Annotated in this window: 105 protein-coding genes (2 of these 105 only partly in view); 55 read left to right on the forward strand and 50 right to left on the reverse strand. The window is 67.0% G+C overall.

Annotated elements, in window-relative coordinates; all coding sequences use genetic code 11:
* From AC07OC_RS01200 to AC07OC_RS01215, 4 genes are all read right to left on the reverse strand, one after another.
* Window positions 1-1,604: the 5' portion of a nitrite/sulfite reductase gene (locus tag AC07OC_RS01200; protein ID WP_218340994.1), read on the reverse strand. 184 nt of this gene lie to the left of the window's left edge; only the first 1,604 of its 1,788 coding nucleotides appear in the window; it begins with the start codon at window positions 1,602-1,604; the stop codon falls past the left edge of the window.
* 10 nt (window positions 1,605-1,614) lie between these two features.
* Window positions 1,615-2,418, reverse strand: a complete 804-nt coding sequence (locus tag AC07OC_RS01205) for a sulfite exporter TauE/SafE family protein (RefSeq protein WP_492804791.1) — start codon at window positions 2,416-2,418, stop codon at window positions 1,615-1,617.
* Between the two features lie 146 nt (window positions 2,419-2,564).
* On the reverse strand, window positions 2,565-4,478 hold the full coding sequence (mnmC, locus tag AC07OC_RS01210) for a bifunctional tRNA (5-methylaminomethyl-2-thiouridine)(34)-methyltransferase MnmC2/FAD-dependent 5-carboxymethylaminomethyl-2-thiouridine(34) oxidoreductase MnmC1 (protein ID WP_494600451.1): 1,914 nt from the start codon (window positions 4,476-4,478) through the stop codon (window positions 2,565-2,567).
* Window positions 4,479-4,748: 270 nt separating this feature from the next.
* A complete protein-coding gene (locus AC07OC_RS01215; RefSeq protein ID WP_218294608.1) occupies window positions 4,749-5,024 on the reverse strand; it encodes an oxidative damage protection protein in 276 nt (91 codons plus the stop codon).
* Window positions 5,025-5,190: 166 nt separating this feature from the next.
* Here AC07OC_RS01215 and AC07OC_RS01220 point away from each other — a divergent pair, with 166 nt between their 5' ends.
* From AC07OC_RS01220 to AC07OC_RS01295, 16 genes are all read left to right on the forward strand, one after another.
* Window positions 5,191-6,216: a sulfate ABC transporter substrate-binding protein gene (locus AC07OC_RS01220; protein WP_255591450.1), complete on the forward strand. Its 1,026-nt coding sequence runs from the start codon at window positions 5,191-5,193 to the stop codon at window positions 6,214-6,216.
* Window positions 6,217-6,329: 113 nt separating this feature from the next.
* Complete coding sequence (gene ssuE / locus AC07OC_RS01225; protein WP_218340996.1) at window positions 6,330-6,920, forward strand: NADPH-dependent FMN reductase; 591 nt, start codon at window positions 6,330-6,332, stop codon at window positions 6,918-6,920.
* Window positions 6,921-7,177: 257 nt separating this feature from the next.
* Window positions 7,178-8,134, forward strand: a complete 957-nt coding sequence (locus AC07OC_RS01230) for a sulfonate ABC transporter substrate-binding protein (protein ID WP_218341170.1) — start codon at window positions 7,178-7,180, stop codon at window positions 8,132-8,134.
* Between the two features lie 43 nt (window positions 8,135-8,177).
* A complete protein-coding gene (locus tag AC07OC_RS01235; RefSeq protein WP_218340997.1) occupies window positions 8,178-9,134 on the forward strand; it encodes a sulfonate ABC transporter substrate-binding protein in 957 nt (318 codons plus the stop codon).
* A 171-nt stretch (window positions 9,135-9,305) separates the two neighbouring features.
* Window positions 9,306-9,527 (forward strand): hypothetical protein, encoded by a 222-nt coding sequence (locus AC07OC_RS01240; RefSeq protein WP_218340998.1) that lies wholly within the window; start codon window positions 9,306-9,308, stop codon window positions 9,525-9,527.
* A gap of 26 nt (window positions 9,528-9,553) precedes the next feature.
* Entirely contained in the window at window positions 9,554-10,717 is a 1,164-nt protein-coding gene (gene ssuD / locus AC07OC_RS01245; RefSeq protein WP_218340999.1) for an FMNH2-dependent alkanesulfonate monooxygenase, read from the forward strand.
* A 22-nt stretch (window positions 10,718-10,739) separates the two neighbouring features.
* Window positions 10,740-11,114, forward strand: a complete 375-nt coding sequence (locus AC07OC_RS01250; RefSeq protein ID WP_218294613.1) for a VOC family protein — start codon at window positions 10,740-10,742, stop codon at window positions 11,112-11,114.
* Window positions 11,111-11,983 (forward strand): aliphatic sulfonate ABC transporter permease SsuC, encoded by an 873-nt coding sequence (gene ssuC / locus AC07OC_RS01255; protein ID WP_218341000.1) that lies wholly within the window; start codon window positions 11,111-11,113, stop codon window positions 11,981-11,983. The genes AC07OC_RS01250 and ssuC overlap by 4 nt, the downstream gene beginning before the upstream one ends.
* 183 nt (window positions 11,984-12,166) lie before the next feature.
* Entirely contained in the window at window positions 12,167-13,138 is a 972-nt protein-coding gene (locus tag AC07OC_RS01260) for an aliphatic sulfonate ABC transporter substrate-binding protein (protein ID WP_494600324.1), read from the forward strand.
* A 4-nt stretch (window positions 13,139-13,142) separates the two neighbouring features.
* Window positions 13,143-13,955, forward strand: coding sequence for an ATP-binding cassette domain-containing protein (locus AC07OC_RS01265; protein WP_218341002.1), 813 nt, complete (start codon window positions 13,143-13,145; stop codon window positions 13,953-13,955).
* A 91-nt stretch (window positions 13,956-14,046) separates the two neighbouring features.
* Window positions 14,047-14,262 (forward strand): TOBE domain-containing protein, encoded by a 216-nt coding sequence (locus AC07OC_RS01270; protein ID WP_007857120.1) that lies wholly within the window; start codon window positions 14,047-14,049, stop codon window positions 14,260-14,262.
* 195 nt (window positions 14,263-14,457) lie between these two features.
* Entirely contained in the window at window positions 14,458-15,114 is a 657-nt protein-coding gene (locus tag AC07OC_RS01275; protein ID WP_370627841.1) for a TetR/AcrR family transcriptional regulator, read from the forward strand.
* 106 nt (window positions 15,115-15,220) lie between these two features.
* Entirely contained in the window at window positions 15,221-16,222 is a 1,002-nt protein-coding gene (locus AC07OC_RS01280; protein WP_494600325.1) for an NADP-dependent oxidoreductase, read from the forward strand.
* Between the two features lie 88 nt (window positions 16,223-16,310).
* Window positions 16,311-17,018 (forward strand): SDR family oxidoreductase, encoded by a 708-nt coding sequence (locus tag AC07OC_RS01285; RefSeq protein ID WP_494600326.1) that lies wholly within the window; start codon window positions 16,311-16,313, stop codon window positions 17,016-17,018.
* A 349-nt stretch (window positions 17,019-17,367) separates the two neighbouring features.
* On the forward strand, window positions 17,368-17,583 hold the full coding sequence (locus AC07OC_RS01290) for a TOBE domain-containing protein (protein WP_056168199.1): 216 nt from the start codon (window positions 17,368-17,370) through the stop codon (window positions 17,581-17,583).
* A 215-nt stretch (window positions 17,584-17,798) separates the two neighbouring features.
* Window positions 17,799-18,764: a CysB family HTH-type transcriptional regulator gene (locus tag AC07OC_RS01295; RefSeq protein ID WP_218294620.1), complete on the forward strand. Its 966-nt coding sequence runs from the start codon at window positions 17,799-17,801 to the stop codon at window positions 18,762-18,764.
* 37 nt (window positions 18,765-18,801) lie between these two features.
* On the opposite strand, the gene AC07OC_RS01300 is transcribed toward AC07OC_RS01295, so the two are convergent.
* From AC07OC_RS01300 to AC07OC_RS01375, 16 genes are all read right to left on the reverse strand, one after another.
* Entirely contained in the window at window positions 18,802-19,338 is a 537-nt protein-coding gene (locus tag AC07OC_RS01300) for a hypothetical protein (protein ID WP_218294621.1), read from the reverse strand.
* Between the two features lie 71 nt (window positions 19,339-19,409).
* Window positions 19,410-21,767, reverse strand: coding sequence for an ATP-dependent DNA helicase (locus tag AC07OC_RS01305; RefSeq protein ID WP_218341007.1), 2,358 nt, complete (start codon window positions 21,765-21,767; stop codon window positions 19,410-19,412).
* Complete coding sequence (locus tag AC07OC_RS01310; protein ID WP_218341008.1) at window positions 21,764-22,585, reverse strand: hypothetical protein; 822 nt, start codon at window positions 22,583-22,585, stop codon at window positions 21,764-21,766. The genes AC07OC_RS01305 and AC07OC_RS01310 overlap by 4 nt, the downstream gene beginning before the upstream one ends.
* 96 nt (window positions 22,586-22,681) lie before the next feature.
* Entirely contained in the window at window positions 22,682-23,830 is a 1,149-nt protein-coding gene (gene dgoD, locus AC07OC_RS01315) for a galactonate dehydratase (protein ID WP_218341009.1), read from the reverse strand.
* The gene (locus AC07OC_RS01320) at window positions 23,827-24,516 is read right to left on the reverse strand and encodes a 2-dehydro-3-deoxy-6-phosphogalactonate aldolase (RefSeq protein ID WP_494600327.1); all 690 of its coding nucleotides are present in this window, start codon (window positions 24,514-24,516) and stop codon (window positions 23,827-23,829) included. The genes dgoD and AC07OC_RS01320 overlap by 4 nt, the downstream gene beginning before the upstream one ends.
* On the reverse strand, window positions 24,513-25,559 hold the full coding sequence (locus tag AC07OC_RS01325) for a 2-dehydro-3-deoxygalactonokinase (protein ID WP_494600328.1): 1,047 nt from the start codon (window positions 25,557-25,559) through the stop codon (window positions 24,513-24,515). The genes AC07OC_RS01320 and AC07OC_RS01325 overlap by 4 nt, the downstream gene beginning before the upstream one ends.
* Window positions 25,560-25,566: 7 nt before the next feature.
* Window positions 25,567-26,505 carry a dihydrodipicolinate synthase family protein gene (locus AC07OC_RS01330; protein ID WP_056421293.1) on the reverse strand — a complete coding sequence of 313 codons (939 nt, stop codon included), beginning with the start codon at window positions 26,503-26,505 and terminating at the stop codon, window positions 25,567-25,569.
* Between the two features lie 109 nt (window positions 26,506-26,614).
* A complete protein-coding gene (locus AC07OC_RS01335) occupies window positions 26,615-28,348 on the reverse strand; it encodes an IlvD/Edd family dehydratase (RefSeq protein ID WP_218341012.1) in 1,734 nt (577 codons plus the stop codon).
* A gap of 35 nt (window positions 28,349-28,383) precedes the next feature.
* The gene (yjfF, locus tag AC07OC_RS01340) at window positions 28,384-29,427 is read right to left on the reverse strand and encodes a galactofuranose ABC transporter, permease protein YjfF (RefSeq protein ID WP_494600329.1); all 1,044 of its coding nucleotides are present in this window, start codon (window positions 29,425-29,427) and stop codon (window positions 28,384-28,386) included.
* Window positions 29,424-30,476, reverse strand: a complete 1,053-nt coding sequence (locus AC07OC_RS01345; RefSeq protein WP_218341014.1) for an ABC transporter permease — start codon at window positions 30,474-30,476, stop codon at window positions 29,424-29,426. Before AC07OC_RS01345 ends, yjfF begins: the two co-directional genes overlap by 4 nt.
* Window positions 30,469-31,995, reverse strand: a complete 1,527-nt coding sequence (locus AC07OC_RS01350; RefSeq protein ID WP_218341015.1) for a sugar ABC transporter ATP-binding protein — start codon at window positions 31,993-31,995, stop codon at window positions 30,469-30,471. Before AC07OC_RS01350 ends, AC07OC_RS01345 begins: the two co-directional genes overlap by 8 nt.
* 168 nt (window positions 31,996-32,163) lie before the next feature.
* Window positions 32,164-33,393, reverse strand: coding sequence for a multiple monosaccharide ABC transporter permease (mmsB, locus tag AC07OC_RS01355; RefSeq protein WP_255591459.1), 1,230 nt, complete (start codon window positions 33,391-33,393; stop codon window positions 32,164-32,166).
* Between the two features lie 5 nt (window positions 33,394-33,398).
* Window positions 33,399-35,036, reverse strand: a complete 1,638-nt coding sequence (gene mmsA, locus AC07OC_RS01360; RefSeq protein WP_218341016.1) for a multiple monosaccharide ABC transporter ATP-binding protein — start codon at window positions 35,034-35,036, stop codon at window positions 33,399-33,401.
* Window positions 35,037-35,145: 109 nt separating this feature from the next.
* Window positions 35,146-36,216 (reverse strand): multiple monosaccharide ABC transporter substrate-binding protein, encoded by a 1,071-nt coding sequence (gene chvE, locus AC07OC_RS01365; protein WP_218341017.1) that lies wholly within the window; start codon window positions 36,214-36,216, stop codon window positions 35,146-35,148.
* A gap of 140 nt (window positions 36,217-36,356) precedes the next feature.
* Window positions 36,357-37,322 (reverse strand): ABC transporter substrate-binding protein, encoded by a 966-nt coding sequence (locus tag AC07OC_RS01370; RefSeq protein ID WP_218341018.1) that lies wholly within the window; start codon window positions 37,320-37,322, stop codon window positions 36,357-36,359.
* Between the two features lie 77 nt (window positions 37,323-37,399).
* Window positions 37,400-38,854, reverse strand: a complete 1,455-nt coding sequence (locus AC07OC_RS01375; protein ID WP_494600330.1) for an aldehyde dehydrogenase family protein — start codon at window positions 38,852-38,854, stop codon at window positions 37,400-37,402.
* 118 nt (window positions 38,855-38,972) lie between these two features.
* Here AC07OC_RS01375 and AC07OC_RS01380 point away from each other — a divergent pair, with 118 nt between their 5' ends.
* Entirely contained in the window at window positions 38,973-39,935 is a 963-nt protein-coding gene (locus AC07OC_RS01380; protein WP_218294635.1) for a LysR substrate-binding domain-containing protein, read from the forward strand.
* A gap of 175 nt (window positions 39,936-40,110) precedes the next feature.
* On the opposite strand, the gene AC07OC_RS01385 is transcribed toward AC07OC_RS01380, so the two are convergent.
* A complete protein-coding gene (locus AC07OC_RS01385; RefSeq protein ID WP_218341020.1) occupies window positions 40,111-40,905 on the reverse strand; it encodes an SDR family NAD(P)-dependent oxidoreductase in 795 nt (264 codons plus the stop codon).
* 130 nt (window positions 40,906-41,035) lie between these two features.
* Here AC07OC_RS01385 and AC07OC_RS01390 point away from each other — a divergent pair, with 130 nt between their 5' ends.
* The gene (locus tag AC07OC_RS01390; RefSeq protein ID WP_218341172.1) at window positions 41,036-41,968 is read left to right on the forward strand and encodes an SMP-30/gluconolactonase/LRE family protein; all 933 of its coding nucleotides are present in this window, start codon (window positions 41,036-41,038) and stop codon (window positions 41,966-41,968) included.
* Between the two features lie 22 nt (window positions 41,969-41,990).
* Window positions 41,991-42,917 carry an aldose 1-epimerase gene (locus AC07OC_RS01395; protein WP_218341021.1) on the forward strand — a complete coding sequence of 309 codons (927 nt, stop codon included), beginning with the start codon at window positions 41,991-41,993 and terminating at the stop codon, window positions 42,915-42,917.
* Window positions 42,918-43,011: 94 nt separating this feature from the next.
* Here the strand turns inward: AC07OC_RS01395 and AC07OC_RS01400 are convergent, their stop codons facing one another.
* Together AC07OC_RS01400 and AC07OC_RS01405 are read right to left on the reverse strand one after the other, a co-directional pair.
* On the reverse strand, window positions 43,012-44,616 hold the full coding sequence (locus tag AC07OC_RS01400) for a rhodanese homology domain-containing protein (RefSeq protein ID WP_218341022.1): 1,605 nt from the start codon (window positions 44,614-44,616) through the stop codon (window positions 43,012-43,014).
* A gap of 31 nt (window positions 44,617-44,647) precedes the next feature.
* Entirely contained in the window at window positions 44,648-45,313 is a 666-nt protein-coding gene (locus tag AC07OC_RS01405) for a cysteine dioxygenase family protein (RefSeq protein ID WP_218341023.1), read from the reverse strand.
* A gap of 161 nt (window positions 45,314-45,474) precedes the next feature.
* Here AC07OC_RS01405 and AC07OC_RS01410 point away from each other — a divergent pair, with 161 nt between their 5' ends.
* From AC07OC_RS01410 to AC07OC_RS01425, 4 genes are all read left to right on the forward strand, one after another.
* Entirely contained in the window at window positions 45,475-46,503 is a 1,029-nt protein-coding gene (locus AC07OC_RS01410) for an ABC transporter substrate-binding protein (RefSeq protein WP_218341024.1), read from the forward strand.
* 192 nt (window positions 46,504-46,695) lie between these two features.
* Window positions 46,696-47,781, forward strand: coding sequence for an ABC transporter permease (locus tag AC07OC_RS01415; RefSeq protein WP_218341025.1), 1,086 nt, complete (start codon window positions 46,696-46,698; stop codon window positions 47,779-47,781).
* Window positions 47,775-48,578, forward strand: a complete 804-nt coding sequence (locus tag AC07OC_RS01420) for an ABC transporter ATP-binding protein (RefSeq protein ID WP_218294642.1) — start codon at window positions 47,775-47,777, stop codon at window positions 48,576-48,578. The genes AC07OC_RS01415 and AC07OC_RS01420 overlap by 7 nt, the downstream gene beginning before the upstream one ends.
* Window positions 48,579-48,587: 9 nt before the next feature.
* A complete protein-coding gene (locus AC07OC_RS01425) occupies window positions 48,588-49,757 on the forward strand; it encodes a c-type cytochrome (RefSeq protein ID WP_218341026.1) in 1,170 nt (389 codons plus the stop codon).
* Between the two features lie 122 nt (window positions 49,758-49,879).
* Here AC07OC_RS01425 and AC07OC_RS01430 read toward each other — a convergent pair whose 3' ends face one another.
* The 8 genes from AC07OC_RS01430 to AC07OC_RS01465 all read right to left on the reverse strand — a co-directional run bounded on the left by AC07OC_RS01430 (window position 49,880) and on the right by AC07OC_RS01465 (window position 57,287).
* Entirely contained in the window at window positions 49,880-50,269 is a 390-nt protein-coding gene (locus AC07OC_RS01430) for a VOC family protein (RefSeq protein WP_218341027.1), read from the reverse strand.
* A gap of 184 nt (window positions 50,270-50,453) precedes the next feature.
* A complete protein-coding gene (locus AC07OC_RS01435) occupies window positions 50,454-50,822 on the reverse strand; it encodes a hypothetical protein (RefSeq protein ID WP_218341028.1) in 369 nt (122 codons plus the stop codon).
* Between the two features lie 266 nt (window positions 50,823-51,088).
* A complete protein-coding gene (locus AC07OC_RS01440) occupies window positions 51,089-52,081 on the reverse strand; it encodes a Bug family tripartite tricarboxylate transporter substrate binding protein (RefSeq protein ID WP_218341029.1) in 993 nt (330 codons plus the stop codon).
* A 129-nt stretch (window positions 52,082-52,210) separates the two neighbouring features.
* Window positions 52,211-53,428: an acyl-CoA dehydrogenase family protein gene (locus tag AC07OC_RS01445; protein WP_218294647.1), complete on the reverse strand. Its 1,218-nt coding sequence runs from the start codon at window positions 53,426-53,428 to the stop codon at window positions 52,211-52,213.
* Between the two features lie 132 nt (window positions 53,429-53,560).
* On the reverse strand, window positions 53,561-55,177 hold the full coding sequence (locus AC07OC_RS01450; RefSeq protein WP_494600331.1) for an AMP-binding protein: 1,617 nt from the start codon (window positions 55,175-55,177) through the stop codon (window positions 53,561-53,563).
* A gap of 128 nt (window positions 55,178-55,305) precedes the next feature.
* A complete protein-coding gene (locus tag AC07OC_RS01455; protein ID WP_218294648.1) occupies window positions 55,306-55,734 on the reverse strand; it encodes a DUF1801 domain-containing protein in 429 nt (142 codons plus the stop codon).
* 39 nt (window positions 55,735-55,773) lie between these two features.
* Window positions 55,774-56,271 carry a GrpB family protein gene (locus tag AC07OC_RS01460; RefSeq protein ID WP_218294649.1) on the reverse strand — a complete coding sequence of 166 codons (498 nt, stop codon included), beginning with the start codon at window positions 56,269-56,271 and terminating at the stop codon, window positions 55,774-55,776.
* An 11-nt stretch (window positions 56,272-56,282) separates the two neighbouring features.
* On the reverse strand, window positions 56,283-57,287 hold the full coding sequence (locus AC07OC_RS01465; protein ID WP_218341030.1) for a LysR family transcriptional regulator: 1,005 nt from the start codon (window positions 57,285-57,287) through the stop codon (window positions 56,283-56,285).
* Between the two features lie 201 nt (window positions 57,288-57,488).
* Between AC07OC_RS01465 and AC07OC_RS01470 the strand changes: the two genes are divergently transcribed.
* The 3 genes from AC07OC_RS01470 (at window position 57,489) to AC07OC_RS01480 (ending at window position 60,526) form a co-directional block, all read left to right on the forward strand.
* Complete coding sequence (locus AC07OC_RS01470) at window positions 57,489-58,595, forward strand: LLM class flavin-dependent oxidoreductase (protein WP_218341031.1); 1,107 nt, start codon at window positions 57,489-57,491, stop codon at window positions 58,593-58,595.
* A complete protein-coding gene (locus AC07OC_RS01475; protein ID WP_255591461.1) occupies window positions 58,595-59,674 on the forward strand; it encodes an ABC transporter substrate-binding protein in 1,080 nt (359 codons plus the stop codon). The genes AC07OC_RS01470 and AC07OC_RS01475 overlap by 1 nt, the downstream gene beginning before the upstream one ends.
* Before the next feature lie 294 nt (window positions 59,675-59,968).
* On the forward strand, window positions 59,969-60,526 hold the full coding sequence (locus AC07OC_RS01480) for a dihydrofolate reductase family protein (RefSeq protein WP_218341032.1): 558 nt from the start codon (window positions 59,969-59,971) through the stop codon (window positions 60,524-60,526).
* 146 nt (window positions 60,527-60,672) lie between these two features.
* Here the strand turns inward: AC07OC_RS01480 and AC07OC_RS01485 are convergent, their stop codons facing one another.
* Complete coding sequence (locus tag AC07OC_RS01485; RefSeq protein WP_218341033.1) at window positions 60,673-61,611, reverse strand: LysR family transcriptional regulator; 939 nt, start codon at window positions 61,609-61,611, stop codon at window positions 60,673-60,675.
* Window positions 61,612-61,708: 97 nt separating this feature from the next.
* On the opposite strand from AC07OC_RS01485, the gene AC07OC_RS01490 reads away from it, so the two are divergent.
* A complete protein-coding gene (locus tag AC07OC_RS01490; protein WP_218341034.1) occupies window positions 61,709-62,947 on the forward strand; it encodes an MFS transporter in 1,239 nt (412 codons plus the stop codon).
* Window positions 62,948-63,066: 119 nt separating this feature from the next.
* Here the strand turns inward: AC07OC_RS01490 and AC07OC_RS01495 are convergent, their stop codons facing one another.
* A complete protein-coding gene (locus AC07OC_RS01495) occupies window positions 63,067-63,666 on the reverse strand; it encodes a putative pterin-binding protein (protein WP_218341035.1) in 600 nt (199 codons plus the stop codon).
* A gap of 100 nt (window positions 63,667-63,766) precedes the next feature.
* Window positions 63,767-64,789 (reverse strand): ABC transporter substrate-binding protein, encoded by a 1,023-nt coding sequence (locus tag AC07OC_RS01500; protein WP_218294657.1) that lies wholly within the window; start codon window positions 64,787-64,789, stop codon window positions 63,767-63,769.
* A 477-nt stretch (window positions 64,790-65,266) separates the two neighbouring features.
* Here AC07OC_RS01500 and wecB point away from each other — a divergent pair, with 477 nt between their 5' ends.
* The 6 genes from wecB (at window position 65,267) to AC07OC_RS01530 (ending at window position 73,642) form a co-directional block, all read left to right on the forward strand.
* The gene (wecB, locus tag AC07OC_RS01505) at window positions 65,267-66,412 is read left to right on the forward strand and encodes a non-hydrolyzing UDP-N-acetylglucosamine 2-epimerase (RefSeq protein WP_218294658.1); all 1,146 of its coding nucleotides are present in this window, start codon (window positions 65,267-65,269) and stop codon (window positions 66,410-66,412) included.
* A complete protein-coding gene (locus tag AC07OC_RS01510; protein WP_218294659.1) occupies window positions 66,387-67,712 on the forward strand; it encodes a glycosyltransferase in 1,326 nt (441 codons plus the stop codon). The genes wecB and AC07OC_RS01510 overlap by 26 nt, the downstream gene beginning before the upstream one ends.
* A 2-nt stretch (window positions 67,713-67,714) precedes the next feature.
* Entirely contained in the window at window positions 67,715-68,875 is a 1,161-nt protein-coding gene (locus AC07OC_RS01515; protein WP_218294660.1) for a glycosyltransferase family 4 protein, read from the forward strand.
* A 15-nt stretch (window positions 68,876-68,890) separates the two neighbouring features.
* Entirely contained in the window at window positions 68,891-70,381 is a 1,491-nt protein-coding gene (locus tag AC07OC_RS01520; RefSeq protein ID WP_218341036.1) for a polysaccharide pyruvyl transferase family protein, read from the forward strand.
* A gap of 148 nt (window positions 70,382-70,529) precedes the next feature.
* The gene (locus AC07OC_RS01525; protein ID WP_255591466.1) at window positions 70,530-72,722 is read left to right on the forward strand and encodes a glycosyltransferase; all 2,193 of its coding nucleotides are present in this window, start codon (window positions 70,530-70,532) and stop codon (window positions 72,720-72,722) included.
* Window positions 72,719-73,642: a class I SAM-dependent methyltransferase gene (locus AC07OC_RS01530; protein ID WP_218294664.1), complete on the forward strand. Its 924-nt coding sequence runs from the start codon at window positions 72,719-72,721 to the stop codon at window positions 73,640-73,642. The genes AC07OC_RS01525 and AC07OC_RS01530 overlap by 4 nt, the downstream gene beginning before the upstream one ends.
* Window positions 73,643-73,665: 23 nt before the next feature.
* On the opposite strand, the gene AC07OC_RS01535 is transcribed toward AC07OC_RS01530, so the two are convergent.
* The 3 genes from AC07OC_RS01535 to AC07OC_RS01545 all read right to left on the reverse strand — a co-directional run bounded on the left by AC07OC_RS01535 (window position 73,666) and on the right by AC07OC_RS01545 (window position 76,498).
* Window positions 73,666-74,925 (reverse strand): ABC transporter ATP-binding protein, encoded by a 1,260-nt coding sequence (locus tag AC07OC_RS01535; protein ID WP_370627846.1) that lies wholly within the window; start codon window positions 74,923-74,925, stop codon window positions 73,666-73,668.
* Window positions 74,915-75,733 carry an ABC transporter permease gene (locus AC07OC_RS01540; RefSeq protein ID WP_218294666.1) on the reverse strand — a complete coding sequence of 273 codons (819 nt, stop codon included), beginning with the start codon at window positions 75,731-75,733 and terminating at the stop codon, window positions 74,915-74,917. The genes AC07OC_RS01535 and AC07OC_RS01540 overlap by 11 nt, the downstream gene beginning before the upstream one ends.
* Before the next feature lie 114 nt (window positions 75,734-75,847).
* A complete protein-coding gene (locus tag AC07OC_RS01545) occupies window positions 75,848-76,498 on the reverse strand; it encodes a 2OG-Fe(II) oxygenase (RefSeq protein ID WP_218341038.1) in 651 nt (216 codons plus the stop codon).
* A gap of 817 nt (window positions 76,499-77,315) precedes the next feature.
* On the opposite strand from AC07OC_RS01545, the gene AC07OC_RS01550 reads away from it, so the two are divergent.
* From AC07OC_RS01550 to AC07OC_RS01575, 6 genes are all read left to right on the forward strand, one after another.
* The gene (locus AC07OC_RS01550; protein WP_218341039.1) at window positions 77,316-78,137 is read left to right on the forward strand and encodes a class II aldolase/adducin family protein; all 822 of its coding nucleotides are present in this window, start codon (window positions 77,316-77,318) and stop codon (window positions 78,135-78,137) included.
* Window positions 78,134-79,288, forward strand: coding sequence for an acyl-CoA dehydrogenase family protein (locus AC07OC_RS01555; protein ID WP_369642681.1), 1,155 nt, complete (start codon window positions 78,134-78,136; stop codon window positions 79,286-79,288). Before AC07OC_RS01550 ends, AC07OC_RS01555 begins: the two co-directional genes overlap by 4 nt.
* The gene (locus AC07OC_RS01560) at window positions 79,285-80,337 is read left to right on the forward strand and encodes an NAD(P)-dependent oxidoreductase (RefSeq protein WP_492244879.1); all 1,053 of its coding nucleotides are present in this window, start codon (window positions 79,285-79,287) and stop codon (window positions 80,335-80,337) included. Before AC07OC_RS01555 ends, AC07OC_RS01560 begins: the two co-directional genes overlap by 4 nt.
* 190 nt (window positions 80,338-80,527) lie before the next feature.
* Entirely contained in the window at window positions 80,528-81,481 is a 954-nt protein-coding gene (locus tag AC07OC_RS01565; protein ID WP_218294671.1) for an ABC transporter substrate-binding protein, read from the forward strand.
* Between the two features lie 187 nt (window positions 81,482-81,668).
* Window positions 81,669-82,874, forward strand: coding sequence for an MFS transporter (locus AC07OC_RS01570; RefSeq protein ID WP_255591468.1), 1,206 nt, complete (start codon window positions 81,669-81,671; stop codon window positions 82,872-82,874).
* Between the two features lie 97 nt (window positions 82,875-82,971).
* Window positions 82,972-85,038 (forward strand): hybrid sensor histidine kinase/response regulator, encoded by a 2,067-nt coding sequence (locus AC07OC_RS01575; protein WP_218294672.1) that lies wholly within the window; start codon window positions 82,972-82,974, stop codon window positions 85,036-85,038.
* Window positions 85,039-85,074: 36 nt separating this feature from the next.
* Here AC07OC_RS01575 and arsB read toward each other — a convergent pair whose 3' ends face one another.
* Genes arsB through AC07OC_RS01590 form a run of 3 tightly spaced genes read right to left on the reverse strand, consistent with a single transcriptional unit; the run spans window position 85,075 to window position 87,060 of the window.
* Window positions 85,075-86,139 carry an ACR3 family arsenite efflux transporter gene (gene arsB / locus AC07OC_RS01580; protein WP_218294673.1) on the reverse strand — a complete coding sequence of 355 codons (1,065 nt, stop codon included), beginning with the start codon at window positions 86,137-86,139 and terminating at the stop codon, window positions 85,075-85,077.
* 60 nt (window positions 86,140-86,199) lie between these two features.
* Entirely contained in the window at window positions 86,200-86,691 is a 492-nt protein-coding gene (locus AC07OC_RS01585) for an ArsI/CadI family heavy metal resistance metalloenzyme (RefSeq protein ID WP_218294674.1), read from the reverse strand.
* Window positions 86,692-86,733: 42 nt separating this feature from the next.
* Complete coding sequence (locus AC07OC_RS01590; RefSeq protein WP_218294675.1) at window positions 86,734-87,060, reverse strand: ArsR/SmtB family transcription factor; 327 nt, start codon at window positions 87,058-87,060, stop codon at window positions 86,734-86,736.
* 292 nt (window positions 87,061-87,352) lie between these two features.
* Between AC07OC_RS01590 and AC07OC_RS01595 the strand changes: the two genes are divergently transcribed.
* Together AC07OC_RS01595 and AC07OC_RS01600 are read left to right on the forward strand one after the other, a co-directional pair.
* Window positions 87,353-88,408 carry a methionine ABC transporter ATP-binding protein gene (locus AC07OC_RS01595; protein ID WP_218341043.1) on the forward strand — a complete coding sequence of 352 codons (1,056 nt, stop codon included), beginning with the start codon at window positions 87,353-87,355 and terminating at the stop codon, window positions 88,406-88,408.
* Window positions 88,409-88,423: 15 nt separating this feature from the next.
* Window positions 88,424-89,089: a methionine ABC transporter permease gene (locus tag AC07OC_RS01600; RefSeq protein ID WP_218294677.1), complete on the forward strand. Its 666-nt coding sequence runs from the start codon at window positions 88,424-88,426 to the stop codon at window positions 89,087-89,089.
* Window positions 89,090-89,212: 123 nt separating this feature from the next.
* Here the strand turns inward: AC07OC_RS01600 and AC07OC_RS01605 are convergent, their stop codons facing one another.
* Entirely contained in the window at window positions 89,213-90,178 is a 966-nt protein-coding gene (locus AC07OC_RS01605) for a tripartite tricarboxylate transporter substrate binding protein (RefSeq protein ID WP_218341175.1), read from the reverse strand.
* Window positions 90,179-90,349: 171 nt separating this feature from the next.
* Window positions 90,350-91,441: a tartrate dehydrogenase gene (locus AC07OC_RS01610; RefSeq protein WP_218294678.1), complete on the reverse strand. Its 1,092-nt coding sequence runs from the start codon at window positions 91,439-91,441 to the stop codon at window positions 90,350-90,352.
* A gap of 105 nt (window positions 91,442-91,546) precedes the next feature.
* Here AC07OC_RS01610 and AC07OC_RS01615 point away from each other — a divergent pair, with 105 nt between their 5' ends.
* The gene (locus AC07OC_RS01615) at window positions 91,547-92,527 is read left to right on the forward strand and encodes a LysR family transcriptional regulator (RefSeq protein ID WP_218294679.1); all 981 of its coding nucleotides are present in this window, start codon (window positions 91,547-91,549) and stop codon (window positions 92,525-92,527) included.
* Window positions 92,528-92,611: 84 nt separating this feature from the next.
* On the forward strand, window positions 92,612-93,241 hold the full coding sequence (locus AC07OC_RS01620; RefSeq protein ID WP_494600332.1) for an Lcl C-terminal domain-containing protein: 630 nt from the start codon (window positions 92,612-92,614) through the stop codon (window positions 93,239-93,241).
* A 24-nt stretch (window positions 93,242-93,265) separates the two neighbouring features.
* On the opposite strand, the gene AC07OC_RS01625 is transcribed toward AC07OC_RS01620, so the two are convergent.
* The gene (locus tag AC07OC_RS01625; RefSeq protein ID WP_492253378.1) at window positions 93,266-94,108 is read right to left on the reverse strand and encodes an EamA family transporter; all 843 of its coding nucleotides are present in this window, start codon (window positions 94,106-94,108) and stop codon (window positions 93,266-93,268) included.
* Window positions 94,109-94,231: 123 nt separating this feature from the next.
* Between AC07OC_RS01625 and AC07OC_RS01630 the strand changes: the two genes are divergently transcribed.
* Entirely contained in the window at window positions 94,232-95,137 is a 906-nt protein-coding gene (locus AC07OC_RS01630) for a LysR family transcriptional regulator (protein ID WP_218341046.1), read from the forward strand.
* 103 nt (window positions 95,138-95,240) lie between these two features.
* Here AC07OC_RS01630 and AC07OC_RS01635 read toward each other — a convergent pair whose 3' ends face one another.
* The 3 genes from AC07OC_RS01635 to AC07OC_RS01645 form a co-directional block, all read right to left on the reverse strand.
* Entirely contained in the window at window positions 95,241-95,549 is a 309-nt protein-coding gene (locus AC07OC_RS01635; RefSeq protein WP_218294683.1) for a hypothetical protein, read from the reverse strand.
* Window positions 95,550-95,666: 117 nt separating this feature from the next.
* Window positions 95,667-96,215, reverse strand: coding sequence for a GNAT family N-acetyltransferase (locus tag AC07OC_RS01640; RefSeq protein ID WP_494600333.1), 549 nt, complete (start codon window positions 96,213-96,215; stop codon window positions 95,667-95,669).
* Entirely contained in the window at window positions 96,212-96,829 is a 618-nt protein-coding gene (locus AC07OC_RS01645) for a helix-turn-helix domain-containing protein (RefSeq protein ID WP_494595920.1), read from the reverse strand. The genes AC07OC_RS01640 and AC07OC_RS01645 overlap by 4 nt, the downstream gene beginning before the upstream one ends.
* A 268-nt stretch (window positions 96,830-97,097) precedes the next feature.
* On the opposite strand from AC07OC_RS01645, the gene AC07OC_RS01650 reads away from it, so the two are divergent.
* The 9 genes from AC07OC_RS01650 (at window position 97,098) to AC07OC_RS01690 (ending at window position 106,142) form a co-directional block, all read left to right on the forward strand.
* Entirely contained in the window at window positions 97,098-98,186 is a 1,089-nt protein-coding gene (locus tag AC07OC_RS01650; RefSeq protein WP_494600334.1) for a DUF6817 domain-containing protein, read from the forward strand.
* Between the two features lie 103 nt (window positions 98,187-98,289).
* Window positions 98,290-99,087, forward strand: a complete 798-nt coding sequence (locus AC07OC_RS01655; protein ID WP_218294687.1) for a MetQ/NlpA family ABC transporter substrate-binding protein — start codon at window positions 98,290-98,292, stop codon at window positions 99,085-99,087.
* A gap of 123 nt (window positions 99,088-99,210) precedes the next feature.
* Window positions 99,211-100,419: an N-methyl-L-tryptophan oxidase gene (gene solA / locus AC07OC_RS01660; RefSeq protein WP_494600335.1), complete on the forward strand. Its 1,209-nt coding sequence runs from the start codon at window positions 99,211-99,213 to the stop codon at window positions 100,417-100,419.
* A gap of 141 nt (window positions 100,420-100,560) precedes the next feature.
* Window positions 100,561-101,052 (forward strand): rhodanese-like domain-containing protein, encoded by a 492-nt coding sequence (locus tag AC07OC_RS01665; RefSeq protein WP_494600336.1) that lies wholly within the window; start codon window positions 100,561-100,563, stop codon window positions 101,050-101,052.
* Between the two features lie 59 nt (window positions 101,053-101,111).
* Window positions 101,112-102,047, forward strand: a complete 936-nt coding sequence (gene epsC / locus AC07OC_RS01670) for a serine O-acetyltransferase EpsC (RefSeq protein ID WP_494600337.1) — start codon at window positions 101,112-101,114, stop codon at window positions 102,045-102,047.
* Entirely contained in the window at window positions 102,044-102,316 is a 273-nt protein-coding gene (locus tag AC07OC_RS01675) for a helix-turn-helix domain-containing protein (RefSeq protein WP_218341053.1), read from the forward strand. The genes epsC and AC07OC_RS01675 overlap by 4 nt, the downstream gene beginning before the upstream one ends.
* Before the next feature lie 78 nt (window positions 102,317-102,394).
* Window positions 102,395-103,327: a family 2A encapsulin nanocompartment shell protein gene (locus tag AC07OC_RS01680; protein WP_218341054.1), complete on the forward strand. Its 933-nt coding sequence runs from the start codon at window positions 102,395-102,397 to the stop codon at window positions 103,325-103,327.
* 9 nt (window positions 103,328-103,336) lie between these two features.
* The gene (locus AC07OC_RS01685; protein ID WP_494600338.1) at window positions 103,337-105,394 is read left to right on the forward strand and encodes a family 2A encapsulin nanocompartment cargo protein cysteine desulfurase; all 2,058 of its coding nucleotides are present in this window, start codon (window positions 103,337-103,339) and stop codon (window positions 105,392-105,394) included.
* 196 nt (window positions 105,395-105,590) lie between these two features.
* Window positions 105,591-106,142, forward strand: a complete 552-nt coding sequence (locus tag AC07OC_RS01690; protein WP_218294693.1) for an NADPH-dependent FMN reductase — start codon at window positions 105,591-105,593, stop codon at window positions 106,140-106,142.
* Window positions 106,143-106,310: 168 nt separating this feature from the next.
* Here the strand turns inward: AC07OC_RS01690 and AC07OC_RS01695 are convergent, their stop codons facing one another.
* Entirely contained in the window at window positions 106,311-106,955 is a 645-nt protein-coding gene (locus AC07OC_RS01695; RefSeq protein ID WP_494600339.1) for an FMN-dependent NADH-azoreductase, read from the reverse strand.
* A gap of 250 nt (window positions 106,956-107,205) precedes the next feature.
* Between AC07OC_RS01695 and AC07OC_RS01700 the strand changes: the two genes are divergently transcribed.
* Both AC07OC_RS01700 and AC07OC_RS01705 read left to right on the forward strand, forming a co-directional pair.
* On the forward strand, window positions 107,206-108,153 hold the full coding sequence (locus AC07OC_RS01700) for a LysR family transcriptional regulator (protein ID WP_218294695.1): 948 nt from the start codon (window positions 107,206-107,208) through the stop codon (window positions 108,151-108,153).
* Window positions 108,154-108,323: 170 nt separating this feature from the next.
* Complete coding sequence (locus AC07OC_RS01705) at window positions 108,324-109,193, forward strand: HDOD domain-containing protein (RefSeq protein WP_218294696.1); 870 nt, start codon at window positions 108,324-108,326, stop codon at window positions 109,191-109,193.
* Between the two features lie 33 nt (window positions 109,194-109,226).
* Here the strand turns inward: AC07OC_RS01705 and AC07OC_RS01710 are convergent, their stop codons facing one another.
* The 3 genes from AC07OC_RS01710 to AC07OC_RS01720 form a co-directional block, all read right to left on the reverse strand.
* A complete protein-coding gene (locus AC07OC_RS01710; RefSeq protein ID WP_218341056.1) occupies window positions 109,227-110,369 on the reverse strand; it encodes an ankyrin repeat domain-containing protein in 1,143 nt (380 codons plus the stop codon).
* Window positions 110,366-110,911 (reverse strand): sigma-70 family RNA polymerase sigma factor, encoded by a 546-nt coding sequence (locus tag AC07OC_RS01715; protein WP_218341176.1) that lies wholly within the window; start codon window positions 110,909-110,911, stop codon window positions 110,366-110,368. The genes AC07OC_RS01710 and AC07OC_RS01715 overlap by 4 nt, the downstream gene beginning before the upstream one ends.
* A 113-nt stretch (window positions 110,912-111,024) precedes the next feature.
* Window positions 111,025-111,877 carry the 3' portion of a hypothetical protein gene (locus AC07OC_RS01720; RefSeq protein WP_218341057.1) on the reverse strand. Its footprint extends 62 nt past the window's final position, so the window shows 853 of its 915 coding nt (coding positions 63-915); its start codon lies beyond the right edge, outside the window; its stop codon occupies window positions 111,025-111,027.

Here is a 111,877-nt window from a genome sequence, read left to right on the forward strand (position 1 = left end):
ATCACCTTGCCGGCCACGGCGGCGCCCGACAGGTCGGAGCCGTCGGAGCCGCCGAGCGTGACCTGGTACCACTCCTTGCCGTCCTTGTCGACGCCCAGGATGCCGATGTGGCCGCTGTGGTGGTGGCCGCAGCTGTTGATGCAGCCGCTGATGTGCAGGTCGATCTCGCCGATGTCGTCGAGCTCGTCCAGGTCCTGGTAGCGCTGGGTGATGGCCTCGGCGATCGGCAGCGAGCGGGCGTTGGCCAGCGCGCAGAAGTCGCCGCCGGGGCAGGCGATCATGTCGGTGAGCAGCTGCACGTTGGCGCTGGCCAGGCCCAGGGCCTTGGCCTCTTGCCACAGCTCGAACAGGCGGCTGGCATGCACCCAGGGCAGCACCACGTTCTGGTCGTGCGTCACGCGGGCTTCGCCGGCGGAATATTTGTCCACCAGGTCGGCCACGGCGATCAGCTGCTCGCTGGTCGCGTCGCCCGGCGACTGGCCGGGGCGCTTGAACGACAGCGTCACGGCGCGCAGCTGCGGGTTCTGGTGCGCGTGCACGTTGCGCTTGAGCCAGCGGCCAAACATCACATGCTCTGCCGCCTGTGCGTCCAGCGACGCCTGCAAGGCTGCGGGGGCCACGTCGGCAATGTCGGCCAGCTTGGGTGGCACAAAGCAGGCGGCCACGCGGTCGAACTCGGCCTGGGGCACGGTGTGCGGGCCGCCGTCGATCTCCATGATCTGGCGGTACTCTTCTTCCACATCGTCGATGTACTGCTGGCCTTCGGACTTGACCAGGATCTTGATGCGGGCCTTGTACTTGTTGTCGCGGCGGCCGTGCTCGTTGTACACGCGCACGATGGCCTCGATGTAATTCATGATCTGATTCCAGGGCAGGAACTCGCGGATCACCGTGCCGATCACCGGCGTGCGGCCCATGCCGCCGCCCACGAAGACCTTGAAGCCGATCTCCCCCGCCTCGTTCTTGACGAGGTGCAGGCCCACGTCGTGCCAGCCGGTGGCGGCGCGGTCGTCCTTGGCGCCGCTGATGGCGATCTTGAACTTGCGCGGCAGGAACGCGAACTCCGGGTGCAGCGTGGTCCACTGGCGGATGATTTCCGCGTAGGGGCGCGGGTCCACGATCTCATCCACGGCCACGCCGGCCAGTGCGTCGGTGGTGGTGTTGCGGATGCAGTTGCCGCTGGTCTGGATGCCGTGCATGTCCACGGTGGCCAGCAGGTCCATCACGTCGGCGCTCTTGGACAGCGGAATCCAGTTGAACTGCACATTGGTGCGCGTGGTGAAGTGGGCGCAGTTCTTGGGCAGGAAGGTGGTGCCCAGCAGGCCCTGGCCTTCCATGGCGGCCTTGAACACGGCCGCTTCGGGCTCGTCGTACTCGCGGGCGATGGTGGCCAGCACGCGCAGCTGGCGGCTGGCGATCTCGCCGTAGGGCACGGCCACGCGCAGCATGGGGGCGTAGCGCTGCACGTACCAGCCGTTTTGCAGGCGCAGGGGGCGGAAGTCGTCCTCGGCCAGTTTGCCAGCCTGCCAGCGGTTGAGCTGGTCGCGGAACTGGCGGGCGCGCTGCTTGACGAACGTCTTGTCGAAGGGTGTGTATTGATACATCGTGGACCAATCAGATCATTATTAATTTGGCGCCTGCCCAGGCCAGCAGGAGGGACAACGCGGAGCGGATCAGGCGCTCGGGGGTGCGGGTGACAAGGCGCGAGCCCAGCCAGATGCCCGGCAACGAGCCAGCCAGCAATTGTGCAAGCAAAGGCCAGTCCACCGAACCCAGCGTGGCATGGCCCAGACCCGCCACCAGGGTCAATGGCACGGCATAGGCGATGTCGGCACCGATCACGCGGGGCAGCGGTAGCAGGGGGTAGACCAGCAGCAGCACCGTGACGCCGATGGCGCCCGCGCCCACCGAGGTGAAGGTGACCAGCGTGCCGATCACGGCGCCCAGCAGCACGGGCAGGCTCCAGTGGCGGGGGCGGGTGGATTGCTCGGAGCTGGCCTGGCGCTTGGCATGGTCGGCCGCCTGGCGCTGGCGCGAGAAGGCCACCACCTTGTACAGCGTGGCCGCGGCTGTCAACAGCAGCGCGAAACCGAGCGTGGTCGTCATGATCCGCTGCGCCTGGGCACTGGCGGGGCCCAGGACCTTGAGCGCCCACAGCGCCAGCAGCGCGGCCGGAATGCTGCCCGCGCACAGCTGGGCCACCACGCGCCAGGGCACCAGGCGCTGGCGCGCCATGCTCACGGTGCCGCCCATCTTGGTGAATGCGGCAAACAGCAGGTCGGTGCCGATGGCCAAGTGGGGCTTCACGCCGAAGAAAAAGATCAGCACGGGGGTCATCAGCGAGCCGCCGCCGACCCCGGTCAGGCCCACGATGAACCCGACCGCAAAGCCTGCGAAGACAAACACCAATTCATGCATAGGGTGCGAATGTAGGATGCTCGCTTATGGATGCAAACTATTGTTTCGTCCTTCCAATATGCCTATTTGCTTATAAGCAAGGATTGGCGCGGGTTTCCACGGGGTAAGCCGCCGTGATTCCCGGTCACGAAGCTGTTACAGGCCCGCTACAAACGTTCGCTGCCCAGCGCTTTGGCGAGTTTCGTGTCGATGGGCAGGGGTTCTCCCTGCAGGCGGGCGGCCAGCAGTTCGCCGCACAGAAGCGCCAGGGTCAGCCCGCGCGCGCCCATCGCTGTGCAGGCCCAGAGCCCGGGCAGCGCCTCGGCGTCGACGGGACCCACGATCGGCAGCCGGTCGGGCGCGGTGCAGCGCACGGCGGCCCAGGCGTGCAGGGGGCCGGGCGCAGCCTTTGCCGCCTGCGGTGCGGCGGCAAAGGCCGCGCGCAGCACCGGGGCCGTTTGGGGCAGCAGCGCCTGGAGCTTGGCCCAGTTGGCCGCGTGGGCCGCCTGGACGTCGGCCCCGGACGGAGGCAGGGTATCCACATCGCGCTCGAAGGTGGAGCCCATCACCCACGCAGCCGGGCCGCACGGGCCGTCACCCAGCGGAAAGCGGGGCACCAGGTTGCCGTTGCCGTTCACGGGAAAAGGCACCCCGGGCCCGGGGCCTGCCTGGTGCTCGCCCCAGGACACCTGCCCGCGCACGGGCTGCAGGGGCCATCGGTGTTCCAGCAGCATCGCACTGCCCGCGCCCGCGGCAATGACGACGGTGGGCGCCTGGGCGAGCACCTGGCCCCGGGCGTCCAGCGCCTGCCAGACGGGCGCCGCGGCGGCGGCCCCCACACGCCGCAGGCGGGCCACCTCGCAGTGTCCCTGCCAGTGGATGCCGGGTTGCGCGAGCAGGGCGGCCGCCATGCGCGCGGGGCGTATCCAGCCCCCCTGGCTGTGCCAGCACGCGGTGGTTTCGCGGCCCAGGCCCGCGGCGGCCAGCGTTGCCGGCGGGGCCGGCTCGCTCCAGTCCACGCCGGGCCCCTGGCCCCAGCTGGCGGCCAGCCCGGGGGTGCCGTCGGTGCGGTGTTCCAGCACGCCGCAGGCCAACCAGTCGGTGCCTTCGCGCAGCAGCCATCGGGCTTGCTGCAGGGTGGTGCGCACGCCGCTGCGCGACAGGCGCGACAGCACGCTGTCGTCCGGCGACACATGGGGCGCGAACACCCCCGCCGGCAGGCCCGAGGCCCCGGCGGCGGGTTCGGCGGCGCTGTCCAGCACCCGCACCCGCCAGCCCCGGCGCGCCAGGCTGGCCGCGCTGGCCGCGCCGGCGATGCCCCCGCCGATCACGATGCAATCGCCGGGCAGCGCGGGTTCGGGCTGTGCGCGGGGGGCGGTGCGCGGCTCCCAGTGGGGGGCGTACTGGGCGTGCAGGTTGTCGCGCTTGGGCGGCACGCCCGGGACACGGGCCACCGCGAAGCCGCACTGGGTGAGCGCGTCGCGCACCGCGCGCGCGATGGTCCAGGTGGACAGGCGGGTGCCGCGCCGGCAGCAGCGTGCCACGGCCTTCAGGGTGTGCAGGTCCCAGATCCCGGGGTTGCGCTGCGGGCTGAAACCGTCGAGGTAGATGGAATCCACCGTCAGCTGCTGCTGGCGCAGCACGGTCTGTGTATCGCCCACACACAGTGTGAGCAGCACCCGGCCTCCGTCGAACCGCAGCCGGTGCACCCCGGGCAGCAGGCCCCACCATTGGCGATGAAGCTCCTGCGCCAAGGGGGCCAGCTCGGGGTGGGCCGTGGTGGCGCGCAGCAGGTCGGCCGCGCTCACGGGCCAGGCCTCGGTCGACACGAAGTGCAGCAGGGTGGGGCGTGCGGGGTCAGCCCGCCAGGCGGCCCAGGTCACCAGGAAGTTCAGCCCGAAGCCGAACCCCGTTTCCAGAATGCGCCATTGCGGCTGCCCCGCCCAGGCGCCAGGCAGGCCGCAGCCCTGCAGGAAAACGCGGCGGGCCTGGTCCAGGCCGCCATTTTCACTGTGGTAGCGGTCACCAAAACGGGGGCTGTAGGGGGTGCCGTCCGGCAGCCAGTCAACAGGCTCGGAGATGACGCACCCCCTGAGTCGCTTCGAGCCGTCCCCCTCTCTCACGCTTCGCGTGGGAGGGGTCCGCAGCCAGCGGCCTGGCAAATCCAGTTCCGCGGCTACCTCGTCCGGGCAGCGCCAGTTTCATGGGCTGCGGGTGGTCGGCAATGCTACGGAAAACTGACATGGAGGCTCATGCGCTCGGTGGGACGTAGCCCGCTGCGGCATCCGCACCACCGCCGAAAAAGTGGTTTTGGCGAAACCACTTTTTGCAGCGCTGCATTTCGCTGCGCTTCATTGCGCGCTGGGCGGGACATATCCCGCCGCGGCGTCTGCGCCACCGCCAAAGAAATGGTTTTCCATCTGGCGAGCCAGGTACTGGCGGGCACGCGCGTCGGCCAGATTGAGGCGGTTTTCATTGACCAGCATGGTCTGGTGCTTGAGCCAGCCTGCCCAGGCTTCCTTGCTCACGTTTTCCCAGATGCGTTTGCCCAGCTCGCCGGGGTAGGGCGGAAAGTCGAGGCCCTCTGCTTCCTTGCCGAGCTTGATGCATTGAACGGTGCGTGCCATGGGGTTCCTTGTTGATGGGTGGAGTCTGCCGCAGCGCAAAGGGCTGCTCAGATGATTTGGATATAAAGAACTGAAATCTCAGTAGTTCCAGTTTTGAAGAGGGTCTTCCAGAATGCGTTTCATCGGTGAGTTGCACCGTTTTGCATTCGAAAAAAAGAGGCTCCCTATGAACTTTCGCCGCGACTTTATCAAGTTTCCCTTCGCCGCCGCCCTGGCGGGGAGTTTGGCCCTGGCGGCATTGCCGTCGTTTGCACAGTCTGTGACGCTGCTCAATGTGTCGTACGACCCGACGCGCGAGCTGTACGTGGACTTCAACCAGGCGTTCGCCAAGCACTGGAAAGCCAAGACCGGCCAGGACGTGACCGTCAAGCAAAGCCACGGCGGCTCGGGCAAGCAGGCGCGCTCCATCATCGACGGGCTGGAGGCCGACGTGGCCACCCTGGCGCTGGCCGGCGACACCGACGCGTTGCACGCCAACGGCGGCTGGATCCCCAAGGACTGGCAAAAGCGCCTGCCCCACAACAGCTCGCCCTACACCTCCACCATCGTGCTGGTGGTCCGTCAGGGCAACCCCAAGGGCATCAAGGACTGGGATGACCTCGTCAAGCCCGGCATCAGCGTGATCACGCCCAACCCCAAGACCTCGGGCGGCGCCCGCTGGAACTATCTGGCCGCCTGGGAGTTCGCCAAGCGCAAGAACGGGGGCAGCGATGCCAAGGCGAAAGACTTCGTGGCCAAGCTGTACGGCAACGTGCCCGTGCTGGACACCGGCGCGCGCGGCTCCACCATCACCTTCGCCCAGCGTAACCAGGGCGACGTGCTGATCGCCTGGGAGAACGAGGCCTACCTGCTGGAAAAGGAATTCGGCACCAAGTTCGACGTGATCGCGCCCTCGATCTCCATCCTGGCCGAGCCCGCCGTGACGGTGGTGGACAAGAACGTGGACAAGAAGGGCACGCGCGCCGTGGCCGAGGCCTACCTGCAGTACCTCTACACCGAAGAAGGCCAGGACATCGCCGGCAAGCACTTCTACCGCCCCGCCGTGTCCGACAAGGCCAAGGCCAAGTACGCCAAGCAGTTCCCCAAGCTGAACCTGTTCACCATCAACGACGCGTTCGGTGGCTGGGACAAGGCGGCCAAGGACCACTTTGCCGACAACGCCAGCTTCGACCAGATCTACACCAAAAAATAGGCTCACCCCGAAGCGGCCTTCGGCCGCCTCCCCTCAAGGGGCGCCACCCGTGGCCCGGCGAAGCCGGATCCACGGTGGCGCTGGCCAAGTCACGCCCTCTGGAAACACATTTCATGTCCGCTCTTCTCATCGCCGGCAGCCCCTCCGAGCGTTCCCGCTCCGCCGCCCTGCTGGACGCTGTCGCCCAGCGCCTGTCGGTGCGCGGCGCGCTGGTGGACCGCATCCATATCCGTGACCTGTCGCCCCAGGCCTTGCTGCTGGCCGACTTCGGCCATCCCACCGTGGTGGGCGCCGTGGACCAGGTGGCCCAGGCCAGCGTGCTGGTGGTGGCCACGCCGGTTTACAAGGCGGCCTACAGCGGCGTGCTCAAGGTGTTCCTGGACCTGCTGCCGCAGACGGCGCTCAAGGGCAAGATCGTGCTGCCCCTGGCCACCGGCGGCAGCCCGCACCACATGCTGGCGCTGGACTACGCGCTGCGCCCCGTGCTGCAGTCGCTGGGTGCCAAGAGCATCCTGCCGGGCATCTATGCCACCGATGCGCAGGTCACGCTGACGCCCGAGGGCGCCTACCACCTGAACGACGACATCGCCACGCGGCTGGACGATGCGGTCAACGTGCTCGTGACCGAGACGCTGCGCCCGTTCCCTGCCCAGGCCACGCGGTTCGCGCCGGTGCATTTCTCGCAGGTGCGATGTAGCGTCTGACGGGCCCCGCCCGCCCGCACATCCGCAGCGGTGGGGTGCCGCGGCCCGGCCGGGCTCCCCCATTTTTCGTTTCCCTCTTTCGATGGCCCCGCTGCCCGCAGCGGTGGGCAGGGCGGAGCACTGCCCGGTTCAGACGCCCCCTTTTTTTCATGATTCAAAGGACATTCACCATGAGCACACTGACACGCGACGGCGCAGCCAGCTCAGACCGCGCCCACGATGCCCCGCCCGCCGGCGGGCTGGCCGCCCTGCGCAACATGTTCATCGGCTTCGTGGTCTTCACCGCGTTCGTGCTGATCGCCGCCTTCCTGCTGGCGCAGCCGGTGCATGCCCAGACCAGGGGCGAGCTGCGCATCGGCTATCAGAAGTCGGCCAGCCTGTTCGTGCTGCAAAAAGCGGCGGGCACGCTGGAGAAGAAGCTCGCTCCCCTGGGCTTCGGCGTGAAGTGGGTCGAGTTTCCGGCTGGCCCCCAGCTGCTGGAAGGCCTGAACGTGGGCGCCGTGGACGTGGGCTACGTGGGCGAGGCACCGCCCATCTTCGGCCAGGCCGCCGGTGCCAAGTTCGTCTATTTCGGGCACGACCCCGCCGCGCCGCGCGCCGAGGCCATCCTGGTGGCCAAGGACTCGCCCATCAAGTCGGTGGCCGACCTCAAGGGCAAGAAGGTCGCGCTCAACAAGGGCAGCAACGTGCACTACCTGCTGGTCAGGCAGCTCGAGAAGAACGGCCTCAAGCTCTCCGACATCCAGCCCGTGTACCTGGCCCCGGCCGACGGCCGCGCCGCGTTCGAGAGCAAGAACGTGGATGCCTGGGTGATCTGGGACCCGTTCCAGGCCGCCGCAGAGAAAGCCACTGGCGCCCGCGTGCTGGCCGACGGCACGGGCGGCGTGGTCAACAACTACCAGTACTACCTGGGTGCCCGCGACTTCGTCACCAGGAACCCCAAGGTGGTCGCGGCACTGTTCGAGGACTCGGTGGCCCAAGGCATCTGGCTCAAGAAGAACCTGCGCCAGGCCGCAGAGCTGATCGCGCCGCTGCAAGGCCTGCCGGTGGACGTGGTCGAGCTGGCGCTGCAGCGCTACGAATTCAACGTCAAGCCCATCACGCCCGATGTCGCGGCCGACCAGCAAAAGATCGCCGACACGTTCTTCGAACTGAAGCTGATCCCCAAGGCCATCAAGGTGAGCGACGCAGTGGTGCTCGGCGCCCAGCCCTGATGCCCCGGCCCATTGCATACGCATCCACCTTCAGAAGAACACCATGACGACTTCGATCTCCCTGTCCCGCCGCCGCCTCGTCCAGGGTGCGGCCAGCGCAGTCGCGCTGCCGGCCTTCGGTGCGTTGGCGCAAACCCCCGCCCGTGAGTTCCGCATCGGCCACCAGAAGGGCTTCCTGAGCCTGCTCAAGGGCCGCGGCACGCTGGAAAAGCGCCTGACCCCGCTGGGTGTCTCCATCAAATGGACCGAGTTCACGGCCGGCCCCGTGCAGCTGGAGGCACTGAACGTCGGCTCCATCGACTTCGGCGACGTGGGTGAAGCGCCGCCCATCTTTGCTCAGGCCGCAGGTGCCCCGCTGGCCTACGTGGCCGCCACCGTGCCCCGCCCCAAGGCCGAGAGCGTGCTGCTGCCCAAGGGCTCGCCCATCAAGACCGTGGCCGATCTCAAGGGCAAGAAAGTTGCACTCAACAAGGGCAGCAACGTGCACTACTTCCTGGTCAAGCTGCTGGAAAAGCACGGCCTGAAGTACAGCGATGTGAACGTGGCCTTTCTGCCGCCCGCCGATGCGCGTGCCGCTTTTGAAAAAGGCTCTGTGGACGCCTGGGTGATCTGGGACCCGTTTGCCGCTGCCGCCGAAAAGACGCTGGACGCCCGCCTGCTGGCCGACGCCACCGGCGTGGTGGGCAACCGCGCCTACTACTTCTCGTCGCTGCAGTACGCCGACAAGAACACCGACGTGCTGCGCATCGCCATCGAAGAGATCAACAAGATCGACATCTGGGCCAAGGTCAACCGCGACCTGCTGGCGGCCGAACTGGCCCCGCTGTTCGGCATCCCCAAGCCCGTGCTCGATCTGTCCACGTCGCGTGCCGAGTACGGCACGGGCCCGGTCACGCCCGAGATCCTGGCCGAACAGCAAAGGATCGCCGACACCTTCTTCGACTTGAAGCTGATTCCCGGGCGGATCCAGGTGCGCGACGTGGCGCGCTCGCCGTGGTAGGGGCCGGGGTGCACCCCCTGAGCCGCTTCGCGTCTTCCCCCTCTCCTGCGGGAGGGGGACGCACCCGGTGGCCTGGCAGAGCCAGTTCCACGGGTGCACTGGCCTGGGCCGCGCCAGTTTTGAACGCCATGCGTCACACAGTCCGCCGCATTGAAACCAAGGAGCCCTGACATGCCCACCGCTTCCGCAAACCCTGTCCATGACGCAGCACGCCGCGTGCTGCGCACCACGGCCAACGCCTGGCGCCTGAAGGCGCCGGCGCGCAGGCTGGTCCGCACGCGCAACCGTGTGCAGGCCGGTGTGCGTGCCGATGTGGCGGCGGGGGGCATGCGGGCCTGTCCATTGCGTTTCGGCTTTTCGCTGGCGGGCTACGGCCTGGCCTTCTCCTATTGATGACCCCCACACGGCAAAGCGACACCATGAAAATCTACTGGTTCATCCCCACCCACGGCGACAGCCGCTACCTTGGCACGGCCAAGGGCGCACGCCAGCTCAGCCTCGAGTACCTGCAGCAGGTGGCAGTGGCCGCCGACAGCCTGGGCTACGAAGGCGTGCTCATTCCCACCGGCCGCTCGTGCGAAGACCCGTGGGTGATCGCATCGAGCCTGCTGGCGGTCACGAAGAAGCTCAAGTTCCTGGTCGCGGTGCGCCCCGGCCTGCACCAGCCCGCGCTGGCCGCCCGCATGGCCGCCACCTTCGACCGCCTGTCGGGCGGGCGCTTGCTCATCAACCTGGTGACCGGTGGCGACCGCGCGGAGCTGGAGGGCGATGGCGTGTTCCTGGACCACGCCACGCGCTACGAGCAGTCGGCCGAGTTCATCCGCATCTGGCGCGAGATCCTCACGCGCAGCCACCGGGGCGAGACCTTCGACTACGAGGGCAAGCACCTGTCCGTCAAGGGCGCCAAGCTGCTGTTCCCGCCGCTGCAGGAGCCGCACCCTCCGGTGTACTTCGGCGGCTCGTCCGACGCAGCGCACGACCTGGCGGCCGAGCAGGTCGAGACCTACCTCACCTGGGGCGAGCCCCCGGCCGAGGTCGCCAGGAAGGTGGCCGACGTGCGCGCCCGTGCCGCCAAACACGGCCGCACCGTGAAGTTCGGCATCCGCCTGCACGTCATCGTGCGCGAGACCGATGCGCAGGCCTGGGCCGCAGCCGAAGAGCTCATCAGCCATGTGGACGACGAAACCGTGGCGCGCGCGCAGTCGGTCTTTGCGCGCATGGACTCCGAAGGCCAGCGCCGCATGGCCGCGCTGCATGCTGGCGGTGTGAAGCGCAGCCGCGCAGACCTGGAGATCAGCCCCAACCTGTGGGCCGGCGTGGGCCTGGTGCGCGGCGGCGCGGGCACCGCCCTGGTGGGCGACCCCGAGACGGTGGCCGCCCGCATCACCGAATACGCGAACCTGGGGCTCGACCACTTCGTGCTGTCGGGCTATCCGCACCTGGAAGAAGCCTACCGCTTCGCTGAACTGGTGTTCCCGCTGCTGCCGCTGGGCGTGCGCGAGAAGCTCGCTGGCGGCAACCCGCTCGGCCCCTTTGGCGAAACCGTGGCCAACGACTTCGTGCCACGTGCGTCGCAAAGCTGAAACCCCTGACAGGAGCCATGCCATGAGCATCCAGTCCATCAACCATGTGCAGCTGGCCTTTCCGGCCGGTGCCGAGGCGCCCATCCGGCGCTTCTATGCCAGCCTGCTGGGGCTGCCCGAAGTGCGCCTGCAGGCGGGCAACACGCTGCGCTTTGCCGCGGGCACGCAGCGCATCGACCTGGTGCCCACCGAGCACTGGCAGCCCGCGCCCGCGGTATCGCACCTGGCCTTCGAGGTGCAGGACCTGCCCGCATTGCGCCACCGCCTGCTGCAGGCCGAACTGGCGCTGGTGGAAAACCGCGCACTGCCCGGCTACCTGCGCTTTTACGTCAAGGACCCGGCGGGCAACCAGCTGGAGTTCTTGGAGCCTGACCACGAACCGGAAATCAACCCATGACACAGACACAGACTGTCCGAGAGCTGCAGGTATCGCCCGTGGCCGACTCCGTCGATCTGCCGATCGAGAGTCCCTTGCTGCCCGCGCCGCTGGCCCGCTTCCTTGCCAGCGTTGCGCAGCGCCTGCTGCCCTGGGCCGTGCCCGTGGGGCTGATCGTGCTGTGGCAGATCGCGTCGTCGCAGGGATGGCTCTCCACCCGGGTGCTGCCCGCGCCCCTGGAGGTGATCAAGGCCGCCTGGACGTTGACCGTGTCGGGCGAGCTGTGGACCCATGTCAAGGTGAGCGCGGGCCGCGCGCTCGCGGGCCTGGCGATCGGCGGTGGCCTGGGCCTGCTGCTGGGCCTGCTCACGGGCTCGGTGCGCGTGTTCGAGACCTTGCTCGACTCCACCATCCAGATGGTGCGCAACATCCCCGCGCTGGCGCTGATTCCGCTGGTCATCCTGTGGTTCGGCATCGATGAGTCGGCCAAGCTGTTCCTCATCAGCGTGTCGGTGTTCTTCCCGATCTACCTCAACACCTTCCACGGCATCCGCAACGTGGACCCCGGTTTGATCGAGATGGGGCGCACCTACGGCCTCGGCCGCTGGCAGCTGTACAAGCAGATCATCCTGCCCGGTGCGCTCTCCAGCATCCTGGTGGGCCTGCGCTTCTCGCTGGGCCTGATGTGGGTGATCCTGATCGTGGCCGAGACCATCTCCGCGCAGGCGGGCATCGGCTACCTCACGATGAATGCGCGGGAGTTTCTGCAGACCGACATCGTGCTCGTGGGCATCCTGCTGTACGCGCTGCTGGGCAAGCTGGCCGATCTGTTCGCCAAGGGCCTGGAGCGCTACTGGCTGCGCTGGCATCCTGGGTATGCAACCCCCTGAGCCGATGCGCAGCTTCCTCCTTCTCTCTACGCGCTGCGCGCTAGGGGAAGGGGGGCGACACCGGCGCGGCGGGGCGGCCCTTGCGCGGCGTCTCTCGCACCGGGCGCGCCAGTTGCAGGGGATGCGGCGATGCATCGGCCCCTGAGTTGCCAAGTTCCTCCTCATTTCAAGTTATCGACCACCATGACCACCCCTTTCCACATTCATCGGCGCACCATGCTGGGTGCCATCGCCGCGCTGTCGAGCGGCCTGGCCGCCGCGCAGGGCAAGCCTGAGACCCTGCAAACATTGCGCATAGGACTTCAAAAATCCTCCACCCTCACCACCATCCTGCGCACGCGCGGCACGCTGGAGCAGTTGCTCGCGCCGCTCAACGTCAAGGTGACGTGGCACGAGTTCACCAGTGGCCTGCCGCTGCTCGAAGCGCTGAACCTGGGCAACATCGATGTGAGCGCCGACGTGGCCGACACCGTGCCGGTGTTTGCCCAGGCAGCGGGCGCCAACCTCACTTTCGTGGCGCAGGAGTCGCCTTCGCCATCCGCCCAGGCCATCGTGGTGCGCGCCGACTCGCCCATCAAGACGGTTGCCGACCTCAAGGGCAAGAAGATCGGTTTTGCCAAGGCCGCTGGCGTGCACTTCTTGTTGATCGCCGCGCTGGAAAAGTCGGGCCTGGCGTTCAAGGACATCGAGCCCGCGTACCTGACCCCCGCCGACGGCCGCGCCGCCTTCGAGCGCGGCGCCATCGACGCCTGGGTGGTGTGGGACCCGTTCCTCGCTGCCGTGCAAAAGCAGTCCACTGTGCGCGTGCTGGCCGACGGGCGCGACCTGGCCTCCTACCAGCGCTACTACCTGGCCGGCACCCCGTTTGCCCAGGCGCGGCCCGACGTGCTGCGCGTGTTCTTCACCGAGCTGCAAAAGGCTGGCGTCTGGGTCAAGCAAAGCCCCAAGGACGCGGCCGCGCTGCTGGCGCCCGTGTGGGGGCTGGATGCGGGCGTGATCGAGCTGGCCAACAGCCGCCGCAGCTACGAGGTGCGCGCCGTGGTGCCCGCGGCGCTGACTGAACAACAACGCATCGCCGATGCCTTCTTTGCCGAAAAGCTGCTGCCCAGGCGCGTGAATGCGCTCGACGTGCCGCTGTTCAAGACCGGAGCCTGACACCATGACCCAGACGACCCACACCCCCGCCGCACAAGGCGTGCGCCTGGAAGTGCGCGGCGTGGACAAGCGCTACGGCGCGCGCGACGTGCTCAAGAAGACCGAACTCGTGATCGAGCCTGGCCAGTTCGTGGCCATCGTGGGCCGCAGCGGCTGCGGCAAGAGCACGCTGCTGCGCCTGGTGGCCGGGCTCGAATCCGTCTCGGGCGGCGCGATCCGCCTGGATGGCAAGGACGTGGCCGGGCTGAGCGACGACACCCGCATCATGTTCCAGGACTCGCGCCTGCTGCCCTGGAAGCGCGTGGCCGACAACGTGGCCCTGGGCCTGCCGCCCGCGCGGCGCGGCGCCGCCGCCGATGTGCTGGCCCGCGTGGGCCTGGGGGACCGCCTGACCGAGTGGCCCGCGCGCCTGTCCGGCGGCCAGCGCCAGCGCGTGGCCCTGGCCCGCGCCCTGGTGCACAACCCGCGCCTGCTGCTGCTCGACGAGCCCCTGGGCGCGCTGGATGCGCTGACCCGCATCGAGATGCACCGCCTCATCGAAGGCCTGTGGCGCAGCAGCGGCTTCACCGCACTGCTGGTGACCCACGATGTGCAGGAGGCCGTGGCCCTGGCCGACCGCGTGATCCTGATCGAGGACGGGCAGATTGCGCTGGACCAGCGCATCGACCTGCCGCGTCCCCGGTCGCACGGCGACGCTGCCTTTGCCGCCATTGAAAAACGCATCCTGGACCGCGTGCTGCAAAAGCCCGACGGCGAGCCGGCGCACGAAGCGCCGTGGCCCGGCGTGCCTGCGCATGGTCTGCGCTGGGCGGTGTAGCCGTTTCTGGCGCCTGCTGCCTTTCATTGCTTTCTTTTTTTGTCTTCTGTCATTCCTTTCTTCGCCCTACGGTGCCATCAAGGAGAACCCCATGTCCATCCAAGCCATCAACGTCCGTAACCAGTTCAAGGGCAAAGTCCGCGAGATCGTGCGCGGCGATGTCGTCTCCGAAGTCGATGTCGAAACGCCCTGGGGCATCGTCACGTCGGTCATCACCACGCGCTCGGTGGACGAGCTGGCGTTGGTCGTGGGCTCCGACGTGGTGGCGCTGGTCAAGTCGACCGAGGTGTCCATCGCCAAGCTGTGAGTGGATGTGAGAGAAATAGGCCCCTACCGCTTGCTGGTAGGGCGCAATGCGCTATAAAAAATGTAGTGTTTGCAGACGGGCCCTTTCGCAGGGCCTGAGTCTCTGGTTTCAAGGGGGCCGGGGGCTTGGGTGGATGGGGCCTCGCAGAAGCAGCGGCGCAGACGGCCGGGATTGCAACACAGAGTGATATCTCGTATGATGTGCATCATGTTAAAGTCCACCCCCCATTCCAGAGCCGCCGCCAAGGAGGCCACGCACGAGCGCATCGTGTCGGTGGCCTCGCGTGCGATCCGGCGCCAGGGGTACCACGGCACGGGCGTGGCGGACATCATGAAAGAGGCGGGCCTGACGCACGGCGCCTTCTACGCGCACTTCGACTCCCGCGAGGCCATGCTGGCCGAGGCGGCCGCCAAGGCGTGCACGGAATCCGCAGCGCTGGCGGCCGGTGCCGCGGCCGGCGAGCCGTCGCCCCGCGCGCTGGCCGCCATGCTCTCGGCCTATCTGTCGCGCCAGCATGTCGAGAGCGTCGAGATGGGCTGCCCGCTGGTCGCCCTGGGCTCGGAGACATCGCGCCAGGCGCCCGAGGTGCGCCGCGTGGCCACCCGGCACATCAAGGAAATGGTCGACCTCATCGCGCGCCAGTCGCCGCAATGGGGGCAGCCCGGTACGCACGAGCAGGCGCTGGTCACCATGGCCACCATGGTGGGCGCCCTGGTGCTGGCCCGCGCGGTGGACGAGCCCGCGCTGTCGGACAGCCTGCGCGAGGCCGCGCTCAAGTACCTGACGCAGCTGACGAATTCGACGCACGCTGCAGACTCTGCGCCTGCCACGCCGCCCGGCGCGCCCGGCTGACTCCCCCAGCAGCGCGCTTTTTTTTGCCTTTACATATGATGATCATCATGCGAATTTGCTTGCGAGCTGCACGGTTCTGCGCTTTGCCCCTCACCCAGGATGCCCCATGAAAGCCTTTGTTCTCGACCGCTATGCCAAAAAGGCCGCGCTGCGGCTTGCCGATATGCCCGCCCCGGATCTGCGCGACGACGAGGTGCTGGTCTCCGTGCATGCGGCGGGAATCAATCAGCTGGACTCGAAGATCCGCGACGGTGAGTTCAAGCTCATCCTGCCCTACAAGATGCCCCTCGTCCTCGGGCATGACGTGGCGGGCGTGGTGGTCAGCGTGGGGCCGCGTGTGCGGCAGTTCAAGCCCGGCGACGAGGTCTACGCCCGGGCCGACGATTTCCGCATCGGCGCCTTTGCAGAACTCATCGCCGTCAAGGAGTCCTCGCTGGCGCTCAAGCCCCGGGGTCTGACGATGGAAGAGGCGGCGTCGATCCCGCTGGTGGGCCTCACGGCCTGGCAGGCGCTGGTGGAAAAGGCGCAGCTGAAAAAAGGCCAGAAGGTCTTCATCCAGGCGGGGTCCGGCGGGGTGGGCACCTTTGCCATCCAGCTGGCCAGGCACCTGGGCGCCACCGTCGCCACCACGGCCAGCGCGGGCAATGCGGCGCTGGTCCAAAGCCTGGGCGCCGACGTCGTCATCGACTACAAGACGCAGGACTTCGAAGAGGTGCTGCGCGGCTACGACGTCGTGCTGCACAGCCAGGACGGCAAGGCGCTGGCCAAGTCGCTGCGCGTGCTCAAGCCCGGCGGCCAGGTCGTCTCGATCTCCGGCCCGCCCGACCCGGCATTCGGCCAGACCCTTCGCGCGCCCGGCTTGGTGCGGCTGGTGATGCGTCTGCTGAGCGCGGGCACCCGGCGGCGCGCCAAGGCGCTGGGCGTGGGCTACTCGTTCCTCTTCATGCGGGCTCACGGCGCGCAGTTGCGGGAGATCACGCGCCTTGTCGAATCGGGCGCCATCCGCCCGGTGGTCGACAAGGTCTTTCCGTTCAGCGCCACCAACGACGCCCTGGCCTACGTGGAAGCGGGCCGTGCCAAGGGCAAGGTCGTCATCCAGGTGGTATGAGCCAGCAGGCCGCTGCACATCCTTTTTCTCACGTCGCCGGTCCCCACCCAACCTCCCATCCGTTCCACCTGTCCCTCTGGAGATTTCCATGAAGATCGAAAACGCTGTCGTCCTCATCACCGGTGCCAACCGCGGCATCGGCCTGGCATTCGCGCGCGAGCTGCTCGCCCGCGGCGCGCGCAAGGTCTACGCCGGTGCGCGCGACCCCGCCACCGTCACGCCCCAGCCCGGCGTGCAGGCCCTGCGCCTGGATGTCAACAACCCGGCCGATGTAGCGGCCGCTGTGGCAGCGGCGCCCGACGTGACACTGGTGATCAACAACGCCGGCATCGCCCAGCCCGGGGGCTTTCTGGCCGCCGACAGCGAAGAGGTCGCGCGCCGCCTCTTCGACACCAACTTCTTCTCCGTGCTGCGCGTCAGCAAGGCGTTCGCACCCATCCTCGCGGCCAACGGCGGCGGCGCGCTGCTCAACGTGCTGTCGGTGGCATCGTGGGTCAACGGCGGCGAGCTGGCGGCATATTCGGCCAGCAAGTCCGCCGCCTGGTCGCTGACCAACGCGCTGCGCCACGAACTGGCGGCGCAAAAGACGCAGGTGCTGGGGCTGCACATGGCCTATGTCGATACCGACCTGACGCGCGGCTTCGACGTTCCCAAGTCGAGCCCCGAGCAGATCGTGCAGCGCGCGCTGGACGGTCTGGCGGCGGGTGCGGACGAGGTGCTGGCCGATGAACTCACGCAGCACGTCAAGCTGTCGATGACGGCCACGCGGCCGAGCTACCTGCCGCAGCCCGCCTGAGACACCAGCGATTTCCCCGGCTGAACCGGCCGCTCCCATTCGCCCCGCCAGATCGAAAGGTCTGGCGGGGCGGCTGCTTTTGCAGCGGCCATCGGGTGGGGCGGCCCGAACAACGGTGCACTCCCACGGCCCGCGCATATGCCGTGGCGGCAGCAACTCATGCCCCACACATCTAAGCCAAAGCTTATGACTAATGACCATTTATTCGTATAAGAAACTTGATTTACATTGCTTCTGGTTGTTTAGTTTTGTGGGTGCGTAGCGGGGGACCCCGCGCGGCAGATCGTTGTCGAAGCCCGCCACCGCCAAGTGCCTGCCCATTCTTTTTCCATCTTCCAGGAGCCTTTCCATGTCCATCCAAGCCATCAACGTCCGCAACCAGTTCAAGGGCAAGGTGCGCGAAATCATTCGCGGCGACGTCGTCTCCGAAGTCGATGTCGAAACCCCCTGGGGCATCGTCACGTCGGTCATCACCACCCGCTCGGTGGACGACCTGGCCCTGGTCGTGGGCTCCGACGTGGTGGCGCTGGTCAAGTCCACTGAAGTGTCCATCGCCAAGCTGTGATCCGGATTTGATGAAAATGGGCCGCCAGCGCCTTCTGGTAAAGCGCTGGCAGCTATTGAAAACATAGCGAACGCCTGTCTGCGCAGGGAGGCCGGCGAGGCGCGTGCACCGGTTCGGTTCAGGCCGGGCGACGAGGTCTGCGCGCGGCGGGCCGATTTCCGCGCGGGTGGCCATGCCGAGCGGGCCGCCCCGCCCATCCATCTCTACAGGGACCCATGAATTTTCAGCAACTGCGCTCCGTGCGCGAAGCCGTGCGCCGGGGCTTCAACCTCACCGAGGTGGCCAACATGCTGCATACCTCGCAACCCGGCGTGAGCCGGCAGATCCGCGAACTGGAAGAAGAACTGGGCGTGGAGATTTTCGTGCGCGCGGGCAAGCGCCTCACGGGCCTGACCCCGCCGGGCGCAGTCCTGCTGCCCACGGTGGAGCGTCTGCTGCTCGAAGCCGACAACCTCAAGCGCGCGGGGCAGGATTTCAGCGACAGCGCGCAGGGCCGCCTGTCGGTGGCGGCCACGCACTCGCAGGCGCGCTACGCGCTGCCGCAGGTGGTGCGCGACTTCCGTGCGCTGTTTCCGCAGGTGTCGCTGCACCTGCACCAGGGCTCGCCGCGCCAGGTGGCCGAGATGCTGCTCAGTGGCGAGGCCGATATCGGCGTCGCCACCGAAGCGCTCGCGGGCTATGACGCGCTGGTCACGCTGCCGTGCTACCGCTGGACGCACAGCATCGTCGTGCCGCCCGGCCACCCGCTGCTGGAGCTGCAGGCGCCGGTCACGCTGGAGCAGCTTGCGCAGCACCCCATCATCACCTACGAGCTGGGCTACACGGGCCGCGCGCACATCGACGAAGCGTTTGCCCGCGAAGGCATCGCGCCCGACATCGTGCTGACGGCCATGGACGCCGACGTGATCAAGACCTATGTGGAGCTGGGCATGGGCGTGGGCATCGTGGCATCGATCGCGGTGGACGCCGAGCGCGACCGCCACCTGCGGCTCATCGACGCGGGCCATCTGTTCGAGGTCAACCTCACGCGGCTGGGCCTGCGCAGGGGCGCCTGGCTGCGCGGCTACGCCTACCACTTCATCGAGAGCTTTGTGCCCACGCTCACGCGCGAGGCGGTGGAGAAGGCCGTGCAGCAAGGCGCGCAAGGGGCGGGCGAGCTTTCGGAGCCGGTGGACCGCTGACGCGGGGCCCGCGGCACCGGCCCACGGGGCGCGGCCCTCAGCGCGGCAGGCAGCCCGCCATGCCCTGGCCGGGCGCGGACACATCGGCCAGCGTGAGGGCCACCGTGGCGTCGTCCTGCCCCGGCGTCTTGGTCAGGCGCGAGCCATTGTTCCACCGCCACTGCCGGCCGTCGAAGCTGTAGATGAGCGTGTGCGTGCGGTTGGACACCAGGTGGGCGGGCGTGAGGGTGATGGCCTGGGCGTCGGCCTCCGACGCGGCGGCGGCCCGGGCCTCGTTGTCCTTGACCACGATCTTGCCCACATAGGGGGTGATGGCGGATTCGGTGCGTGTGAGCTCATGCTGCACCTGGGCGGGGCTGTGGCCGAGCTTGATCCATGGGCCGGCGCCCAGGCGCTGCACGGCGGGCGTGCGCCCGGCCAGGAACCCGGTGCACGATGCGACGATGGCGTCAAACCCCGCCTGGGCCGCGCTGGCCGGGGCTGCCGGGGTGGCACCCGAGCCCGAAGGCCTGTCGCAGCCCGCCAGGGCGATGGTGAGGAGCAGAACCAGGGGGACGCGCAAGGGGAGGGACATGGGATGTGTGGCGGGCGGGATGCACTGGGGCCATTGTGAGCCGCGCGGAGGCCGCCGGGGCTTGACCGGGATCAAGTCTTTGCATTGCCCGCGTGGGCGGCGTCCAACCCGGCGCGGCGGGGCGCCCCGCACACCCACCAGCCTGGCAGCAGCGCTTGCACGGCGTCCCGGCCATAGCGGTCGTCCATCAGGTGCACCACGCCCTCGTCGGTGGGGGTGCGGATCACGCGCCCGGCCGCCTGCACCACCTTCTGCAGGCCGGGGTAAAGATAGGTGTAGTCGTAGCCCGCCCCGAACAGGGTTTGCATGCGCTGGCGGATCTGCTCGTTGACGGGGTTGACCTGGGGCAGGCCCAGCGTGGCCAGGAAGGCGCCGATGAGGCGCTGGCCCGGCAGGTCGATGCCCTCGGCGAAGGCGCCGCCCAGCACCGCGAAGGCGATGCCCTGGCTGGTGTCGGTGAAGCGATCGAGGAACTGCCGCTGCTCCGCTTCCAGCATGCGGCGCGACTGGCACCAGTGGGGTACCTCGGGGTGGCATTGCGCAAACAGCGCCGCCGCCTGCTGCAGGTAGTCGTAGCTGCTGAAGAACGCGAGGTAGTTGCCCGGCCGCGCGTGGAACTGCCGCGCCATCAGCGCCACGATGGGAGGCAGCGACGCGCCCCGGTCCGCGTAGCGGGTGGAGATGTGCCGTGCCACCCGCACCTGCAGTTGCGCGGCCTGGAACGGGGACTCGACATCGATCCAGCAATGCCCGGCGGGCAGCCCCAGCAAATCGGCGTAGTAGCGCGCGGGCTGCAGCGTGGCCGAGAAGAGCGTGCTGGTGTGTGCTGCTTCCAGCCGGGGCCGCAGGAAGGGCGCGGGCACCACGTTGCGGATGCAGACCAGCGATTCGCCCGGCGTGGGTGCCTTGCCGCCCGGGGCCGCAGCGGGCCGCGTGATGTCCACCAGCGAATGCGCATCCAGCAGCTCGGCCATGCGCACCACGTGCAGGGCATCGAAGTAGAAGGCCTGCAGCGCCGGATCGGGCTGCGCCGGCTGGTCGGCGAAGTGTTCGGTGAGCGTGCTGCCGCACTGCTGCAGCGCGGCCAGCAGCTTGTCGGGGAAAGCCTCCAGCACGGCATAGCCGCCGGTTTGCGCCTTGTCCAGCGCCACCCAGCAGCGGCGCACCTTGTCCAGTGCCTTCTTCACGGGGGCATGGCGCGCGGCGGTGGCGCTGCGGCGGGCCTCGGCCAGCGCGGCGGGGCGCAGCTCGGCGGTGTACATCTTGCGGCCTCGCTCGACGAGGTTGTGCGCCTCGTCCACCAGCAGCGCCGCGCGCCAGCCATTGGCCTGGGCCAGGCCGTGCAGCAGCCCGCCCATGTCGAAGTAGTAGTTGTAGTCGCCCACCACCACGTCGGCCCAGCGCGCCAGCTCCTGGCTCAGGTAGTAGGGGCAGACCTGGTGCTGCAGGGCTGCCTCGCGCACGCGCGCCTGGTGCAGTGCCACCCGCTGACCCGCGCCGCCGTCCGATGGCTGCAGCGCGGCGGCGCGTGCGGCGGGCAGGCGGTCGTAGAAGCCCTGGGCCAGCGGGCAGGATTCGCCGTGGCAGGCCTTGTCGGGGTGCTCGCAGGCCTTGTCGCGCGCCACCAGTTCCAGCACGCGCAGCGGCAGGGCGGGGGCGCTGCCACACAGGCGCGAGAGGGTGTCCAGGGCCGTCTGCCGCCCCGAGGTCTTGGCGGCGAGGAAGAACACCTTGTCCAGCCGCTGCGCGGGCACCGCCTTGAGCAGCGGGAACAGGGTGCCCATGGTCTTGCCGATGCCCGTGGGCGCCTGGGCCAGCAGGCAGCGGCCAGCGGAGGCGGCCTTGTAGACGGCTTCCGCCAGGGGGCGCTGGCCGGTGCGAAAGCCGCCGAACGGGAAGGCCAGTGCCGTGAGCGCCGCGTCGCGCGCGGCGCGGTGCGCCACCTGCGCCTCGGCCCAGGCGATGAAGCGCTCGCACTGCGCCTCGAAATGCCGCTGCAGCTCGAAGGCGGCATGGTGTTCGGTGAACACCGTCTCCTGCTGGCTGCCGATGTCGAAGTAGACCAGCGCCAGGTCGATGTGGGCCAGCCCCTCCTGCGCGCACAGCAGCCAGCCGTAGATGCGCGCCTGGGCCCAGTGCAGCGCGCGGTGCGAGGCGGGCTGGCGGTCGAGCCGGCCCTTGAAGGTCTTGACCTCGTCGAGCCGGCCATGCTCGGGGTCGAAGCCATCGGCCCGGCCGCGCACGCGCAGGCCCTTGTAGCTGCCAGCCAGCGCCACCTCGGCGCGGTAGCCCGCGCCCCGGCGCGCGGCGGCCACCGCATGGCCGGCCATGCCTTCCAGCGCCGTGGGGGCGGGCGTGAAGCGCAGGTCCAGGTCGCCCTGCTTGGCGGTGAACTCGCACAGCTCGCGCACCGCCACGGTGTAGGTCATGGCATGTCCGCGGGAGGCAGTTCGCCAGCACCGGGCTCGCCCAGGTGGGCCTGCGCCGTCTCGTCCTCGCCGCGCAGCGGCGTGGCCTTGCACAGGGCCATCCACACCGCGAAGGGCAGGGTGCAGCTCGCATGGCGCGCGGGGCGCAAGAGCTCGAAGCGGCCATCGTCCAGCCCGCCATGCAGCACCCAGATGCCGAAGTGCTCGGGAATCTCGCCGGCCTCGGCGATGCCGGCCGGGAACACGTAGTAGCACTCCTCGCACAGCCACTGGTAGGCCTGGCGCTTGGCATCGTGGCGCAGGTCCGACAGCAGATCGGATCGGCTGTACTTGATCTCGTGCACCATGGGCTGCAGGTACGCCGGCACGCTGGTATTGCGCACCGAGAACAGGTCCGGCCGCGCCATGCGCCAGACGTTGGCTGCGGTGCGGCTGGCGGGCGTGTCTTCGCTCCACAGCGGGCTGCTGGTGGCCGGGATGGGGGCAGGGGCTTCGGGCACAGCCCCGTCGATCACGGCGCGCAGCGACAGCTCACGCCAGACGATGCGGCCCGAGGCCAGCAGGTGCCCGGCAAACTTCTGGCCCAGGCGGTCGTGCGCGCTCAACGCCCGCGCGCCACGCTGGCGCGCCTGTGCCAGGGTGCGGATACCTTCCTCGGTCAGGCGCAGCGTCTCGCAGCCTTCGGGCGAGGTGTGCAGCACCACCAGCTGCGCGGCCAGCAGGTCTATTTCCAGCGCATCCTTGCACGGCCAGCCCGCCGAACGCCAGATCTGCATCAGGCGCGCGCGGTGAAAGCGGGTGAGGGTGAGCGGTGTCATAGCACAAGGATAAAACACTGATTGTAATTACAGTGTTCTGCCCGGGCGCCACCTGCTTTCCGGACGCTCGGTACACCCCGGCCGGCATGCGGCCCGTCACCATTCGGCGAAGCTGCCGTCGCGGTGGCGCCACACGGGGTTGCGCCAGCGGTGGCCTTCGGAAGCGCGTTCGCGCACATACGCCTCGTTGACCTCGATGCCCAGGCCCGGGCCCTGGGGAATGGCCACCATGCCGTCCTCGTACGCGAACACCTCGCCGTTGGACACGTAGTCGAGCAGGTCGTTGCTCGCGTTGTAGTGGATGCCCAGGCTCTGCTCCTGGATGAAGGCGTTGTAGCAGACGCCGTCGAGCTGCAGGTTGGCCGCCAGCGCGATCGGCCCCAGGGGGCAGTGCAGGGCCAGGGCCACGTCGTAGGCCTCGGCCATGGTGGCGATCTTGCGCGTCTCGGTGATGCCACCCGAGTGCGAGGGGTCGGGCTGGATGATGTCCACATAGCCCTCGGACAGCACGCGCTTGAAGTCCCAGCGCGAGTACAGCCGCTCGCCCAGCGCGATGGGGGTGGACGAGAGGTGCGCCAGCTCCTTCAGGGCCTCGTAGTGCTCGCTGAGCACGGGCTCCTCGATGAACATCAGCCTGTAGGGTTCGAGCTCCTTGAACAGCACCTTGGCCATGGGCTTGTGCACGCGGCCATGGAAGTCCACGCCGATGCCCACGTTGGGCCCCACCGCCTCGCGCACGGCGGCCACGTTCTGCAGGCATTTCTCGACCTTGTCGAAGCTGTCCACGTATTGCATTTCCTCGGTGCCGTTCATCTTCACCGCGGTGAAGCCGCGCTCCACGGCGGCCTTGGCCGCCGCGGCGGTCTCGCTGGGCCGGTCGCCGCCGATCCAGCTGTAGACCTTGATGCGCTCGCGCACGCAGCCGCCCAGCAGCTCGGACACGGGCACGCCCAGGGCCTTGCCCTTGATGTCCCACAGCGCCTGGTCGATGCCCGCCAGCGCACTCATGTGGATGCCGCCGCCGCGGTAGAAACCGCCGCGGTAGAGCACCGTCCAGTGGTCCTCGATGTGGCGCGGGTCCTTGCCGATCAGGTAGTCGCCCAGTTCCTCGACGGCGGCGGCCACGGTGTGGGCCCGGCCTTCGAGCACGGGCTCGCCCCAGCCGACGATGCCTTCGTCGGTCTCGATTTTCAGGAAGCACCAGCGTGGTGGCACCAGGAATGTGGTCAGTCGGGTGATCTTCATGGGGCAGGATGCAAAGCGGAAATGGAAGAGGCGGTGGAGGACGCGCCGCCGTAGGCGCCGCGCCAGGCCTGCATGAAGGCCGCGGCCTGGCGAGCCGCGTCCGGCGCGGTGTCCCCCGGACGGTAGAGGGCCGAGCCCAGGCCGAAGCCGCTGGCCCCGGCGGCCGCGTAGGTGGCAATGGCCTCGGGCACGATGCCGCCCACGGGCACCAGCGCCATGGGCGGGGTGATCACGGCGCGCCAGGCCTTGAGCACATGCGGGGGCAGGGCTTCGGCCGGAAAGAGCTTGAGCATGTTGGCGCCCGCCGCCAGCGCGGCATAGGCCTCGGTCAGCGTGGCCACGCCGGGCGCGCAGGCCATGCCGGCCGCGCGTGCGGTGCGGATCACTTGGGGGTCACTGTGGGGCATGACGATGATCTGCCCGCCTGCCGCCGCCACATCGGCACAGGCCTCGGGCGTGAGCACCGTGCCTGCGCCCACCAGGCAGTCGGCGGGCAGCGCGTCGCGCAGCGCGCGGATGCTGGCCAGGGGCTCGGGGGAGTTGAGCGGCACCTCGATGATGCGAAACCCCGCGTCGTACAGCGCATGGCCAATGGCCACCACCTCATGGGGCTGCACGCCGCGCAGGATGGCGATCAGGCCGCAGTGCTGCATGGTGTTGAAGAGGTTCTTGTCGATGGGGTTCATGCGGCTTGGCTCCTGGGGGATGGTGTTTGCTGTGCGCCAGGGGTAACCAGCCCGGCTGCCAGCGCGATCTGCCACAAGCCAGTGACCGTGGCTTGGGCGGCAATAGTGGGCGGCGCGAAGCCGCAGGCCTGCAGGGCGATGGCGTAGCGGCGGCACAGGTCGGCCTCGCCGCACAGCACCAGCGGGAGGGGGGCGGGGCCGGTGGGCGGGTGCAGGCGCGCCAGGCTGGCGATCTCGTGGCCGATGAGGATGCCCGAGAGGTAGTCCGCCTGTGCCGTGGCGGGCAGTGCGCCGGTCAGGCCCAGCGTGCGCGTGCTGAAGATGTGCGACAGCAGGCCCGGGGCGGCATCGCTGCCGCGCGCCACCTGCAGGCCTTGCGCGAATGCGGCGTCGTCAGGATCTGCCGGGGCCTGCATCGTCTTGCCCAGGATGGTGTGGCCGCGCAGTGCGGCAAACACTTCGCCCGTCATGAAGGTGTGGAACCGATCGATGCTGCGCCGGGTGCCGTCTCTCTGCGCCACCACCCACTTGCTGTGCGTGCCCGGCAGGCCCACGAGCAGCGGGCCTTGGCTCGCCAGGGCGGCATCGGCCAGCACGCCCAGCACCTGCGTCTCTTCGCCGCGCATCACATTGGGCAGGCCGGAGCGCTGCAGCAGCCCGGGCACGATGTGCAAGGGTGCGGCGTTGCCACGCTGCACCACGGCCAGCCCGCGCGCCAGGTCGTCCAGCGAGGTGGGGGTGTCGATGTAGCGGGCTTCGCGCCAGCCCTGTGCGCTGCCCACCATGCCGCAGGCCAGCACGGCTGCCGAGGGCAGGGCGGCCAGCCAGTCGCCGCAGGCGTCCTGCAATGCGCGCTCGAAGGCCATGCCGGGCTCCGCGTCGGCCTGCCCGGCGGGGGGCGGGGGCAGGTTCATGATGCCCCAGGGGCGGCCGCGCTGTTCCAGCACCTGCCCGCCGGCACCCAGGCGGAAGGCGCGCAGCGAGCTGGTGCCCCAGTCCAGGGCGATCAGGCGGGTGTCCGGGAGGTTGGCGGTGTGGGCCATGGCGTGCCTATCGGCCCCAGCGCAGCACCAGCGGGTCCAGCCGGCGCGCGATGTCGATGAGGCCCCTGCGTACTTCAGGGTGCATGGCCGGGAAGGGGTGGCGGCCGGCCTCGCAGGCGATCACGCCGCCTTCCTTCATGAGCGCCTTGGCGGTGAGGATGCCGCCCTGGCGGTTCTCGTGGTTGATGAGCGGCAGCCAGCGCTGGTAGAGCGCGAAGGCCTGGTCCATGTCGCCCTGGCGGTGGGCCTCGATGATGGGGCGGATGCCGTCGGGGAAGGCGCCGCCCGTCATTGCGCCGGTGGCACCGGCATCCAGGTCGGCCAGCAGGGTGATGGCCTCTTCGCCGTCCCATGGGCCTTCGATGGCCGCACCGCCCAGGCGGATCAGCTCGCGCAGCTTGCTGGCGGCGCCGGGCACTTCGATCTTGAAGTAGGCCAGGTGCTCGATCTCCTGCGCCATGCGCGCGAGGAACGGGGCCGACAGCACGGTGCCGCTCGCGGGCGCGTCCTGCACCATGATCGGGATGCGGATCGCATCGGACACGCGGGCATAGAACTCGTGGATCTGCGCCTCGGGCACGCGGAAGGTGGCGCCGTGGTAGGGCGGCATGATCATCACCATGGCGGCGCCCATGTCCTGCGCGGCGCGGCTGCGCTCGGCGCACACGCGGGTGCCGTAGTGGGTGGTGGTGACGATGACCGGCACGCGGCCTGCCACATGCTCCAGCGAGACGCGGGTCAGAGTCTCGCGCTCGGCGTCGGACAGCGAGAACTGCTCGGAGAAATTGGCCAGGATGCAGACGCCGTCCACGCCGGCGTCGATCATGAAGTCGAGGCAGCGTTTTTGGCTCTCGATGTCCAGGGTGCCGTCTTCATGGAACGTGGTGGGCACCACAGGGAAGATCCCGCGGTAGCGTGGGCTCTGGAGGGAAGGCGTGGCTGGCATGGCGGAGGATAGGTGAAAATTTGAATGAAATGCGGCTCTAGCGCTTGTCTGGAAAGCGCTAAAAGCTATGAAATATGTAGCACGTCCTGTAGCGGATGGGCCACCGGTATCAGTGAGAGTGGCGAGGGACGGCGGCGCCACGGCAGCCGACGAGGAAGTCGAAGTCGCAGCCGTCGTCGGCCTGCAGCACGTGGTCCACATACAGGCGCTGGTAGCCACCGCGCCCGCCCATGTCGGTGCTGGCCAATGCGGCCAGGCGCGCAGCCAGTTCCTCGTCGCTGATATCGAGGTGCAGGCGGCCTTGCTCGCAGTCCAGCTCGATGAAATCGCCATCGCGCACGGCGGCCAGCGGGCCACCCGCGGCGGCCTCGGGCGCCACGTGCAGCACCACCGTGCCGTAGGCCGTGCCGCTCATGCGTGCGTCGGAGATGCGCACCATGTCCTTCACGCCCTGGCGCAGCAGCTTGGGCGGCAGGCCCATGTTGCCCACCTCGGCCATGCCGGGGTAGCCCTTGGGGCCGCAGTTCTTCATCACCATCACGCAGCTGGCGTCGATGTCCAGGTCTTCGTCGACGATGCGCTCCTTGTAGTGCTCCAGGTTCTCGAACACCACGGCGCGGCCCCGGTGCCTGAGCAGCTCGGGCGATGCGGCCGAGGGCTTGAGCACCGCGCCGCGTGGCGACAGGTTGCCGCGCAGGATGCAGATGCCGCCGTCGGCGATCAGCGGGTTGTCGATCGGGCGGATCACCTCGTCGTTGTACTGCGGCGCCTCGCGCACGTTGTCCCACAGGCTCTTGCCGTTGACGGTGAGGGCGTCGGGGTGCGGCAGCAGGCCGTTCTCGCCCAGGCGGCGCAGCACGGCGGGCAGGCCGCCCGCGTAGTAGAACTCTTCCATCAGGAAGCGGCCCGAAGGCTGCAGGTCCACCAGCGTGGGCGTGCCGCGGCCGATGCGTGTCCAGTCCTCCAGGTCCAGCGGCACGCCGATGCGGCCGGCGATGGCCTTCAGGTGGATCACGGCATTGGTCGAGCCGCCGATGGCGGCATTGGTGCGGATGGCGTTCTCGAAGGCCTCGCGCGTGAGGATCTTGGAGAGCGTGAGCCCCTCGTGCGCCATCTCCACGATGCGCCGGCCCGACATGTGGGCCAGCACGTAGCGGCGCGAATCCACGGCCGGGATGGCCGCGTTGTGCGGCAGCGAGGTGCCCAGCGACTCGGCCATGCAGGCCATGGTGCTGGCCGTGCCCATGGTGTTGCAGGTGCCGGCCGAGCGCGACATGCCGGCTTCGGCCGCGAAGAACTGGTGCTCGTTGATCTCGCCCGCCTTCAGCGACTCATGCAGCCGCCACACGGCCGTGCCCGAACCGATGTCCTTGCCGTCGAGCTTGCCGTTGAGCATGGGCCCGCCCGTGACCACGATGGCGGGCACGTCGCAACTGGCCGCGCCCATCAGCAGAGCCGGAGTGGTCTTGTCGCAGCCGACGAGCAGCACCACCGCGTCGATGGGGTTGCCGCGGATGGCTTCCTCCACGTCCATGCTGGCCAGGTTGCGCGTGAGCATGGCCGTGGGGCGCAGGTTGGATTCGCCGTTGGAGAACACCGGGAACTCGACCGGAAAGCCCCCCGCCTCGTAGATGCCGCGCTTGACGTGCTCGGCGATCTTGCGGAAATGCGCGTTGCAGGGCGTGAGTTCGGACCAGGTGTTGCAGATGCCGATGATGGGGCGGCCGTCGAACTCATGGTCCGGGATGCCCTGGTTCTTCATCCAGCTGCGGTACATGAAGCCGTTCTTGTCGGCGGTGCCGAACCATTCGGCGGAGCGGAGCTTGCGCGGGGAGGAGGTCATGCTGTTGTGGTTCTGGGAGAGGTGATTCGTGGAATTCAGGAAGGCTGGCGGCTGCGGTGCGTGAGCAGGCGCTGCAGCAGGCAGAAGACGAAGAGCAGCACGCCGACGACGATGCGCGTCCACCACGAGCTGAGCGTGCCGTCGAAGGAAATCAGGGTCTGGATGATTCCGAGCATCAGCACGCCGAACAGCGTGCCGGCCACGTAGCCCACGCCGCCCGTGAGCAGGGTGCCGCCGATGACCACGGCGGCGATGGCATCGAGCTCCATGCCCGTGGCATGCAGGCCGTAGCCCGAGAGCATGTAGAAGGTGAACACCACGCCGGCCAGTGCCGAGCAGAAGCCCGAGAGCGTGTACACGCCGATCACCGTGGCGCGCACCGGCAGGCCCATGAGCACCGCCGAGTGCTCGTTGCCGCCCACGGCATACACGTTGCGGCCGAACGGCGTGCAGTGCGCGACGAAGATGGCGACCAGCAGCACCGCCATGGCGATCAGTGCGCCCAGCGAGAGCGACGCGCCGTCCCACAGTTCCAGGCGCCACTGCGCCATCTCGGAATACGCCTCGTCGGCCATGCTGATCGAGTCGATGCTGATCAGGTAGCACAGGCCGCGCGCGAGGAACATGCCGGCCAGCGTCACGATGAAGGGCTGCAGCCGAAAGCGCTCGATCAGAAAGCCCATGAAGGCCCCGAACACCGTGCCCATGAGCAGCACCAGCGGGATGGCGGTGAGCGGGCTCCAGTGGTGGTGCTCCACCAGGCTGGCCAGCACCATGGTGGTCAGCGCCACCACCGAACCCACCGACAGGTCGATGCCGCCCGAGAGGATCACGAAGGTCATGCCCACCGCGACGATGATCAGAAAGGCGTTGTCGATCAGCAGGTTGAGGAACACCTGGGCCGAGAAGAAGCCGGTGTAGAGCACCGAGCCCGCCGTGGCCATGGCCAGGAACAGCGCGATGGTGGCCGCCAGCGGCAGGTACTTGGGGTTCAGGCGCATGCGGGTGGGGGCAGAGTGTTGTGTCGGCGCAGCTGTGGCAGGGGCCACGTCCAGGGTAGGGCTGTGTGCGCCGCTCATGACAGCGCTCCCCCGGCCGCGGGGCGGCGCACCAGGGCACCCACCTGGGTGCGGAAGTCGGGCGACTGCAGCAGCATCACGATGAACACCACCACGGCCTTGACCACCAGGTTGATTTCGGGCGGCACGCCCAGCGAATAGATGGCATAGGTCAGCGTCTGGATGATGAGCGCGCCGATCACGCTGCCCACCAGGCTGAAGCGCCCGCCGGTCAGTGCCGTGCCGCCCAGCGTGACGGCCAGGATGGCGTCGAGCTCCAGCATCTGGCCGGCGTTGTTGGCGTCCGCGCTCTTCACGTTGGAGCTGATCAACAGGCCTGCGATGCCCGCGCACACGCCGCAGAAGGCGTAGGCCGCGACGACCAGGCGGCGCGACTGCACGCCGGCCACGCGCGCCGCCGTCGGGTTGATGCCCACGGCCTGGATGAACAGGCCCAGTGCCGTGCGCGTGACCGCCAGGTACAGCCCGGCAAACACGGCGGCCAGCACGAACAGCGAAAACGGCAGGCCCAGCAGGTAGCCCCCGCCCAGGAAGAAGAAGGGCGCGTAGTAGATGGTGATGATCTGGCCATCGGTGATCAACTGGGCGATGCCCCGGCCGGCCACCATGAGGATCAGCGTGGCGATGATGGGCTGCATGCCCACCTTGGCCACCAGCAGGCCGTTCCACAGCCCGCACAGCAGTGCCGCGCCGATGGCGCCGGCCACTGCCAGCGGCAGGGGAAAGCGGCTTTCGGTGCCGGAGACCGAGCCGCCGATCATCCAGGCACCCACGGCGGCGGTGATGGCCACCACCGCACCCACCGAGATGTCGATGCCGCGCGTGGCAATCACCATGGTCATGCCCAGCGACACCAGCGCCAGCGGTGCCGCGCGGTTGAGGATGTCGACCAGGCTGCCGTAGAAGTGGCCGTCGCGCCACTCGATGTGCAGGAAGCTGGCGTTGAACGCCGTGTTCACGGCCAGCAGCAGGGCCAGCGTGACCAATGGCCAGGTGAGCCGGTGGCGCAGCGCGGCGGCAAACAGGGAAGGGGTGGGTGCGTCAGGCATTTTCGGCGGCAATCAGTTCGTACACGGCTTCTTCGCTGCTGCCGGCGGGCAGCTCGCCGACCTTGCGGCGGTCGCGCAGCACCACGATGCGGTGCGCCACGCGCACCACCTCGCTCATTTCGGAGGAGATGAAGACCACGGCCATGCCGGCCTCGGCCAGGCGCAGGATCTGTTCCATGATTTCCTGCTTGGCGGCCACGTCGATGCCGCGTGTGGGCTCGTCCAGGATCAACAGGCGCGGCTCAATGGCCATCCAGCGCGCCAGGATCGCCTTTTGCTGGTTGCCGCCCGAGAGCAGCGCGATGGGCGTGTCCACGCTGCTGGTCTTGATGCCCAGCAGCTTGACGTAGCGCTCGGCGATCGCCGTCTGTTCGGCACGCGACAGAAAGCGCCCCATGCCCATGCGCGCCTGCAGTGCCAGCGCGATGTTTTCGCGCACCGAGAGCTCGGCCACGATGCCATCGGTCTTGCGCTCCTCGGGGCACAGGGCCAGGCCCTCGCGGATCGCGTCCATGGGGTTGGCGAAGGCCACTGCCTTGCCGTCGATGCGCAGCACGCCGCGGTCGGGCACCTGCAGGCCGAACAGCAGGCGCGCCAGTTCGGTGCGGCCCGAGCCCAGCAGGCCCGCCAGTCCCACCACCTCGCCGGCCCGTACCTTGAGGTCCAGGGGCTGCAACTGGCCGCTCTGGCCCAGGCCCTCGGCCTGCAGCAGGGCAGTGCTTGCGCCATCGAACCGCGGCGAAACAGGCGGTTCGGTGGACTGCGCGGCCAGCTCGCGCCCCAGCATGGCATTGATCAGCGCCTGCGCCGGCAGGTCGGCCGCCGCCCATTCGCCCACCCAGGCGCCGTTGCGCAGCACCGTGATGCGGTCCGACACGGCGTATACCTGGTTCAAAAAGTGCGTCACGAAGACGATGGCCAGGCCCTCGCCGCGCAGGCGGCGCAGCACCTCGAAGAGCTTTTGCACCTCGTCGTCGTCGAGGCTGGAGGTGGGCTCGTCCAGGATCAGCACCTTGGCCTCGATGCTCAGTGCCCGGGCAATGGCCACCAGCTGTTGCACGGCCACCGGGTAGTCCGACAGCAGGCGCGTGACGTCGATGGACAGGCCGATGCGCGCCACCAGCTCGCGTGCGCGCTGGTGCAGCGCGGCCCAGTCGATCCGAAAGCCCTGGGCGATGCCGCAGCGCGGGTAGCGCCCGGCGAAGATGTTCTCGGCCACCGACAGGTTGGGGCAGAGGTTGACCTCCTGGTACACCGTGCTGATGCCCAGGCGCTGGGCGGCCAGCGGCGAATCGGGCCACACCGCCTGGCCGGCCAGGCGCATCTGGCCGCCGCTGGCTTCGAGCACCCCGGTGAGCACCTTGATCAGCGTGGACTTGCCCGCGCCGTTCTGGCCCATGAGGGCGTGGATTTCGCCCGGGTACAGGTTGAGCTGCACGTCGCGCAGCACGGGGATGCCCGCGAATTGCTTGTGGATGCCCGCGAGCTGCAGCACGGGAGTTTGGGATGGGCTGCTCATGGTGCTCCAAACAGCCGTTGCTGTCCGCACAGTCCGCAAAGCAGGCGCGGCGCAGGCCAGTGCCCCCGCGCAAGGGCCGCCCCGCCGCGCTGGGGGCGTCCCCCTCCCAGATTGCGAAGCAAACTGAGAGAGGGGGACGGCGCGAAGCGACTCAGGGGGTGCTTCATTTCAGGCTTTGTTTTTGTTGTACACGTCGACCAAAACCGCCGTCAGCAGCACCACGCCCTTGATGACCTGCTGGTAGTCGATACCGATCCCGAGGATGGACATGCCGTTGTTCATCACACCCATCACGAAGGCGCCGATCACCGCGCCCATGACCTTGCCCACGCCGCCCGAGGCCGATGCGCCACCGATGAAACACGCCGCAATCACGTCCAGCTCAAAACCCAGGCCCGCCTTGGGCGTGGCGGTGTTGAGCCGCGCTGCAAACACCAGTCCGGCCAGGGCCGCGAGCACGCCCATGTTGATGAAGGCATACAGCGTGAGCCGCTCGGTCTTGATGCCCGAAAGCTTGGCGGCCTTTTCGTTGCCCCCCATGGCGTAGATGCGGCGGCCAATGGTGGTGCGGCTGGTGACGAAGTCGAACAGCACGATCAGCAGCGCCATCACGATGAGCACGTTGGGCAGCCCCTTGTATGACGCCATGAGGTAGCTGAAGTACACCAGCAGGGCGCCAAACACCACCGTGCGCGCGATGAACAGGCCGGCGGGTTCGGCGCGCACACCGTGCCGCAGGCGGTTGGCGCGTTCGCGCAGGCCGCCCACGGCCAGGGCGGCGGCCACGGCGGCGCCCAGCAGCAGCGAGGTCAGGCGCAGCCCCTCCACGTTGAACAGGTCGGGAATGAAGCCCGAGCTGAGCATCTGGAACGCCGAGGGGAATGGCCCCACCGACTGGCCTGCCAGCAGCGCCAGCGCCAGGCCCTTGAACACCAGCATGCCCGCCAGCGTGACGATGAAGGACGGAATGCGCGAGAAGGCCACGAACCCGCCCTGCACCGCACCGATGAGCCCGCCGCAGAGCAGGCACACCAGCGTGGCGGGTACGAAATGCCAGTTGTATTCGACCATCAGCACCGCTGCCAGCGCGCCGATGAAGCCACACACCGAGCCCACCGACAGGTCGATGTGCCCGGCCACGATGACCAGCAGCATGCCCAGCGCCATGATGACGATGTAGCTGTTCTGCAGCACCAGGTTGGTGAGGTTGAGCGGCTGCATCAGCGTGCCGTCCGTCATGTACTGGAAGAAGCCCATGATGGCCACCAGCGTGATCAGCATGCCGTACTCACGGAAGTTGTGCTTGATGTGCTCCAGCAGCGGCTTGTCGTGGTGGGCCGGTGCCTCGGCGGGTGCGCTGGCGAGCGTGGCGGTGGGGGAGGGGGTCATCTGGCTCATTTCAGTTATCCGTTGCGTTGTCCGCTGCCCTTGAGACCGGCGCTGCCCATGCCAGAGCCGCCGCGCAAGGGCCGCCCCGCCGCGCTGGCGGCGTCCCCCTTGAGGGGGAAGGCGCGAAGCGACTCAGGGGGGGCATTGACTATTGCACGCATGATCTTTTCCTGGGAGGCTTCGGCGGTGGGCATCTCGGCCACAAAGCGGCCCTCGTTCATCACGTAGATGCGGTCCGTGATGCCCAGCAGCTCGGGCATTTCGGAAGAGATCACGATCACGCACTTGCCCTCGGCCGCCAGCTGGGCGATGAGGGTGTAGATCTCGTACTTGGCGCCCACGTCGATGCCGCGCGTGGGCTCGTCCAGGATGAGCACCTCGGGGTTGGTGAAGAGCCATTTGCCCAGCACCACCTTCTGCTGGTTGCCGCCCGAAAGGTTCAGCGTCTTCTGGTCCACCCCCGAGCAGCGGATGCGCAGCTTCTCGCGGTAGTCCTGCGCCACCCGGTGCTCGCGGCCGCTGTCGATCACGGTGGCGAACGAAACGCCTTCCAGATGCGCCAGGGAGGTGTTGAACTGGATGTCTTCGTTCAGCACCAGGCCATTGCCCTTGCGGTCTTCGGTCACATAGGCCAGGCCGTGGCGCACGGCCTTTTCCACGGTGCCCACGTCGATGGCCTTGCCGTGCAGCCGCACCTCGCCGCTGATGCGCTGGCCCCAGGACCGGCCAAAGATGCTCATGGCCAGCTCGGTCCGGCCCGCGCCCATCAGTCCCGCAATACCGACGATCTCGCCGCGCCGCACGTTCAGGTCGATCCCCTTGAGGTGCTCGCGGTCGCCGTGCTGAGGGTGGTGGGCACGCCAGTCGCGCACTTCAAAAACGATGCCGCCGATCTGCGGCTGGCGCTGGGGGTAGCGATCGCTCATCTCGCGGCCCACCATGGCCTGGATCACACGGTCCTCGCTCACCGGGCCTTCGCGGCAGTCCAGCATCTGCACGGTGCTGCCGTCGCGCAGCACGGTGATGGCATCGGCCACCCGCGAGATCTCGTTGAGCTTGTGCGAGATCAGAATGCAGGTGATGCCCTGGGCTTTCAGCTCCAGCAGCAGGTCCAGCAGGGCCTGGCTGTCGTTCTCGTTGAGGCTGGCAGTGGGCTCGTCCAGGATCAGCAGGCGCACCTTGCGCGACAGCGCCTTGGCAATCTCCACCAGCTGCTGCTTGCCCACGCCCAACTGGCCCACCGGTGTGTCGGGCGATTCGCGCAGACCCACCTTGTGCAGCAGCGCCTGTGCGCGGCTGTGCGCGGCCATCCAGTCGATGACGCCGTGGCGCGCGGTCTCGTTGCCCAGGAAGATGTTTTCGGCGATCGAGAGCAGCGGTACCAGCGCCAACTCCTGGTGAATGATGATGATGCCCAGGTGCTCGCTGTCGCGGATGCCGGAGAACTGACGCTCCTGCCCGTCGAACAGGATCTGACCGCTGTAGCTGCCGTGTGGGTAGACACCCGACAGCACCTTCATCAGCGTGGATTTGCCCGCCCCGTTTTCGCCGACGATGGCATGGATCTCCCCGGCCTGGACGCGCAGGTTCACCTGGTTCAGCGCCACCACCCCGGGGAAGGTTTTGCGGATGTCCCGCATTTCAAGAAGCATGGTCTCTCAGTCTTTTGGCGGGCTGCGGGCCCGTCCCGGTTGCATGTCGTCCGCTAGGCACCAGAGGTGCCAGGCGGACGGCGGCTCTACGTGCCGAAGCCTGGCATGCCTACTTGATTTGTGATTCCTTGTAGTACCCGCTGCCCACCAGCACCGCGTTCCAGTTGGAGGCATCCACCGACACGGGCTTGAGCAGGTACGAGGGCACCACCTTCACGCCGTTGTTGTAGGTCTTGGTGTCGTTGATCTCCGGCTGCTTGCCCGACAGCGTGGCGTCCACCATGTTGGCGGCCACCTTGGCCAATTCGCGCGTGTCCTTGAACACGGTGGAGGACTGCTCGCCCTTCAGGATGGACTTGACCGATGGCACCTCGGCGTCCTGCCCGCTGACCACGGGGCAGGGTTGCTGGGCGGTGCAGTAGCCCACGCCCTTCAAGGACGACAGGATGCCGATGGACAGGCCGTCGTAGGGGGAGAGCACGGCATGCACCTTGTCCTTGCCGTAGTAGGCCGACAGCAGGTTGTCCATGCGCGCCTGGGCGACCGAGCCGTCCCAGCGCAGCGTGCCCACCTTGTTCATGCCCGTCTGCTTGCTGCGCACCACCAGCTTGCCGCTGTCGATGTACGGTTGCAGCACGCTCATGGCGCCGTCGTAGAAGAAGAAGGCGTTGTTGTCGTCGGGCGAGCCGCCGAAGAGTTCGATGTTGAACGGGCCCTTGCCCTGCTTCAGGCCCAGCTTGTCCACGATGGACGTGGCCTGCAGCACGCCGACCTGGAAGTTGTCGAACGTGGCGTAGTAGTCCACGTTCTTCGAGCCCTTGATCAGCCGGTCATACGCGATGACCTTGACACCCTTGTCGGCCGCGTTCTGCAGCACGCGCGAGAGGGTGGTGCCGTCGATGGAGGCGATCACCAGCACCTTGGCGCCCTTGGTGATCATGTTCTCGATCTGCGCGAGCTGGTTGGGGATGTCGTCGTCCGCGTACTGCAGGTCGGTCTTGTAGCCACGTTCCTTGAGCACCTTGACCATGTTGTCGCCATCGGCGATCCAGCGCGACGAGGACTTGGTGGGCATCGAGATGCCGATGCTGCCCTTGTCCTGGGCATGGACCAGTGGGGTCGCGCCCATGGCGGCCAGCGCCACGGTGGCCAGCACGGCCTTGAAAATTTCGCGCTTCATTTATCTGTCTCCAGGTTCTATGTTTTTTGATGTTGGCCTATGCCATGTCCGCTATCTGTGAAACTGGCGCGCCCCAGGCCAGTGCCGCCGCGCTGGCGCCTTCCCCCTGAGGGGGAAGGCGCGCAGCGACGCAGGGGGCATCAATATTTGCGCTTGGGGAACTCGGCGGCGGCCACTTCCATCGGGAAGATGCCTTCCTCGGTCACGATGCGCTTTTGCACCGCCTTGCCGGCCTTGATGTCCTTCACGGCCGTCATCAGCTGCGGGCCCAGCAGGGGGCTGCATTCCACGCTCACGTTGAGCTTGCCGGCGATCATGGCCTCGAAGGCGCCCTTGACCGCGTCGATGGAGATGATGGTGATGTCCTTGGCGGGCTTGAGGCCGGCTTCCTCGATGGCCTGGATCGCGCCGATGGCCATGTCGTCGTTGTGCGCGTAGAGCACGTTGATCTTCTTGCCCTCGGCCTTGAGGAAGGCTTCCATCACCTCCTTGCCCTTGGCGCGCGTGAAGTCACCGGTCTGCGAGCGCAGGATCTTGAACTTGGGGTCGGCCTTGACGATCTCCTCGAAGCCCTTCTTGCGGTCGATGGCCGGGGCCGAGCCCACGGTGCCCTGCAGTTCGACGATGTTGATGTCGCCCTTGTGGTCCTTCATCTTGTCCACCAGCCAGCGGCCGGCCTTGCGGCCTTCTTCCACGAAGTCCGAGCCCATGAAGGTCACGTACAGTGACTGGTCCTTGACGTTGACCGAGCGGTCGGTCAGCACCACCGGGATCTTGGCGGCCTTGGCTTCGCGCAGCACGTTCTCCCAGCCCGATTCGACCACGGGTGAGAAGGCGATCACGTCCACCTTCTGGGCGATGAAGGAGCGGATGGCCTTGATCTGGTTCTCCTGCTTTTGCTGGGCGTCGGAGAACTTGAGCTCGATGCCCGCCTCCTTGGCGGCGGACTTGATCGATTCGGTGTTGGCGGTGCGCCATTCGCTCTCGGCACCCACCTGGCTGAAGCCCAGCACGATGGGTTTCTGGGCCCAGGCGGCGCCCGGGAGCAGCCCGGCCACGGGGGCGCAGGCCAGGGCGGATACGAGGGTCCGGCGGTTCAGTTTCATCATTTGTCTCCTGTCTGTCTGTTGTTGACGCTGTTGTGGAAGAAAGAAATGCACTGCGGGAAAGGGAAGCGGGCGTTTCAGGCGAGCATGTAGCCGGTCTTGACGGTGGTGTAGAACTCTGCGGCATGGCGGCCCTGCTCGCGCGGGCCGTGGCTCGACTCCTTGCGCCCGCCGAAGGGCACGTGGAAGTCCACCCCCGCCGTGGGCAGGTTGACCATGGTCATGCCGACCACGGCATTGCGCTTGAAATGCATGGCGTGCCTGAGCGAGGTGGTGCAGATGCCCGCGCACAGGCCGTAGGGCGTGTCGTTGGCCAGTGCCAGCGCATGCTCGTAGTCGTCGGCGCGCAGCACGCAGGCCACGGGGCCGAAGATCTCCTCGCGCGCAATGCGGTGCTCGGGCCTGGCCAGGAACAGCGCCGGGGCCATGTAGTGCCCAGGCGTGACGCGTTCGAGCCGCTCGCCGCCCCAGACATGCTCGGCGCCCTCGCTGCGAGCGATCTCCACATGAGAGAGGTTCTGCTCCAGCTGGCCGGCATCGGCCACCGGGCCCATCTCGGTACCGCGCTCCAGCGCGTGGCCTACCTTGAGGGCCGTGAGCCGCTGGCGCAGCCGGTCCACGAAGGCATCGTGCACGCTGGCTTCGACGATCAGCCGGCTCGATGCCGTGCAGCGCTGGCCGGTGGAAAAGTACGAGCCCTGCAGCGCGCAGTCGATGGCCTGGTCCATGTCGGCATCGGCCAGCACCACCAGCGGGTTCTTGCCGCCCATCTCCAGCTGCACCTTGGTGCGGCGCGCGGTGGCCGACTTGAGGATACGGTCTCCGGTATCGACCGATCCCGTAAAGCTGATCGCATTCACCAGGGGGTGGTCCACCAGCGTCTGCCCGACCTCGCGACCACTGCCCATGAGCAGGTTGAACACGCCGGCCGGCAGGCCGCAGCGGCTGATGATTTCGGCCAGGGCCCAGCCGCAGGCGGCCACCAGTTCGGCGGGCTTGAACACCACCGTGTTGCCATAGGCCAGGGCGGGGGCGATCTTCCAGGCCGGGATCGCGAACGGGAAGTTCCAGGGCGCGATGATGCCGACCACGCCCACGGGCTCGCGGGTCACGTCCACCTGCACGCCCTGGCGCACCGACGCCATGAGCTCGCCCGGGATGCGCAGCGCCTCGCCGGCAAAGAACTTGAAGATCTGGCCGGCGCGGGCCACCTCGGCCACGGCCTCGGGCAGGGTCTTGCCTTCCTCTCGGGCCAGCAGCGTGCCCAGCGCGTCCTTGCGCGCCAGCAGTTCGCTGCCGATCAGGTCGAGCACGTCGGCGCGGCGCTGGGGGCTGCTCTGGCTCCAGTGGGGCAGGGCGTCGGCGGCGGCGCGGATGGCGCGTTCGGTCTGGTTGCGGTCGGCCCGGGCGTATTCGGCCACCACCTCACGGGTGTCCGACGGGTTGGTGCTCACCCCGGTGGTGGTGCCGATCTCCCAGCGCCCATTGATGAGGTGCCGGGGGGTGAGCTGCTGTGTGTCGCCGAGTTTCATGGGAACCTGGGAAAGAACCTTGGTGCGGATGTGCGGCAAAGTCTAAGATCGATTTAGATATCAATCTAATAGTTTTTTTGACAAAATACATATACGTCCACGCATTCTGGAAAACCCCATGAGCACCTACAACCACTGGTTCATCCGCGCACGCCTGAAGACGCGCCAGCTGCTCTTGCTGGTGGCCCTGGCCGAGGAGGGCAACATCCACCGCGCGGCCCAGGTGCTCAGCATGACCCAGCCGGCGGCCTCCAAGCTGCTCAAGGACCTGGAGGATGTGCTGGAGGTTTCGCTGTTCGAGCGCCTGCCGCGCGGCATGCGCCCCACCTGGTATGGCGAGACCATGATCCGCCACGCACGCATGGCGCTGGCCAGCCTGAACCAGGCCCATGTGGAGCTGGCGGCGCTCAAGACCGGGCACTTCGGCCAGGTGGGCATCGGGGCCATCACCTCGCCGGGCCTGAGCCTGCTGCCCGCCGCCGTGGCCCTGGTCAAGCAGGAGCACCCGAGCCTGCGCATCTCGCTCGATATCGAGACCAGCCCGGTGCTGATGGACCGGCTCGAGCAGGGCAAGCTCGACATCCTGGTGGGCCGGCTGTTCGAGGAGCACGACAAGGCCAACCTGCGCTACGAGCCGCTGAGCGAGGAACTGGTCTGCGCCATGACCCGCCCGGGCCACCCCCTGCTGGGTGTGCCGGGCCTGGCCCTGCGCGACGTGCTGGCCGCGGGCTGGATCGTGCCGCCCGCGGGCAGCGTGCTGCGGCACCGCTTCGACCTGATGTTCCAGCAGGAGGGGCTGGCGCCGCCGGTCAACGTGGTGGAGACCGCGGCCCTGCTGTTCATGACGCGCATGCTGCAGCAAAGCGACATGATCGCCGTGGTGGGGGCCGACGTGGCGCACTACTACGCATCGCACGGCATGGTGTCGATCCTGCCGCTGGCCATGCCCTGCCACATGGACGCCTTCGGCATCATCACCCGCAGCGACCGCCTGCTGTCGCCCGCCGCCAAGGTGATGATGAAAGCGCTCAAGCAGACCAGCCTGGTGCAGTACGGGCGCCGGCTGGAAGCGGGAGACTGAGCGTGCTTCCCTGTCGGAGCTTGTGCTTGTCGGTGCCGCTCGATACTGGCGCGGCATAGGCCAGGACCGCCGCGCAAGGGCCGCCCCGCCGCGCTGGCGGTGTCCCCCTTCCCGAATGGCGCAGCCATTCGAGAGAAGGGGGAAGGCGCGAAGCGACTCAGGGGGATGGTCCGAATCACACCCAACCGGCGTCTACCTTGAATTCCTGCGCGGTGCACATCGCGGCATCGTCCGACGCCAGGAACAGCACCATGCGCGCGATGTCGTGCGGGCGCAGCTTTTCGGGCAGGCACTGGTTGCGCGCCAGCTCCTTCTCGCCCTCGGCGTCGAGCCAGAACTTGATCTGGCGCTCGGTCATCACCCAGCCGGGCGACACGGTGTTGATGCGGATGCGGTCCTGGCCCAGCGTGCGCGCCAGGCCCCGCGTGAGCCCGTTCACCGACGACTTGGCAATGGCATAGCAGGGGTAGCCCGCGCCCTTGCCCTGCCAGCCCGTGGAGCCCAGGTTGACCACCGAGCCCGCGCCCAGGCGGCGCATGCCGGGCACCACGGCCTGGATGGCGAAGAAGGCCGGGCGCTCGTTGATGGCCATGCGCTCGTCGTAGTAGTCGGGCGTGACCGATTCCAGCGTATGGCGGTCGTCGCTGGCCACGTTGTTCACCAGCACCGAGAAATCGCCCACCGCTGCCGCTGCACGGGCAATGGAGTCCTGCAGCGCGGCGATGTCGCGCACGTCGCACACCTGCCACCAGGGCCGGGCATGGCCCGCGTCGGCGATCTGCTGGGCCAGCGCCTCGCTGGCTTCGCGCGCCACGTCCACGAAGGCCACGCGCGCACCCTGTTCGGCGAACGCCGCGACGATGGCCGCGCCGATGCCGCTGCCCCCGCCCGTGACGAAGACCGATCGGCCTTGCAGGCTGGGAAACTGGGCGAGCGTGGGCTGGGAGGGGATATGGATATCAGTTGTCATTGCAATTTGTATATCGAAAATTCCAAAAATAATCATTCCATGCATCAATTGACGTTGATAAGATGCCCGGCGTCAAGAGGCAGGCAGGTAAACAACAAACAGGAGACAAGCTTTGAGCAACCAGAATCCCATGGCAGCGGCCGCTGCGCCGTCGCGATTTCCCGTCCCCACCCCCACGGGGCCCCTGCGCTGCGTGGTCCAAGCCGATGCGCAGCTGGGGGAGGGGCTTGTATGGTCCGCGCGGGAGCAGGTGGTGTATTGGCTGGACATCCTGGGCTGCCGCCTGTACCGGCTGGACCCGGCCACGGGCGTGCAGAGGCAGTGGCGCTTCGACGAAGAGATCTCGGCCCTGGCCGAGCGCCGGGACGCGCCCGGCCTCATCATCACCCTGCGGCGCGGCTTCGCGCTGTTCGATCCGGCCACCGACAGCGCCCCGCACTACCTGCACCAGCCCGCGGCCGAGCTGCCGGGCAACCGCTTCAATGACGGCAAGTGCGACGCGCAGGGCCGCTTCTGGGGCGGCAGCATGGACTTCGACTGCCAGCTGCCCACCGGCGCGCTCTACCGCTACGACCCCGACGGCCGCTGCACGCGCCATGACGAGGGCTTCGTGGTGACCAACGGGCCCACCTGGGCCCTGGTGGAGGGCCGACAGTGCCTGTACTTCAACGATACGCTCAGCTCCATCACCTGGCGCTACGATTTTGATGCCGCCGCCGGCACCGTGTCGCACAAGCAGGTGTGGAAACGATTCAGTGCCGAGGATGGCCTGCCCGACGGCATGACCACCGACGCCCTGGGTCGCCTCTGGATCGCCCACTGGGGCGGCCACTGCGTGACCTGCCACGACCCCGAGACGGCCGAGGAACTGGGCCGTGTGGTGCTGCCCGCGAGCCAGGTCACCACCTGCGCCTTTGGGGGCGCGGACCTGCGCACGCTGTTCATCACCACCGCGCGGGTCGGCCTCACGCCCGAGCAGCTCGCTGCACAGCCGCTGGCCGGCAGCGTGTTTGCCATCGAGATCGACAGCCCCGGCGTGCCCGCCCATCTGTTCGGTGGCTGACCTCCTTCATGAAAGCATGCGCATGAGCGACGCCACCACCCACCCCATCACCTGGTTGAGCCACGCGGGCCAGCACCTGGGGCTGGTCCCCTCGCTGGGCGGCAGCGTGGCCGCCTGGCAGATCGACGACCCCCGGCAGCCCAGCGGCCGGATTGACCTCTGGCGCCCCTGGGACGGGGCCACGCCCGATCTGTACAAGATGGCCTCCTTCGCCATGGTGCCCTGGTCCAACCGCATCAGCGGCGGCGGCTTCACGCACGCCGGGCAGTTCCATCCCGTGCGGCCCAACCGCGCTGGCGAGCCGTACCCCATCCACGGCGATGGCTGGCTGCAGCCCTGGGAGATGACCCAGCCCGCGCCCGACACGCTGCAGATGCAGCTGCGCTCCGAGCGCTTTGACGGCAACCCCTACGAGTACGAGTGCGTGCAGACCTTCCGGCTGGTGGAGGGCGGCCTGGACCAGTCGGTACAGGTGCGGCACCTGGGCACACAGCCGCTGCCCTACGGCCTGGGCCTGCACCCCTGGTTTCCGCGCACGCCCGGCACGCGCATCACGGCGCCGGTGCAGGGCGTGTGGCTGTGTGGCGACGACCCTTTGCCCACGGAGCACACGCAGCAGTTTCCGCCTGGCTGGGACTTGAACAGCGGCGCTCCCGCCAACGGCGGCCTGATCGACAACGCCTACACCGGCTGGGGTGGCACCGCGCAGATCGACTGGCCCGAGCGCGGGCTGCGCCTTACCGCCCACATGCCAGACTTTGACAAGGACGGCGGCGCGGCCCACCACTACTGCCTGGTGTACCGCCCGCCGCAGGGCCCGGCGTTCTGCTTTGAGCCCATCACCCAGCCCATCGATGCTTTCCACCAACCGGGCCAGCCCGGCCTGCGCAGCTTGGCGCAGGGCGAGGTGCTGGCGATGAACGTGTCGTGGCGGTACGGGGCGTTGTGAGCGCCCCGGGGGGCGCCCCAGAAGTGGGTTTGTAGCTAAATCAGCCGGTAGCGATAGTGAATCATGCGCTGGCAGCTATTAAATCGATAGTGAATCAGATCACCCGGAACCCGTGGGTGCCGTCGCGCCCCAGTTGTTCCACCAGCCCGAACTCCCAGTCCAGGTAGGCCTGCATCGCCTCGCGCGGGCTGTCGGTGCCTTCGTACGGGCGGCGGTAGCGGTCGATGCGCGGCGAGGCCAGGCGCGTCTCGCCATGCTCCAGCGGCAGGCCCTGGGCGATCCAGGCCAGCGTGCCACCCTCCAGCACCACCACCTCGGCACCACCCGTCAGGCGGGCCAGGTCCTGCGCGGCATAGCGGGCCAGCAGGCTGCTGCCGCAGGTGAGCACATAGCGCTGCGCGCGCGGGATGGACTGCACGGCCTGCGCGAGCTGTGAGCGGATCACGAACCACGCGCCGGGGATGTGGCGCAGCGTGTAGTTGGCGCTGGTGGTCAGGTCCAGCACGGCCGTGTGGTCGGCGCTGCCGTCTTGCAGCCAGGCCGCCAGCTGGGCGGGGGTGGCCCAGGCGATGGGGCCTTCGGGTTCGGGCACGGTGTTGGCCACGGCGCCGGTCTCGCTGAAATCCGCCGGCTGCGCGCCGTCGAGCACCCACACTTCCCAGCCCATCTGGGCCAGCCACGATGCGCTCATGTTGGCGCGCACGCCGTCGTCGTCCACCAGCACCAGGCGCGCGCCGCGCACGGCGGCCGTGTGGTCGGTCTCCTGCACCAGCTGGCCGCCGGGGGTGTTGCGAAAGCCCGGCAGGTGGCCGGCCGCGAACTCCTCGGGCGTGCGCACGTCCAGCAGGTAGGTGGTGCGGCCGGCCTCGGCCACGAAGCGCGCCAGGTCGCCGGCCTGGGCGCGCTGCACGCGGGCCCGGTCGGCCACGTTGCGCGCCTGTTGCGGTGCCTGATTGCGGTCGAGGTGCACGGCGGGGTCGAAGCGTCGGCTGGCGCCGCGTTCCAGCGTCTGCCCGGCCAGCAGCCAGCCGATGGTGCCGTTGCGCAAGGCGGCCACGGGGTTGGGGATGCCCGCGTTCACCAGCGACTGCGTGCCGATGATGCTGCGCGTGCGGCCCGCGCAGTTCACGATGATCTGCGTGGCCGGGTTGGGCGCCAGTGCCTGCGCGCGCAGCACCAGCTCCGCGCCGGGCACGCTCACGCCGGTGGGGATGTTCATGGTGTGGTACTCGTCGTAGCGGCGCGCGTCCAGCACCACCACGTCGGCCTGGGCATCGATCAGGGCCTGCACTTCCTCGGCGGCGAGCGAGGGCGTATGGCGCTCGGCCTCCACGAGCTCGCCGAAGGACTTGCTGGGCACGTTCACGTCGATGAACAGCTCGCCCCCGGCATCGCGCCAGCCCTGCAGGCCGCGCGCCAGCAGGGTCACACGGGTGTAGCCCAGCTGCTGGAGCGTGCGTGCCGCGGGTTCGGCCAGGCCCTCGCCATCGTCGTAGACCACGATGAGGGTGTCGCGGCGGGGAATGCGCGCGAAGGCCTCCAGCTCGATCTTGCTGGCCGGCAGGTTGGCGGCGAACAGCGGGTGGCCCTGGGCATAGGGGTCTTCCTCGCGCACGTCGAGCAGGGCGATTTCCTCGCGGGCGAGCAGGGCCTCGCGGACCTGGAGGACGGAAGTCTCTGGAATGGTGGAAGCAGTCATGGGGAAATCGTACGGGTCTTCGAAAACAGGTTCAGGCCGAGGGCGCCGGGTTGCGGGACAGGTCCCAGATGTTCGGAAGCGTCGCATTGCTGTAGCCCGAGATGAACGGCTTGGCCGTGCCGTCTTCCAGGTACACGCTGCGCTGCACGGCGCCGATGTTGGCGCCATACACGTGGATGCTGATGGAGGTCTGGCCCTCCCACGCATTGTTCACCCGGTGCACGTCGCCGATGGTGGGCGACACGGCATCGACATCGCCGGGCCGCAGCCGGTGCGGTGCGCCCTCTGGCGCCCAGCGCCCATCGGCGGTGCGGGCGAATGCCTGCGAATCTTCGGCGCCGCGCAGCATGCCGATCAGGCCCCACACCGTGTGGTCGTGGATGGGCGTGGCCTGGCCCGGGCCCCACACAAAGCTCACCACCGAGAAGCGGCCCAGCGCATCGGCATGCAGCAGGTACTGCTGGTAGCGGTCGGGGTTCGGCTGCGCAAACGCGGCCGGCAGCCAGTCGTCGTGGGCCACCAGGGCGCCCAGCAGGGCGCCGCCGCGCGCCAGCAATTCTGGCTCCGGCGGCGTACTTTCCACCAGCGCGGCCAGTTGCTGCACGAAGTGGCGCAGGCGGGCGGTGTCGGGCGCTGTGGACGTTGGTGTCGCGTGCGAGGCGGGCTGCGGCAGGACCGTGGAGGCGAGGGCATTCATGCGCTGTATTGCACCAGTGTCCGGCGCGGGGGTGTGTGGAATCTTTTGCATATGCATCTCCGTTTTTCTTCGTTCTCTTTTGGTGCCCGTGCGCATGCAATGCGGTCAGCGGGCTGCGGATGCGCGGCCATTTTGTCTTTTTCACACAAAAGGTGCAGGGCATGAACAACAAGGGTCAGATTCTGGGTGGGGGAGAAGCGCGCTGGTCGCGCCGGCAGTTGCTGCGGGCCACGGGCGCGGCCACGGTGGTGGGCGCCTCGGGCGTGGTGGGCAGCCACGTGCTGGCCGCCGGCAAGCTGCGCGAGGTGAAGCTGGCGTGGAACGCCAATGCCATCTGCCTGTCGGCCGCCCCGGTGGCGATCGAGCGTGGCATCTTCGAAAAGCACGGCCTCAAGGTCGAGCTGGTCAACTTCGCCGGTTCCACCGACCAGCTGCTGGAGACCATCGCCACCTCCAAGGCCGACGCCGGCCTGGGCATGGTGCACCGCTGGATCAAGCCGCTGGAGTCGGGCTTCGACGTGAAGCTGGTGGGCAGCTCGCACGGCGGCTGCTCGCGCCTGGTGGGCTACGAAGCGGCGGGCGTGACCAGCCTGCAAAAGCTCAAGGGCAAGACCATTGCCGTGTCGGACCTCAACAGCCCGGGCAAGAACTTCTTCTCGGTGCTGCTCACCAAGGCCGGCCTGAACCCCGAAAAGGACGTGACATGGCGCCAGTTCCCCGGCGACATGCTGGGCCTGGCCGTGGAAAAGGGCGAGGCCCAGGCCATTGCCGACGGCGACCCCAACCTGCTGCTGATCCAGCGCCGCACCAGGGGCCTGGTGGACCTGGCCTCCAACCTCTCGGGCGAGTACGCGGCCAAGACCTGCTGCGTGCTCGGCGTGAGCGGCGCCCTGGTACGCAACGACAAGGGCACGGCCGCGGCCCTCACGCGCGCCATCATCGAGGCCTCGGACTTCGTGGCCGACAACCCGAACGAGACGGCGCGCATCTTCAGCCCTTACTCCAAGGTGCCGCAGGACGACCTGCGCGCCGTGCTGGGCACGCTCACGCACCGCAGCCACCCCGTGGGCACGGCGCTGCGCCAGGAGATCGAGTTCTATGCGCGCGACTTCAAGCTGGTGGGGGTGCTCAAGCCCTCCACCGATCCCGCACGTTTCGCCGCCCATGTGCATGCCGACGTGCTGGCCTGAAGTGGCGCATTCCCTGAGTCGCTTCGCGCCTTCACCCCTCTCTCGCATTGCCGCGCAATGCGGGAGGAGGACGCCCCCAGCTCGGCGCGGTGCGGTGCCCCTTGCGCGGGCGCACTGGCTGTGGGCGCGCCAGTTTCACGGGTTGTGGGCGATGCTCATCGCCACACGAGCTGACATTCACCGGAGTTTGCCATGAGCACCGTTGCCGACCATATCCTGCCAGCGCCCAATTCCGTGGCCGAGGCGCCCCGGGCGCGACGCCCCGCGGCGCCTCCCGCGAGGGTGGCCGCGTCCGCCGCATTCGGCGCGGCCCGGCCCATTCCCGCCTTCTGGCGGACGGGCCTGTTGGCCGCCGCCGCCTGGGCGGCGCTGGGCCTGCTGACCTACCTGTGGCCCAACAAGCCGGCAGGCTTCAGCGAGTGGGCGTTCACCGAAGAATTCGCCATCGGTGCCGGTGCCGTGGCAGTGCTTCTGGCGGTGCTGGCGTTCGTTGCGGGCGCGCTGGGGCCCGTGGGCCACAAGGTGCGGCGGGCCGGCCCCTGGCTGGTGGCCATCGCCGCCGGCCTCACGGTGTGGGAGGTGTTCACCGCCAAGCTGGGCACCTTGCCGCCCCCGTTCTTCGCACCGCCGCAAAGCCTGGTGGAGGTCTACGCCACCGACTGGGCGCGCCTGCTGGAAAGCGCGGGCGCATCGGTCCGCCTGCTGGGGCTGGGCATCGCCATCGGCGCGGCGGCGGGTTTCACCACGGGCGTGCTCATCGGCTGGTCGCGCCAGGCCAGCTACTGGATCCACCCGGTGCTGCGCATCCTGGGCCCCGTGCCCACCACGGCGCTGCTGCCGGTGAGCTTTTATTTCTTTCCGTCCAGCTGGTCGACGGCGATCTTCCTGATCGCGCTGGGCACGGCCTTCCCGGTCGCCATCCTCACCTGGTCGGGCGTGGCGGGCGTGCACAAGAACTACTACGACGTGGCGCGCACCATGGGCGCGTCGCCCTGGTTCCTGGTGCTGCGCGTGGCCATACCGGCGGCCCTGCCGCAGGTCTTCGTGGGCCTGTTCATGGGCCTGGGCGCGGCGTTCTCCACCCTGGTGGTGGCCGAGATGCTGGGCGTGAAGGCCGGCCTGGGCTGGTACCTGACCTGGGCCCAGGGCTGGGCGGCGTACCCCAACATGTACGCCGCGCTGATCGTGATGGCGCTGCTGTTCTCGGGCGTGATCACCTTGCTGTTCGTGCTGCGCGACCGGGTGCTGTCGTGGCAGAAGGGGGTGGTGAAATGGTGAGCACCGCGACCGCCCCTGAAGCGGGTGTGGGAGCCAAGGTGACGGGCGCACGCATCGACGTGCGCAATGTGAGTCACTGGTTCGACCTGCCCGCCGGCCCGCTGCACGTGATCGACGAGCTGGACCTGTCCATCGCCCCCGGCGAGTTCGTGGCCCTGCTCGGGCCCAGCGGCTGCGGCAAGAGCACGCTGCTGCGCCTGGTGGCGGGGCTGGAGCCCGCGACCACGGGCGAGCTGCTGCAGGACGGCGCGCCCATCACCGACCCCGATCCCTCGCGCATCGTGGTCTTCCAGGACCCCACGCTGTTTCCCTGGCGCACCGTGTGGGACAACGTGGCCCTGGGCCTGCAGGCGCGCGGCATCCTGCGCCAGCAGCGCCACCGGGTGGACGAAGCGCTGCGCCTGGTCGGCTTGCAGGACTTTGCCAAGGCCTTTCCGCACCAGCTGTCGGGCGGCATGGCGCAGCGCGTGGCATTGGCCCGCGCGTTGGTCAACGACCCGAGCCTCCTGGTGCTCGACGAGCCGCTGGGCAAGCTCGACTCGCTCACGCGCCTGACCATGCAGACCGAGCTCGTGGACCTGTGGCAGCGCACGGGTTTCTCGGCCCTGCTGGTCACGCACGATGTGGAAGAGGCGCTCTTCATGGCCCAGCGCGTGGTGGTGTTCTCCGACCGGCCCGCGCGCATCCAGCAGGTGCTGGTGAACGATTTGCCCTACCCGCGCCACCGCGGCGACCCGCGCCTTGCGGCCCTGCGCCACGAGGCCCTGGCGTTGCTGGGCCTGGGTGCGAGCTGGTAGGCCAGCGGGTTGTCGCCGGATCTGCTGAACGGCCTGCTCGAAGGCCTGCTCGCCGCGCAGCAGGGCCTGCGCGCGGTGCTGCATGCGCTGGGCCTGGCGCCGGAAGTCCATGGCCAGCCCGCATGGCCGTGGGGGTACCGCATCGCGGCCGAGATGCTGGCGGTGGACGCGGGCCACGCGCGGCAGGTGCTGCTGTCCCTGCTGTGCGCGGGGGCCGCGCTGCTGGCCCTGGCGGTGTCGCTGCCCTTCCAGCGCGCTCGTCTGTGGCTGATCGCCTTGGCGGCCGCATTGCTGGTGTTTGCCCCCTGGCCCCAGGCGCACCTGCTGCTCGCGCCCGCCGTGCCCACCAGCCTGCACCAGTCGCCCACCGGTTTCGCTGCCGGGGGCATCGTGCGTGGCCAGGCTGTCTACCAGCAGCACTGCGTGCGCTGCCACGGCGCCGATGGCCGGGGCGAAGGCCCCGATGCCCCACAGCTGGTCCAGTGGCCGCCCAACCTGAACGGCGCGCTGCTGTGGAAGCGGCTCGACGGCGAGCTGTTCTGGCGTGTGCGCGAAGGCATGCACAACCGCGCCGGCGTGCAGACCATGCCGGGCGTGGGCAGCGCGCTGCGCGACGAAGAGATCTGGGACGTGCTGGACTACCTGCAGGCCCATGCCGCAGGGCAGATGCTGCGCGAGGCCGGCACCTGGGACCGGCCCGTGCGCCTGCCCGGCATGGCCGTGGAGTGCCGCCATGGCCGGGCCCGCCAGAGCCGGGACCTGGTGGGCCAGCGCGTGCGTGTGGCCGTGGCGGGCCCGGGCGTGCCGCTGGTGGCCGATGACCCGCGCCTGGTCACCCTGGTGGCGGGCGCCTTGCCGGCGAGCGCCGATGCCGAGTGCCAGCCGCAGGGCGATCCGCAGCACAAAAGCGCCGTGGAGCAGGCGCTGGCCCTGGTGCTGGGCGTGTCTGCCGCCGAACTGCCGGGCTACCAGCTGATCGTGGACCGCGCGGGCTGGCTGCGTGCGCGGGGCCAGCCCGGCAAGGCCGCGTGGTCCGAGGACGACCTGGTCTGCCGGGCCACCGCCGCGCCCGCGCCGCCGGTCGGGGCCGCCACGGCGCCGGTGGATGGCCTGCAGGCGCTCATACGCCGCATGGACGCCGAGCCGGTGCGCCTTGTGCGAGGAGGCTTTCCCCACTGAGCACCGGGCCTTGGGCCGCCGTGGGGTCAGGGCCCGGAAAATGAATGAAAACGGCTTGTAGCGCCGTTGGACAAGCGCTGATAGCTATCAATGAGATAGCATTTCGCCCCGGCCTCGGTGGCTCACGCTCCCGGCTGGACCAGGTTGATGAGATTGCCGCACGTGTCCTCGAACAGCACCGCCTTGATGGGCCCCATGGCCAGGGGCGTGCCACGGAACGCCACGCCCCGCTCCGAAAGCCTGCGGAACTCCGCATCGATGTCATGGGTCATGAACGCGGTGGCCGGAATGCCCGCCTCGAACAAGGCCTTCTGGTAGACCCGCGCGGGCGCGAAGGCCATGGGCTCCAGCACCAGCTCGACGCCCGTGGCGCCTTCCGGCGATGTCACGGTGAGCCAGCGGAAGGTGCCCATGGGAATGTCATGCTTCTTCTCGAAGCCAAGGACCGCGGTGTAGAAGTGCAGGGCGTGGTCCTGGTCTTCGACGAACAGGCTGGAGAGCGTGATTTGCATGGGTTCTTCCTCGCGGTTTTCGTGGGGGGAGGGGCTGCCGGGCTGGAACCGCCCTGGATTCCGGCGGCCTGTGGGCCGGATTCTCCACGGTACGGCTTCGCGCCGCCACCGCGCCACCCCGAAGCACAAAAGCCCGCGGGTGCGGGCTCTGTAAGGGAATGGCGGGCCACGGGCGGCGAGAAAGCTAGGGCTTCTCGATGTATCCCGGCTCGGCGGCTTCGTCCGCGGGCTCCTTGGGCGCTTCGGGTTCGACCACCTGGCCCACGGCCGCGCCGCCGAGGGCGCCGGCAATGGCGCCTGCCGTGCCGCCCACGAACACGCCCACGGGCCCGGCCATCGCCACGCCCACGGCCGCGCCGGCGGCGGCTCCGGCCATCATGCCGCCCCCCATCAGGGCGGATTTGGACTCGCGCTCGGATTCACTCGGGCTCAGGGTATGTTGCGCGGCGGGGTCGGGGTCCTGCGAGGGGACGCCGTGGCCGGGCACGGCCTGTGCGGCCAGGTCGGGGTCGATGGGTTTTTCCTCGGCCACGGGATTCGAGAGGGTGTTCATGGGGCTCTCCTTGTCGTGTTGCGGGCAGGCGAGCAATGTCACTCGCTGCATTCATTCTTGGACGGGGCGGGCGCGCTGCCCGCCATCCAAGGAATCGGCCGCCTGTCGGACAAATGCCCGTGGCGCGGGCCTGCTTGACGGGGGTCAAGGAGCGGGCGGCCCCGGGGCCGGCCAGGGTTTGGGTATGAAAAGTGCCGCTGCCGACCATCCATCCAGCGGTAGTTGCTATAAAAGGAGAAGCGTTGGCGAGAAACGGCCGGCCGCCGCTACATCGGCTCCAGCCGCGCCCTCTTCATCATGGTTTCCGTGAATGCGATTTCCTTGCCGAAAGCGCGTGTGAAGGCCTCGCTGTCCTGCACGAAGACCTGGCCGCCCTGTTCTTCCAGCGCGCTCACGACGGCGGGCTGCCTGAGCGCGGCATCGAGGGCGGCGCGCACGCGCGCGACGATGGCGTCGGGCGTGCCGGTGGGCACCGAGACACCGCCCCACGACGTCAGCTCCACGCCGGGCACCTGCAGCTCCGCCAGCGTGGGCACGCCCGGCAGCTTGGGGTTGCGCCGGGGGCCGGTCACGGCCAGGGCCCGCAATTTTCCAGCCTGGATGTTGGCGTACGCCACCGAGGTGATGGGGGCGCCGAAAGTCACCTGCTGGCCCATCACGGCATTCACGATCTCCGAGGCGCCCTTGTAGGGCACGTGGGTGGCTTCGGCCTGGGCCACGCTCAGCAGCATCTCCACCCCCAGATGCGACGGGGTGCCGATGCCGCCCGACGCGTAGTCGATCTTGCCCGGCTGAGCGCGCATGCGGGTGAGCAGTTGCTCCAGCGTGCGGATGTCGGAGCTCGCGTGCACGATCACCGTGGTGTCGGAACTGGTGAGCCCGATCACGTGGCGGAAGTCCTTGAGCACGTCATACCCGGGCGCCTTGTACATGCGCATGCTGGCCGCCATCGGTGAGCCCGAGTAGATCCAGGTGTAGCCGTCCGGCGCGGCCTTGGCCACCTGCCGCGCGCCCAGGTTGCCGCCCACGCCGCCACGGTTCTCGATGACCACGGGCTGGCCCAGTTCCTTGGACACGGCCTCGGCCACGATGCGGGCCGTGGTGTCGGGCCCCGTGCCGGCCAGATAGGGCACCACCCACTTGATGGCGCGGCGGGGCCAGGGGTCGGAGGCCAGGGCGGGCGTGCCCGCCAGCAGCGGCAGCAGGCTGGCGGCCAGCAGGGCGCGGCGGCGCGGGGAGGATGGGGAATGGGTTGTCATGTCTTGTCTCCTTGTGATTGTCGGGTGGGTGCGCTCGCGCACTGGGGCACCGTTGTGGCGGTATGGCGGACCGGAGCAACTGGCCTGGCCCGGGCCGGGGCCTGCGCGCCGCAGCGGCGGCGCAGCCGCTCAGGGGGCTGCCAGCAATTCCTTGGCGATGGTGTTGCGCTGGATCTCGCTCGTGCCCGTGAGCACCCGGTACATGCGCAGCATGCGGAACAGGAATTCCACGCGCCGGCCCTGCACGATGCCTTCGCCGCCGTGGATCTGCACCGCGCGGTCGGCAATGCGGAACGCCGCTTCCGAGCAGAACAGCTTGGCCATCGCTGCCTGCGCGCGCGGATCGCCGCCCGCGTCGATCTGCCGGGCGGTGGCCAGCATCAGCCCGCGCGCGGCGGCCCAGTCGGTCGCCATGTCGGCCAGCATGTGCTGAATGGCCTGGAACTGCCCGATGGCGCGGCCGAACTGCTGGCGCTGCTGCGCGTAGTCGCGCGCATCGCGCAGCGCCACCTGGGCCAGGCCCAGCATGGCGGGGCAGTGCAGCAGCCGGTTCACGGTGATGCGGCCCAGCGCCAGCGCCAGGCCCCGGCCCGGCTCGCCGATGAGGTGGGTGGCCGGCACGCGCGCGCCGTCCAGGGCGATGTTGCCCGTGCTCGTCTGGCCCGCCATGGTCTTGTAGCCCGCCTGCACGCGCACGCCGGGCGCATGCAGGTCCACGAAGAACGCGGACACCTCGCGCTGCGCCGGATCGGTGGCGGTGGAGGCCATCAGCACCGCATAGTCGGCAAAGGGCGAGCCCGAGATGAAGCGCTTCTCGCCGGTGAGCACGTAGTGGTCGCCATCCTTCACGGCGCGGGTCTGCACGTTGCCCGCATCCGAGCCCGCCTCGGCCTCGGTCAGCGCAAAGCAGATCGCCATGTCGGCCTGCGCCACGGGCAGGATGAAGTTCTGCAGCTGGAACGGCGTGGCGACGCGCGCCAGCGCGCCCACGCGCGGCGGGCCGCTCAGCTCGCCGAACACATGCGGCGCGAAGGGCGAGCCGCTGGCATAGATCGCTTCCTTCACGAGCACATGGTCCAGCACCGACAGGCCCAGGCCGCCCATCTGCGGAGGCAGCGTCATGCCGTAGAAGCCCAGCGCGTGCGAACGTTTCCACACCTGGCGCAGCAGCGCCTTGCCGGGGCTGTTCTCGTGGTCGATGCCATGCTCGCGCGCCAGCGCGGCCAGCTCGCCGTGCAGGTACTCGTTGATGCGGGTGATCAGCTCGGCCGCCTGCGGCGAGCCTTCGAACGGCACGCCCGGAAACAGTGGCGCGGGGATGGGGGAGGTGATGTCGTGGTTGTTCATGTCGAGATTCCTTGTCGGTTGTGGTGCCGACTGGATGTGGAAACTGGCGCGGCCCGGTGCCGCGGACGCGGGGCGAGGGCCGCCTCTGGCGGACGCGCCAGGGCGCGCGGCGCCTCGGGGGGATGCCGCTCTCTAGTTCACCATGCGGCCCCGGCCTTCCCAGTAGGGGGCCTGCACCGCGCGGCGCATGACCTTGCCGTTGGGGTTCTTGGGCAGCGTGGGCACGAACTCGATGCGCCGGGGCCGCTTGAAGCCACCCAGGTGCTGGGCGCAGAAGGCGTCGATGGCGGCGCTGACCTCGTCGCCCGCCGTGTGGCCGGGCTTGAGCACCACGTGCGCGGCCACGGCCTCGCCCCACTTGTCGTCGGGCACGGCGAACACGCAGGCGTCGGCGATCGCGTCATGCTGGTACAGCACCGCTTCCACCTCCGACGGGTACACGTTGAAGCCGCCGCTGATCACCATGTCCTTCTTGCGGTCCACGATGTAGACAAAGCCTTCGTCGTCCATGCGGGCCAGGTCGCCCGTGTGGTACGCACCGTCCTTGAGCACCTCGGCCGTGAGCTCGGGCGCGCGCCAGTAGCCCGCGAAGACGTCGTCGCCGCGCACCACGATCTCGCCGATCTCGCCCGTGGCCACGGGCCGGCCGTTGTCGCCCAGGATCTGCACGTCGCATTCGAGGAACGGCCGCCCGCACGATGCCAGGCGCTCGGGCCGCGCGGCGCGGGCAAACAGATGGTCTTCCACCGACAGGCCACAGACACCCGAGGTCGTCTCGCCCGCGCCATAGCCTTGCTGCAGGATGGGGCCGAACACGTCCATGGCCTTCAGGATGCGCGCGGGCGCCATGGGGGCGGCGCCATAGCCCAGGCGCAGCAGGTCCGGCAGGGGGCGGTACTGGCCCTCCAGCTCGGCCAGCAGCATGTTGATCATGGTGGGCACCATGAAGGTGTGCGTCACGCGGTCGGCGCGCATGTCGGCGATGAAGCGCGCGGGCTCGAAGCCGTTGAACAGGCGGATGGTCACGCCCTGGCACAGCGCGGGCACGATCTGCATGCCCGATGCGTGCGTGATCGGCCCCACCAGCCCCAGGATGTGCCCGGGCTGCTGTCCGTCCGAGCGCGTGAGGAACTTGCGCAGCTGCGCCAGCCGGTTGCCAAAGGTCTGCATGGCCGCCTTGAGCACGCCCGACGAGCCCGAGGTGTAGTGCAGCACGGCCACCTCGTGCTCGTGCACCTGCACGGGACTGAAGGCATCGCTGGCCTGCGCCAGTGCGGCCTCGTAGCTTGCGGCACCTGCGCCATCGAGCAGCAGCAGGCGAGGCATGCCGCCCTGCAGTGCCTGCTCCACGTGCGGGCGGATGGCCTCGGCCCGCTCGGCCGTGGTGACGATGAGGGCGGCATCGCTGTTGGCCGCCACGGCGCCCACTTCGGCGGGCGACAGCCGTGCGTTGAAGGGTGCCTTGACGAGCCCGGCCTTGTAGCAGGCGATCTCGATCTCGACGATTTCCACGCAGTTGGGCAGGTAGATGCCCACGCGGTCGCCGCGCGCCAGGCCCAGGCCGAGCAGGGCGTTGGCCAGGCGGTTGGAGCGCTGCTCCAGCTCGGCATAGGTGACGCTGCGCGCGGGGCTCTTCACGGCCACGCGCCGGGCGTGCGTCCGGGCGCTCCTGGCGACAAGCGCGCCCACGTTGGCGACCGCGCGGGGAGGGAGGGGGGAGGGGGTGGTAATGGCTGTCTCCTGAAACACCGGCCCCGTCGAGCGCGGGGCATGGGGCCACTGTTCCAGAAGACGGGGGTATCAGGGAAATACCGATTGCTGATGGGGAGGTATCAGATGAATTGATGGCCTTGCTGCCGGCCACCACCCTGGGAACACTATTTCGCCTTGGCGCGGGCGGCGGGCTTTCTGCCGGCGGGCCTGGCGGCATTGAGCTCCACCGCAGCGCGGATGAGCGCCTTGAAGGCATCGGCATCCACCTCATCGCCTTCATGGATGTCGATGGCCCGCCGCGCGTTGCCGTCCAGGCTGGCGTTGAAGAGCCGGGCCGGGTCGGGCAGCGAGGCCCCCTTGAGGAAGGTGAGCTTCACCGACGCCTTGTAGCTCTCGCCGGTGCACAGGATGCCGCCCAGCGACCACACGGGCGTGCCCATCCACTTCCATTCCTCCACCACGCCGGGCGCGGCCTCGTGGATGAGCTGGCGCATGCGGGCCAGCGCGCGGCCGCGCCAGTCGGCGAGGTCGGCGATGCGCTGGTCGATGAGGGTGGAGGCGGGCTGGTTGTTTGTGGTGCTGGTGGATGGCATGCGTGTCTCCTGCGGCTGGTTTTTCGGGAAGGCGTGCGATCAATCTGCAGCGCAGGATGTTCCTGCGGCCTGCAGCACCGCCTTGATGAACCGCGCTTTCTCGTCGCGGTATCGGTCCATCCCATCGGATGCGAACCGCTGTTTGAGCTGGTTGTACTGGGTTACCAGCGCAGGGTCGGCGCGCAAGGCATCGCGAAAATGCAGAAAGAACTCGAACTCCGAGCCACGCGCTACCACCTGCAGTGCAACGTCCATGGTGGTGTCGGCTGACAAAAGCATGCACAGCGCGGGCGTGCGCAGCGTGCCGGCCTTGGCCACGTAGCCCGCAGCTTCCAGGGCTTCGACACTGCGTGCGTGGTCCTGCGCCGGTACCAGCAAGCAGATGTCCAGGTCGCCCTTGGAGATGGCGCCTGGGATGGACGAGGCACCGATGTGTTCGATGATGGCGTGGGGCACAAGCCTGGCGACTTCAGCGGCCACCGCCGCGAAGGTGGCTGCTGCCTGGTCCTGGTACTGCGCGGATTCGAGCAATGTCACCCTGGGCATCCTCACACCACCGCCTCCCACTTCCCCGACACCACCAGTTCCAGCACCACCGCGATCAGCGCCTCCATCACCACCTGCATCACGCCGTCCACCTCGCGGTCGGCGGTGGTGGCCAGGGTATAGCTGCGCGTCAGCTCGGGGTTGACCACGCGGGCCACCATCCAGTCGGGGCCGGCGGCAGGCGCGTCGCCCAGCGCGCAGGCGGGCGTGAAGGTGAAGCCGCCCCCGCACGCGTACAGCGACCGGATCACGCGGGCGGAGTCGTGTTCGTGGGCGATGTTCAGGGCCACGCCGCGCGCGGCGGCGGCTTCTTCCACCCGCTGGCGGATGGAGTAGCGGCGCGACTGCAGCACCAGGGGCTGCGCGGCGGCGTCGGCGAAGTCGATGGTGGGGCGCGCGGTGGCGGCCGCCGCGCCCGCAACGGTGCCGGTAGTGGCGGCGATGGCGTTGGCACCCGGTGGCTTGCGCAGCAGCGCCCGCACGGCGCCGCCGGGGTCGTGCCCGCAAAAATACATGGCCTCGCGCACCAGCGGGCGGCAGTGCAGGCCCTCCACCTGCGCCGCGTCCACCAGGATGCCGATGTCCGCGCGGCGGTCGAGCATCGCCTTTTTCACCATCAGGCTCAGGTCGTCCAGGACAAAGACGCGGATGCGCGGGTGCGACTCCTTCAGGTGCGCCAGCAGCGGGCCCATGATCAGCGACGAGAGCAGGAACGGCACCGCGATCGTCGCCGAGCCCTCGGGCCCCTGCGGCAGGCGCTGGATGCGCTCGCGCATCGCGGCGGCGTCGCTCAGCAGGCGGCGGGCGTCTTCGTACAGCTGCTGCCCGGCGGGCGTGGGCGTGACGCCGGCATGCGAGCGCTCGAACAGCCGCGCGCCCAGCTCGCCCTCGAGCTTCTTGATCTGCGCGGTGAGCGCGGGCTGGGCGATGTACAGCGTGCCCGCCGCGCGCGAGAGGCTGCCGGCTTCCAGCACGGCGATGAAGTAGCGGAGCGCGCGCAGGTCCATGGATCGGGGCGGAATCTGGGGGAGGAAGGAGGGTGGTCGGCGGATGAATCGCACGCAACTCTAACCTGCCCGCCACCCCGGGCCGGGGGTATGCGGAGGGCGAGTTTGCAAACGCGTTTTTCTTCGTTGGGGCGCGGGCTCCGCGCGCGGATCATGCCCTTCAACCCCATCCCCCAACCGCTTATCCCGCAGGAGCCCGCTATGCCCGTCCAGTTCATCGGCATGATCCAGCCGAACGAAGTGTCAGAAACCATTCCCCGCCGTGGCCCGGCGGTGGACCCCGCCTATGTGCGCGTGTTCGCCCAGGCGCACGAGCACGCGGGCTTCGACCGCATCCTGGTGCCCGCCAGCTCATCGAGCCCCGACACGCTGCTCACCGCCACCTACGCGGCCTCGGTCACGCAGAAGATCGGCCTGCTGCTGGCCCACCGCCCCGGCTTCGTGGCGCCCACGCTGGCCGCGCGCCAGCTGGCCACGCTGGACCACTACACCGGCGGCCGCCTGGCGGTTCACTACATCAGCGGCGGCTCGGACGAAGACCAGCAGCGCGACGGCGACTTCCTCGGTCACGACGAGCGCTATGCGCGCACCGACGAATACCTCGGCATCCTGCGCCGCGTGTGGGCCGAGGACAAGCCCTTCGACCACGAAGGCACCTACTACCGCGCCAAGGGTGCCGTGTCCGAGGTGAAACCGCTGCAGGGCCAGCGCGTGCCCATTTACTTTGGCGGCGCATCGGCCCCCGCCTTGCAGGTGGCCGGCAAGCATGCCGACGTGTACGCGCTGTGGGGCGAATCGCTGGCCCAGGCCGGCGACCTGGTGCGCCGCGTGCGCGCCGAGGCCACCTTGCACGGCCGCCATGTGGATTTCAGCATCTCGTTCCGTCCCATCCTGGGCAAGACCGAGGACGAGGCCTGGGCCAAGGCCGAGCGCATCCTGGACGACACCCGCCGCCTGCGCGTGCAGCAGGGCTATGCACGCGGCGTGGGACCGCAGCAAAGCGAAGGCGCGCAGCGCCTGCTGGCCGATGCGGCCAAGGGCGACCGCGTGGACGAACGCCTGTGGACGGCCATCGCGCGCGAGATCGGCGGGCGGTCCAACTCCACCTCCCTGGTCGGCACGCCCGAGCAGGTGGCCGACGCGCTGCTCAAGTACTACGACCTGGGCATCACCACCTTCCTCATCCGGGGCTTCGACCCGCTGGTGGATGCCATCGACTACGGCCGCGAGCTGCTGCCCCTGGTGCGCGCCAAAGTCGCCGAACGCGACGGCGAGCACGCGGCGCACACCCTGCGCAAGGCGGCGTGATGAGCGGCCGCATCGACCACGCAGAGGGCAACCGCCACGGCATCGGCAGTGACGACGCAGGCAGCGCCGGCCACCCCAGCCGCCCCGGCACATCGCGCCGCCAGTGGCTGCAGCAGGCGGCAGCGCTGTCGGTGGGCGCCACCGGCATCCTGGGCCTGGGCTCGGCCGCGCATGCACAGGCGCAGGCACCGGCTCCGGCACCGGCCGCATCGCTGGTGCTGGGCGACCAGGCGGGCGGTTTGCGTGCCCTGTTCGAAGCCGCCAAGACGCTGGACGGCGCGCCCTTTGCCTGGCGCTGGGCCAACTTCCAGGGCGCGGCGCCGCTGTTCGAAGCGCACCGCAGCGGCGCGGTCGACACCGCCATGGCGGGCGATCTGCCCGTGCTGGCCGCCGCGGTGGGCAAGACCCCGCTCAAGATCGTGGCGACCCGCGTCGGCCAGCCCGACTCGCTGGGCATCGTGGTGCAAGGCAACTCGCCGCTGCGCAGCGTGGCCGACCTGCGCGGCAAGACGGTGATTGTCTCGTCCGCCCGCGGCAGCATCTCGCAGTACCAGCTGTACGGTGCGCTGGAAGAGGCGGGCGTCAAGCGCGAGGAGGTGACGGTCAAGTTCGTGCTGCCCACCGACGCGGCCGCCGCCTTTGCATCGAAACAGATCGACGCCTGGGCCATCTTCGACCCCTACTACACCATCGCCCTGCAGCAGGGCGGCCGCATCCTGCGCGACGGGCGCGGCATCAACACCGCCCTGGGCTTCATTACCGCCACCGAGGCCGCCCTGGCCGACCCGGCCAAGCGCGCCGCCATCGTGCAGTACCTGGACCGCCTGGCCCGCGCCGGCGACTGGGCCCTGGCCCACCGCGAGGCGTATGCGCAGGTCTACACCCAGCTCACGCGCCTGCCCATCGACGCCTCGCGCATCATCACCGGGCGCGCGGCCATCGCGGCCCGGCCCGTGACGCAGGCGGATGTCACGGCGCTGCAGACGGTGGCGGACCGTTCCGCGCGGGATGGGATCCTGCCGGTGCGGGTGGATGTGGCGGCGATCACGGATATGCAGGTTTGGCGAGGGGCCGTGTGAGCAGTGGATTCTCTGTTTTGAATGAAAAATGGCCCTGGCGCTTTCTGGTCAAGCGCTGGGTGCTATTGAAACGAGAGCGGACGATGTGCCGCTCTTTTTCTTTCGGCCGTGAGGAGATCCGGGCCGAACTAGCGCACGAGGCCTGACAATTCACTCCAGCCAACGCCGCTTCGTGGCGCGGCTTCACGGCCAGGCGCCAGCCGGCAGTCGGCACGGGGGCGCGCCTCGCGAAGGGGCTCGTGCACGGGAGCCAGGCGGCGAGCGGCTCGTTGCGTATCTCGCACGGAGGACACCATGGGACTCTTGACCTTCAGCATCAACGTCACCCTGGACGGCTGCGTCGACCACCAGGAAGGAATCGCCGACGAGGAGACACACGCCTTCTTCACCCGCCTCATGGACGAGAACGGGGCGATGCTGTGGGGCCGCGTGACCTACGAGATGATGGAGAGCTACTGGCCAGCGGTGGCGCGTGGCGACGTGGAGGCGCCGGCGGCGGTGCGCGAGTGGGCGGTCAAGCTGGAGGCCAAGCCAAAGTACGTGGTGTCCTCGACGCGAAAGGACTTCCCGTGGACCCGCAGCCACCACATCGCCGGCGACCTGCGCACGGGCGTGCAGCAGCTCAAGGACGCGACCCCAGACGGCGTACTTCTCGGTAGCGGCAAGCTCGCGACCGAGCTGGACCGGCTGGATCTGATCGACGAGTACCAATTGCTCGTCCATCCCAGGATCTCCGGCCACGGCCCAACCCTGTACGAGAGCGGGCTGCCCGGTACGCGGCGGCTCGCGTTGATCTCGGCGAGGCCGCTGCGCTGCGGCGCGGTCGCCATGCACTACCGGCGCGCGCGCTGAGGCCGGGAGGGGCCCTGCCGCCTCACGGCGTGCAGCCCTTGGACGGGTCCGCGCTGCGCGGCCCGCCGGTGAGGCGGGCGTTGCGGCGGCGCCGCCAAAAAAAGCCACCGGCAGCCCCTGGCCGGGACGCGTCTTGCATCTGGCGCTCAGCCCGCCACCGTCCGCATTCCCACCAGCCCGGGCATCGCGCCCCGCATCGCCTCCAGGAACAACCGCAACCGCGCCGGATAGAACCGCGCGTAGGGGTACACCAGGTACACCGGCAGCGGCGCGGCGTGCCATGTGGGCACCAGGTGCAGCAAATGCCCCTGCCGCACATCGTTGTCCACGATCCACGCCGATGAAATGCATGCCCCCAGTCCGGCCAGCGCGGCGCTGCGCAGGGCATACAGGCTGTCGGTGGCCAGGCGCGGTGTGATGCCGAAGGTGTGGGCCTCCCCGCTGGGCTCGTGCACCAACGTCACGTCGCGCCGGTAGAAGGTGCTGAGCGCCAGCCAGGGCAGCCGCTGCAGGTCCTGCGCATGCTCGGGCGTGGGGCGCCCGGCCATGAGGGCCGGGGAGGCGAGCACGATGCGGGGCACTTCGGCCAGGCGCACGGCCACCACGCTGGGGTCGTCCACCGCGCCGACCTGGATGGCGCAGTCGATGCCTTCGGCGATGAAGTTGGGGCGGCGGTCGTGCAACATCCATTCCACGTCCACCTCGGGGTAGCGGCGCAGGTAGGCCATCAGCGGGGCGATGAACTGGTCTTGCCCGAAGGCGTGCGGTGCCAGCACGCGCAGGGTGCCGCGCGGGGTGTCGGCCGTGCCGCGCAGGTCGTCTTCCATGGCGCGCCAGTCTTCCAGCAGGGCCTTGGCGTGGGCAAAGCAGCGTTCGCCGTCTTCCGTCAGCTTCATCACGTGGGTGGAGCGCTGCAGCAGCTTGATGCCCAGGCTGCGCTCCAGCGCCTGCAGGCGGCGGCTCACGGTGGGCTGGCTGGTGCCCAGCTGCTGGGCGGCGGCAGACAGGCTGCCGGTCTCCACGATGCGGATGAAGGTCTGCATCAGCTCGATGCGGTCGGCGCCGGGCGGCAGGGTGATGGTCATGCGCCAAGCGTATAACAAATCTGCAGCTTGGCCCACTACCCAAGGGGAGGGTGCGCTAGAACAATCGCACCATTCCTTTTGTTGAGCGGGTATTGAGATGTCTTCCATTCAAAATGTGCATGTAACAAGCCCTGCCGCCGGCACGGCCCCGGCGCGGCCGCCTGCCGAGGGCGCGGTGAGCGCGCCGCTCTTGCTGCTGCTGGCCACCACGGCGGGGCTGAGCGTGGCGTCGCTGTACTACAGCCAGCCCATGCTGGGCGTGCTGGGGCCCGACATGCAGGCCGACAGCCGCGTGGTGGGCCTGGTGCCCACGCTCACCCAGCTGGGGTATGCGCTGGGCATTCTGCTGCTGGCCCCGCTGGGCGACCGGTATGACCGGCGCCGCATCATCGTCATCAAGTCCATCGCGCTGATGCTGGCCCTGCTGCTGAGCGGCCTGGCGCCCGGCATGGGCGCGCTGCTGGCGGCCAGCCTGGCCGTGGGCCTGGCGGCCACGGTGGCGCAAGACGTGGTGCCCGCCGCCGCCACGCTGGCCCCGGCCGCGCAGCGCGGGCGCATGGTGGGCATCGTGATGACGGGGCTGCTGCTGGGCATCTTGCTGTCGCGCGTGGTCAGCGGCTTCATGGCGCAGCAGTGGGGCTGGCGCACGGTGTATGTGGCGGCGGCGGTGGCCATTGCGCTGCTGACGGTGGCCGTGTGGCGCGGGCTGCCCCGTTTCGCGCCCACCACGCAGTTGGGCTATGGGGCGTTGATCGGCTCGATGGTGGCACTGTGGCGCCAGCACGCGGCGCTGCGCCGCGCGGCCTGGGCGCAGGGCCTGCTGGCCGTGGGCTTCAGCGCCTTCTGGTCCACGCTGGCGGTGATGCTGCACAGCCAGTTCCACCTGGGCACGGCGGCTGCGGGTGCGTTTGGCCTGGCCGGGGCGGCGGGCGCACTGGCCGCGCCCCTGGCGGGGCGCCTGGCCGACAAGCGCGGGCCCGAGGTGGTGACCCGCTATGGCGCCGGGCTGGCGGCCGCATCGTTTGCCGTGATGGCGCTGGTGCCGCTGCTACCGGCACAGGCGCAGCTCGCGTTGATCGTGGCCAGTGCCATCGGTTTTGACTTTGGCGTGCAGGCCACGCTGGTGGCGCACCAGACCATCGTGTACGGCATCGACCCCGCCGCGCGCAGCCGGCTCAATGCGCTGCTGTTCACGGGCATGTTCATCGGCATGTCGGCCGGCGCGGCGCTGGGCAGCCTGGTGCTGGCGCAGTGGGGCTGGCTGGGGGTGGTGGCGCTGGCCACCGCGGGGTCGCTGGCGGCCCTGGGGGCTCGGATGGTGGGGAGGGCACCCTGATTGGAGTGAAAATGGCCCCTTGCGCTTGTTGGACAAGCGCTGGCAGCTATGAAAAAAAGAGCGGCCATCGGGCTGCTCTTTTTCTTTTTCTTGGGGCTGCGTCATCCTGGCAGGCTGACTCAGGCCTTTTTCACCTCGATGTGGTAGAGCCCCCAGGGGCACAGGCCAAAGCGCTCTTTCACCGGCTTGTCCTTGAACGCGGGCAGCACATCGGCGTCGTACACGGCCCACTGGGGGCCCAGGCCGCCCAGGGCCATGGGCTGGCCGTCGATGTGGGTGGCGACGATCATGCGGTAGGCCTGCGCGTCGGCCATGCCGATGGTGACGTTGTAGCCGTCCACCGCGCGCAGCACCAGCTGCACCGGGCTGCCCGCCGCCACGCCCGCTGCCGCGAGCACGGTGGTGAGCAGGGGGCCTTTGAGTGTGTGGGGCTTGGCGTCGTACTCCAGCGTGGGTTTGATGGTGACGGCCGCCATGCGCTGCAGGGCGGCGGCGTCGAACGCGTGCGCCTGGGTGAACTGGATGCCATGCTTGCCCATCATCTGGTCGATGGTGGGGTCCAGCGCGCCACGGTTGGGCTTGGTGATGGCGCCGCTGATGGTCAGCAGCGCGGGGTTGCCGGCGGCGGCGGGCGGGGCCGCGTGGCTGCTGCCGGTGGCGGTCCACAGCCCTGCCAGTCCCATGCTGGCCGCGACGAAATGGCGCTTTTGCTTGTTCATCATGCTCCTCGTTGTGGTTGAGGGGCGCATGGTAAGCGCAAGGCGGGCTGGTGCCACGCAAAAAATGACCGGCCGGCCGGATGCCGGCCGGTGCATTGCCTCAGCCCGCCGTGGCCAACCCGGGCGGCTGCAGCACGCTCTTGAAGCTGCGGTCCCACAGCGGCGCGACCTGCGCGGGGCCGTCCAGCACGCCCAGCTGCAGGAAGGCGTCGGCCACGGCCTGGTGGCCCTTGACCACGCCGTCGTCCACGGGGCGCAGGTCGTAGTCGGTGCTGCGGTTGTTCCACAGCTCGATCAGGTCGCCCACGGGCACGCGGGTTTCGGCGGACTGGGCGCGGGCGTAGCCGAGGTAGTTGCCATTGGCCCACAGGTAGGCGCGGCGCAGGCGCTGCAGGTAGTCGCTGATGGCGGCGTGGCGGGCCGGGTCTTCCACCGCGCGCGGGTTGGCGTAGATGGGGAAGTTGCCCGACAGATACCCCTGGCCCGTCTTGAGCACGCGTGCGCCATAGCGCAGCCGCGCCAGCTGGCCGTTGTAGCCGTAGATGGCCCAGGCATCCAGGTCGCCCCGGTCGAAGGCCGACAGCCCATCGGCCGGCGTGAGGTTGATGGCGCTGATGTCGGCGAACGACAGGCCCGCCTCGGCCAGTTGCCGGCTCAGGTAGTAGTGCGAGGTGGTGGCGCGCACGTAGCCCACGCGCTTGCCCTTGAGGTCCGCGATGCGCTGGACGGGCGCGTCCTTGCGGGCCAGCGTGACCTGGTTGTGGAGGTCTTCGCGCACCACCGCGATGAAGCGCACCTGCGCCTTCTGGCGCGCGGCGAACAGGGCCGGGATCTCGCTGCCCGAGCCCAGGTCCAGCGCGTCGCCGTTCAGGGCCTCGATGTGCAGCACGCCGTTGTTCAGCTCGCGCCATTCGATGCGGTAGGGCGTGTGGCCCTGGCCGGACGCGGCGATGAGGGCGCGCCACAGGCCCTTGTAGGTGCCGATGCGCAGGGTCACCTTGGAGAGGTCGGGTGCGGGTGGCGTGGCCAGCGCGGGCACGCCCGCCGTGGCGACCCAGGCGGCGGCGCCCAGGCCGGCCTGGATGAGTTGGCGGCGGTTCAGGGGTTGGGGTGTGTGGGGCATGGCGGGCAGGTTCGTGGAGCAATGGGACAGGCCGCGAGGTTCCGACAAGCGCTACGGCTGCGCAAAGACCATTGCGTAGCATCGATATGCGCTAAATGCGGCACCCGCAAGGGTCCCCGGCAAACAGGCTTCCGCGAAACTGCGGATGCCCCAATGAACCGGAGCCTCCGTCCCCGCAGAGGAGTGCGCACGGGGCACCGGTAACCAGAAGCATCCTGGTGCGATGCCAATGAAATTGACGGGCTGCGTCCAAAGGGGTCTGGGCGTACGATGGATGGCCGCTGGCGTTGTAGCAATATCCTGCAGCTCTCCGTCCCGGGGAGCCGGGGCTTCGTGTTTTTTCACTCCCACTTTAATGTGCGTGAGAAATACAGGGCATTAACGAAAGACGAGAATTTCTCCGATAGAGATTAATCCGATCAAGAGCGTGGCTGGCAACGGCCTCGTTGTTATTTTTCGCAGCTTCATCCTTTTGTAATGTACTTGTCCAACAGAATAAAAATAATTTGCGTAGTTGGCACCAGGCCAGAGGCCATTAAAATGGCACCGCTGATTATCGCATTGCGTAGCACCAGCTGGGCATCAGTGCGAATTGTTTCGACAGGACAGCATCCTGTTCTGGTCGAGAAGATGCTTTCTCATTTTTCGCTGGCTCCAGATATCATTTGTGAGGTGATGGCGCCAAACCAAAGCCTGTCGAAACTGACGATTCGGTTGCTTGGTGAACTGGATCGTTGTTTTCAGGCTGAAAAACCGGATATTGTGATTGGGCAAGGGGACACAACATCCGTAATGGCTGCAGCGCTTGCTGCATTCTATCTTCGCATTCCATTTGCGCACGTGGAGGCGGGCTTGCGAACCAGGGACTATGACAATCCATTTCCAGAAGAAATGAACCGTGTTGTGGTTGGAAATATGGCTCGGTGGCATTTTGCACCAACGGATATTGCTCGAAATAATCTCATTGAGGAAGGAAAAGCCGCCGATACCATTCATGTAACTGGTAATACGGTTGTTGATGCATTGCTCTATACTGCAGATCTTTGTCCATCACCGGTATCATCGGAATTTAAAAAATCCAGAATGATACTGTTTACCGCACATAGAAGGGAGAATATCGGGGAACCTTTTTTTGAAATATGCCGAGCGGCAAGACATCTGGCTGATGTGCGGAATGACATCTTTATTCTCTTTCCGGTTCACCCGAATCCTGCCATAAAAAATGCAGCATATGAATATCTTTCGGATCATCCTAGGATTCACCTTGTCCCGCCGCTTGATTATGTGGATTTCGTTGCGGCCATGAAATCTGCATTTTTCATACTGACTGACTCTGGTGGAGTCCAGGAAGAGGCGCCATCATTGGGAAAGCCTGTGCTTGTTTTGCGCAATGAAACTGAAAGACCCGAAGGCATAGACGCTGGGGTGACGAAGCTGGTAGGGTGTGATTTTGACTCCATTGTCAACTCATCGTTGCAGCTGCTTGATGATGATGCTCTCTATCAATCATTTTCATCGCGAAACTCCCCTTACGGCGATGGCCGTGCATCCGCAAGAATTGTGGATATATTGCAAGAGGCATTGACCAAAAGTAGCTATGCGCATTCTTCTGATCGCCTATGAGTTTCCTCCCATCGTCTCAGCACAGTCACTACGATGGTTCTATCTGGCGAATGAACTGGCAAGGCTCGGCGTAGAAGTGCATGTACTTTGTCCCGATATGCCCGCATTGCCACCCTTTCACCAGGATTTTGCGCCTGGAGTGATCATCCACCGGGTTTGGCCTGGGCCGTATGTTGGCTTTTCGCAGAGTGCCTATTTATATATATCCAGGCGATCACAAGGTGCTGGTGTTGTGGGCCCCATTGGCGGTGACTCCATTTGGCTAAAAATGCATCGCTGGGGGCGTCGTGCACTCGATCAGATCATATTTCCTGATCTGCGTACCGAATGGGTACCCACCGCATCTTTGCGTTTGATTCACTTGCTCAGAACGACGAAATTCAGTGCAATCGTGGCTTCCCATGAGCCCGGGGCCGACCTTCTTCTCGGCCTCCTGGCCAAACGGATCTTTCGAATTCCACTCATCATCGATCTTGCTGACCCGGTCGTTGCTCCTTATACGCCGCGCTGGCGTCAGCGAATTGATCTGGCCTTTGAGGCAAAAATTATCACCCATGCTGATGCGATGGTGGTGACGACAACGGCTGTTGTTGATCTTTTGAGAAAGCGCCATGACCTGCATGATGTTGACGGAAAATTCACATGCATCGCGCAGGGGTTTCCAAGCAAAAATAGTGAATTTATTGAAAACCGCGATCGATCGAAGTCTCTACGCCTTGTATATACCGGGAATTTTTACGCAGATTTCCGTTCGCCCGCCGAGCTGGCAATAGCGTTGCGATCGCTTCGTGATTTGGATATCTCAGTCGAATTTTACGGAAATCACGTTGCGTATCAATCACTGTTCGACGGTATTCCAGGCATCAAATTTCATGGGGTTGCCGATCATGGGAAATGCATTTGGGCACAGCAGAATTGCAATGTGCTGCTTAGCATTGGCAATAGCCAGCCGTTCCAGATTCCAGGAAAGATTTATGAATATCTTGGTGCAGGCACTCCTATATTGCATATTTCCAGTGCGGCCACGGATGAGGCCGGAGCGCTGATCATGCGAGTCTGCGCGGGATGGGTTATCCAGAACAATGCAGCTTCAATTGAGCGTACCCTTCGCGAAATTCATGCGTGCTGGTTGGGCGGGGCCCTGGAATCGATGTTTTTGCGGAATGAGAGTGCCATTGCCGAGTTTGCGTGGAGCAAGAGAGCAATTCATTACAAGGAGGTGATTCATAGAATTTTAGAAACCTCAAAAAATACCGGATTGGCAGATGATTCGGAACAAAAAAAGAAAAAGGAAATGTAGCTATGCGCATAGCCGTGGACATCAGCATGCTTGAAATACCCGGTTCAGGTATTGCGAGGTACATAAAATGCCTGCTGCCGTTGATGATTGAGCAGAGTCAAGGCCGGCATCACTGGTTGCTCTATGGAAGGGTTTGTCCAGCGGCTCATTATGTCCAGCTGCCGAATGTGACTTGTCGATCCGATTACTTTCCCCGTGATGTCGGAAGGATCGCCAGTCTGTTCTTCTCGCAAGTCATTTGGGGGAGCATTGATCAGCCCGATGTCTACTGGAGTCCCGCGCATAGATTGCCGTGGTCGTTACCACGAAAAACAGCCACAACAGTGACCGTTCATGATCTTTGCTGGCTGAAGCAGCCAGAAACAATGCGCCGCGTCACGTACTGCCTGGACCGCTTCTTCATGCCTCGAAGCCTTGCGGCCGCTCAACAGATCATCGCGATCTCGGAATCAACGGCGGAGGATATCAAACGGTATTTTGGGGAATCGGTCCGGAAAAAAGTGTCAGTTGCAACCGAAGGCGGGGCGCATATGCCACCCCCATTGCCGCTCGTTCATTTAAGGAGCTTGGGTATTGAAAGGCCATATGTACTGTTTGTGGGCAGCTTCGAGCCCCGAAAGAATTTGGCAAGATTGCTGCAGGCTTTTCAACGCATGATCGACCGTACGAAGGCCAAAATTCTTTTGGTGCTGGTGGGGGCTGCGAGCTGGGGCCGAAATTCCGTGAAGAATGATATTGAAGCCCTGGGGATCAGGGACAAGGTGGTCATCCTGCAAAATGTTGATGATCAGGTTCTGTCAACACTGTATCGGCATGCGCAATGCTTGGCTGCGCCGTCTCTTCTGGAGGGCTTTTGTTTGCCGGTAGCGGAAGCAATGTCATTTGGAACCCCGGTGCTGGCTTCCGTATCGTCAGCATTTCCAGAAGTGGTTGGGCGAGGAGGTGTACTCGTAGATCCCCTCAATGTGGATTCAATTGCTGACGGACTCGCCAGACTCATCACCAACGAAGACTTGAGACAGGAACTCAGCGAGCATGCACTCAGGCACTCTTCGAGTTTTTCGTGGGAGCGAGCGGGATTGGCGACGCTGAAGATCCTAGAAAGCGCGCATGAAAACCAAGTGCAGAGAAGTATGAGTCCGGGTCGTGATGGAGTACCCTAGATCTCTGATCTATCGATGATGAATAATATTGGTCTGGTTGACTGTGATGGTTTACCTCGTCAGCAGTTTTTGCAAACGCGAGAAATGAATACAAGCGATTCCAATGCAATGAAAAATCAACGTTCCTGGCGCATTGGCATCTTTGGCACGTTTGATGTTCAAAATTATGGTGATCTGCTTTTTCCGATCATTGCTGAACTGGAGCTTTCTCAAAGGCTCGGGAATATTGAACTCGTCCCCTTCTCTTATCACGCCAAATCTTCGCAGGATTGGCCATATGGGGTGGAATCACTTGCGGACCTGCCCCGCATGGCCAGTGGTCTTGATGCAATCCTGATAGGCGGCGGTTTTATTGTACGTTTTGATAAATTCATCGCCCCTGGATATGAGCCGCCGGTAGCGTGGATTCAACATCCCACAGGATACTGGCTGACCCCGGCATTGCTTGGTGCACAACATGGTGTTCCGGTGATATGGAATGCACCGGGCATGCACTGCAACGATATACCAAGCTGGAGCCATCCGCTACTTTCTCTGGCTCTGGAGTGCAGTACTCATATTGCAGTACGAGACGAGCCCTCGAAAACCGCGCTCATGCCATTTGTTGACCCGCAGCGTGTGCATGTGATGCCTGATACAGCATTTTCAATTAGACGCTGTTTGAAGTCTCATTCCGGAACCGATGAGGCAGATGCAATCCTCAAGTACTTAGGCCTCAAGACGCCCTACATAGTTATTCAAGCGACTCAAAATCTCGAGCGATTTACTGATTATGTCAAGAAATTTCGAGTTGAGCTGCCGAACCTTAGTTTCCTTCTCCTCCGCCTTGGCCCCGTGCTTTGTGACCACGAATCGTTCATCGATGCTGATCTCCCAGGTACTTTCTGTCTCGGTGAATGGCCGTCGCCAATGGCCCTGGCATCATTGATCAGCGGATCCGAGGCTGTTGTGGGGCACAGCTATCATCTTGCGATCACAGCATTGTCGTGTGGTATTCCGGTGTTCAGTTCCAGTGATCTTTCCCAAGGAAAATTCACGGCACTTTCCAAATACAGCTCCGTGCATCCGCTGCCGCCGGCAGGCTGCGAGGATCCCGAATGGCTGTCTCAGCGGATTGGCCGAAAAGAGCCTTCGCAGTTGGCCATCGAGGCAAATGATGTGCTGGAAAATTACTGGGATCATGTTGCCGATATGGTTCGGAGTGGCAAGACCGATTCCATGGTCGTCATGAATGCTTTTTGGATGTCACTGCCTGGCATTCTTGAACGTGAATCTCGACAGGCTGGAGCCACCAGGTCAGAATCCCCCGGGGAACTGCAAGATTTTGAGGCTCGTTTGAGCGACAGCAAAAATTTGCTTGATGCAGCAAAAACGCAGTTGATCGACGCATCGGAGAGGTCGCTCGAGCTTGAAAAAAGGCTGCTTGAAATGCAGGAATCCATTTCCTGGAGAATGACTGCTCCCTTGCGCAGTGCGTGGCGCTGGGTGCAAGGTTTGTCTATCTGAAGCAAATTAACACTATTTTCTCATGAAGACATATTCAGAGCCGCAGGAAAATTCCTCCGCGAATTCCGTGCGCACCACCAGCAATGGGGGCTGCGAATGCTTCCCCGGTTGCGCGTGCTATGACGAAATAGCTGCAATGCGGCAGACTATGCAGCAACTTGAACGGGAGTTGATCCTCGGCAAGGAGACAATTGCGTCTCGAGACATTGCCATTGATTGGCTAAAAAAAGAGGTTGACGCCGCGAGGATGACGTCGGAGTGGCGTCGCAAAAGCCTGAAATATCTGCTTGTCGATCTTATATATCTGCTGGCCGACCGTTCGACGCTGGCCCGTACGCTTGGCAATATGCTTTTGCCAAGGCGCCTTAAAAGAAGGCTGCATGCGGAATCGATAAACAATCAGTTGCAGGGAGTTCCATCCCAGCATGCACCAGCCATGCCACTGCTCGGTAAGGTATGCAATGGGAAAATTGATATTGTTTGTTTTGCCAATATCGAGTGGTCTGCCCGGTATCAAAGACCACAGCAGATGATGTCTCAATTTGCTGGCCATGGTCACCGTGTATTTTATATTGTCCGCTCAAAAATGCCTGCGCGCGGCGCTCCCTATGAGTTGAGGCAGGTAGCCGAAAAAATATTCGAAGTGAGCCTTGCATTTAATGAATATGAGGATTTCTATTCGGAGCGAATGTCGCCTTCCAATCGAAGGGCTGGGAACGAGTCATTTTCCCGCTTGGCGCTTGATGCGGAAATAAGGGCAGCCTTGGTTGTTGTTCATCTGTCTTACTGGACGGCGTTGTCCATTGATCTGCAGAAATCACGTTCCTGGCGTGTGCAATATGATTGCATGGATGAATGGGCTGATTTTCCAGATATTGGAGTGCAACTTGTAGAGGAAGAAGAAATACTGGTTAAAAATGCAGATTTGGTAACGGTCACGGCATCCATTCTGGAAAAAAAATGGATGCAAAAAAATACAAAATGCCTCCTTGTCCGAAATGCGGTGGACTATGATTTTTTTGCAGACCGATGTGTGGAAAATGGCTTGCTTGCTCACTTGGGAACACCAGTTATTGGATTCTACGGCGCCTTGGCCCCTTGGATAGATTTCTCCCTGCTGCGTTTCTTGGCAGAAAATCGCCCCAATTGGAGTTTTGTGCTAGTCGGCGATTGTTTTGTTAAAGATATGGCTGGGCTTGACAGGATGCCCAACGTGCATCTCACGGGTCGAAAGCCTTATGAAGACATGCCTCGCTATCTCCATGGCTTTGATGTATGCCTTATTCCATTCAAGTTGAACAAGGTTACGCATGCGGTCGATCCGGTGAAATTCTACGAATTCATGAGCGCGGGGAAGCCTGTTGTGAGCGTGCCACTTGAGGAAATGGCTATATATCAAGATTATGTGTACTTCGCCTCTGAGTTTGAGGATTTTCTTGAAAAAATTGAAACAGCTTTGGCCGAGAGTAACCCGGATTTAAAGAGCCGAAGAATTGGTCTGGCTAAAGAGAATGATTGGCGGCATCGCTACCTTGCGACCGATGAGGCCATCAAGGCGCTATATGGAAGGTGCTCAATTGTGATCGTGAGCTATAACAACGTCGAACTCACAAAACAATGTATCGAAAGCATATTTTCCCGGACCACTTATCCCAACTATGAGGTAATTGTTGTTGATAATGCTTCTTCTGATGGTACAGGAGACATGTTGCGACAGATGCAGATCCAGCACGCAACGGTAAAAGTGGTTATTAATAATAGCAACAGAGGTTTCGCAGCGGCGAATAATCAGGGAATTGCGTTGGCAGAGGGGGAGTATATCGTATTGCTTAATAATGATACTGTGGTCACCAATGATTGGCTGGAAGCAATGCTTCGGCACTTGCAGAACGAGAATATAGGCATGGTCGGGCCCGTCACCAATTCAATCGGAAATGAGGCAAAGATAGATACAAACTACCTCAACCTGGAACAGATGCATGACTTTGCTTCTCGCTATACCCTTGCGCATGCTGGACGCCATTTCGACATCTCGATGCTTGCAATGTTTTGCGTGGCAATGCGGCGCGATGTTTTCAATGAAATTGGAGCGCTGGATGAGATGTTCGGTCTTGGGATGTTTGAGGATGATGACTACAGCCGAAGAATGCACGTTGCCGGCTATCGCACAGTGTGCGCGGAAGATTCCTTTGTTCATCATTACGGGCAGGCATCGTTTGGGAAATTGATTGAAACAGGGGAGTATCAGGCCCTCTGGGATAGAAACCAGGCTTACTTTGAAGGCAAATGGGGCGCTTGGAAGCCACACACGCACAACCGCAATCGGCAGGAGACGGAATGAAATCCGATGACGAAATTACCGCCGCCCATTGGTCGAAGAATGTGGCGAGTTCAGATGCTTTTTCACCCCAAGTCTATTGGCTCGCTGTACCGGCTGTTCAGCAGCGTTTTCAGCGGCTTGCCTGTAGGGGAACAGATCATCGCTGGTGGGTGGAATACTGTCTGGGCGAATTCCTGCGCCGCTCGACATCCTCGGCCAGAATGCTGAGCATTGGCTGTGGCAGCGGTACCTTGGAGCGCGACCTTTTTCGGCTGAATGCATTTTCCGAGTGCGACGCAATTGATATCGCATCCGGTGCCATTGATATCGCCCGGAAGGAAGCGCATTTGATTGGTGCTTCCAATATCAACTATCACGTACAGAACGTTCAGGAAACCCCGCTGGGCGAGAGTATTTACGATGCGGTCTGGTTTAATGGCTCCTTGCATCATATCAAGCAACTGGAATCGGTTTGTGAGTCGGTTCGGGTCGCCCTGAAGCCTGGGGGATGGGTATTTTTTAATGAGTATGTTGGGGCGAACCACTTCGCTTTCTCAGAACGCCAGCGTGAGGTCATTGAAAATGCATTCCGATTGTTGCCTCCGGAATATCGTCGATCATTTCAGCCGGAACATTTTGGGAAAGTACAGTTGAAGGTTCAGCTTCCTGATCCAGCAGACGTGATCAGGGTGGACCCTTCCGAGGCAATTCGATCACAAGATATCCGTGCGGTTCTGTCTGATTACTTTGTTGAACATGCATTTAATTCTTGCGGAGGCAACATTTTGCAATTCGCCCTGCACGGAATCGCAGGTAATTTTGTAGAAACTGACTCACGCTCAATGGCACTGCTGCAGATGCTGTTTGATATTGAAGACACGCTATTGGAAAATCAATTTTTTGCGACTGATTTTGCGGTTGGGGTCGTGCGGGTTCCGTAGCGGAATGAGGGTGATGCAGAATTTCATTCGTCAGGGGTATTGGATACCGGGGTGCTTGCTTCGATTCCTAAATCGACGATACCAAGAAATGAATTACTTCCGTGAGCTACTGTGTCAAAACTCAAGATACCTACTTGTTTGTCAATCAGCAGCGAGGTCTCTTCGGTGCGGCCATTCATCAGCTTGATGGTGACGTGATATCGACCGGCCGCCAGGATCGCTGGAAAGTGGAAAGTAATGGTTCCCTCTCGCCAATCGCTTTCCACATTGGAGGAAGGGAGGTCGAAGTTTTTTCCGCCAACCACGAGCAGCCGGGCTTCCTGGATGGTAATGCTGATGTTCGGCAGTAAAACAGATTTGCTGACCCTATACCCGATGGCAATATCAATCGTCTCGCCGTAGGCAAATGATGAGTAGTGACTCTCGGTATTGGTGAACCTAGCTGAAATAATTTCACCTTCTTCTGTCCCAAATGCGATGCGGGCTTCGTTCAGTTCTTTTTTTCTAGCGACCGGTGTCTTCCCGCCGCTGGCCCACCGGCGTTGTTCATCTCGCATATCCAGCAAATACATTTCGGATATTGTCTCCGGGGTTCCAGATGCCTTTAACATTCCTTCGGTGAGATAAATTGCGGTGTTGCAAAATCTCTTGACCATGCTCATGTCATGAGATACAAACAGCAGAGTCGTCCCTTTTTCTGCCAGCTTTTCTAGCCGTCCCAGGCATTTGAATTGAAAAGACGCGTCACCGACGGCAAGGGCTTCGTCGACGACCAGTATGTCGGGTTCTACGCAGACAGATACCGAAAATGCCAGGCGTACGAGCATTCCACTCGAATATGTCTTGGTTGGCTGATCGATGAAATCCCCGATATTGGCAAAATCGGCTATCTCATCAAAGCGGGCATCTATTTCTGCCCGCTTCAATCCAAGCAGTGCTCCATTAAGATAGACATTTTCACGGCCGGTGAATTCTGGGTTGAACCCTGAACCCAGTTCCAACAAGGCAGCGATTTTCCCGTGAGCCAGAACCTGCCCCGACGTGGCGCGAAGTGTATGGCAGATCAGTTGAAGAAGGGTGGATTTTCCACTTCCGTTTCGGCCAATGATACCGAGGGCTTCCCCTTTGCGGACGCGAAATGAGATATCTTTCAGTGCCCAAAATTCGCGAAACCGCTGCTGCCCAGCGAAAGGTAGCATTTGCAGTAGGCGGTCTTGCGGCTTGTCATAAATTTGATAGCATTTGCTGATTTTTTCGACTTCAATGGCGAATTCAGAGGACATCAGAAAATCCCTCGCGACTTTTCTGAAATAAGCAGAGGCTCGATATTGCAAAGATAGTGGAGAAAATAACCGATTCTCCCCATTCAATAAAATTTGGTATGCCTCCCCAAAAAATTACCATGCGTGCATTTTCAATCACTTGCGCCAAGGGGTTCATTCCCATCGCCTGATGCAACTCCGGAGGCAGGGCGCTTGTCGGGTAAAAGACGGGCGTCAAGAACATGAGTGGCAGCAATAGCGCTGAAATAATATGAGTAATATCCCGAAAATATACACCGAGAGCACTGAGGATCCAGGAGAGCCCGAGTATGCAGAGGAGTAGAGGAAGTAAAATGACCGGAAAAATAATGCAGGACGCAGGTGGTGCTCCCATCGTCAATCCATAGAAGGCCAACCATACGGCAGAACTGACAAGCATGTGAAAAATGCCCACACCCAAGCTTATCCAGGGCAGGGCTTCAAGGGGGAATTTTATTTTCTTGACGTAGTTTGTATTGGTGACAATCAATGCTGGTGCGCGGAGCACGCACTCCGAGAATAGATTGAAAACTGTCATGCCAATAAAAATAAGCAATGCAAATTCGATGGGTGATTCCTTCCCCCCAGGCCAGCGAATTGTAAATACCTTTGTGAATACGAGCGTGTAGACGGCAAGGGTAAATGCAGGATTGATTATTGACCAAATCAATCCAATAGTAGAACCTCGATAGCGGGAATGGATTTCTCTTTGAATTAATGAGAAGATAAGTTCCCTGTGTGTCCAGGGAATAAATAGATTGACGAGATAAAAAAATGACTGCCTGGTCATGTATTGCCAATGGTTGCGAACTTGGCGTTAAAACCGCGTCCCGGTGATTGTCTTCAATGCTTCATTGAAAACTAGCGAAACCAGAGATGACTGTGCATTGAGCGAGAAAGCAGGTCAAGCTGCGTAGTCGTGCAATTCCATCTCCACGCCTGCGGGCCACATTGAACTGACGGATCCAGGCTGATAAAACGTCACAGTCACGCTCCGCCGGGATTGGCTGGCTCGCTCTGAAACCCGTGTCACCTCATGCCAGGAATTGTCTGACCTCACAAAGGTGGCTGAATTCCCGATGACCGGATTCACCAAGGCGGCAATGTCTTTTGCATCGGAAGAATTGAGGATGGCGAGGCAACCTCCGTCCGTGGGGTGCCACTTGTGGTTGAAATAAAAGACATGGGTAACCATTTTTTCAGGAAGATCGCGATGGGGGCCGAGAAGCCCGCCACGGCCATAGTGGTACACATGCGCCTCCATCGGAAGGCTAGTCAAGTCAAGGCCGGTGATTGACGACATCGCCATCCGGTATTCAGTGGAAAGCAGGTCTTTTGCCAGTTGCTGCCATGGAAGACTCAGGAATTCGGCATGCGATATGGTTTGCTCGCCCATTGGAATCAGAGAACGGGCGTCATACCGGTAATCTTTCTCTCCTCCATAAGCCTCAATGGTCCGGAAGTGATCGTGAGGATAGGTTTCGGAAAGCGCAGCGCAATCGGCCTGTGAATAGAGATTCGATATTTCAGCCCATCTAAAAGGCTGAGTGTTCATGCGACATTCCCTAATTTTTGAAAAATCGATCATGGTCTGATAACTGATGATGAAAAGAGAAGGTTGGTGAAGCGTTGACAACGTGGAGAAGAGAGTTTTTTCGCGCGGTCGGAACAGTATGCACTTCGCTTCGCCGCCCGTCCGAGGCCGCAGATTCGCACGGCGCGACGGTTGTGTGAAGGCCTTCTCGCCGGATTTTTCAGTAGGGGGCGTTGTCCGTGCCCCGACCCTATCAAGCGTGCCGCTGTTGCCGCGCTGTGATCATTCAGGAGAGGATGAGAGGCGAACGCGGCCATGGACATGCTTGATTGACGGGCTCAGGTCGAGCCATTTTGACCCGCCAGCTGAATCGCTCCGGATTTCCACGGGTTTTCGTTCGCCGGATGGGTGGGACTGCGCTAAGCGGTTCCGTGCGCACATCCATCCCGGCGCGTTCCAGTCACGGACGTCCGAAGCACGGCCTCGGTACGCGGCGGGAGCCTGACGTCAGAGCGCCCAATCCGTGTAAGTCGGCGCTCATCGAAAGAGTTGGCGCGTGTGGGGCATAACCGCGCCGCCCATCCCCCGTGGCATCGCGCCTGGGCGCCACGATTGGCAATCGCAATCCATTGCCCAGCAAGGCTGCTCCACCGCAGAACGAAAGGGCTCTGGCGCTACGCTGGCGATAGAGCTGGACAACGTTCCTGTGGGTCATGCAAAAACCGCATGTGGTCACGCGGATTTCTTCGTTGGCTAAGCGGGAGGGGACTTCTAAGGTGGCTGCGTTCTTCCGCCTCTTGCTTTTGCCAACCCTCTCCGCTTCCGAAAGCCATTGCCCATGTCTGCAGTCCTCACACCCCCTCCTGCCATTCACACTCTTGTCCCCAACGCCCAGCCCCGGCGCAAGGACTGGTTCGACGCCCCGGCGGCCCGCCCCACGGTCGAGGCCGAGCGCCGCCACCGGCAGGAGACGCTGGCCGTGGCCTTCCGGCTGTTTGCGCAGCAGGGCTTCAACTACGGGCTGGCCGGCCACATCACCGCGCGCGACCCGGAGTGGACGGACCACTTCTGGGTGAACCCTCTGGGCCTGCATTTCTCGCAGATCAAGGTGTCCGACCTGCTGCTCGTGAACGCTGCCGGCGAGATCGTGGTGGGCCAGGGCCCGCTGAACCGCGCGGCGTTCGCCATTCACGCCGCGCTGCACGAGACGCGGCCGGACATCGTGGCCGCCGCTCACACGCATTCGACCTACGGCAAGGCCTGGTCGTCGCTGGGCCGCAAGCTTGACGCGCTCACGCAGGACTCGTGCATCTTCTATGAAGACCACGCGCTGTTCGACGACTTCACCGGCGTGGTGCTGGAGACCGACGAAGGTTTCCGCATCGGCGAAGCCCTGGGCGCGCAAAAGGCCGTCATTTTGCAGAACCACGGCATCCTGACGGCGGGCCCGTCGGTGGAGGCTGCCGCGTGGTGGTACATCGCCCTGGAGAACGCCTGCCAGGCCCAGCTGCTGGCCGAAGCCGCCGGCACCCCCAAACCCATCCCGCACGAGATCGCGCTGCGCACGCATGCGCAGATCGGCGGGCCGGGCGGTGCGCAGTTCGCGTTCAAGAGCCTGTTCGACATCATCGTGCGCGACCAGCCCGAGGTGCTGCAGTGAATGCGCCACTGACCTGGGGGCAAGCCGCACGCGCGCTGGCGGCGGAGTTCGGTGCGCGCGCCGCGGTGCACGACCGAGACGGGAGCTTTCCGCACGCCAACTTCGCCGAGCTGCAGCAGGCCGGCCTGCTGGCCCTGGCCGCGCCGCGGTCGCTGGGCGGGCAGGGCGCCTCGGCCGCGCAGCTGGCCGAGGTGGTCGGTGCCATCGGCCAGGGCTGCCCGGCCACGGCGCTGGTGCTGACCATGCAGTACATCCAGCAGCGCGGCATGGGCCGCCCCGGCTCGCCCTGGCCGCCGGCGCTGGCGCAGCAACTGGTGAATGAATCGGTGCATGAGGTCTCACTGATCAACGCACTGCGCGTGGAGCCCGAACTGGGCTCGCCCGCGCGTGGCGGCCTGCCGGCCACGGTGGCGCGGCATACGGCCGAGGGCTGGCGCATCAGCGGGCACAAGGTGTATTCCACCGGCGCGCCCATCCTGCGCTGGTATGTGGTGTGGGCCCGCACGGACGAGGCCACGCCGCGCACCGGCGCCTTCCTGGTGCGAGCGGGCCTGCCCGGCATCCGCATCGAGGAGACCTGGGACCACCTGGGCCTGCGCGCCAGCGGCAGCCACGATGTGCACCTGCACGATGTGCTGATACCCCACGCGCACGCGCTGGACCTGCGCCTGCCGCAGGACTGGGCGCGCGGCGAACCCGCGATGCAGGCCGAGATGACGGTGATGCTGGCCGCGCTGTACACCGGCGTGGCACGCGCCGCGCGCGACTGGCTGGTGCAGTTCCTGCGCGAGCGCGTGCCCGCCAGCCTGGGCGCGCCGCTGGCGACCTTGCCCCGCGCGCAAGAGGCCGTGGGCCGCATCGAAGGCCTGCTGCTCACCAACGACCGCCTGATCGTCAGCCTGGCCCACGACCTCGATGCCGGTACGCTGGTGCCCACCGTGGACAGCGGCCTGGTGAAGACCCTGGCCACGCGCAACGCCATCGAGGCCGTGCAGGCCGCGCTGGAGCTGACCAGCAACCACGGCCTGGCGCGCAAGAACCCGCTGGAGCGCCACCTGCGCGACGTGCTGTGCGGCCGCGTGCACACGCCGCAGGACGACAGCGCCTATGTTGCCGCGGGCCGCAGGGCGCTGGCCGTGGGGGCCGCATGAGCGCGGTGCTGGCTGCGCACGATCCTGGCAGCGGCACGGTCGATGCACGTGACGACGATGATGCCAACGCAGGTGCCGACCGCTGGGTCGTTCTGAACCAGGCAGGCCCGGAGGCCGATGCGCTGCTGGAGGTCGCGGGCCTGCCCGTGGTGCTGGCGGCCGACGATGCCGATGTGCCCGCCTGGGATCGCGCGGCCGATGTGGACATCCTCTTCACCGGCCCGCGCAACGGCTGGCGCCATGCGCCGGCCACCGCCCCCGCAGGCTGGCCCGGGCGGTTGAAATGGGTGCAGGTGGCGTCGGCCGGCATCGACTTCTTTCCGCCCTGGCTGCTGCAGGTGCCGCAGGTCACCTGCTCGCGCGGCGTGGCGGCCGTGCCCATTGCCGAATATGTGCTGACCGCGTTGCTGACGCACCAGCGCGCATGGGACACGCTGCAGGTATCTGGCGCCGGGCCGTGGCGCGAGACGTTTGCGCGGGTGGACCAGCACCTGCCCGGCACGCTGCAGGCGCGCGCGCTGGGCATCGCGGGCTACGGCGCCATCGGGCGCGAGGTGGCGCGGCTGGCGCGGGCATTCGGAATGCAGGTGACGGTGCTGCGACGCGGCGGAGCGCAGGTGCAGGGCGATGATGGCGTGCGCACGGTCGGCTCCATCGAGCAGCTGCTCGCGGCCTCGGACCACCTGGTGCTGGCCCTGCCGATCACCGCGCAGACCTACCATCTCATCAACGCCGCCACGCTGGCGCACGCCAGGCCCGGGCAGCACCTGGTGAACATTGCACGCGGTGCGCTGGTGGACCCGCAGGCGCTGCTGCAGGCGCTGGACAGCGGGCGCCTGTCCGGCGCCACGCTGGACGTGACCGATCCCGAGCCCCTGCCCGACGGCCACCCGCTGTACAGCCACCCGCGCGTGCGGATCACGCCCCATGTGTCATGGGCGGCGCAGGGCGCAGCGCAGCTGACGGCCCACAAGTTCGTGGCCAATCTGGCGCGCCATGTGGCGGGGGAGCCGCTGGAAGACGTGGTGGACGGGGCGCGGGGCTACTGACCCCAGGGGTGCGCCGGGTCGTTGCAGCGGCAGCAAGGGCGGGGCAGGGTGCCTGCAAGCGGCCCGTGCTCGGCATGCGAAAACCGCATATGGATGGTCGCAAGGCTTCGTTGGTGGAGCGCGGGCCGGGTGATGCAATGGAAGCCAGAGTCCCTTCGACAGTGCCAACCCCCTTTCACACCCGACCACCATGCTGCGCCGCCAATTCCACCATCTGCTGACCGCTTCCGTTGCCGCCAGTTCGTTCCTCTCGCCCGTGCTCACCCATGCCCAGCAGCGCGTGTTGCTGCGTGCGGGCGACCAGAAGGGCGGGCTGCAGGCCCTGCTCGACGCTGCGGGCGAACTGAAGAACCTTCCCTACGACATCAAGTGGAGCGAGTTCCCGGCCGCAGCGCCACTGGCCGAGGCGCTCAACGCCAACGCCGTGGATTTCGGGCCCATCGGCGATGCGCCGCTGCTGTTCACCCTGGCGGCGGGCAGCCGGGTCAAGGCCTTTGCGGCCAGCCGGTCGGACGCGTACGGCACCGCCGTGCTGGTGGCGCCCCACTCGCCGCTCAAGACGGCGGCAGACCTCAAGGGCAAGAGCATCGCCACCAACCGCGGCTCCATCGGCCACTTCGTCACGCTCAAGGTGCTCGAATCCGCCGGGCTCAAGGCCGACGACGTGCAGTTGCGCTTCATCCCGCCGCCCGACGCCAAGCTCGCGCTCACGCAGGGTTCGGTGGACGCCTGGGCCACGTGGGAGCCCTACACCGCGCTGGCCGAGACCAGCGGCCATGCGCGCGTGCTGGTCAGCGGCCGGGGGTTGTGGACGGGCCTGTCCTTCCTGGCCGCCACCGACGCGGCGCTGGCCGAAAAGCGCGCGGTGCTGCAGGACTTCAAGGAGCGCGTGGCGCGCGCCCAGGTGTGGTCCTACCAGAACGCCAAGCCGTTCGGCCAGTCGCTCGCCCGCATCATCGGCATCCCGGCCGACGCCGCGCAACTGCAGTTCGAGCGCCGCGCCACGCGCTGGCAGGACATCGACGCCCAGGTGCTGGCGGACCAGCAGAAGACGGCCGACTTCTACCTGGCGGCCGGGCTCATCAAGCAGCGGCTGGATGTGCGGGGCACCTTCGACACCAGCTTCAACCTGGCCAAGGGCTGAGGCCCGCGCAGGCGTGTCTGTCGGGCAAGTCCGGCGCCCCCTGGGCGCGGATGCCGCGCGGGCCAGTGCTGGCCGGTGAATTCGTCCGAACCACCGGGCGGCCGGCGGCTCAGGGCCGCGCGGCGGTTTGCGGGCCATTGGCGGGTGTGCCTGCACCGTGGCGCGCGCCGCCCCACAATCGGGTCATATGACCTCTTCTTCGACGATGCTGCGGCTGATCAGCCTGGCAGCTTTCTGCAGCATGGCGTCCATGCGTGTGTGCGACCCCATGCTGGTGTCCCTGTCCCATGAGTTCCATGTCACCACGGGCGATGCCTCCGCCGTGGTGGCGGCCTTCGCGGTGGCCTATGGCGTGCTGCAACTCGTCTACGGACCGCTGGGGGACCGGCTGGGCAAGCTGCAGGTGATCATTGGCGCCACGTCAGCCTGCGCGGTGTTCAGCGCGGCCACCGCGCTGGCGCCCAGCTTCACCGTGCTGGTGGTCGCGCGTGCGGCCATGGGGGCGGCGGCGGCGGGGATCATTCCGCTGTCCATGGCCTGGATCGGTGACGAGGTGGACTATGGGCAGCGGCAGGAGACGCTGGCGCGCCTCATGGTGGCCACCGTCACGGGGATGATGGCCGGCCAGTGGTTTGGCGGCTTTGCCACCGAAACCCTGGGCTGGCGTGGCGCGTTCGCCGTGCTCTCGGTGCTGTTCATGACGGCGGCGGTGCTGCTGCTGCGCCGCCTGCGGGCCGGCGGGGCCGCAGCGGCGCACCCCGCGGGCGCGCAGGAGCCTGGGGCCGGGTTTTCGCTGGCGGCCTACCTGGCCAGCACCCGGAACCTGCTGCGCATGCCGCGCGTGCGCTGGGTGCTCGCGGTGGTGTCCATCGAGGGGGCGCTGGCCTTTGGCACGCTGGCCTTCGTGCCCGCGCGCCTGGTCGACGGTTTCGGCCTGTCGGCCTCGGCGGCTGGCGGCGCGATGGTGCTCTATGGCGTGGGCGGGCTCCTCTACAGCATGTTCGCCCGCCGGTGGCTGGCCGCGCTCGGCGAACAGGGGCTGGCGCTTGCCGGGGCCTCCCTGATCGCCAGCGGCCTGTTGCTGCTGGCCTGGGCGCCGTGGGTGGCGTGGGCGGTGCTCGGGTGTTTCCTGGCGGGCATCGGTTTCTACATGCTGCACAACACGCTGCAGGTGCAGGCCACGCAGATGGCGCCGCAGGCGCGCGGCACGGCGGTCACGCTGTTTGCGTGCCTGCTGTTCCTGGGCCAGTCCCTCGGGGTGCTCGCCGTGGCGTTCAGCGTGGACCGGGGATGGCTGCCGCCCGTGTTCTCGGTGGCGGCGCTGGGGATCTTCGTGCTGGGTTTCCTGGTGTCGCGCCGGGTGCAGCGGCGCGGCGCCGTCGCGGGCGCCTGAGGGTGCCGGGGTTCGCGAAGCGGTGGCGCTTCGCCTGTAGACTGCATGCACTTTGTGCCTGGGCGCCAGCCCCTGCTGCCGCCGCGCCCCATCCACCATGAACGATTCCCCGCCCGCCACCGTGCTGCCATTTCCCCGCGCCGAGGGCGCCATGAGCGAGAAGGTGCGCCGCTACGACTGGGCGGGCAGCGCGCTGGGGCCCATGCAGGCATGGCCCGCCACGCTGCGCTACTGCGTCGAGGCCCTGCTCGCGTCGCGCTTTCCGTCATGCCTGGTCTGGGGGGCGCAGTTCACCACCATCTACAACGATGCGTTCCGCCTGATATTGGGCAACAAGCCCGAGGCGCTCGGGCGCTCGTTCAAGGATGTGTGGAGCGAGGCCTGGCCCACCATCGGTCCCATCGCCGAGCGCGCCTATGCCGGCGAAGCCACGTTCATCGAGGATTTCCCGCTGGAGGTGAACCGCTACGGCCACCCCGAGCAGGCCTATTTCACGTTCTGCTACAGCCCGGTGCGCGACGAGCACGGCGCGGTGGTGGGCATGCTGGACACCGTGATCGAGACCACCAGCAAGTTCAACGCGCTGCGCCAGTGGCGCGATGTGGCGGCGTCGCTGGAGCAGCAGGTGGCGCAGCGCACGGCCGACCGCAACCGGCTGTGGCAGCTCTCGGACGACGTGCTGCTGGTGGCCCGCCTGGACGGCACCATCACCGCCGTGAATCCCGCCTGGACCGCGACGCTGGGCTGGTCGGAGGCCGAGACCGTGGGCCATCCGCTGGCGGCCTTCGCCCATGGGCACGACATGGCGCAGGTGCAGGACGAAATGGCCCTGCTGGCCACCGAGCCCACGCGCCGCCAGATCACCGCGCGCTACCGCCATCGCGACGGCGGCGAGCGGTGGATCGCCTGGACCGCCGTGCCCAGCGAGGGCTTCATCCAGGCCGTGGGCCGCGACACCACCGAGGAGCACCTGCGCAAGGAGGCGCTCAGCAACGCCGAGGAGCTTTTGCGCCAGAGCCAGAAGATGGAGGCCGTGGGCCAGCTCACCGGCGGCATCGCCCACGACTTCAACAACATGCTGCAGGGCATCGTGCTGCCGCTGCAGCTCATCCGGCAGCGCATTGCCCAGGGGCGCCATGACGAGGTGGGGCGCTACATCGAGTCGGGCCTGGCGGCGGCCAAGCGAGCGGCGTCGCTCACGCAGCGCCTGCTGGCGTTCTCGCGCCGCCAGCCGCTGGATTCCCGGCCCGTGGACCTGGTGTCCTCGCTGGGCGGGCTGGAGTCCATGCTCAAGACGACGTGCGGCGAGAACATCGCGCTGCAGCTGCACCTGCCGCAGGACCTGTGGCCCGCGCTGACCGATGCCCACCAGTTTGAGAGCGCGGTGGTCAACCTGGCGATCAATGCGCGCGATGCCATGCCGGGCGGCGGTGCGCTGTACATCGCGGCCGACAACGTGCATGCCGACGCCGCCACCGCGCAGGCCACGCCGGGGCTGGAGCCGGGCGACTACGTGCGCGTGACGGTGCGGGACACGGGCACCGGCATGACGGGCGATGTGATCGCGCGCGCCTTCGATCCGTTCTTCACCACCAAGCCGCTGGGGCAGGGCACGGGGCTGGGGCTGTCGATGATCTACGGCTTCATGCGCCAGTCCGGCGGCCTTGCGGTGCTGGACAGCGCCGTGGGGCTGGGCACCAGCGTGGCGCTGTATTTCATGCGGTCGCAGCACGAGGCGATGGCCGAGCTGCCCGAGCCGGTGGCCAATCTCTCCAGCGCGCGCCGACCCGATTCCACCCTGGTGGTGGAAGACGACGACACGGTGCGCACGCTGGCCGTGGAACTGCTGCGCGACATGGGTTTCCATGTGATGGAGGCCGCCACCGGCAGCGCCGCCATGGCCCTGCTCTCGGGGGCGGTGCACTTTGACCTGCTGGTGTCCGACGTGGGCCTGCCCGGCCCCAACGGCCGCCAGGTGGCCGACTATGCGCGCGAGAAGTTTCCGTCCATCAAGGTCATCCTGATGACGGGCTATGCCGAGCAGGCGGCCATGACGCCGCAGTTCCTCGGCGCGCAGATGGAGCTGCTGGTCAAGCCCTTCGATGCCCAGACCCTGGTGGGCAAGGTCAACGCGGTGATGGGGCACGGCCCGCGAGACGCCTGAGGGCCATCGCCGGGACGGCCTGCCGCGCGCGGGCCGTCAGATACCGGCTTCATACCAGCCCTTGCTGCGGTTGACGGCGTGCACCACCAGCAGCATCACCGGCACTTCGACCAGGACACCCACCACGGTGGCCAGCGCCGCGCCCGAGTGCAGTCCGAACAGGCTGATGGCGGCGGCCACGGCCAGCTCGAAGAAGTTGGATGCGCCGATCAGCGCCGACGGGCAGGCGATGCTGTGTTTTTCGCCCACGGCGCGGTTCAGGCCGTAGGCCAGCGCGGAGTTGAACAGCACCTGGATCAGGATGGGCACGGCCAGCAGGGCGATCACCAGGGGCTGCCGCAGGATGGCCTCGCCCTGGAACGCGAACAGCAGCACGAGGGTGGCCAGCAGCGCGGCGATGGACCACGGGCCGGTGCGCGCCATGGCCGCCTGGAAGGCCGCTTCGCCCCGGCGCAGAAGCCGCCTGCGCAGCCACTGCGCGATCGCCACCGGGATCAGGATGTACAGCACCACCGAGGCAAGCAGCGTGTCCCACGGCACGGCGATGGCCGACAGGCCCAGCAAAAAGCCCACCAGCGGCGCGAACGCCACGACCATGATGCTGTCGTTGAGCGCCACCTGCGACAGCGTGAACAGCGGGTCTCCGCCCGTGAGCCGGCTCCACACGAACACCATGGCCGTGCAGGGCGCGGCCGCCAGCAGGATCAGCCCGGCGATGTAGCTGTCGATCTGCTCGGCGGGCAGCCAGGGGGCAAACCAGTGGCGGATGAACAGCCAGCCCAGCAGGGCCATCGAAAACGGCTTGACCAGCCAGTTGACGAACAGCGTCACGCCAATGCCCCGCAGGTGCTGGCGCACCCCGGCCAGCGCGCCGAAGTCCACCTTCAGCAGCATGGGGATGATCATCACCCAGATGAGCAGGCCCACCGGCAGGTTGACACGCGCCACCTCCAGCGCGCCCACCGCGCGGGCCGCGCCCGGCAGCCATTGGCCGAGCGCAATGCCCGCCACGATGCACAGCAGCACCCACACGGTGAGGTAGCGCTCGAACACCGCCATGCCGGCGGCCGGGGCGGACTGTGAAGGGTTTTTGGGGTGCATGGGGATGTCAGTGCGCGGGCAGTTCGCGGGCAGGGGTCGTCGGCGTGGGTCCCGTTCGGGTCAGCAGCACTTGTTGGGGTTGGTGGCCGTGGGGCCGCAGCAGGCGGCCCGGCCCGGCTCGGGGATTGAGGGCGCGCCCGTGGGGCAGCAGGCGGCCTGGGCGGGCTGGGCCGCGGCTTCGTTGAACACGGGAATGTTGCCCAGCGTGTGGAAGTGTTCCCACGCCACGCCCTGCGGGTCGGTGATCCAGTGCTTGTCGCTGCGGGCATAGCAGCAGGTGGTGGCGCCTTCGTCCAGCAGGGCCATGTCGGCGCCCTGGGCGCGCGCCTTCAGCTCGGCCAGTTCGCCGGCCTCGTCCACCTGGAAACCCAGGTGGTCCACGCCGGGCTTGTCGCCGCGGGTGGAGATGGCGAAGTTCACGCGCGGGTCTTCGAGCATCCATTTGGCGTAGTCGGCCTCCACGCGCGCGGGGCCGGCCGCGAACAGCCGGGAATAGAACGCGATGCTCTTGGCGAGGTCATCGACATGCAGGTGGACGTGGAATCGCTTCATGGTGGCTTCCTTTCGGCCGTGGGCCGTGGCGTGGGTTGTGGGTCAGCAATCGCAGGCGGCGGTGGCGGTGCCGGGCAGGCAGGCGGCGCCCTGGCAGCAGTTCTCGGTCAGGTAGGCCAGCAGCTCGTTCATGGTGGCAAACGATGCGCGGTAGATCAGGTTGCGGCCCTGGCGCTCCTGGCTCACCAGGCCCGCGTGGGTCAGCTCCTTGAGGTGGAACGACAGCGTGTTGGGCGCAATGCCCAGCTGTTCGGACAGCGCCCCGGGCGTGAGCCCGTCCTGGCCGGCCACCACCAGCGCGCGGAACACGCGCAGGCGCACTTCCTGGGCCAGGGCGGCGAGGGATCGGATGACGTCGGGTTCTTGCATGATTCGATATTACAACAAAAGTTGAAATATAGAATCGTTCTTGGGAGATCATTTTCAAGCCTTCATGAAAAAGCAGGAAAATTGGCGAATTGCGCTGAATGGTATTGCGCCAGATGCTATGCAATTAGGAGCGGTGAAGGTAGACCTATCACGGTCTTCATAACCTGTGGATCTAATCACCCGATTTTTCAATCGTTTGTGAACTTACGATTCGCCGATACAGTCCCGCATCCCATTCCTCACCGCGCGCCACGGACCATCGGCATGTCCTGTGACGCGCCACTGCTTTTTCATGATCGACTTACGGGGTATCACCCAAACCTACCAGGGCTCACAAGGCCCGGTCGAGGCTCTCAAGGGCATCGACCTTCACATCACGCCGGGCGAAGTGTTCGGCATCATCGGCAAGAGTGGTGCGGGCAAGAGCTCGCTGGTGCGCGTCATCAACCTGCTCAACCGCCCCACCACGGGCCAGGTCATCGTCAATGGCCGCGACCTGACCCAGCTGGGCGATGCCCAGCTGCGCGATGCCCGCCGCGAGATCGGCATGGTCTTCCAGCATTTCAACCTGCTGTCCTCGCGCACGGTGTTCGACAACGCGGCCCTGCCGCTGGAACTGGCGGGCATGGACAAGGCCGCCATCCGCGAACGCGTGAACCCGCTGCTGGACCTGGTGGGCCTGTCGGCCCTGGCCCAACGCTACCCGGCGCAGATCAGCGGCGGGCAGAAGCAGCGTGTGGGCATTGCGCGCGCGCTGGCCAGCCGCCCCAAGGTGCTGCTCTCGGATGAAGCCACGTCCGCGCTCGACCCCGAGACCACGCGCTCCATCCTCGACCTGCTGCGCCAGGTGAACCGGGAGCTGGGTCTCACGGTGGTGCTCATCACGCACCAGATGCAGGTCATCAAGCAGGTGGCCGACCGCGTGGCCGTGATCGAGGCCGGCCGCATCGTGGAGCAGGGCCGCGTGCTGGATGTCTTCACGCGCCCGCAGCAGCCCATCACCAAGAGCCTGATCGACGAGATCCTGCCGCAGGAGCTGCCCGCCAGCGTGCTCGGCCACGTGCGCACGCTCGCAGTTCAGCTCGCTGCCACGGCACCGGACCGCACGGGCCAGCTGCTGCGCCTGTCGTACGCAGGTGACAGCGCGTACCAGCCCATCCTGTCGCAGCTCATCCGCCAGTTCGGCGTGGACATGAGCATCCTGCATGGCCAGGTGGACGAGATCCAGGACGAGACCTTCGGCTCGCTGGCCGTCTATGCCAGCGGCGAGGCCGACCGCCTGCGCGGCGCCGTGGCGCACCTGCGCGCCAGTGGCGTCGCCGTCGAAGAAGTGGCCGTACCGGCTTGAGGAAGGGAAAAAAACATGTTCGACAACTTCACCCCGGCCATGCTGGACCTCTTCGCCTCGTCGCTGTGGGAAACGCTGGTCATGGTCGGCATCTCCGGCCTGGTCGGCGGCCTGCTGGGCGTGCCGCTGGGCGTGTTCCTGCGCCTCACCGACCAGGGCGGCGTGCTCGAAAACGGGCCTGTCAACAAGCTCGTGGGCTGGCTGGTCAACGCCGTGCGCTCCACGCCCTTCATCATCCTGCTCGTGGCCATCATCCCGTTCACGCGCTTCATCACCGGCTCGTCCATCGGCACGGCCGCGGCCGTGGTGCCGCTGACCATCGCCGCCGCCCCGTTCGTGGCGCGCCTGGTGGAGGCCGCGCTGCGCGAGGTGGACCACGGCCTCGTGGAAGCCGCCCAGGCCATGGGCGCGACCACCAGCCAGATCGTGTGGAAGGTGCTGCTGCCCGAGGCGCTGCCCGGCATCGTGGCGGGCCTGACCATCACCTTCGTGAGCCTCACGGGCTACTCGGCCATGGCCGGCGCCATCGGCGGCGGCGGCCTGGGTGACCTGGGCATCCGCTACGGCTACCAGCGCTTCCTGCCCGAGATCATGCTGGCCGTGGTGCTGGTGCTGATCTTCTTCGTACAGGCCGTGCAGAGCCTGGGCGACTGGGCGGTGCGCAGGCTCAGCCACCGCTGACCCCAGGCACCAGTCGCCTGTTGATTGCTATCTAATTGATAGCTTTTGGCGCTTGATGGTAAAGCGCTTGTGGCTGTTTTTTGCTGCAAGTTTGGTGCGGGGCTGTGCCCGCCGCCGGATGCTTCATTCCGCAGAGATCCGGTGGTCCGCCACCAGCCTGGCAAAACGCGCCGTGTCGCTGGCGATCTGCTGGGCCATCTGCGCCGGGGTGTTGCCGACGGGCTCGGCGCCGATGTCCAGCATGCGCTTCCTGAAGTCGGCCGACTGGATCACCTTGACCATTTCGGCGTTGAGCCGTTCCACGACCTCGGGCGGCGTGCGCACGGGCGCGAGCACGCCGAACCAGGTGCCGATGTCGAAGCCCGCGAAGCCGCTCTCCTGCAGGGTGGGCACGTCGGGCAGCGCGGACGACCGCCTGGCCGTGGTCACGGCCAGCGCGCGCAGCTTGCCGGCCTTGATGTGCGGCAGCACGGGCGTCACGGTGTCGAACGACATCGATACCTGGCCGCCCAGCAGGTCGGTGGTCAATGGCCCGCTGCCCTTGTAGGGCACGTGCAGCAGCGGCTGGCCGATGGCCGTGGCGAACTGCGTGCCGATCAGGTGCTGCGCGGTGCCCGCGCCGTTGGAGCCGTACGAGAACTTGTCGGGCGCGGCCTTTACCAGGGCCACGAGTTCCTTCACGTCCCTGGCGGGCATGGCGGCGGCCACGGCGAGCACGTTGGGCACCAGTGCGACGGTGGTGATGGGCGCGAAGCTCTTCTGGAAGTCGTAGCCGAGCTTCTTGTACACGCTGGTGGCGATGGTGTGGTGCACCGCGCCCATCAGCAGCGTGTGGCCGTCGGCAGGTGCCTTGGCCACGTAGTCGGCGCCAATGGTGGCGCCCGCGCCGCCCCGGTTTTCGACGATGACCGGCTGGCCCAGTGCCACGCCCAGCTTTTCGCCCAGTGCGCGCGCCAGCACGTCGGTGGTGCCCCCGGCCGCGAACGGCACGACGATGGTGACGGGCTTGGCGGGCCAGGCCGGGGCCTGTGCATGGGCCTTTGTGCCGGGCAGCAGGCAGGCGGCTGCGGCGACCGCCGCCAGGGCCATCAGGTAAGGGCGGCGCAGCGGCTGGGCGATGCAGGTGGGATGGGGGGTAGGGCGGCGCATGGTTTGTCTCCGAAAGGGTGGTTGTGCGGCGGGTGCATGGCCTTTGTGGCCTTGTTGTTCTGCCCGCCGGGGGCGCTCCGGCCCGTCTTGGCGGGCCGTGGGCAAGTGCGGTCAGGCGGCTTTGCGCGCGGCCGGTGCGCTGCTGATGAGCGCGCACACGGCATCGGTCACCTGCGCCGTGGTGGCCGTGCCGCCCAGGTCGCGGGTGTGCAGGGCGGGGTTGGCGGTGACCTGCTCGATGGCCTGCATCACGGCGCGGGCCGCCTCGGCCTCGCCCAGGTGCTCCAGCAGCATCACCACCGACCAGAAGGTGCCGATGGGGTTGGCCAGGCCCTTGCCCATGATGTCGAAGGCCGAGCCGTGGATGGGCTCGAACATGCTGGGGTAGCGGCGCTCGGGGTCGATGTTGCCGGTGGGCGCGATGCCCAGGCTGCCGGCCAGCGCCGCGGCCAGGTCCGAGAGGATGTCGGCGTGCAGGTTGGTCGCGACGATGGTGTCCAGCGTGGCGGGGCGGTTGACCATGCGGGCCGTGGCGGCGTCCACCAGTTCCTTGTCCCATTGCACATCGGGGAACTCGGTAGCCACCTGCGCGGCGATCTCGTCCCACATCACCATGGCATGGCGCTGCGCGTTGCTCTTGGTGATGACGGTGAGTTGCTTGCGGGGGCGCGATCGGGCCAGGCGGAAGGCAAAGCGCAGGATGCGCTCCACGCCCACGCGGGTCATGATGGAGACATCGGTGGCGGCCTCGATGGGGTGGCCCTGGTGCACGCGGCCGCCCACGCCGGAGTATTCACCCTCGGAGTTTTCGCGCACGATGACCCAGTCCAGGTCCTGGGGCGTGCAGCGCTTGAGCGGCGCGTCGATGCCCGGCAGGATGCGCGTGGGCCGCACGTTGGCGTACTGGTCGAACCCCTGGCAGATCTTCAGGCGCAGGCCCCACAGCGTGATGTGGTCGGGGATGTCCGGGTCGCCGGCCGAACCGAACAGGATGGCGTCCTTGCCGCGCAGGGCGTCCAGGCCATCGGCCGGCATCATCGCGCCGTGGGCGCGGTACCAGTCGCCGCCCCAGCCGAAATTCTCGAACGCGAACTGCAGGCCGGGGTGCTGGGCGGACAGGGCTTCCAGCACGCGCTGGCCTGCGGGAATCACTTCCTTGCCGATGCCGTCTCCGGGAATGGTGGCGATTTGGTAGGTGGTCATGGGGTGTACAAAGAACGGTGGTGGATGGCTGGACTTTAGGCCGCCATGCGCACAAGAAATGCCCTGAAAGTGAATCCATCGTTAACCCTGGGTTAACATGGATGCATGAGCTCCAGCACCATCCAGCCCGCCGAACTGGGCTTTTTCTCCACCCTGGCCGCCAGCCCCAGCCTGAGCGCGGCGGGGCGCGAAATGGGCGTGTCCACCGCCGCCGTGAGCAAGCACCTGGCGCAGATGGAGCGGCGCCTGGGCGTGGTGCTGGTGAACCGCTCCACGCGGCGCATGAGCCTCACGCCCGAGGGCGAACTGCTGCTGGAGCACGCGCGCCGCATCCTGCGCGAGATCGATGCGCTCGATGAACTCATCGTGCAGTCCCGGGCCAGCCCCAAGGGCCTGCTGCGCGTGAACGCCACGCTGGGCTTCGGGCGCATGCACATCGCGCCGGCCATCTCCGACTTCGTGCGGCTGTACCCCGAGGTGGACGTGCAGCTGCAGCTGTCGGTGCACCCGCCGCCGATCACCGACGACGCCTACGACGTGTGCGTGCGTTTTGGCGAGCCGCCCGACGGCCGCGTGATCGCGCGGCGCATCGCGCCCAACCGGCGCGTGTTGTGCGCGGCCCCGGCGTACCTGGACCGCCACGGCAGGCCGCGCGTGCCGCGCGACCTGATGGAGCACCGGTGCATCGGCATCCGCCAGGGTGACGAGGCCTACGGCTTGTGGCGCCTGACCACCGGGCGCGGGAGCAAGGCGCACACCGAGTCGATCAAGATCACGGGCAACCTGACCACCAACGACGGCGAGATCGCCGTGCTGTGGGCGCTGCAGGGCCACGGCATCGTGATGCGGGCGGAGTGGGACGTGAACCGGCACCTGGCGCAGGGCCTGCTGGAGCCCGTGCTGCCGCAGTACCAGACGCCCGCGGCCGACGTCTATGCGGTCTATCCGCAGCGCCACCAGTTTTCCACGCGGGTGCAGACCTTCGTCACCTTCCTGGCGCAGGCGCTGGCGCGGTCGGGCGCGCTGGCGGGCGTGGCACCGGATGCGGGGCCGCAGGCGGGCAGGCGCACCGCGAAGGTTTCTTGATCTGGCGCGGGGCGGGCCATGCGGTTAGGCTGTGGTCCATCGCGGCCCACGCCCACCGTGGCCGCGCAGCCCCCCATCCAGCACATGACCACACCGTCCCGCCCACACCTTCATCCCGCCGCCTTGCTGGGCGGCGCACTGGCCTTCGCCACGGCCTGTGCCGCCCCCTGGCCCGCGCGGGCGGCCGAGCCCTTGGCCCCCACCGAATGGGCGCTGTCGAAGGATGGCGCGGTGGTCCTGGACCTGCGCGCCCGGCTGGCCTGGCCGCGCTGCGCCGAGGGCATGCAATGGAGCCGCCAGACCGGCACCTGCACCGGCAAGCCACGGTTGCTGGACCGCGCCGAAGCCGCGGCGCTGGCCAGCGACCGCTGGAAGGCAGAGGGCGTGGCCTGGCGCCTGCCGCGTGCGCCGGAGCTGCAGCGGCTCATCGACCGCACGGCCAGTCCCCCGGGCCTGAACGCCGCGCTGTTTCCGGCGGCCCCCGCGCAGTGGCACTGGTCCGCCACGGCCAATGTGGCCGCGCAACGGGGCAACCCGTACAACTACAACACTGTCATGCAGGGGCGTTCCGGCGACGCGGCGGCCCAGATGGGGGCGATCAATGGCTGGGCGGTGAACCTGTCCACCGGCGAGGCGCGCGGCGACGTGGCCCGCGCCAGCAAGCTGCCGGTGCGGCTGGTGCGCCCGCTCGGCGAGGCCGAAGCGCCGCAGTAGCTGCCCTGGCCGCTCGCACGGCCTTCAGGACGAGAGCCGCACCATCAGCAGCCCCGCGCACACCAGTGCGGCCGAAGCCATGCGCGCCGCGCCCAGGGGCTCCTTGAGCATCCAGGTGGAAATCAGCGCCACCAGCAGCACGCTGGTCTCGCGCAGGGCCGACACGGCGCCCATGGGCGCGCGCGCCAGGGCCCAGACGGCGATCCAGTAGGCGCCCATCTGCATCGTGCCGGCCGCGGCGCAGCGCCAGAGCATGGGCGGGTCGACCCGGAAGGCGCGGGGCCCTTTCCACCACAGAACGATGAGCGCCGTGGCGATGCCGTCGCCCAGCGTGAGCACCACCGCGAAGCCGATGGCCGACCCCGCCTGACGTGCCCCCAGCGCATCCACCACCGTGTAGGCGGCGATCAGCACCCCGGTCAGCAGCGCATACCCCACGGCCCGGCGCTGCGTGCCGCCACCCCGCACGAGCGCCAGCGACAACACGCCCGCGCACAGGCAGGCAACGCCCCACAGCGCCCCGGCCCCTGGCCATTCCCCCGCGAACATGGCCGCCCCCGCCACCACCAGCAGCGGCGCCGAGCCCCGGGCGATGGGGTAGACCTGCCCCATGTCGCCGTGGTTGTAGGCAATGGGCAAGGCGAAGTGGTAGGCCGTGTGCACCGCAACGGACAGCGCGAGCAGCGGCCAGCTGGCCGCGGCCGGCAGGTTGACCCATGGCAGCGCCAGCAGGGACAGACCGCTGCCCATGAGCGTGGTGATCGCCATGGCGGTGATGCGGTTGCCGCCCAGCTTGATGGCGCTGTTCCAGCCCGCGTTGAGCGCGGCCGACAGCAGCACGATGAGGAAGACGTCGTTGGTGAGCATGGCGATGGGGTTCCGGGGGCTGAGTGAGTGCGCGCAGTGGCCAGTTTTTTGATGGGCGAATGATGTTTTTCAGCCAGACATCTGTAAAGTTGAATTCAATGACTATTGAATTCAGGATTCCTGATGCGAAACCTCAACCTGGACCAGGTCCAGACCCTTGTTGCCATCGCCGACCTGGGCACGCTGGCCGCCGCGGCCCAGGCCCTGCACCTGGCGCCACCGACGGTCAGCCTGCACATCAGTGAACTGGAGTCGCGGCTGGGCGCCGCGCTGGTGGTGCGCGGCCGGCGCCAGGCCAGCCTGACGCCGGCTGGCGAGGCGCTCGTGGCCGGGGGGCGCCGCCTGCTGGCCGGGGCCGACGAGGTGGTGGAGCAGGTGCGCCGGCGCGCGCAGGGGCTGGAAGGCCTGGTGCGCCTTGCCACCACGGCGGGCGTGAGCGCGGGCTTGCTGCCCCGCCTGCTGGAGCGGCTGGCCCGTCAAAGCCCGGGCGTGGATGTGAAGCTGGATGTGCTCAGCTCCGCCGAGGCCATGGCCCGGCTCGGCGCGGGCACGCTGGATCTGGCCATCGTCGCGATGCCGCAGGCCGCCGGCCGCGACGTGCAGGTGCGCCCCTGGCGCACGGACCCCATGGTGGCGCTGATTCCGCCCGCGTGGGATGCGCCGGCGCAGGCCACGCCACAGTGGCTGGCCGGCCAGCGCTGGATGTCCTTCGGACCGGCCACGCAGATGTACCGGCTCATCGCCGGCTGGTTCGCGCAGGCCGGCCTGAACCCCCGCCCCCGCATGGAGCTGAACCACCCGCTGGCACTGCGCAGCCTGGTGGGCGCTGGCCATGGCGTGGCGGTGCTGCCGCTGGAGCAGCCCGGGGTGGCGGGCGGCGATGTGGAGCAGGACAACGCGGGCTTGCAGGTGCGCCCGCTGAGCCCGCCGCTGTGGCGGGAGCTGGGGCTGGCGCGGCGGGCGTCGCAGGTGCACGACACGGCCATCCTGGCGGTGTGGGCGGCACTGGAGTCCCTGGCCGTGCCGTGACGGGCACTGGCTGCGCGCTACCGTGCCTTGCCGCCTCCCTCATTCCCGGCCCCTGGTCCGTCCAGGCAGGGGCAGGGCAAGGCAATGGGCCCCCGAAAGGGGCTTACAGCAGCCGGACCTCGAAGTACGCGCCGTCTCCTTCCCCCAGGTCGCGAAACCCCGCCTGCCGCGCGGCGACGCTGGCTTTGCCCCATTGCTTGATCAAGGCGAGGTCACCGGCCGACACGATCTCGGGCGGCGATTCTTCCAGGCTGGACATGGTGTCCAGGGCCGCGGCGACCTGCGCGGGGCCGCCGAGCTGTTTTTCGAGCTCCCTGGCATAGCGTGCCTCGGCGGCCATGCGCTCCCGGGGCGGCAGCTCTTCAGGGTAGTCGCGCAGGGCGACCGCGTAAGTGGATTCAAGAACTTCCATGGCGCTTCTCCGTAAATGATTGACTGTATAAATATACAGTTTTATCGGGTGCGCTGCATGCGGGTTGGTCCGGGGCGGGTGCCGGGGGGCGCTGTCCCTGGAGGGACCGGGGAAAAGTCAGATCCGCTTGCAGAAGAACGTGGTGCCGCAGAACGCGCCGTCCGGCATCAGCGCATAGTCGGGCACCACGCCCACGCGCTGCCAGCCGGCGCGCTCGTACAGGCGCTCGGCGTCGCCGCCGGTCACGGTGTCGAGCACGAGCACGGTCTTGCCCTCGGCGCGCGCTGCGTCGTCCACGGCGGCCATGAGCTGCTGGGCGATGCCCCGGCGGCGGGCCTGGCGGTGCACCAGCATCTTGGCCACGTCGGCGCGGTGGGGCTGGTTGTCGGGCATGGCGGTGACGAGCTGCACGGTCCCCACGATGTGGCCTCCCGGGGCCTCGGCCACCAGCAGCACGCGTTCGTTGCGGGCCACGCCGTCGGCCACGCCGCTCCAGAACGCGAGGGCCTTGTCGCGCGGCAGCGGCCACATGAAGCTCACCGACGCCCCACCTTGCACGCAGTCGATCAGCACGTCGGCCAGCGCCGGCACGCTCGCGGCCGCCTCGCGGGCGCCCAGGCGCCGGATGGTGACGGCGGGCGAAGGGGCCCGTGTGTCGGTGGTCATGGTTTTCTCCTCGGGGTGGGGGATGCGAAGCGGGCAGGCGGCAGGCCCAGCGTGGTGAGCGCCACCAGGTAGCGCGCGGGCCGCGTGCCCGGGTTGTGGAACACGATGGGCTGGTTGAGCTGCATGGCCAGGCAGTCCCCCGCGCCCAGCGCCCAGGTGGTGGTGCCCACGGTCAGGTCCATGCGGCCTTCCACCAGCCAGACCTGCTGGTGGATGTCGGCATCGTGCACGGCCGAGTCGAGGGCGACGCGCTGGCCGGGCGGAAACTCCACCTCCACCAGCTGCAGCGGCGAGGGCGCGGGCGGCGACAGCCGGCGGCGCACATAGCCCGAGGCCGGGTCCTGCCAGCGGGGCTGGTCGGCGGCCCGGATCAGGGGCGAGGGCAGGGCCTCGCGCTCGCCATCGGTGCCGTCCTCGAAGAAGGAGGCGAGTGCCACGCTCAGCCCGACGGCCAGTTTGTCCAGCACGGCGGCCGTGGGGCTGCTCTGGCCGCGTTCGATCAGCGAGATGTTGGAGCGGCTCACGCCGCTGCGTTCGGCCAGCGTGTCCAGTGAGTAGCCCCGGGTGTCGCGCAGCTCGCGCAACCGGCGGGCGATGCGGTGGTTGATGTCCATGGCGGCAGTTTAATGGAAATTTATTCCATAAAACTGGAAATTGGTGGCGGCAAGCTCGCGGATGGGAGTGTCGCAGGATGGGGATGCGTCATATGGGAGACTTTTTGCTTCTGTTTTGATAGCTTGAAGCGTATATCCAGAAAGCGCTGCAGCCATTTTTATCGAATTGATACACCCACGTGGCCTTGGCGGCCCCCGCCAGCCGCGCTGATACTGTGTGTACTTTGCATTTCGATCTGCCAGAACAACCGCCGGAGACATTCAGACCATGATGCTGCCTTTTCACACGCTCGACCCCGACCTGTTTGCCCGTGCCCAGCCACTGCTGGATGAAGAGTGGCTGGCGCGCGACGCCGACCTCGCGCCCGCGCTGCCCACGGTGCTCGCACGCAACGTGGGGCAGGACTGGCACAAGGCGGGCACCTTCCGCCACCATCTGGTGGGCGTGGCGCGCTCGCTAACCGTGTGGCGGCAGCCGCGCGATGTGCGCCTTCTGGGGCTGCTGCACAGCGTGTATGGCAATGCCTTCGTGGACCTGGTGAAGTTCGACCCCGCCCGGGAGCGTGCGCGCGTGCGCGAGATCGCGGGCGAATCGGCCGAGCACCTGGTCTACCTGTTCTGCACGCAGTCGCGCACGCAGTTCGTGCAGCGCGTGCTGGCCGGGCAGCTGGAGCCCGATGGCAGCCTGGCGCTGGAGAAGGACGGCGTGCGCCACGTGCTCACGCCCTACGAGGTGGCGGCGTTCATCATCGTGAGCATGGCCGACACCATCGAGCAGTGGTTCAGCTGGCAGGACGACATCTTTTCGCGCTTCCCCGCGGTGCAGCACCGTCCCCAGCCGGTGCACTGGGCCGCGTCGCTGTGGCCCGGGCCGATGCGGCCGAGCGGACGCATGGTCTCGCAGATCAACGGCCTGGGCCTGGCGCTGCAGCACCCGGGCCTCCAGGGCCTGCTGCCCACGCCGCCCGTGTTTGCCCATTGCACGCAGCCGCTGGCGGCGGCGGACGAGGCGGCGGCCGCCTCGCTGTACTGGTCGGTGATCCAGCAGGACCAGCCGCTGGTGGACCTGGATGTGGCCACCGGGGTGCTGGAAAGCGCGGTCCGTCACAACCCCTGGGTGGGCGAGCCACAGATGGTGCTGGCGCAGCTGTATCTGTCGGCGGGCCGCAGGCAGGACGCCAGGGCGGCGGCGGACAGCGCGCTGCAGCTGTTCAGCGCCTGGGGGAATTCGTGGGACAAGCGGGTGCAGTGGGACGCCTGGGTGGCCTGGACGCGCATTTTGCTTCAGGGCGCGACGGTGGAAGGCACCTGGCCCGAGCGACTGGACAAGCTCAACAACGTCGCGCTGCGAGGGTGACAAACGTTATTCATATTAATTGTAAGAACATAAAAACTTATTCGTTCCAGTTTTATCGGGGAAACCCTAGGATGCCTGCATCTCTTAACGAAAGGTGTCTTCCGTGAACAAGCGCTCGCTGCTGCAAACCACTCTCGCCCTGGCCCTCGCCGCCGGCTTTTCGACCGGCGCCCTGGCGCAGGACAAGCCCCTGAAGATCGGCGTGACGGGCGGTCCCCATGCGCAGATCTTCGAAGTGGTCAAGAAGGTCGCCGAGAAGGACGGCCTCAAGATCCAGGTCGTCGAGTTCAGCGACTACGTGCAGCCCAATGCCGCGCTGTCGGCCGGCGACCTCGATGCCAACAGCTACCAGCACAAGCCCTACCTGGATGCCCAGGTCAAGGACCGTGGCTACAAGCTGGTGCCCGTGGGCTATACCGTCAATTTCCCGATCGGCCTGTATTCCAAGAAGGTCAAGAAGCTCGAAGACCTGAAGGAAGGCGCCAAGTTCGGCATTCCCAACGACCCCACGAACGGCGGCCGCGTGCTGCTGGTGCTGCAGGACAAGGGCCTGATCAAGCTGCGTGACGGCGCCGACCTGAAGGCCACGCCGCTGGACGTGGTGAGCAACCCCAAGAAGCTCAAGTTCGTGGAACTCGATGCCGCCCAACTGCCCCGCTCGCTGGATGATCTGGACGCCTCGGCCATCAACACCAACTTCGCGCTGTCGGCCGGCCTGAACCCGGGCAAGGACGCCATCGCGCAGGAAAACGCCAAGAGCCCCTACGTCAACCTGATCGCCGTGCGCGAAGCCGACAAGGACAAGCCCTGGGTGGCCAAGCTCGTGAAGGCCTACCACTCGGAAGAAGTGCGCAAGTTCATCCAGACCGAGTTCAAGGGTTCGGTGCTGCCAGGCTTCTGATGCTTCCAGCTGCCGTTGCCTGAACGGGCCCCGGGACGGCTTGTCCGCGGGCGTGCCGCACCCTGCGCGGCGCCATGGTGCCGCCCGGCCACCTGCTGCCGGTGCTGATCATCGGATCGTTGCATGGCACATTTCGACAGTATCGTCGTCGGCCTCGGGGCCGTGGGCTCCGCCACGCTGTACCAGCTGGCGCGGCGCGGGGCCAGGGTGCTCGGGCTGGACCAGTTCCAGCCGCCGCACAGCCTGGGCTCCTCGCACGGCCAGACCCGCATCACCCGGCTGGCGGTGGGCGAGGGCGACGAATACGTGCCCCTGGTGCGCCGCTCGCACGAGATCTGGCGCGAACTGGAGGTCGCGACCGGCCAGCCCATCTACACCCGCACCCACGGCCTGGTGCTCGGTCCGCGCGATGGCGCGCCGCTGCACCAGGGACGCTGCCTGGACTTCGTGCACAACACCATCGAGATCGCGCGCCGCCATGGCATAGACCACGAGGTGCTGGACCATGCCGACCTGCGCCGGCGCTACCCGCAGTTCCAGCTCAACGACCACGAATTCGCCTACTGGGAGCGCGACGCCGGCTTCGTGCGGCCCGAGGCCGCCGTCAGCGCCCAGTTGCAACAGGCCCAGGTGCATGGCGCCGCGGTGCAGACAGGGGTGCGCGTGACCGGCCTCGCGCGCGAAGGCGGGCACCTGCGGGTGGACACCACGCAGGGCCGCTACAGCGCCGGGCAGGTGGTGCTGGCCGCGGGCCCCTGGCTCCCGGGCCTGCTGGGCCAGGAGCTGCGCCATGCCTGGGCACCCCGGCTGGCGGTGTACCGCCAGGTGATGTTCTGGTTCGACGTGGGGGCCGCCAGGCCCTCGTTCGAGCCCGGGGTGTTTCCGGTCTTCATCTGGACCTTTCGCGACGGACCGGACGACTCGATCTATGGGTTCCCGATCGCGGATGAGGGCGCGCCGGCCTTCAAGGTGGCCACCGCGCAGTACCTGGAGACCACCACCCCGGACACCGTGGACCGCACCGTGGCCGATGCCGAGAAGCACAGCATGCTGCAGCGCCACGTGCTGCCGCGCTTTGATGCCCCGGCCGCCCGCTGCACTGACGCCCGCGCCTGCCTGTACACCGTGACTCCCGACCACGGCTTCGTCGTCGACCGGCTGCCCGGCTGGCCAGGCGTGCACGTGGCCTCCGCCTGCTCGGGCCATGGCTTCAAGCACTCGGCCGCCGTGGGGGAGGCCCTGGCGCAGCAGGTGCTGGACCTGCCGGAGCGCCTGGATCTGCGGCCCTTTGGCCATGCCCTGCACGGGTTGGCAGCCACAGGGTTTGCCTGAACAAACTCAAGGATGTTTTGGTTTTATAGAAACCAAATTTTATTCTTTTGGGTTTTATGAGAAGGGTTCTAGAGTGAACACATTGTTCACGGCAGCCCCGCCCATGAGGGCTGCGAAACCCTAGCCTCAAGGACCCCTGCCATGCTTTCATCCGCCATCCAGGACACCCAGGACGCTGTGCTCGCACACGAATTGGAATCTGCCCGCTCGGTCGCACTGGCGTCCGGCCTGCCCTATGCGGGCGGCGTTGCGCCCACCGTGGCGTGGAAACTCGTCCTGGCCGGCGATGCCGTGCTGGTGGACGTGCGCTCGGCCGAAGAGCTGAAGTTCGTCGGCCAGGTGCCGGACAGCCTGCACGTGCCCTGGGCCACGGGCACCGCCCTGCAGCGCAACCCGCGCTTCGTGCGCGAGCTGGAGGCCCGCCTGGCCAGCCACGGCGGCAAGGAGGCCACGGCGCTGCTGCTGTGCCGCAGCGGCAAGCGCTCGGCCCTGGCGGCCGAGGCGGCGGCCAAGGCCGGCTTCACCCGCGTCTTCAACGTGCTCGAAGGCTTCGAGGGCGAGATCGACCAGCGCCAGCAGCGCGGCGGCTCCGACGGCTGGCGCTTTCACGGCCTGCCCTGGGTCCAGGACTGAAGAACCGACTGCCCGCGGCCAACCCCCTCACGACTGAACCACTGCTCTCTCTTCTTCCCATGGCCGTCTTCAACATCGAACCCATCGTGCAGTCGCTGCACGCCGTGCGCCGCGACTGGCGCAGCCTGCAAAAGCGCTCCCAGGAGCCGGGCGGGCGCGAGTTCCCCTCGCGCGATGCGCTGGCCGACATCGTGGAACAGCTCAAGGGCGTGCTGTTTCCCATGCGCCTGGGCCCGCCCGATCTGCGCCAGGAGAGCGAGGACTTCTATGTAGGCCACACGCTGGACGCCGCCCTGCACGCGCTGCTGGCGCAGATCCGCCTGGAGCTGCGCTACGTGCTGCGCCACCAGCCGGTGGAAGAGCAGAACATCGAAAAGCGCGCCGTGCAGGCGGCACGCACTTTCGCCGCGGCGCTGCCCGAGACGCGCAGCTTGCTCGACAGCGACGTGCTGGCCGCCTACCACGGCGATCCGGCCGCGCGCAGCGTGGACGAGGTGCTGCTGTGCTACCCCGGCATCCTGGCCATGATCCACCACCGCCTGGCGCACACGCTGTACCAGCTGGAGCTGCCGCTGCTGGCGCGCATCGTGGCCGAGCAGGCCCATGCGCAGACCGGCATCGACATCCACCCCGGCGCGCAGATCGGCGCGGGCTTTTTCATCGACCACGGCACGGGCGTCGTGATCGGCGAGACCGCGGTGATCGGCGAGCGCGTGCGTGTCTACCAGGCCGTCACGCTGGGCGCCAAGCGCTTTCCCACGGACGAGGATGGGCATTTGCAGAAGGGACTGCCGCGCCACCCGGTGGTGGAAGACGATGTGGTCATCTACGCCGGGGCCACGGTGCTCGGCCGGGTGACGCTGGGGCGCGGCGCCACCATCGGCGGCAATGTCTGGATCACGCACGACGTGCCCGCGGGCGGCAACGTGACCCAGGCCCTGTCGCGCCACAACGGGCACCACGACGGCGACGAACCCAGGGTGGGCGTGGCATGAGTGAGGTGCTGGTACGCAGTTTCGGGACCGCCGTGCGGCGCCTGCGCGAAGCGCGCGGCTGGTCGCAGGAGCAACTGGCCGGGCATGCCGACCTGAACCGCTCCTACGTGGGCGAGATCGAGCGCGGCCGCGCCATTGCCTCGCTGGTCACCATTGACAAGCTCTCGCAGGCCCTGGGCGTGAGCAGTGCCACGCTGCTCGGACATTGCGACGAATTGAACAGCGCCCATGTGCTGAAAGGCTCGCGATTGGCGGCTATAGCATGTTGAAGCGATAGCGGGGGAATCCGACACTGGCTGGGAATCGAAACCTGTTCGTTTACCAACCTTTCTGATACGGAGCCTCACATGACGGCAACAGTGGGCGGCACGACCGCCCTGGGCGACAACGCAGCACGGCAACTTGCCAACGCGACCAAGACCACCGCACAACTCTCGACCATCTCGCCGCGCTGGCTCACGCACCTGCTGCAGTGGGTGCCGGTGGAGGCAGGCATCTACCGCCTCAACCAGGTCAAGAACCCCGAGCTGATCAAGGTCACCTGCACGGCCCGCGAGGAAGAGAACCAGTTGCCGCGCACCTTCGTGGACTACGAAGAGAACCCGCGCGAGTTCTTCCTGAACGCCGTGAGCACCGTGCTCGACGTGCACACCCGCATCTCCGACCTGTACAGCAGCCCGCACGACCAGATCAAGGAACAGCTCCGCCTGACGATCGAGACGATCAAGGAAAACCAGGAGAGCGAGCTCATCAACAACCCCGACTACGGCCTGCTGGCCCAGGTGACGGAAGAGCAGCGCGTGTTTCCGCTCACCGGCGCGCCCACGCCGGACGACCTGGACGAGCTGCTCACCAAGGTCTGGAAGGAGCCCGCCTTCTTCCTGGCCCACCCGCTGGCGATCGCCGCCTTCGGCCGCGAGGCCACGCGCCGTGGCACGCCGCCGCCCACGGTGAGCCTGTTCGGCTCGCAGTTCATCACCTGGCGCGGCATTCCGCTGATCCCATCGGACAAGGTGCCTGTGGCCGACGGCAAGAGCAAGATCCTGCTGCTGCGCGTGGGCGACAAGCGCCAGGGCGTGGTCGGCCTGTTCCAGCCCGGCCTGCCGGGCGAGCAAAGCCCCGGCCTGTCGGTGCGCTTCATGGGCATCAACAACCATGCCATCGCGTCCTACCTGATCTCGCTGTACTGCTCGCTGGCCGTGCTCACGCCCGATGCCCTGGCCGTGCTGGACGACGTGGAGATCAACAAGTACCACGACTACCCCGACACCTACAAGTAAAGCGGCCGCGTGGTGACCACTCCATCCTCCCTTCCTGCCAGCGTGCCCGCCACGCTGCAGCCGCCGATCGACCCGGCGCTGCTGGCCGGGCTGGCGACGGCCCTGTTCGCGGCCCGGCCTGGCGAAGAGCCGCGCTTTGCCGGGCCGGCCGCAGGCCGGCCCTCCACGCCACCGGGCTCGCTGCCTGGTGCGGGGCAGGGCACGCCCTGGCCGCCTGGCGTGCAGGCGCCCGTCAACATCGCACCGGCCGGCTCGCCGCTGGTCAGCCCGGCGGGCTTTGGCCCCGGCGTGCCCGGCACCCCCATCCCGCAAGGGCTGGTGCCGGGTGCCAACCTGGTGCCGGCCTCGCCCACGCCGCTGGCCTCGCTGGCGCACCGCGCGCCGGCCCTGCTGCCGCATGCGGTGGCTGGCAACGGCGTACCCGACTCGGTGATCAGCACCTTGCCGGCCTACGAGCCGCGCTTTGGCAGCGGCGTGCTGGGGGTGCCCGAGGCGGCGCAGCCTTCCGCACCACCCGTCCCATCGACAGCATCGCCGTACTACTTTCTCGGTGAGCGCCATGGCCACCCGCTGGCGGCCGACCGCGCACCGCAGGTGGCACCGCCCGACGGGCATGGCGCCGTTCCCGGCGGGCTCGATGCCCTGGCGCGCCTGCCTTTTGCCGCACCCGAAGTGCCGCGCGTGGGCTCGCCCACGGCCGGCACCGGCGTGCCCAGCACGGTGCCATCGACCGAGCCGCGTTTCTACTTCGCCCACGCCGTGGTGCTGCCCGGCGGCTACACCACGCCCGGCCGTGCCCCGGCTGCCGGCAGCGTCCCGCAGGCCGACCGCAGCGCCCACCCCGCGTTCGACGTGCATGCGGTGCGCCGCGACTTCCCGGTGCTGCAGGAGCGCGTGAATGGCCGCCAGCTCGTCTGGTTCGACAATGCGGCCACCACGCATAAGCCGCAGTCGGTCATCGACCGCATCAGCCACTTCTACGCGCACGAGAACTCCAACATCCACCGCGCGGCGCATGAACTGGCGGCCCGTGCCACGGACGCCTACGAGGGCGCGCGCCAGCGCGTGCAGCGCTTCATCAATGCGCCCGACGTGAACGAGGTGATCTTCGTGCGCGGCGCCACCGAGGCCATCAACCTGGTGGCCAAGAGCTGGGGCGCGCAGCATGTGGGCGAGGGCGACGAGATCATCGTCAGCCACCTGGAGCACCATGCCAACATCGTGCCCTGGCAGCAGCTGGCCGCCGCCAAGGGAGCGCGCCTGCGCGTGATCCCGGTGGACGACTCGGGCCAGGTGCTGCTCGACGAATACCAGAAGCTGCTCAACGACCGCACCAGGATCGTCGCCGTCACCCAGGTCTCCAATGCCCTGGGCACCGTGGTGCCGGTCAAGGAGATCGTGGCCCTGGCCAGGCGGGCGGGCGCCACGACCCTGGTCGACGGCGCGCAGTCGGTCGCGCACATGCGGGTGGACGTGCAGGACCTGGGGGCCGACTTCTTCGTGTTCTCGGGCCACAAGGTCTTCGGACCCACTGGCATCGGCGTGGTCTGGGGCAAGCGTGCGGTGCTCGAAGACATGCCGCCCTGGCAAGGCGGCGGCAACATGATTGCCGACGTGACCTTCGAGAAGACGGTGTTCCAGCCCATCCCGAACAAGTTCGAGGCCGGCACCGGCAACATCGCCGACGCCGTGGGCCTGGGCGCCGCCATCGACTACGTGAACCGGGTGGGCATCGAGAACATCGCGCGCTACGAGCACGAACTGCTGGTCTACGGCATGCGCCACCTGGGTGCGATCCGCGGCGTGCGGCTCATCGGCACGGCCGACGACAAGGCCAGCGTGATGTCCTTCGTGCTCGCGGGCTACACCACGGAAGAGGTGGGCAAGGCGCTCAACGAGGAGGGCATCGCCGTGCGCACCGGCCACCACTGTGCCCAGCCCATCCTGCGCCGCTTCGGCGTGGAGACCACGGTGCGGCCTTCGCTGGCGTTCTACAACACCTTCGACGAGATCGACCGCCTGGTGGCCGTGGTGCAGCGCCTGGCCGGGCAGCGGCGCGCGGGCTAGCGGCCGACCGGGCGGGCCTTCATGGCGGCGCAATACGCTATACAAAATGCAGCAATTGCGCCGGGCCCGCCGCCCTGCGTTTTCGCGGGGCTGTGGCTATCATGGCAAGCGCTGTGTACAGCATGGCCCGGTACGTTCCGGTCGATGCCATGCGGTGCTTTTTTTCTCCGTTGTCGTCCATTCACAAGGAGTTTTCATGAGCAATGTCCAGATCGCCGTCATCGTCGGCAGCCTCCGCAAGGATTCCTTCAATCGCCAGCTGGCCACCGCCATCGCGCGGCTGGCACCGGCGGATTTCCAGTTCACGCAGTTGCGCATTGACGACCTGCCTTTGTACAACCAGGACGACGATGGCCAGCAGGCCGCGCCAGTGTTGCGCCTCAAGCGCGAGATCCAGGCCGCGCAGGGCGTGCTTTTCGTGACGGCGGAGTACAACCGGTCCATCCCCGGCGTGCTCAAGAACGCCATCGACCATGCGTCGCGGCCCTATGGCCAAAGTGCATGGGCGGGCAAGCCCGCGGGCGTGATCGGCGCGTCGGTGGGGGCCATCGGCACGGCCCTGTCGCAGCAGCACCTGCGCAACGTGCTGGCCTACCTTGACATGCCCACCCTGGGCCAGCCCGAAGCATTCATCCATGCCAAGGACGGTCTTTTCGATGCCGATGGCAACGTGGGCGAAGGCAGCAGGAAGTTTCTGCAAGGCTGGGTGGACAAATACGTGGCCTGGGTGAAGGCGCACGCGGCCTGAGCGGCCGCGCCATCTGCACCTTTGGCGTCAGCGCGCGCAGGGGCGCAGATGCCGCTCGAAGAAGCTCAGAGGGTCTGCGATCACGGCTGCCCTGATGCGGGGGGCCGCCGGCGGCAGCAGTTGCGGTGCAGCCGGCTGGCGGCGGTCCAGCCCGGCTGCGGATGCCGCTCAGGCTGCCTGTGCCACCCGGGCCTGGTTGGCCGCGACGGTGGTGTGGGCCTGCAGGTCACGGTCGGCATTGGCCAGGGCCGCTGCCTTGGCGTCCGGGCCCATGCCCACGCCTTCGGCGCGCACGAAGCGCACGTCGGTGATGCCGAAGAAACCGAACACGACCTTCAGGTAGCTTTCCTGGTGCTCCAGGGCCTGGCCGCCTTCGCTGGTGGAATACACGCCGCCGCGGCTGGACGCCACGATCACCGTCTTGCCCTCGGCCAGGCCCACGGGGCCCTTGTCGGTGTACTTGAAGGTGCGGCCCGTCTGCGCGATGCGGTCGATCCAGGCCTTGAGCTGGCTGGGTATCGAGAAGTTGTACAGCGGAGCGCCGACCACGATCACGTCGGCGGCCAGGAACTGGCTCACCAGCGCTTCGGACACGGCGTTTTCCTGGCGCTGGAGTTCCGTCGCCGCGCCCTGGCCGGTGCGAAAGCCCAGGGAGTCGGATGACAGGTGCGAAGGAGCCTGGGCGGCGAGGTCGAGGTACTGCACGCTGGTGCCGGGGTGGCTGGCCTGCCATGCGCCCACGATGCGGGCGGTGAGTTCGCGGGAGACGGATTGTTCGCCGGTGATGGCGGAATCGATGTGAAGCAGTTGCATGAGAGAACTCCTTGGGGGTGTGTCAGCGGTGGGACCACGGCGTGTGGCCATGGGATGAATTGTGAGGATGCATCAAAATGTTGATAAGGTAGTGAACTTGCGATAGATTGTTCTATCCATAGAACGATCAGGGCGTGTGATGCGCCTTGCCTTACCGTGGGACCTCCATGCCGGTGATCGCTGGGCGCGGGCACAGGCCTTGTGGTCCCGGCTTTCGCGGGCACGTCAACGTGCACAACACGCTCTCACCATGCAAGACCTCAACGACATGCTGTATTTCGCCGAAGTGGTGGAGCGGGGCGGCTTCGCCGCCGCCGGGCGGGCGCTGGGGATCCCCAAGTCGCGCCTCTCTCGGCGCGTGTCGGATCTGGAAACGCAACTGGGCGTGCGGCTGTTGCAGCGCACCACGCGCAAGCTCTCGCTCACCGAGGTGGGAGAAGCCTATCTGCGCCATTGCCAGGCCATGCGGGAATCCGCCCAGGCGGCTGCCGACACCGTGGCCCAGGTGCAGACGGCACCGCGGGGCACCATCCGCGTGAGCTGTCCGGTGACGCTGGCGCAGACCGTGCTGGCCGAGCTGATGCCGCAGTTTCTTTCCACCTACCCCGAGGTGCGGGTGGAGATGCTGGTGAGCAACCGCGCCGTGAACCTGGTGGAGGAAGGCATCGACGTGGCGCTGCGCGTGCGGCCCTCGGTGGAGGACAGCGGCAGCATGGTCGTCAAGCGCCTTGACCATGCAACCCAGATCCTGGTGGCCAGCCCGGACCTGCTGATCCGCCAGGGCACCCCCGAGACGCTGGAGGACCTGGGGCGGCTCGACAGCATCGCCATGTCGGCGCCCGATGGCCGGTCCACCTGGAACCTCATCGGGCCCGGCGGTGTGCACCAGGTGGTGCACCACGCCCCCCGCTACGTGGCCGATGACCTGCTGACCCTCAAGATCGCGGCGATGGCGGGCACCGGCATCTGCTGGATGCCGGACTACATGTGCTCCGAGGAAATACGGGCGCGCCGGCTGGTGCGGGTGCTGCCGGACTGGGCTCCCCTGCCCGCCATCGTGCATGCGGTGTTTCCATCGCGCCGGGGCCTGTCCCCGGCGGTGCGGCGTTTTCTGGACTACCTGGGCGAGGCCATGCCCGGACGCAGCAGCCTGAGCACCCGCCAGGCCCTGATGGGGGTGGACGGGGCGGATATCTGAGCCGTGGCTGCGGCGCGGCGCGCCCGGCGTGCGGCATCGCCGGCCGTGGAAAAGACGGTGCCCCACCCGTGCCGCGCCTGCGCCCCGCCTTTTGGCGCCACAATGCAACGAATTGCAACTGTGCGGGCAACCCCTGTGTGTACCGTACCGGGGCGGCCCGGTGATTCTTCGTGACCGCTCCACACCCCATCGATCAAGATATCCGGCAAGCCCGCGTGCACCCTGCGGTGCGGGCCATCGTGGTCCCGCCGTGCCCCGAGTCGCTGCTGCGCCTGCAGCAGATCGTGGCCGCGCCCGAGCTGGACTCTGCCGCCCTGGAGCAACTGGCCTCCTCGGACGTGGCCCTGGCCGCCGCCGTGATGCGGCTGGCCAACAGCCCGCTGTATGGCCTGGCCCAGCCGGTGCAGACCGTGGGCATGGCGCTCACGGTGCTGGGCCTGCAGCCGGCGGTGGAGCTGCTGTCGGCCTTCATCACGCGCAATGCCCTGCAGGTGCGGTCTCCGCTGCTGGAGCATTTCTGGGAAAGCTCGCAGCGCCGCGCCATCGCGTGCGAGCACATCGGCCACCAGCTCTACAGCTTTGACCCGGGCCTGGGCTACAGCTTCGGGCTGTTCTGCCATGTGGGCATGCCCGTGCTGGTGAAGGCCGTGCGGGGCTATGCCGGCACCGTGACCGAGGCCCTGGCCCGCAAGGACCGCACCTTCACCCAGACCGAAAACGCCAGCCACCGCACCGACCACGCGGTGATGGGCGCCATCGTGGCCCGCACCTGGCACCTGCCGGGGGATGTGGCGCAGGCCATCTGGCTGCACCACGACTTTGCGTGCCTGGGCGATGAGCGCTTCAACCCCACGGTTCGGCACCTCGTGGCGCTGGGCCTGCTGGCCGAGTACCTGGTGAACCACCACGACAGCCTGGCCCCCACGCGCGAATGGCTGCAGCATGGCCAGGCCTGCATGCAGCATCTGCATGTGACGCAGGATGAGCTGGACCACTGGATCGACGCGCTGCACCCGGCTTTCGAGGCCGTGCGGTTCTGAGCCTGGACACTCCCTGCGCTGGAGGTTCCGCGGCTAGCGTTGTTCAGCCTCGATGAGGTCCGCAATGCGCGCATGTCCCCGTTGCCGGGCTTGCTGCGCCGCGTTCAGGCCTTCGCGGTCCACCAGGGTTCGGTTGGCGCCCAGGGCCAGGAGTTTCTGGACGGCGGTGGCCTGGCCGTGGATGGCCGCGAGCATCAGTGCCGTCCTGCCAGCGCTGTCGCGGGCGTCGATGGGCACGCCCTGGCGAACCAGGCTTTCCGCCTGGAGGGCGTCGCCTGCGCGGGCGGCTTCCCACAAGTGCCGCGACAACAAGGCGCTGGAACCCGCATCGGCGCTGGGTGCGGTGGCAGCAAGTTTGCCGTTCGCAGCATTGCCGCCTTGTAGGCTGCGGGCCGCAGCAGCGGCGGCAGGTGCCGCAGCGGATGGCATGGCCTGGGGCTGTGGCGCCACTTCCCTCGAAGCGGCACCATCTTGCGCAACGGAGCGCTCGCGCATCTCGGCGCGGGGGGCTGGCGCAGCGGAGGGCGCGGGGGGCGGTGCGGGACGGGGCGTGATGGCCTTCTCGGCCGTCATGGGCGGCGATGCGGGAAAGCCTGAAACGGCCCCGGCTGCGCTGTGGCCCGGTGAGGACTCGGCCTCGGGGGCCGCGATTGCGGGGGCCGGTGCCGGTACAGTCTTGGCCAGTGGCCTGGCCTGGCCTGGCGCCGCAGACGCAGGTTTTTGTGCCGTGGACCTGGCCGGTGGGATCGCCGTGTCGCGGGCACGGTCTGGCAAACCCGCAGCGGCCGATGGCGCCGTTGAGTTTGTTTCTGCCGCTGGGGCCGTGGAAGGTGCAGGTGCGGGAGCTGGCAATGCGGCGGGGGCTGGCGCTTCGGCCCGGCGCTGGCCATAGGCGACTTCTTTTTCTTCGGGCGTCCCGCGCTCGAATTGCAGCATCAGCAAGCCAGTCAGCCCCACCACGGCCACGGTGGCCAGGGCCGAGATCTTCCAGCGCGACTGGTTGGCGGCGGCACGGGTGGGTGGGGCTGCCGTGGGTGATGGGGCCGTGGCGGCTGCTGCCGCCAGCATCTGCGCATGCGCGCGCACAGCATCGCGCACCTGCGCGCCGGGGCGGGCATCTTCCTGCGCGCTGGCTTCGCGGTATCGCCGGACCAGTTCGTCGTCTGGCGCGCTCATGCTGCAAACTCCTTGAGGTGCTGGCGAAGGCTGACCCGCGCATAACGCAGGCGGCTCTTGGCGGTTTCAAAATTCACGCCCGTGGCCTGTGCAATCTCCTGCACGCTGAGGTCACCTTCGGCCTGCAGCAGAAAGGCCTCCCGCTGTTCGAGGGGCAGTTGCTCCACGGCGGCGATCAGCGCCGCCGCCTGCTCGCGGGACTGCAACTGCCGCACCGGCCCGAAGCCGGAGTCGGCCACCAGCGTGTCCGCCAGGCTGCGCGCGTCGTCGTCGTCGCTCGCGTCCAGGCTGGCGTGGTTCTTGGCGGTGCGCAGGTGGTCGACCAGCCGGTTGTGCGCCAGTGTGAACAACCAGGTGCGGAATTTCGCCTTCACCTCGTAGCTGCCGGCATGGCGCGCCACGGCAAACCAGACATCCTGCAGCAGGTCGTCGGCCACGGCCTGGACCTTGACGCTGCGAAACACGAACCGCCACACCGCCAGTTCGTGCCGGCCATACAGCGCGTCGAATGCGCCCATGTCTCCCCCGGCATAACGCAGCATGAGCATCTCGTCGGTTTCGTCCGTGGGGGCGGGGGAGGGGGCGGTCGGCACCCGCGCATTATGCGAGGCCCTCATGCACCGGCGGGCCTCTGCAGAGCGGAAGCCCTCAAGGCCTACCTCGGGTCAGGAACATACGACAGGTTGTCCGACTGCGGAAATGCGCGGGGCACATGCGGCCGGGCCAGTGGCTCGCGGATCACGCCGCTGGCGACCAGGTTTTCGCGGCTGTCATACCGGATGCTGATCACTTCATTAGGCTGGTCCTGCAGGCGCGTGAAGGTGGTGTGCGAGACGACCGAGGTCTCGCGCTGGCCATGGGCCGTTCCCAGCTTGGGAGACGGCATGGGCGCCGCCTTGGCCACACTGTCCGCAGCCATCGACCGTGCGGAAGACTCGGCTTCCGAGGAGGGGGCGGGTGCCGCAGCCGCGGGTGCTGCCGATGGCGAGGGCAGATGGGGGACAGGCTCCTCGCGCAGGCGTCCCAGGCTGTTGCCGTTGCCGCCGCTGTTGTCGCGGCGCTGGCTCTGGCTGTAGGGCTCGGGGGTGACGGCGGGCGAGGGCACGGGCGCCTGTTCGCGGAACAGCGCGACACCGATCACGCCCACGTGGGCCGGGCGGCCCGTGCGGCTGGCGTAGGAGTTGGCAATGCTGGAGAACTCGAAGGCCGCGACCTGGCTGTCGCTCTTGCGCCAGCCGGTGATCTGGTAGCGCTCGTAGGGCGAAAACACATAGCCGCGCTGGTCCCAGGCGGCGGTTTCACCGCTGAGCACATTGACGCCATCCACCGAGGGCACGGCCAGCACCCGTTCACCGGAGCGGTTGCGCACCGTGATGGCGTAGCGCGCGCCAGGGCGGCCAGCCACCCAGTATTCGCCCTTGGCGTAGTGCACCGGCAGCGTGGTGCCCGTGTCGCGGTCCACGATGGTGACATCGGCCAGGCGGCCAATGGCCTGGGCAGGCAGGCTG

It is taken from the genome of Acidovorax sp. GW821-FHT10E04 (assembly GCF_059415185.1).

Bases quoted from the DNA above. Each gene is read 5' to 3' on its own strand.
- AC07OC_RS01395 (WP_218341021.1), top strand. From the start codon at position 41,991: ATGAGCGACGCCACCACCCACCCCATCACCTGGTTGAGCCACGCGGGC.
- AC07OC_RS01440 (WP_218341029.1), bottom strand. From the start codon at position 52,081: ATGACAACCCATTCCCCATCCTCCCCGCGCCGCCGCGCCCTGCTGGCC.
- AC07OC_RS01545 (WP_218341038.1), bottom strand. From the start codon at position 76,498: ATGAACACTCAGCCTTTTAGATGGGCTGAAATATCGAATCTCTATTCA.
- mmsA (WP_218341016.1), bottom strand. From the start codon at position 35,036: ATGCTTCTTGAAATGCGGGACATCCGCAAAACCTTCCCCGGGGTGGTG.
- AC07OC_RS01525 (WP_255591466.1), top strand. From the start codon at position 70,530: ATGCAGCAACTTGAACGGGAGTTGATCCTCGGCAAGGAGACAATTGCG.
- AC07OC_RS01675 (WP_218341053.1), top strand. From the start codon at position 102,044: ATGAGTGAGGTGCTGGTACGCAGTTTCGGGACCGCCGTGCGGCGCCTG.
- ssuE (WP_218340996.1), top strand. From the start codon at position 6,330: ATGTCCGCTCTTCTCATCGCCGGCAGCCCCTCCGAGCGTTCCCGCTCC.
- AC07OC_RS01215 (WP_218294608.1), bottom strand. From the start codon at position 5,024: ATGGCACGCACCGTTCAATGCATCAAGCTCGGCAAGGAAGCAGAGGGC.
- AC07OC_RS01485 (WP_218341033.1), bottom strand. From the start codon at position 61,611: ATGACCATCACCCTGCCGCCCGGCGCCGACCGCATCGAGCTGATGCAG.
- epsC (WP_494600337.1), top strand. From the start codon at position 101,112: ATGGCCGTCTTCAACATCGAACCCATCGTGCAGTCGCTGCACGCCGTG.
- dgoD (WP_218341009.1), bottom strand. From the start codon at position 23,830: ATGAAGATCACCCGACTGACCACATTCCTGGTGCCACCACGCTGGTGC.
- AC07OC_RS01620 (WP_494600332.1), top strand. From the start codon at position 92,612: ATGACCACACCGTCCCGCCCACACCTTCATCCCGCCGCCTTGCTGGGC.
- AC07OC_RS01405 (WP_218341023.1), bottom strand. From the start codon at position 45,313: ATGAATGCCCTCGCCTCCACGGTCCTGCCGCAGCCCGCCTCGCACGCG.
- AC07OC_RS01305 (WP_218341007.1), bottom strand. From the start codon at position 21,767: ATGACCTACACCGTGGCGGTGCGCGAGCTGTGCGAGTTCACCGCCAAG.
- AC07OC_RS01370 (WP_218341018.1), bottom strand. From the start codon at position 37,322: ATGAAACTGAACCGCCGGACCCTCGTATCCGCCCTGGCCTGCGCCCCC.
- AC07OC_RS01430 (WP_218341027.1), bottom strand. From the start codon at position 50,269: ATGCAAATCACGCTCTCCAGCCTGTTCGTCGAAGACCAGGACCACGCC.
- AC07OC_RS01260 (WP_494600324.1), top strand. From the start codon at position 12,167: ATGACCACCCCTTTCCACATTCATCGGCGCACCATGCTGGGTGCCATC.
- AC07OC_RS01240 (WP_218340998.1), top strand. From the start codon at position 9,306: ATGCCCACCGCTTCCGCAAACCCTGTCCATGACGCAGCACGCCGCGTG.
- ssuC (WP_218341000.1), top strand. From the start codon at position 11,111: ATGACACAGACACAGACTGTCCGAGAGCTGCAGGTATCGCCCGTGGCC.
- AC07OC_RS01650 (WP_494600334.1), top strand. From the start codon at position 97,098: ATGATGCTGCCTTTTCACACGCTCGACCCCGACCTGTTTGCCCGTGCC.
- AC07OC_RS01265 (WP_218341002.1), top strand. From the start codon at position 13,143: ATGACCCAGACGACCCACACCCCCGCCGCACAAGGCGTGCGCCTGGAA.
- AC07OC_RS01285 (WP_494600326.1), top strand. From the start codon at position 16,311: ATGAAGATCGAAAACGCTGTCGTCCTCATCACCGGTGCCAACCGCGGC.
- AC07OC_RS01205 (WP_492804791.1), bottom strand. From the start codon at position 2,418: ATGCATGAATTGGTGTTTGTCTTCGCAGGCTTTGCGGTCGGGTTCATC.
- AC07OC_RS01390 (WP_218341172.1), top strand. From the start codon at position 41,036: ATGGCAGCGGCCGCTGCGCCGTCGCGATTTCCCGTCCCCACCCCCACG.
- AC07OC_RS01420 (WP_218294642.1), top strand. From the start codon at position 47,775: ATGGTGAGCACCGCGACCGCCCCTGAAGCGGGTGTGGGAGCCAAGGTG.
- AC07OC_RS01610 (WP_218294678.1), bottom strand. From the start codon at position 91,441: ATGACCACCTACCAAATCGCCACCATTCCCGGAGACGGCATCGGCAAG.
- AC07OC_RS01380 (WP_218294635.1), top strand. From the start codon at position 38,973: ATGAGCACCTACAACCACTGGTTCATCCGCGCACGCCTGAAGACGCGC.
- AC07OC_RS01510 (WP_218294659.1), top strand. From the start codon at position 66,387: ATGCGCATTCTTCTGATCGCCTATGAGTTTCCTCCCATCGTCTCAGCA.
- AC07OC_RS01575 (WP_218294672.1), top strand. From the start codon at position 82,972: ATGAACGATTCCCCGCCCGCCACCGTGCTGCCATTTCCCCGCGCCGAG.
- AC07OC_RS01530 (WP_218294664.1), top strand. From the start codon at position 72,719: ATGAAATCCGATGACGAAATTACCGCCGCCCATTGGTCGAAGAATGTG.
- AC07OC_RS01645 (WP_494595920.1), bottom strand. From the start codon at position 96,829: ATGGACATCAACCACCGCATCGCCCGCCGGTTGCGCGAGCTGCGCGAC.
- AC07OC_RS01400 (WP_218341022.1), bottom strand. From the start codon at position 44,616: ATGACTGCTTCCACCATTCCAGAGACTTCCGTCCTCCAGGTCCGCGAG.
- AC07OC_RS01535 (WP_370627846.1), bottom strand. From the start codon at position 74,925: ATGTCCTCTGAATTCGCCATTGAAGTCGAAAAAATCAGCAAATGCTAT.
- AC07OC_RS01595 (WP_218341043.1), top strand. From the start codon at position 87,353: ATGATCGACTTACGGGGTATCACCCAAACCTACCAGGGCTCACAAGGC.
- AC07OC_RS01230 (WP_218341170.1), top strand. From the start codon at position 7,178: ATGTTCATCGGCTTCGTGGTCTTCACCGCGTTCGTGCTGATCGCCGCC.
- AC07OC_RS01415 (WP_218341025.1), top strand. From the start codon at position 46,696: ATGAGCACCGTTGCCGACCATATCCTGCCAGCGCCCAATTCCGTGGCC.
- AC07OC_RS01325 (WP_494600328.1), bottom strand. From the start codon at position 25,559: ATGGCCCACACCGCCAACCTCCCGGACACCCGCCTGATCGCCCTGGAC.
- AC07OC_RS01680 (WP_218341054.1), top strand. From the start codon at position 102,395: ATGACGGCAACAGTGGGCGGCACGACCGCCCTGGGCGACAACGCAGCA.
- AC07OC_RS01465 (WP_218341030.1), bottom strand. From the start codon at position 57,287: ATGGACCTGCGCGCGCTCCGCTACTTCATCGCCGTGCTGGAAGCCGGC.
- AC07OC_RS01445 (WP_218294647.1), bottom strand. From the start codon at position 53,428: ATGAACAACCACGACATCACCTCCCCCATCCCCGCGCCACTGTTTCCG.
- AC07OC_RS01335 (WP_218341012.1), bottom strand. From the start codon at position 28,348: ATGACCTCCTCCCCGCGCAAGCTCCGCTCCGCCGAATGGTTCGGCACC.
- AC07OC_RS01515 (WP_218294660.1), top strand. From the start codon at position 67,715: ATGCGCATAGCCGTGGACATCAGCATGCTTGAAATACCCGGTTCAGGT.
- AC07OC_RS01690 (WP_218294693.1), top strand. From the start codon at position 105,591: ATGAGCAATGTCCAGATCGCCGTCATCGTCGGCAGCCTCCGCAAGGAT.
- AC07OC_RS01330 (WP_056421293.1), bottom strand. From the start codon at position 26,505: ATGCCAGCCACGCCTTCCCTCCAGAGCCCACGCTACCGCGGGATCTTC.
- AC07OC_RS01640 (WP_494600333.1), bottom strand. From the start codon at position 96,215: ATGACCACCGACACACGGGCCCCTTCGCCCGCCGTCACCATCCGGCGC.
- AC07OC_RS01585 (WP_218294674.1), bottom strand. From the start codon at position 86,691: ATGAAGCGATTCCACGTCCACCTGCATGTCGATGACCTCGCCAAGAGC.
- AC07OC_RS01410 (WP_218341024.1), top strand. From the start codon at position 45,475: ATGAACAACAAGGGTCAGATTCTGGGTGGGGGAGAAGCGCGCTGGTCG.
- AC07OC_RS01220 (WP_255591450.1), top strand. From the start codon at position 5,191: ATGAACTTTCGCCGCGACTTTATCAAGTTTCCCTTCGCCGCCGCCCTG.
- AC07OC_RS01490 (WP_218341034.1), top strand. From the start codon at position 61,709: ATGTCTTCCATTCAAAATGTGCATGTAACAAGCCCTGCCGCCGGCACG.
- AC07OC_RS01280 (WP_494600325.1), top strand. From the start codon at position 15,221: ATGAAAGCCTTTGTTCTCGACCGCTATGCCAAAAAGGCCGCGCTGCGG.
- AC07OC_RS01560 (WP_492244879.1), top strand. From the start codon at position 79,285: ATGAGCGCGGTGCTGGCTGCGCACGATCCTGGCAGCGGCACGGTCGAT.
- chvE (WP_218341017.1), bottom strand. From the start codon at position 36,216: ATGAAGCGCGAAATTTTCAAGGCCGTGCTGGCCACCGTGGCGCTGGCC.
- AC07OC_RS01710 (WP_218341056.1), bottom strand. From the start codon at position 110,369: ATGAGCGCGCCAGACGACGAACTGGTCCGGCGATACCGCGAAGCCAGC.
- AC07OC_RS01300 (WP_218294621.1), bottom strand. From the start codon at position 19,338: ATGTCCCTCCCCTTGCGCGTCCCCCTGGTTCTGCTCCTCACCATCGCC.
- AC07OC_RS01375 (WP_494600330.1), bottom strand. From the start codon at position 38,854: ATGAAACTCGGCGACACACAGCAGCTCACCCCCCGGCACCTCATCAAT.
- AC07OC_RS01715 (WP_218341176.1), bottom strand. From the start codon at position 110,911: ATGCTGCGTTATGCCGGGGGAGACATGGGCGCATTCGACGCGCTGTAT.
- AC07OC_RS01615 (WP_218294679.1), top strand. From the start codon at position 91,547: ATGAGCTCCAGCACCATCCAGCCCGCCGAACTGGGCTTTTTCTCCACC.
- AC07OC_RS01295 (WP_218294620.1), top strand. From the start codon at position 17,799: ATGAATTTTCAGCAACTGCGCTCCGTGCGCGAAGCCGTGCGCCGGGGC.
- AC07OC_RS01345 (WP_218341014.1), bottom strand. From the start codon at position 30,476: ATGCCTGACGCACCCACCCCTTCCCTGTTTGCCGCCGCGCTGCGCCAC.
- AC07OC_RS01630 (WP_218341046.1), top strand. From the start codon at position 94,232: ATGCGAAACCTCAACCTGGACCAGGTCCAGACCCTTGTTGCCATCGCC.
- AC07OC_RS01550 (WP_218341039.1), top strand. From the start codon at position 77,316: ATGTCTGCAGTCCTCACACCCCCTCCTGCCATTCACACTCTTGTCCCC.
- AC07OC_RS01565 (WP_218294671.1), top strand. From the start codon at position 80,528: ATGCTGCGCCGCCAATTCCACCATCTGCTGACCGCTTCCGTTGCCGCC.
- AC07OC_RS01235 (WP_218340997.1), top strand. From the start codon at position 8,178: ATGACGACTTCGATCTCCCTGTCCCGCCGCCGCCTCGTCCAGGGTGCG.
- AC07OC_RS01700 (WP_218294695.1), top strand. From the start codon at position 107,206: ATGCAAGACCTCAACGACATGCTGTATTTCGCCGAAGTGGTGGAGCGG.
- AC07OC_RS01520 (WP_218341036.1), top strand. From the start codon at position 68,891: ATGATGAATAATATTGGTCTGGTTGACTGTGATGGTTTACCTCGTCAG.
- AC07OC_RS01385 (WP_218341020.1), bottom strand. From the start codon at position 40,905: ATGACAACTGATATCCATATCCCCTCCCAGCCCACGCTCGCCCAGTTT.
- AC07OC_RS01635 (WP_218294683.1), bottom strand. From the start codon at position 95,549: ATGGAAGTTCTTGAATCCACTTACGCGGTCGCCCTGCGCGACTACCCT.
- AC07OC_RS01290 (WP_056168199.1), top strand. From the start codon at position 17,368: ATGTCCATCCAAGCCATCAACGTCCGCAACCAGTTCAAGGGCAAGGTG.
- AC07OC_RS01455 (WP_218294648.1), bottom strand. From the start codon at position 55,734: ATGCCATCCACCAGCACCACAAACAACCAGCCCGCCTCCACCCTCATC.
- AC07OC_RS01600 (WP_218294677.1), top strand. From the start codon at position 88,424: ATGTTCGACAACTTCACCCCGGCCATGCTGGACCTCTTCGCCTCGTCG.
- AC07OC_RS01470 (WP_218341031.1), top strand. From the start codon at position 57,489: ATGCCCGTCCAGTTCATCGGCATGATCCAGCCGAACGAAGTGTCAGAA.
- AC07OC_RS01695 (WP_494600339.1), bottom strand. From the start codon at position 106,955: ATGCAACTGCTTCACATCGATTCCGCCATCACCGGCGAACAATCCGTC.
- AC07OC_RS01495 (WP_218341035.1), bottom strand. From the start codon at position 63,666: ATGAACAAGCAAAAGCGCCATTTCGTCGCGGCCAGCATGGGACTGGCA.
- AC07OC_RS01625 (WP_492253378.1), bottom strand. From the start codon at position 94,108: ATGCTCACCAACGACGTCTTCCTCATCGTGCTGCTGTCGGCCGCGCTC.
- AC07OC_RS01605 (WP_218341175.1), bottom strand. From the start codon at position 90,178: ATGGCCCTGGCGGCGGTCGCCGCAGCCGCCTGCCTGCTGCCCGGCACA.
- AC07OC_RS01480 (WP_218341032.1), top strand. From the start codon at position 59,969: ATGGGACTCTTGACCTTCAGCATCAACGTCACCCTGGACGGCTGCGTC.
- AC07OC_RS01475 (WP_255591461.1), top strand. From the start codon at position 58,595: ATGAGCGGCCGCATCGACCACGCAGAGGGCAACCGCCACGGCATCGGC.
- AC07OC_RS01500 (WP_218294657.1), bottom strand. From the start codon at position 64,789: ATGCCCCACACACCCCAACCCCTGAACCGCCGCCAACTCATCCAGGCC.
- AC07OC_RS01310 (WP_218341008.1), bottom strand. From the start codon at position 22,585: ATGACACCGCTCACCCTCACCCGCTTTCACCGCGCGCGCCTGATGCAG.
- AC07OC_RS01350 (WP_218341015.1), bottom strand. From the start codon at position 31,995: ATGAGCAGCCCATCCCAAACTCCCGTGCTGCAGCTCGCGGGCATCCAC.
- AC07OC_RS01250 (WP_218294613.1), top strand. From the start codon at position 10,740: ATGAGCATCCAGTCCATCAACCATGTGCAGCTGGCCTTTCCGGCCGGT.
- mmsB (WP_255591459.1), bottom strand. From the start codon at position 33,393: ATGAGCCAGATGACCCCCTCCCCCACCGCCACGCTCGCCAGCGCACCC.
- AC07OC_RS01275 (WP_370627841.1), top strand. From the start codon at position 14,458: ATGATGTGCATCATGTTAAAGTCCACCCCCCATTCCAGAGCCGCCGCC.
- yjfF (WP_494600329.1), bottom strand. From the start codon at position 29,427: ATGAGCGGCGCACACAGCCCTACCCTGGACGTGGCCCCTGCCACAGCT.
- wecB (WP_218294658.1), top strand. From the start codon at position 65,267: ATGTACTTGTCCAACAGAATAAAAATAATTTGCGTAGTTGGCACCAGG.
- AC07OC_RS01590 (WP_218294675.1), bottom strand. From the start codon at position 87,060: ATGCAAGAACCCGACGTCATCCGATCCCTCGCCGCCCTGGCCCAGGAA.
- solA (WP_494600335.1), top strand. From the start codon at position 99,211: ATGGCACATTTCGACAGTATCGTCGTCGGCCTCGGGGCCGTGGGCTCC.
- AC07OC_RS01320 (WP_494600327.1), bottom strand. From the start codon at position 24,516: ATGAACCCCATCGACAAGAACCTCTTCAACACCATGCAGCACTGCGGC.
- AC07OC_RS01665 (WP_494600336.1), top strand. From the start codon at position 100,561: ATGCTTTCATCCGCCATCCAGGACACCCAGGACGCTGTGCTCGCACAC.
- AC07OC_RS01540 (WP_218294666.1), bottom strand. From the start codon at position 75,733: ATGACCAGGCAGTCATTTTTTTATCTCGTCAATCTATTTATTCCCTGG.
- AC07OC_RS01435 (WP_218341028.1), bottom strand. From the start codon at position 50,822: ATGAACACCCTCTCGAATCCCGTGGCCGAGGAAAAACCCATCGACCCC.
- AC07OC_RS01570 (WP_255591468.1), top strand. From the start codon at position 81,669: ATGACCTCTTCTTCGACGATGCTGCGGCTGATCAGCCTGGCAGCTTTC.
- AC07OC_RS01270 (WP_007857120.1), top strand. From the start codon at position 14,047: ATGTCCATCCAAGCCATCAACGTCCGTAACCAGTTCAAGGGCAAAGTC.
- ssuD (WP_218340999.1), top strand. From the start codon at position 9,554: ATGAAAATCTACTGGTTCATCCCCACCCACGGCGACAGCCGCTACCTT.
- arsB (WP_218294673.1), bottom strand. From the start codon at position 86,139: ATGCACCCCAAAAACCCTTCACAGTCCGCCCCGGCCGCCGGCATGGCG.